The organism is Pseudomonas sp. AL 58 (genome assembly GCF_036348395.1).
Classification (GTDB): Bacteria; Pseudomonadota; Gammaproteobacteria; order Pseudomonadales; family Pseudomonadaceae; genus Aquipseudomonas; species Aquipseudomonas defluvii.
This window is the reverse complement of record NZ_JAZBQR010000024.1, coordinates 1-85,484: the sequence shown is the minus strand read 5'-3', so window position 1 is coordinate 85,484 and position 85,484 is coordinate 1. Positions and strand designations below refer to the sequence as shown.

Below are 85,484 nucleotides of genomic sequence, written 5' to 3'. Positions count from 1 at the left end.
GGCAGTGCTCCCGCCGGGGCCGTGCTGAAGGGCCTTCCTGGCCCTCAGCCCTTGCCAGGCATCCCTGCCTGGCACCCAGCTACGCACTGCCTGCGTTCGACCTCCTGAAGGGACAATTTGGCGGCGCCTGCAGGTTCAGCGTATGAAAAAGCAACGCCGAAAAGCCCAAAATCTTCGCAGGCAAGCAAAACAGCGAGCATCTGCCTGTCAGTGCGCGGAATGTCAGGCGCTGCGGGGCGTCCCTTCAGTAGGCTGAGTGGAGCCGTCGCGTAGTGGGGTGCGAGGCATGGATGCCTCGCAAGTGCTGATGGGCCATGGATGGCCCGTCGGCGCGTCCACGCGAGAGCGATGGCGTAAGGAAGGAACCCGAAGTGCAGCGGAGGGCCGGATGTCGGGACAGGGCGTTTTACCCACTTTTGTGCCGTTCAAAAGTGGGTCGCCGTAAGAGGCGAAACCAGTCGGTGGTGCCACTGCAGGGAATGGATATGTTCACGAAGTGAATGCCCCACATCACAAACCTATATCGCCCCTGATGCAAGCAGGCATATCCATTCACGATGTCGGGCCTGATACCCCGCTGGGACCGTACTGAAGGGCCGTCCTGGCCCTCAGCACAAGGCATCAGCCCAGCAGCGAATACACCAGCGCCGAAATGGCCACCAGGCCCACCGCGACCACGAACACGTTGGACAGCGCACCGCTGTACTGACGCATGGCAGGTACACGACGGATGGCGTACATCGGCATCAGGAACAGAATGGCTGCGATGACCGGCCCGCCAAGGGTTTCGATCATGCTGAGGATGCTTGGATTACGCGTGGCAACGATCCAGCACACCACCAGCATGAACGCTGCGGTAACCCGGTCCAGCGCCTTGGCACCCGGGCGCCAGCCGCTTTTGACGATCATGCCCTTGAGGCCTTCGCTGGCACCGATGTAGTGGCCCAGGAACGACTTGGAGATGGCCACGAAGGCAATCAGCGGCGCGGCAAACGCAATGGTCGGGTTACTGAAATGGTTGGCCAGGTACGACAGGATCGACAGGTTCTGCGCCTTGGCTTCGGCCAGTTGGCCTGGCGTCAGGGTCAATACGCAACTGAACACGAAGAACAGCACCATCACCACCATCAACAGGTGGGCACGGGCCAGGATCTGCCCGCTGCGCTGCTCAGCGTTCACACCATAACGGCGTTTCTGGTCGACAGCGAAGGCCGAGATGATCGGTGAGTGGTTGAACGAAAACACCATCACCGGAATCGCCAGCCACAGGGTATGCAGAAACGCAGAGGCCGACGGTACTTCGCTGGCCGTCGTCAGGATGCCGCCGCTCCAATGGGGAATGAGGAACACCGCCAGAAACGCCAGGGCGACGATAAACGGATACACCAACAGGCTCATGGCTTTGACGGTGGCCTGTTCACCACACCGTACTACGGCCAACAAACCGAGGATCAGCACAAGGGACAGCACCGCACGCGGCGGCGGCGTAAGGTGCAACTGGTGCTCCATGAAGCTGCTGACGGTGTTGGTCAAGGCCACGCTGTAGATCAGCAGGATCGGGAAGATCGCAAAAAAGTACAACAGTGTGATCAAGGCACCGGCCTTGAGCCCGAAGTGCTCCTCTACAACCTCAGTGATATCCGCGCCATCGCGGCCTGACAACACGAAACGGGTCAGCCCACGGTGAGCAAAGAAGGTCATCGGAAATGCCAACAGCGCCAGGACCAACAGCGGCCAAAAACCGCCGAGACCCGCGTTGATCGGCAGAAACAAGGTGCCTGCGCCGATAGCCGTGCCGAACAGGCCCAGCATCCAGGTGGTGTCATGACGGGCCCAGTTGCCAAGGGCAACGGGGGTCGATTCAAAGCGCTGATCAACGCTTGGGGCCTGCTCGTTCATCCGGGTGCAACTCCACTCGCAAGACTACAACAGGGCCAGGAGCTGCGAAACAGACGCCTCATCGCTCCCAACCTATAGTAAGGGGGCGCGATTTTGCGCTGATTGGTTGCACTTGCAAAGTGCTACCAGAGGAACGGTTGCACTTGGTGCAACATCACCCAGGAAAACAACGTCAAACAGGTACTACCTCATCGCAGGCAGGCCAGCCCCCACACGGCTCGGTGAGCGCTGGGAGCAAGGCTTGCCTGCGAGGGTATCAGTGAGGTGTCAGCACAGACGCGCGGCGTTACGCCTGACGCTGCACTGCAGCAAACGCCTTCGCCACCTGCTGCAGGTTGTCCGGGCGCAGGCCCGCCATGCAGACCCGGCCGCTGTCGATCAGGTACACGCCAAATTCGTCACGCAGACGACGAACCTGCTCAACGCTGAAGCCGGTGTAGCTGAACATGCCACGCTGACGCAGGAAGAACTGGAAGTCCTGACCCGGCAACAGCGCGGCCAAGGCATCGACCAGCCCCTGGCGCATTTCAAGAATACGCAGGCGCATCTGCTCCACTTCGGCTTCCCACTGGGCATTCAGGCCCGCGTCGCTGAGCACGGCTGCGACCAGTTGGGCACCGAAGTTCGGCGGGCTGGAATAGTTGCGACGCACGGTGGCCTTGAGCTGGCCCAATACACTTTGTGCACTGTCCGCATCGTCACAGACTACCGACAAGCCACCTACGCGCTCGCCATACAGCGAGAAGATCTTCGAGAACGAATTGCTGACCAGGCAGGGGACGCCTGCACGGGCAACTTCGCGGATGGCGTAGGCATCGTCTACCAGGCCTTCGCCAAAGCCCTGATAGGCAATGTCGAGGAACGGGATCAGGCTGCGCGCCTTGACCACCTCGATCACCTGCTGCCACTGCGCCTGGCTCAGGTCGACACCGGTAGGGTTATGGCAGCATGGGTGCAACAGCACAATGCTGTTGGCCGGCAGGGTCTGCAACGTTGCGAGCATGCCGTCAAAATTCAGCCCGCGGCTCTGCTGATCAAAGTACGGGTAGGTGTTGACCTTGAAACCTGCACCTTCAAAGATTGCGCGGTGGTTGTCCCAGGTCGGATCACTGACCCAGACCTGCGATTCCGGGAAGTATCGCTTGAGGAAGTCAGCCCCTACTTTCAATGCACCCGAACCGCCGACGGTCTGCACGGTAGCCACACGCCCACCCTCTACCGCAGGATGACCGGCGCCGAACAGCAGGGTCTGGATAGCCTGGCGATAGCTGCCCAGGCCTTCCATCGGCAGGTACAGCGACGCCTGGTGAGGCTGGCCGGCCAGGCGTTTTTCCGCCTCGGCCACGGCGCCCAGTTGCGGCACCACACCGGCAGCATCGTAATACAGACCGATACTCAGGTTGACCTTGTCGGCACGAGGGTCGGCCTTGAAGGTCTCCATCAGCGAGAGAATCGGGTCGCCGGCATAGGCATCAACATGTTTGAACACAGCGTGCAGCTCCTTGGGTCAGGACAGTTCGGACTAACAGCTGTCGCGAGGATACCTGTACTGAACGCCAAGGAACATGTCTTCGCGTGCAACTCGTCAGTGCAGCGCTGCACGGCCCCGCATCGCCGTCATCGGCTCATTGCTCTCCCGCAAGGGCGCGCAACTGCTCCAGCTCCTGCACCGTCAGGGTCACGCCCTGCTGCGCCGACAACTCGCGCTCGCGATAACGCCGCTCACCCGGCATACGTTTCAAGCCCACCTCATGCATCTGGTTCACCAACTCGCGGCTGCGCTCGGCAAAGCGATTACCCACTGATTTGGCAGGATCGATGACAATGATCAATTGCCCGGTCCAGGGCGTCTTCGCACCGGGGTGCTGCGACCAGTCGAACTCGAACGAGAAGTTACCGCCCGTCAACGCTGCTGCCAGCAGCTCGACCATCATCGACAACGCCGAACCCTTGTGCCCACCAAAAGGCAGCAGCGCCCCACCCTCCAGAATCGCCTTGGGGTCACAAGTCGGCTGGCCGTGGCTGTCCACCCCCATACCCTCCGGCAATTGCTCTCCCTTGCGCGCAGCAATCTGCACGTCGCCGTGGGCCATGGCGCTGGTGGCCATATCAAAGACAATGGGGTCGCTGCCCGCGCAAGGTGCAGCGAAGGCGATCGGATTGGTGCCAAACAACGGCCGTTGCGCACCATGAGGGACCACGCAGGTCATGCTGTTGACCACGCTCAGCGCAACCAGCCCCTCTTCGGCGAACGGCTCTACGTCGGGCCAGAGAGCCGCAAAGTGGTGCGAATTGTGAATGGCCAGCACCGCCACACCGGCACTGCGCGCCTTTTCCACCAACAACCCACGGGCAGCGGCCAGTGCAGGCTGAGCAAAACCACCCTTGGCATCAACCCGGACATAACCAGAGGCGACATCTTCGACGTCTGGCTGCGCCTTGCCGTCTACCCAGCCACTGGCCAGGGTCGATACATACCCCGGAATACGAAAAACACCGTGGCTGTGGGCGCCGTCACGCTGAGCGCTGGCGCAGTTGTACGCCAGCGCGTCGGCAACGGCCTCGCTGGTACCGTGACGAACGAAAATCCGATGCAGCAAAGCCTGCAGTTCGGCAAAGGCAAGGTGCGCGACTGCAGTATCAGGACGTGCGGACATCTGAAGCTCCCTTGTTGGAATTGGACTGGGCTACAGCGATGAGCAGGCTGGAAACTCTCGCGCAGTGACAGCTATCTGTCAAATGTTGACTTGATGACAGAAAACATTCATTTTCTTCGTCAAGCGCAACCCCGTGAGAGTCGTCCGTGAGCCAACCGATCAAACAACGCCTGGAAAGCAGCCTGCAGAACGCCTCGGCGTCTGGGCGCAAGATCGCCACTTACATGCTGGGCAACCTGCATGAACTGCCTTTCCAGACCGCTGCCAGCATCGCCGACAAACTTGGCATCAGCGAGTCCAGTGTCGGCCGTTTCTGCCGCGCACTGGGCTATGAGCACTTCAAGGCGCTCAAACACGACCTCAAGAATGACCTGGGCGATGGCCCCTGGCTGGTCGGTGATCGCCTGCAAGAATTCCGCCAACAACGGCGCGAGTCTGAAGAAGGTGCCTCTCGCAGCTTTGAACTGGAAGTGGCGGCCTTGGTGCGGGTGCACGAATACAGCCACACCGCGCTTTGGCACAGCGTCGCCCAACGCCTCTCCGAACGACGGAAGATATTCGTCGCCGGCTTTCAGACCGAGCGCGGCATCGCCCTGTGCATGGTGCACCTGCTGCAATACCTGCGTGATGGCGTGCACGCCGTCGATGGCAGCGCCGGGCACTTTGGCGACGTGCTGCTCAGCCAGCCAGACGACTGTGCCCTGGTGGTGTTCGAGGCGCGCCGCTACTCACGCCATGCCCTGAACCTGTGTCGCAAGGCACAGGAAGCGGGCATCCCGGTAACACTGGTTACCGACACCTTCTGCGACTGGGCCGATGCCCACGCCGACGAAGTCTTTCGTATACCCACCGATTTCAATCTGTTCTGGGAGTCCACCGCGACGATGCTGTCGTGGGTACACCTGATGGTCAACGAGGTCTGCAAGAAACTCGGACCGGATGTTGAAAAACGCTTGGAAGCCACTGCCGCTCTACACAACGAATTCGTTGGCTACACGTCAACGAGCAAACAATAGCCAGAGTGCAAAATACCAATCGAGGTACATGATGAAACGAGTCGTCCACCTTGCAAGCGCTTGCGTACTGATGCTCGCCGGAATCGGCGCAGCCCAGGCAGAAACCTTGAAAATCGCCACCGAAGGCGCTTACCCCCCATTCAACTACGTCGACTCGGACAACAAGCTGCACGGCTTCGACGTCGATATCGCCAACGCCCTGTGCGAACGCATGCAGGTGCAATGCACCCTGGTCGCCCAGGACTGGGAAGGCATCATCCCGGCACTGATGGCCAAGAAATACGATGCCGTGGTCGCGTCGATGATCAACACCGAAGAGCGCCGCAAGAAAATCGCCTTCACCAACCACTACTACAAGACCCCCCTTTCGGTCGCCGTGGCCAAGGACAGCAAGATCACCGACGCACAGACCGACTTCAAGGGCTACACCGTGGGCGCGCAATCGTCCTCGACCCAGGCCATCTATGCCGAAGACATCTATGGCAAGGCCGGCGCCGAGGTCAAGCTCTACCCTACCCTTGATGAAGCCAACGCCGACCTCGCCGCAGGCCGCCTGGATGGCGTGATTGCCGACAAGTTTCCGCTGATCGAGTGGCTGAACAAGTCCGGCAAGGACTGCTGCAAGTTCATTGGCGATGTCAAAGGCACCACCGCCGATGCCTCGATCGCCGTTCGCAAGGACGACGACGCCCTGCGCGAGCGCCTGAACAAGGCGCTGGACGAGATCGTCGCCGACGGCACCTACCAGAAGATCTCCAGCCGCTACTTCGACTTCGATATCTACCAATAAGCCCCACATCCCTGCAGGAGCTGGCCTTGCCGGCGATAGGCGCCAGGCCTAGATCGCGGTGACAACGCGTCGATGCCATACCGGCTCCTGCACGGTCTAAAAAGAGGGTTCGAGCATGATCGAACAACTGTCACTGCTGTCGTTTGCCAGCGGCGGCTGGGGCCAGGCATTGCTGGCCGGCGCCGTAGTCACCATCAGCCTGGCCCTGGCCTGCCTGCCCATTGGTTTGCCCCTGGGGCTGGGTGTCGCCCTCGCCGCCCGCTCGCCAAAGCGCTTCCCGAAGGCTGCAGCTACCGTCTTCTCCACCGTGTTCCGGGGCCTGCCAGAGCTGCTGACCCTGCTGATCATCTATTACGGCTGCCAGATTGCAGCACAGAAAATCCTCGCCGCCATGGGTTATGAGGGTGAGGTGCTGATCAACACCTTTCTGGCCGCGATGATCGCCTTCAGCTTCGTCTTCGCCGCCTTTTCCAGTGAGATCTGGCTGGCAGCGTTCAAGACCGTGCCCAAGGGCCAATACGAAGCATCGGCGGCGCTGGGCCTGAGCAAGACCACAACCTTTCGCAAAGTGGTGTTTCCGCAACTGGTACGTATCGCCTTGCCCGGCCTGTCGAACAACTGGCTGTCGCTGCTCAAGGACACGTCGCTGGTATCGACCATCTCCCTGGTGGACCTGATGCGCCAGACCAACCTGGCGGTCAGCGTGACCAAGGAACCCATGTTCTTCTATGCCGTCGCCTGTTTTGGCTACCTGCTGTTTTCGGCCCTGTCAGGACGCGCCTTTAGCGTTATCGAGCGGTATTTCAGTCGCCACCTGCGGAGCGCACGCCCATGACTTTCGATGATCTGCTAAGGCTGTTCCTAGATCCCGAGCTGCTGGAGCGCTACGGCCCGCGCTTTGTCGATGGCCTGCTGGTGACCGCCAAACTGGTGGCGATCTCGTTCACCCTCGGCGCAATCCTCGGCCTGCTGCTGGCCCTGGCGCGGCTGTCGAACAACCTGGTCGTGCAGCGCCTGAGTGCCGGCTATATCTACTTCTTCCGCGGTTCGCCACTGCTGGCCCAACTGTTCATGCTGTATTACGGCCTGAGCTCCTTCAAGGGCTTCTGGCAGGACGTCGGGCTCTGGTGGTTTTTCCGCGAGGCGTGGTACTGCACCCTGCTGGCGTTCACCCTGAACACCGCCGCCTACCAGGCCGAGATCTTCCGCGGCAGTCTGATGGCGGTCGCTCCCGGGCAGTATGAAGCCGCCAAGGCGCTGAGCCTGAAGCGCTCGACCACCTTTTTCAAGGTCATCCTGCCCCAGTCACTGATTGTCGCCGTTGGCCCACTGGGCAACGAATTGATCCTGATGATCAAGGCTAGCGCCATTGCTTCGCTGGTGACCATCTATGACCTGATGGGCATCACCAAACTGGCCTTCTCGCGCAGTTTCGACTTCCAGATCTACCTCTGGGCTGCAGTGCTCTACCTGCTGATCGTCGAGATCGTGCGACGCAGCCTCAAACACATCGAAGGCCGTCTGGGCCGTCACCTGCGCTAAACCGTGCAGCCTTTCGAGGACCGTTCCATGCAATGCCAAACCATCGTTCTGGGCGCCGGTATCGTCGGCGTCAGCACCGCCCTGCACCTGCAAGCCCGTGGGCGCAAGGTGATTCTGATCGACCGCGCCGAGCCTGGCAGCGGCACCAGCCACGGCAACGCCGGGCTGATCGAGCGCTCCAGCGTGATCCCCTACGCCTTCCCCCGCGAGCTTTCCCGCCTGCTGCGCTACAGCCTGAATCGCCAACCCGATGTGCGCTACAGCCTGCGCTACCTGCCCAAGGCTGGCCCCTGGCTGCTCAAGTACTGGCAGAACTCCTCGCCTGCCGGTGTCGCCGTAGCCACCCGCGCCATGCTGCCACTGGTGGAACGCTGCGTAGAGGAGCACGACGCCCTGATCGAAGCTGCCGAGCTCGGCGACCTGATCAAGGCCAAGGGCTGGATCGAGGTGTACCGCAATGCCGAGGCCTTTGCCACTGCACAGGATGAGGCCCATGCGCTCAAGCCCTACGGCCTGCGCTACGAGATCCTCGACCGCCAACAACTGCACGCCCGCGAAGTCGATCTCAGCGAAAACGTCGTTGGCGGCATCCACTGGCTGGACCCCAAGACGGTCAGCGACCCAGGTGGCCTGACGCGCGGCTATGCCGCACTGTTCGTCAAACGCGGTGGCCAGTTCATTCATGGCGACGCCCGCACCCTGCGCCAGGTGGCCGGCGATTGGCAGGTCGACAGCCGCCAGGGGCCGATCAGCGCGGCTGAGGTCGTCATCGCCCTTGGCCCGCAAGCCGCCGATCTGTTCAAGCCGCTGGGCTACAGCATTCCGCTGGAGATCAAGCGGGGTTACCACGCCCATTATCGCCCCCGCGCTGGTGCCGAGCTGACGCACTCGATCTGCGACGTACAGGGTGGCTTCGTATTGGCCCCCATGGTCAAGGGCATCCGCCTGACCACCGGCATCGAATTTGCCGCCAGCGATGCGCCAGCCAATCAAATCCAGCTGGAACGTTGCGAGGCCATCGCACGCAAGCTGTTCCCTCTCGGCGAGCGCATCGAAGCCGAGCCTTGGCTGGGGCGTCGTCCATGCCTACCGGACATGCGCCCGGTCATTGGCCCGGCACCGCGTCACAAAGGCCTGTGGTTCAACTTCGGGCATGCTCACCACGGCCTGACCCTGGGCCCGGTCAGCGGCCGCTTGCTGGCGGAAATGATCACCGGTGCCAAGCCTTTCACCGACCCTGCGCCCTACAGTGCACAGCGCTTCAACTGACTTCGGGAGAACAATAACAATGCCTAGCCCCCTGAGCCTTGCCACTGCCCAACCCATTGCCCAGCCCGACCCACGCAACGTCGTGGTGAAGATTGAAGGCCTGAACAAGTATTACGGCGCCTACCATGTACTGCGCGATATCGACCTGCAGGTACGCGAAGGCGAGCGCATCGTCCTCTGCGGGCCTTCAGGCTCGGGCAAGTCGACACTGATCCGCTGCATCAATCGCCTGGAGATCGCTGAAAAGGGCACGATTCGGGTCAATGATACCGACCTTGCCGAAACCACCCGCCAAGCCGCTCAAGTACGCAGCGAGATCGGCATGGTGTTCCAGCATTTCAACCTGTTCCCGCACATGAGCGTGCTCGACAACTGCACCCTGGCGCCCATGAGCGTGCGTGGCCTGTCACGCCAGGAAGCCGAGGAGCGCGCACGTTTCTACTTGAACAAGGTCGGTATCGAAAGCCAGGCAGGCAAGTACCCCAGCCAGCTCTCTGGCGGGCAACAACAGCGGGTGGCGATTGCACGGGCACTGTGCATGAAACCGAAAATCATGTTGTTCGACGAGCCCACCTCGGCACTCGACCCGGAAATGGTCGCCGAAGTACTGGACGTGCTGGTAAGGCTGGCCGACACCGGCATGACCATGCTGTGCGTTACCCACGAGATGGGGTTCGCCCGCCAGGTGGCAGAGCGCGTACTGTTCCTGGATGGTGGCCAGATCATCGAGGACAGCCCGCCTGAGGCGTTTTTCAACAACCCTCAAAGCGCACGGGCCAAAGGCTTCCTTGCGCAGATCCTGCACTGAGCCAAGGGCCTTGCGCGATCCTGTCTCGCCAAGGCCCATACTCCCGCAGCGCGCGCCAAAAACGTTAAATATAATGAACTACAAAAATCACAAATTACCTCTATATTTCAAACACTTAGCAAGCTGAGCGGCAAAATTAGTAGCTTACTAAGCAATAATTTTACACAAAGCTGTTTGACATATTTAACGGCGCTGGCAAGCTATGTAACAGGTTTCGACTGGAAACAGGCCATTGCGTGCCTTCCGGCAGTGCTCGAAACCTCAGGTAGCATCAGGCTGGATCGATGCGCCTGCACAACAATGACAGGCTGCGCCTGTCCAAAGGTGACATATGCCCAACAGCAACATTGGCAATAAGAATCAGACCCTCCGCAAGCCCGTCGTCCTGATGACCATGGGTGCCCAGGAGCGCAAGGGCCACGACTATCAGGTCATGACCCACAAGTACATCGTTCCACTGGTCGAACTGGCAGGTTGCGTACCGGTTCTGGTACCGACCTGCTGCGGTGCCGACGACCTTGAGCAATACCTGAACATGGCCGACGGCGTTTACCTGACCGGTGCGGGCAGCAACATCGACCCAAGCCTTTACGGCCAGGAAAACCACACCCCAGGCAAAGCCCAGGACAAGGCTCGCGACCTGTTCGACATCCCGTTGGTGCATGCCGCAATTGCGCGTGGCCTGCCAATCTTCGGTATCTGCCGCGGCATGCAGGAAATCAACGTCGCGCTGGGTGGCGATATCTATCAGAAGGTCTACGCCGAACCAGGCTTCAACGACCATCGGGAAAACCCGGAAGACCCAGTGGACATCCAGTACCAGGCTGTACACGGCGTACGCCTTGCACCGAACAGCTGGTTGCGTGAACTGTTGCAGACCGATGAAATTCGCGTCAACTCGCTGCATGGCCAGGGCTTGAAAACCCTCGGCAAAGGCCTTGAGCCTATCGCCCACGCCGAAGACGGCCTGGTCGAAGCCGTCCATGCACCCAGCCTGTCGCCGTTTCTCTTCGCCGTGCAGTGGCACCCGGAGTGGCAAGCGGCGAAAAACCCGGACTCGGTCAAGATGTTCCAGGCCTTCGGCGATGCCTGCCGCCAACGCGTGCGCCTTGCACTAAAAAAGCCTGAAATCGCAGCCTGAGTGCTGCGATGCATCGCCAGCAAGGCCAACTCACACTGAGAGCCAACCTTGCTGGCGATACAGAGGCGACCATCATTCGTTGCGAATGACACGCCCACCCTTCTTTTCCGACTGATCGACTGCGCTAACGCGCAAAGGCGCTGGCAGCGCCAGGCCTTTGTCAATCTGTCGCAAACACCCTAGTAGTAGGCGTTCTCTTTCTGAGAGTGGTCGGTGACGTCACGTACGCCCTTGAGCTCGGGAATACGCTCAAGCAGGGTACGTTCGATGCCTTCTTTCAAGGTCACGTCAGCCTGGCCGCAGCCCTGGCAACCACCGCCGAACTGCAGTACGGCAATGCCGTCATCAACCACCTCAATCAAACTGACCTGACCGCCATGGCTGGCCAGCCCCGGGTTGATCTCGGTTTGCAGGTAATAGTTGATACGCTCGTTGATAGGGCTGTCGGCATTGACCATCGGCACCTTGGCGTTCGGCGCCTTGATGGTCAGTTGACCACCCATGCGGTCAGTCGCGTAGTCGACCAAGGCATCCTCAAGGAAAGGCTCGCTGACCGCATCGATCCAGGCGGTGAAGCTCTTCAGGCCCAGGGCGGTATCTTCGGCCTTCTCTTCGCCCGGCTTGCAGTAGGCGATGCAGGTCTCGGCGTACTGGGTGCCCGGCTGGGTGATGAAAATGCGTATGCCGATGCCCGGGGTGTTCTGCTTGGATAGCAGGTCAGCCAGGTAATCATGCGCAGCATCGGTAATCGTTATGGCACTCATTGAAATGGTTTCCTCACAGACTTGGCGGCAGTTTACGCCAACCTGACGCGCGAACAAAGTCCCAGTATTTTTGTCGGGAAACAACAGCCGCTTCGGGCGGCCTGAGCAGGAAGCCCAAACGCCGGAAGCGGCCTGATGAAGGGAGAATCGCCCTAGAGGTTTTCGTAGCGGTTCATGTCCAGTACACCCGCTTCCACCGGCTCGGTTTCCTTGATGTAGGTGCTCAGGTCATGGAAATACTGCCAGAACTGCGGATGACTGCGGCGTACGCCCCAACGCATGACAATACGCTCGAATTTGGCGGTGTCATCACGGGCCGCTTCCATGTCCTCGACAAACTCTGGTACATCCCTGGCCGGAATATTGAACATGAAGTTCGGGTAGCTGCTCATCACGCCAGGGTAGAGCGTCAGGGTATCCAACCCCAATTGGTACCGCGACTCCTCACCCAGCATGAAGGCAACGTTGCTGTGGGCGTGGTTGCGCAGCATGGAGTAGACCTGCCGCTTGCCGCCCTCGCCTTCGATACGCAGCATGGTCGCTTCCGGCAACTGGTTGATCACCTTCAGCCCCGCTGCAGGACGCGAAGCCAAGCGGCTCAGCGACTGTTCGACATCGCGGAACTCTTCAGTCATCTGAGGCCGTGAACAGTAGGCGCCATGGCAGCGATTGATCGGGTCAGGAGCTGCGTTGAGGCTACCGGTCCGCTCGATCAGCTTGAGGCCAAAGTCACGTTTCGGGTCACGCTTGTCCAGCTTCAGGGCGCTCGGGGTGCTGGTGTCGATCTCCTCGTAGTCCATCCACATTTTCACCTTGCCGCCGTTCTGGTACCAATCGCTGAGGATGGCACCACGCTTGTTGGCCGGCATCAGGCGCAGGAAGTTGACCTCGGCGCCATTGCGGATCAGATCGAAGTACAGACGGGTCTGGGCCTGGTGCGACACGTTGCCGAACACATCGAAGTTCACCGCCAACTGATAGTAGGTACGCTCGAACAGCGGGTAGTCGAACAGCCACAAGGTCAGCGGCACATCACCAATGAGCCCTTTGTTGACCGAGGCACTGTCAAAGTGCCGGAAGATGGTCAGCAAGGCGTTGTCATTACCCGCCCATAGGCTTGACCAGCTTGGCGCCGGCATGTCGGCATAGGCTTCCCGGCGAAGGCTTTCATACTCGTTGCGCTTGTCACGGTAGGTGTGCCAGAGGGTCAAGATGCTGCCAACATCGTCGATCTGCCCAGGCATTGCCAGCAATGGCGTGGCTTCAGCGCGGTACTTGGCATCCGTCAGGTAGCGATCATGGGCCGGCTCCTGGAACAGCGCCCAGAAGTGGTCACGAATCACGTCCGTGGCGATCTGACCGCGGCACACCGGGCCGCGAATGAAGGTGCGGACGAAATACTCGGCGTTATCCAGCATGAACTGATAGCGCGCTACCGCCGGGATCGCCTCGAACGTCTCGAACGGGTTGGCGCGGTGGCGCGGACCATAGCCCGGCAGCGCAGCCGCGTGCCAGTCGCCGCTGTAGAACAGCTGTTTGACACGTTTGAGCTTCTGCGGCCCCATCGGGTAGGTGATGTGGGTCTTGTGTACGATGACGCCCTGTACGGGCATCAACCGATAGTAGAAGTCGGTGCCAGGCGGATCGTTGGGCCGACGCGTGGCAATCAGGTCAATCGGTTGGCCACTGGGTGTACGGGAACGTACCCATTGGAAGAAGTGCCCCGGCTCCCCGCCAACAAAGTAAATGTGTGCCAGAAACAGGTGTTCATACAGCCAACGGCCTACCAGCGCTTCGGTCGAACCCGGGCTGTTGAGCAGCGCTTCCCATTCCTGGATCTGTGCCGCCTCCTTGGCGCTGGGCTGGATCGGGTTGTGCTCAACTGGCGCACCCGCCGCCAACCAACGCTGCAGGGTCTGGTACTGGGCATCGGTCAGGCCGGTGACCGCCAACGGCATGCCCTCACGGGGATGCGCCTTGGCATAGGCGTCGAACTCGCCGGGCAGCGGGCAGACATTTTCCCGGTTCAAGCCCAGCACGATGTCTTCAGGCAGCTTGGCGTTTGGCTTCAGCGGGGTTGAATGCCCCAGCTCCAGCATCCGCGCCATCAGCGCGGCCTGGCTGCCCTGGTTATCCAGCACCGAGTAGAAGCCCTTGCGCCGCCAGGCATCGACACTGTGGGCGTCGTAGAACAATCGGGTCGGGGGCACTGCAGTCGTGCGGTTGCCCTCGTAGACCGGTACCTTCGAAGCGCCGCGCTCGGCGCCTTCAGCACTTTCCAGCTTGAGCTGGCAGGCGGCATCGTTGCAGGCATGGCAGGCAACGCATTTCTCAGTGAAGATGGGTTGAATGTCCCGGGTATAGGAAATAGCCGGGCTGGATTGAGGCGCTTGCCCCAACGCCATGCCACTGATCAGCAGCGCGACGGCGCCGGCAAGTAAACGATGCACCATGTGCCAATTGTCCTGGAAATTAAAAGCTTCACGATTCTACCGGTGGCAGCACCGTGCCAACATGAATGAAATTCATGCAAATCAGTGGCACGTCTAAAAACCGCGCAGCTTTGTTATTATTCCGCAACTTTTGTCTTTGCCCGACCAGGTAGTCCTATGTCTGACCGCAGCGCTCGTTTCCAAGCACTTCAGAAAGCACTCAAAGAGCGCATCCTGATCCTCGATGGCGGCATGGGTACTATGATCCAAAGCTACCGTCTGGAGGAACACGACTATCGTGGCACGCGTTTCTCCGACTGGCCCAGCGACGTCAAGGGCAACAACGACCTGTTGCTGCTATCGCGCCCAGACGTCATCGCCGCAATCGAGAAAGCGTACCTGGATGCCGGTGCCGACATCCTGGAGACCAACACCTTCAACGCCACACAGATCTCCCAGGCCGACTACGGCATGGAAGCGCTGGTGTATGAGCTGAACGTCGAGGGCGCCCGCATTGCCCGCCAGGTGGCCGACGCCAAGACCCTGGAAACCCCGGATCGCCCACGCTTCGTGGCCGGCGTGCTCGGCCCGACCAGCCGCACCTGCTCGATCTCCCCGGACGTCAACGATCCCGGCTACCGCAACGTCACGTTCGACGAGCTGGTGACCAACTACATCGAGGCCACCCGTGGCCTGATCGAAGGCGGTGCCGACCTGATCCTGATCGAAACCATCTTCGACACCCTCAACGCCAAAGCGGCAATCTTCGCCGTGCAGCAGGTGTTCGAGGAAGACAATGTCGAATTGCCGATCATGATTTCCGGCACCATTACCGATGCCTCGGGCCGCACCCTGTCCGGGCAGACGACCGAAGCGTTCTGGAACTCGGTACGCCATGCCAAACCGATTTCGGTGGGCCTGAACTGCGCCCTGGGCGCCAAGGACCTGCGCCCGTACCTGGAAGAGCTGTCGAGCAAGGCCGACACCCAGGTCTCTGCACACCCTAACGCCGGCCTGCCTAACGCGTTCGGCGAGTACGACGAAACCCCGGCGGAAATGGCTGCCGTCGTTGAAGAGTTCGCCGCCAGCGGCTTCCTGAACATTATCGGCGGCTGCTGTGGGACCACGCCTGCGCACATCCAGGCGATTGCCGAAGCAGTGGCCAAGTACCCGCCACGGGCTATTCCAGACATCCCCAAGGCCTGTCGACTGTCGGGCCTGGAACCGTTCACCATCGACCGCAACTCGCTGTTCGTCAACGTCGGTGAGCGCACCAACATCACCGGTTCCGCCAAGTTCGCCCGGCTGATCCGCGAAGAAAACTACACCGAAGCCCTGGAAGTCGCCCTGCAGCAGGTCGAAGCCGGCGCCCAGGTCATCGACATCAACATGGACGAAGGGATGCTCGACTCCCAGGCGGCCATGGTCAAGTTCCTCAACCTGATTGCCGGCGAGCCGGACATCTCCCGCGTACCGATCATGATCGACTCCTCCAAGTGGGAGGTGATCGAAGCGGGCCTGAAGTGCATTCAGGGCAAGGGCATCGTCAACTCGATCTCGATGAAGGAAGGCGTTGACGCCTTCAAGCATCACGCCAAGTTGTGCAAGCGCTATGGCGCTGCCGTGGTGGTGATGGCCTTCGACGAAGTCGGCCAGGCCGATACCGCCGCGCGCAAGCGTGAAATCTGCCAACGCAGCTACGACATTCTGGTCAATGAAGTGGGCTTCCCGCCGGAAGACATCATTTTCGACCCGAACATCTTCGCCGTGGCCACCGGCATCGAGGAACACAACAACTACGCCGTCGACTTCATCGAAGCCTGCGCCTACATCCGCGACCACCTGCCCCATGCACTGTCCTCGGGCGGTGTGTCCAACGTGTCGTTCTCTTTCCGGGGCAACAACCCGGTCCGTGAAGCGATCCACTCGGTGTTTCTCTACCATGCGATCCAGAACGGCCTGACCATGGGTATCGTCAACGCCGGTCAGTTGGAGATCTACGATGAGATCCCCCCTGCCCTGCGCGAACGGGTCGAGGACGTGGTACTCAACCGTACCCCCGAAGGCACCGACGCCCTGCTGGCCATCGCCGATGACTACAAGGGTGGCGGCGCCACCAAGGAAGTCGAAAGCGAGGAATGGCGTTCACTGCCCGTTGGCAAGCGCCTGGAGCACGCCCTGGTCAAAGGCATCACTGCGTTTATCGTCGAGGACACCGAGGAATGCCGCCAACAGTGCGCACGTCCGATCGAGGTCATCGAAGGCCCGCTGATGAGCGGCATGAACGTGGTCGGTGACCTGTTTGGCGCTGGCAAGATGTTCCTGCCGCAAGTGGTCAAGTCGGCACGGGTGATGAAGCAGGCGGTGGCCCACCTGATTCCGTTCATCGAAGCCGAGAAAGGCGACAAGCCGGAAGCCAAGGGCAAGATCCTCATGGCCACGGTAAAAGGCGACGTGCATGACATCGGCAAGAACATCGTCGGCGTGGTGCTGGGCTGTAATGGCTACGACATCGTCGACCTCGGCGTGATGGTGCCGGCCGAAAAAATCCTGCAAGTGGCCCGTGAGCAGAAGTGCGACATCATCGGCCTGTCCGGGCTGATCACGCCGTCACTGGACGAAATGGTGCATGTCGCCCGCGAGATGCAGCGTCAGGACTTCCACCTGCCGCTGATGATCGGCGGCGCGACCACCTCCAAGGCGCACACAGCAGTCAAGATCGAGCCCAAGTACAGCAACGACGCCGTCGTCTACGTCACTGACGCCTCGCGTGCCGTCGGCGTCGCCACGCAGTTGCTGTCCAAGGAACTGAAAGCCGGCTTCGTCGAGCGGACCCGCCAGGAGTACGTCGAAGTACGTGAACGTACCGCCAACCGCAGCGCCCGCACCGAGCGCTTGAGCTACGCTCAGGCCATCGCGGCCAAGGCATCGTTCGACTGGGCGGGCTATCAGCCGGTCGTGCCGACTTTCACCGGCGCCAAGGTACTGGAAAACATCGACCTGAACGTACTGGCCGAGTACATCGACTGGACGCCGTTCTTCATCTCCTGGGACCTGGCGGGCAAGTTCCCGCGCATCCTCACCGACGAAGTGGTCGGCGAAGCGGCCACGGCGCTGTACGAAGACGCCCAACAGATGCTGCGCAAGCTGATCGATGAAAAGCTGATCAGCGCCCGGGCAGTGTTCGGCTTCTGGCCGGCCAACCAGGTCAACCACGACGACATCGAAGTCTATGGGCAGGATGGCCAGCCGCTGGCCCTGCTGCACCATCTGCGCCAGCAGACCATCAAGACCGACGGCAAGCCAAACTTCTCCCTGGCCGACTTCGTGGCACCGAAAGACAGCGGCGTGACCGACTATGTCGGTGGTTTCATCACCACCGCCGGCATTGGTGCCGAAGAAGTCGCCAAGGCCTATCAGGACAAAGGCGACGACTACAGCTCGATCATGGTCAAGGCACTCGCCGACCGCCTGGCCGAAGCCTGCGCCGAATGGCTGCACGAACAGGTGCGCAAGCAGTACTGGGGCTACGCCAAAGACGAAGAACTGAGTAACGAAGCACTGATCAAGGAACAGTACCTGGGCATCCGTCCGGCCCCTGGCTACCCTGCCTGCCCGGACCACACCGAAAAAGGCACCCTGTTCCAACTGCTCGACGGTACCGAAATCGGCGAGCAAGGCCAGAGCGGCGTCACCCTGACCGAGCACTATGCAATGTTCCCGGCAGCTGCGGTCAGCGGCTGGTACTTCGCCCACCCACAGGCGCAGTATTTCGCCGTGGGCAAGGTCGACAAGGATCAGGTGCAGAGCTATACGGCGCGCAAAGGCCAGGACCTGAGCGTCAGCGAGCGCTGGCTGGCACCCAACCTGGGATACGACGCTTAAGCATCGGTCATCGGTATGGGCAGCTGCAGGGTCGACGTTGTGTCGCGCCCTGCAGACGTTCCTTGAGGGGCTACACTGTGGACAGGCCTTCCGCCCACAGGAGCTGATCATGGACGACCCCGCCCAAGGCAAGCCACCGACCTTCTGGCAAATGCTGCAAAGCGTGCTGGCCGCCGCCTTCGGCGTGCAGAGCAACAAGAACCGCGCGCGCGATTTCACCCACGGCAAACCCAGTCACTTCATTGTGCTGGGTACGCTGTTCACCTTGCTGTTTATTCTGGTACTGCTGGGGTTGGTAAAACTGGCCCTGCACCTGACCGCCGCCTGAAACGCAAACCGCCCGCAGGTATCCATGCTGCAGGCGGTCTCATGCTACCCAGCGGGTGATGTCACTGATGACTGACCCAGTACACGGCTGTCACGACCACCAGGATGATCAGGCAGAGTGTCGCCCAAGCGTCGACATGACTGTCACTCTTAACCGACTTGGTTGAATTTCCCATTGCATCGCCTCTTGTAGTGGTTATGGGAATGCATGACACCTGTAGCAGTTAAGCCCAGCGATGCCCTTTGCTCAAGCCAGGTCTTTTTGCTGTTCGTCGGTTAGGGTATGTATGAAAAGTCTTGAGACGAAGGTCAGGCAAGGCGAAAACAGCCGAGGAAGCGGAGTTTACGGGTTGTAAATGAGCATTCCGAGGCTGTTTTCAACGCAGCATCACCGAGTATCAAGGCTTTTCGTACAGAGCCTAGTAGTCCACCGGCGCCGTCAGGAATGGGTAGCGAAAACTGCGCGCCTTGCCTTCGGCGCTGAAACGATTGAAGTCCAGGCCATAGTCGGGCTCGTTGACCAGCTTCAGCCAGCGCCGGGCTCGAGCGGGATCAATAAGCTGAAGCACAGGCACCTGGTACCGATGCTGGCCATCGCGGCTGATCGGCAACCCGAGCGCATCGTCGTGCAACAACACCATGGCCCAGCCACCGAGTGTGAAATGCCCACCCATGAGTACGCTAAGGCGCCCGTCGATACGCGCCTGCAAGGCCTCTGGCGAGCTGTTGACGGCACTGAAGTAGACATCCTTGCCGGGTTTGCGCCCGGCTTCCTCGAACGCCTGCATCGCGCCAAAGGCCATTTCATCGTTAGCCGACCAGACCAGTCGGGTGTTCGGATAGCGATGCAGCAACTGACTGGCCTGCTCATACGCCCGTTCCCGACCCCAACCGCCATAGACCACCTGGCGAAGGTTCACCTCGGGGTGCTCGGCAAGCGCCCGACGCATGCCGCGCTCGCGCAGTTGCGAGGCCGGGGTGATTTTCATCCCGGAAAACGCCAGCAATTCGATTTGCTGGCCCTTCGCAGGCGCCGGCACCTGGGCAATCAATGCCGTGAGCATGCGATAACCCGCCTCCTCGTCATTCGTGACCAGGGTCGCGATAGGTTGCGGGTATTTGTCCGGGCTGTCGGCAATGAGCCGCGTCTGGTCGGGCGTCAAACCGTTGTTGACCAGAAACAGCTTTACCCCGCTGCCACGGGACAGGCGAATGATCTCTGGCGCTATATATTGCTCATTGACCAGCACCAGGTAGTCAGGGCGCTGCGGCCCCTCCAGCACTTGCCGTGCCAGCGTCATGGCACGCGCCGGCTCACGTTCGCTGTATTCGACCCGCAACTGCATGCCAAGATCGCTGGCAGCCGCTTGCATGAAGCGCGAGTAACTGACCCAGAAAGTCTCATTGGAGTACCCCGGGTTCAAAAAAACCACCGAGGGCGCCTGAGCATTGGCTGCCAATGGCAGACTCAGCAACAGGCATCTAGCCAGAGCTTTCAGCATGGGGAACAGGCTCGCACAGAATAAAGCGGCGCAGTATAACGCCCCCAACCTGCCCGATGGCTAAACGCAACACAGTCTCACTTAGTCCAAATGGTTCTTTGCATATGCAAAAACTTCACTTTTGCGCATAAACACAAGCTGATATCTTTCCACAGCTCCGCTCCGGAGTGCGCGGCCGTGCGCGCGATTAGCTGCCTGCAGCCTGAAAACAGGACCCTTATGTACGTATACGACGAGTACGATCAGCGGATCATCGAGGACCGCGTCAAGCAGTTCCGTGATCAGACCCGACGCTACCTGGCCGGTGAGCTCAGTGAAGAAGAGTTTCGCCCCCTGCGCCTGCAGAATGGCCTCTATATCCAACGTTTTGCCCCCATGCTGCGGGTCGCGGTGCCCTATGGCCAGCTGACGTCGCGTCAAACGCGGATGCTGGCGAAGATCGCGCGCGACTACGACAAGGGCTACGCCCACATCAGCACCCGGCAGAACGTCCAGTACAACTGGCCGGCACTGGAAGACATTCCGGAGATTCTGGCCGAACTGGCTACCGTGCAGATGCACGCGATCCAGACCAGCGGCAACTGCCTGCGCAACGTCACCACCGACCAGTTTGCCGGTGTGGCCGCCGATGAATTGATCGACCCGCGCCCATGGTGCGAGATCGTTCGCCAGTGGACCACCTTCCACCCTGAATTCGCCTACCTGCCGCGCAAGTTCAAGATCGCCATCAACGGTTCGGTCAACGACCGCGCTGCCATCGAAGTCCATGACATCGGCCTGGAACCTGTGCGTAACGCAGCCGGCGATCTGGGTTTCCGTGTACTGGTCGGTGGCGGCCTGGGCCGTACCCCGGTGGTGGGTGCATTTATCAACGAGTTCCTGCCGTGGCAGGACCTGCTCAGCTACCTGGACGCCATCCTGCGGGTTTACAACCGCTACGGCCGACGCGACAACAAGTACAAGGCGCGGATCAAGATCCTCGTCAAGGCGCTCACTCCAGAAGTGTTCGCCGAGAAGGTCGAGGCCGAAATGGCTCACCTGCGTGGCGGCAGCACCACGCTGACCGAAGCCGAATTGCACCGTGTCGCCAAGCACTTCGTTGACCCTGAGTACAAGGCGCTGGAAAACCTCGACCACGAGCTGGCCGAACTGGAGCAGCAACACCCAGGTTTCGCCCGCTGGCGTGCGCGCAATACCCGTGCGCACAAACGCCCAGGCTACGTGGCTGTCACCCTGTCGCTGAAACCGACTGGCGTGGCCCCAGGCGACCTGACCGACAAGCAACTGGACGCCGTTGCCGACCTGGCCGAGCGCTACAGCTTCGGTCAACTGCGCACCTCCCACGAGCAGAACATCATTCTGGCCGACGTCGAGCAACGCCAATTGCACGCACTGTGGCTTGAGCTGCGCGAAAATGGCTTCGCCACCCCGAACATCGGCCTGCTGACCGACATCATCTGCTGCCCGGGCGGCGACTTCTGCTCCCTGGCAAACGCCAAGTCGATCCCGATTGCCGAGTCCATCCAGCGCCGCTTCGATGACTTGGACTACCTGTTCGACATCGGCGAGCTGGACCTGAACATCTCCGGTTGCATGAACGCCTGCGGTCACCACCACGTGGGCCACATCGGTATTCTCGGTGTGGACAAGAAAGGCGAAGAGTTCTACCAGGTTTCCCTCGGTGGCAGCGCCAGCCGCGATGCCAGCCTGGGCAAGATCCTCGGCCCTTCGTTCGCCCAGGATGCCATGCCGGATGTGATCGAAAAGCTGATCGACGTGTACGTGGAACAACGCACCGAAGACGAGCGCTTCATCGACACCTATCAACGTATTGGCATTGACCCCTTCAAGGAGCGCGTCTATGCAGCGAATCATTAAGAACAACCAGGTCGTCGACGAAACCTGGCACCTGCTGCCCAAGGACGTCACCCTGGACGAGTTGAGCAACTGCGACGACTACATCGTACCGCTGCAGCTGTGGCGTGATCACGCCCATGCCCTCAAGGCCCGCGATGGCGGCCTGGGCGTGTGGCTGGACAGCGACGAAGAAGCCGAGGAAATCGGTGAAGATGCCGCCCAGTTCCAGGTCATCGCCTTGAACTTCCCGGCATTCACCGATGGCCGCAGCTACTCCAACGCACGTCTGCTGCGTGACCGTTACCAGTTCAAGGGCGAGCTGCGCGCAATCGGCGATGTGCTGCGCGACCAACTGTTCTACATGGCCCGCTGTGGTTTCGATGCCTTCGCGGTACGTGCCGACAAGGACCCATACGAAGCCCTGGAAAGCCTCAAGGACTTCTCGGTGACCTATCAGGCCGCCACCGATGAGCCGCTGCCGCTGTTCCGCCGCCGCTGATAGCGAAAGCCCGCAGATGCGGGCAACGCTGAGTCACGCCAAAACACCCTGCAAGGCCTACGCCTTCGCAGGGTGTTTTTTTGCAGGCCACCCGCGCTTCAGGACACTTGCGCTTGAGTCGCACGCAAACGCTGCAGCAGACGCGGGCCAAACACGTTGATCAACAAACCGCCCATGACCAGCAATGCGCCCCAGCACTGCACATCGCTCAACCGCTCGTCCAGCAACAGTGCCGAGGAGCTGAGCCCCACCACAGGTACCAGCAACGAAAATGGCGCGACCTTGCCTGCCGGGTGACGCGACAGCAACCGGCTCCACAGGCTGTAGCCGAGCATGGTCGCCACAAAGGCCAGGTACGCCAGCGAGAGGATCGAGCTCAGGCCGATACCTCGCAGCGAAGCCTCAATCAGCGCCGGCCCTTCCAGCCACCACGACAACGCAAAAAACGGCAGCGGTGGAATCAAGCCGCCCCAGATGACCAATGCAACCAGGTCCACATTGCCGAAGCGTCGGGTGATGATGTTGCCTATCGCCCAACTGGCGGCAGCACACAACGTCAGGATCAGGGCGAAAACCGGGACACTGGTACCGTTTTCACTGCCAATCAACACCAACCCACCCGCCGACACCAGCAGCCCCAGAACGCTGGCCACACGCAGGCGCTCGCCAAGAAACATGGCGGCGAAAAACAGGGTGAAGAAGGCCTGTGACTGCAACACCAAGGACGCCAACCCCGGCGGCATGCCGTTACCCATGGCCTCGAACAGGAAGGCAAACTGGCCCAGCGAAATCGTGGCGCCGTAGGCAATCAGCCAGCGCCAGGGAAGCGCGGGACGCTTGATAAACAGAATCGCCGGAAACGCCACCAGCAAAAAGCGCAGCCCACCCAGCAGCATGGGCGGTAGCCCATCAAGGCCCACCTTGATCACCACGAAATTGACACCCCAGGCGATGATCACCACCAACGCCAACAGCAGATCCTTGACTGGCATCCTTCCCTCGCACGCCTTGTAATATGTCGAAACAGCATAGCCTTATGCGCGGGCCCGTCATACCTGCAACTGCCACCCGATAGTCTGTTTGCGTCATCGCTGCAGCTATTCACAACCACGCAGGAAAAAGGCCCGATCGTTGCCGAGTCGGGCCCTGTTCGGCGCATTACCGCACTTACCAGAGCGGCAGGCTGTAGCTGAGGATCAGACGGTTTTCGTCGATGTCGCTGGCAAAGCTGGAGCGGTAGGTTGCATTTCGCCATTTGATACCGACGTTCTTCAGTGGACCACTTTGAACGACATAGCCGATATCGGTGTTACGTTCCCATTCCTTGCCCTCGCCGCCTGCCGCGCCAAGCTCGATCTGATCGCCTTTGACGTAGCGGGTCATGAAGGTCAGGCCGGGAATACCCCAGGCCGCGAAGTTGTAATCGTAACGGGCCTGCATGGAGCGCTCGTCCTGGTTGGCGAAGTCGTTGATCTGCACCAGGTTGACCAGGTAAGGGTCGGTACCCTGAACGTTGGCAAAGCCGGTATCACCGTTCATTTTCTGGTAGCTGAGACCAAAGGCATGAGCCCCCAGGGTGTAAGTGAACATGCCACTGAGCAAGGTGTTGTCGACGTTGCTGCGGCCATCATCGCTGGCATCGGCAAAACGCAGGTCGGACTTCAGGGATTGCCCCTCGGCGATGGGCAATACATGCACCAACGTCAGGAAATGCTGCTTGTACAGGTCTTCCAACTGCGCGTAGTGGTAACCCGTGCTCAGCGTCTTGCTCCAGGCGTAGGTACCACCGACGAAATCGAATTTGTCCGATGTCGCCTTGCCGGTGGTGACGATATTGCGCCGAGGGCCCTTCATCAGGGTCATGTCTTCACGGTTGGTCGAGTCGCGCTGGTTCACCTGAGTCAGGCGCCCGGCGTCGAAGGTCAGGCCACTGAGGTCCATGGAATTCAGCCAACCACCCTCGAAGGTCTGCGGTAGCAGGCGCGAGTTGTTCGGCGTCAGCACCGGCAGCATAGGGATCAGGGTGCCGACCTTTAGGGTGGATTTCGAGACCCGTACCTTGGCGGCCAGCCCCAGCTCGCTGTAGTCGTCAGGTGCCCGCTTCGACTGGGCGCCGCGCGGCAGCAAGCCGGTTGCGCCAGCACGGTCGGGGCTTGAGTCGAGCTTGACCCCGAGCAGGCCCAAGGCGTCGACACCAAAGCCTACGGTACCCTCGGTGAGTCCGGACTCATAGCGCATGATGAAACCCTGCGCCCATTCCTCGCCCTTGTTCTGCGGCGCCGCGTGCTGGCGGAAGTCGCGGTTCATGTAGAAGTTGCGCATCTCCACACTGGCTTTACTGTCCTCCAGAAACGCAGCGGACGCCGGTGAGCAAACGCCAATGGCCCCGGCAAGGCCAGGTAACAACAGAATGCGGGTAGAACGAATTGCGCTCATAGGTCTCTCTTCTTATTAGCGTGCTGATGCACCCGTACCAAGCCCAGACCAGCGTCTGTGCGGTATTCCCCCAGCGTTGCCTGCAACGCTGCCCTTAGAAATTGCGCCGTGCGAGTTTCAGCACCCAGCCGACGATGCCGACCCGGAACAACAGCACGCAGATGACGAAGATCAAACCGAGGATCACATGCACCCACTCACCCAGAGGCCCATTGGACAGGTAGCTCTGCAGGGTGACCACGATGCCGGCGCCGACCAGTGGGCCAAACACCGTGCCGACGCCACCGAGCAGGGTCATCAGGATCACCTCGCCGGACATGTGCCAGTGCGCGTCGGTCAACGAGGCCAGCTGGAACACCACGGTCTTGGTCGAACCGGCCAGGCCGGTCAACGCTGCGGAAATCACAAAGGCCAGCAGCTTGTGCGCCTCGACGTTGTAGCCCAGCGAGATCGCCCGTGGTTCGTTCTCGCGGATGGCCTTGAGCACCTGGCCGTAAGGTGAATGGATCGTGCGCTGGATCACGGCGAAGCCGAACACGAATACGGCCAGAACGAAGTAGTACAGGGTCAGGTTGTTGTTCAGGTCGAAGACCCCGAACAACTGCCCACGGGGCACACCCTGCAGACCGTTCTCACCACCGGTGAACGGCGCCTGGACAAAGATGAAGAACACCAACTGCGCCAAGGCCAGGGTGATCATCGCGAAGTAAATACCCTGGCGCCGGATCGCCAGCAGGCCAAACACCAGGCCGAGCGCGGTGGACGCCAGGGTTCCGGCAAGAATGCCCAACTCGGTTCCCAGGCCGCTGTACGCACTCAGCACGTAACCCGTGACGTAGCCGCCCGAGGCGAGAAACGCCGCGTGGCCGAACGACAACAGCCCGGCATAGCCCAGCAGCAGGTTGAACGCACAGGCAAACAGCGCAAAACACAGCAGCTTCATCAGGAACACCGGGTACACCGCCAGTGGTGCGAGCAGCGCCACACCCACCAGCGCCAGGTAGAACCAGCGCTTGCGCCGTGCCGCCGCCTGACGACGCTCCTGTACGACATTCGGTTGCAGGACGCCAGCGCCCTGCTTGATCTCCAGACTCGTCATCGTCACACCTCTTTCCCGAACAGTCCCGCAGGACGAACCAGCAACACGAGCACCATCACCAGGAACACCACGGTGTTGGCCGCCTCTGGATAGAACACCTTGGTCAGCCCTTCGATCAGGCCCATGGCCAGGCCGGTGACAATCGCGCCCATGATCGAACCCATGCCGCCGATCACCACCACGGCGAACACCACGATCAGCAGGTTGGCGCCCATGGTCGGCGTCACCGAGTAGATCGGGGCCGCCAATACCCCGGCGAAGGCCGCCAAGGCAGCACCGAAGCCGTAGGTCAGGGTGATCAGCAGCGGCATGTTGATGCCGAACGCCTGCATCAGTTTCGGGTTTTCGGTACCCGCACGCAGGTAGGAACCCAGGCGCGTGCGCTCGATCATGAACCAGGTCGCCAGGCACACCACCAAGGCCGCTACCACCACCCAGGCGCGGTAGATGGGCAGAAACATGAAGCCCAGGTTGACGCCGCCCTTGAGTTGCTCAGGCATGGGGTAGGAGGAACCGGATACACCGAACAGTTTGACGAAGGTGCCTTCAACGATCAGCGCCAGGCCAAAGGTCAGCAACAGTCCGTAGAGGTGGTCTTCACCGGCGATGCGCCGCAACAGGCCGCGCTCGATGAGCATGCCCAGCGCGCCGACGAGTAACGGTGCCAGCACCAGGGCGACCCAGTAGTTCACACCCAGGTAATTGAGCCCAAGCACGGCCGCGAACGCACCGAGCATGTATTGGGCGCCATGGGCAAAGTTGATGATCCGCAGCAAGCCGAAGATGATCGCCAGGCCCAGGCTGAGCAAGGCATAGAACGTCCCGTTGATCAGCCCGAGCAGCAGTTGACCGAGCAGTACGCTCAGGGGAATGCCGAATACGATAGTCATGAATTACCATCCGCTGGAAGTCCGTGACACCCGGCTGCAAGCAACCGGGCGCGTAGCCTGATTCAGTTGCCGATCAGCTTTTCGGCAGCAGTTTGCAGGTGCTTTCGGACATCGGCCGGTAGGCCTCATCGCCAGGAATGGTGCTGACGATCTTGTACAGGTCCCACTCCCCCTTCGACTCGGCCGGGGTTTTCACCTGCGCCAGGTACATGTCGTGAACCATGCGGCCGTCAGCGCGGATCTTGCCGTTCTTGGCGAACATGTCATTGACCGGGGTGGCCATCATCTGGGTACGCACCGCCTGCGCCTCGTCACTGCCGGTGGCCTTGATTGCGTTCAGGTAGTTCGTGGTTGCCGAGTAGATGCCCGCCGGAACCATGCCCGGCATCTTGCCGAAGCGTTTGTAGTAGCGCTGGGCCCAGGCACGGCTTTCATCATTCATGTCCCAGTACCAGCCAGTGGTCAGCATCAACCCTTGGGTAACATCCAGGCCCATGGCGTGGATGTCGTTGAGAAACACCACCATGCCCGCCAGCTTCTGCCCGGACTGGGCAACACCGAACTGGCTTGCGGTCATCAGCGAGTTGACCGTGTCGGCACCGGCGTTGGCGAAGGCAATCACATCAGCACCAGACCCTTGGGCCTGGAGGATGTAGGAGGAGAAATCACTGCTGGGGAACGGATGGCGTACCGTGCCGACCACCTTGCCACCGTCACTCTGGACGACCTTGGTGATGTCCTTCTCCATCGCGTGACCGAAGGCATAGTCGGCGGTCAGGATGAACCAGTTCTTGCCCCCGGAAGCGAGTACCGACTTGGCCGTGCCATTGGCCAGGGCGTAGGAGTCATAGGTCCAGTGGATGTGGTTGGGCGAGCAGTATTCGTTGGTCAGGCTTGAGGCCGCCGCACCGGAGATCAGCGCCAGTTTGCCGGACTGTTCTACCACCTTGCTTGCCGCCAGCACGACCGAGGACGCCACCATCCCGGTGACCATGTCGACATTGCGCTCATCGACCCACTGACGCACGGTGTTGGCACCGACATCCGGCTTGTTCAGGTCGTCGGCGCTGAAGACCACGATTTTCTTGCCATTGACCTGACCGCCGAAATCTTCGACCGCCATGTTCAGCGCCTCCAGGCCGCCCGGGCCGGAAAGGTCACGGTAAGTACCGGACATGTCGGCCAGGTAACCAATGCGAATTTCATCGTCGCTGATCTGGGCCTGGGCAGCACCGGCGATCAGGCCGGAGGCGAGCATGGCGCAAGCAGTCTTTTGGAAAACCTTCATGTAGTTCACCCACTTTCCACAGTTATTGTTGTTGTAAAGGGCAAAGCGACCCCCGCCCGGCATGACTGACGCCACGCCGACGTAAACAGCACAGGGGTTAAACGGCGCTCAGACGCCGAGACAGCGGTTCAGCAGTTCCTGTTTCGCATCCAGCTCGGCAGCACTGATTTCCTCGACGATCTGGCCGTGATCCATCAGGTAATGACGATCGGCCAGCGGCGCCGCAAAACGGAAGTTCTGCTCCACCAGTACGATGGTCAGGCCCTTCTGCTTGAGCTTGATCAACACCTCGGCCAGCTTCTGCACGATGACAGGGGCCAGGCCTTCGGTGATCTCATCGAGCAGCAGCAGGTTGGCCCCGGTGCGCAGGATGCGCGCCATCGCCAGCATCTGTTGCTCGCCACCCGACAGGCGTGTGCCCTGGCTGAAACGGCGCTCATAAAGGTTGGGGAACATCGCGTAGATGTCGTCCAGGCTCATGCCATCGCTGCGCACCATTGGCGGCAGCAGCAGGTTTTCCTCGACGTTGAGGCTGGCAAAGATACCGCGCTCTTCAGGGCAATAACCGACCCCCAGACGCGGGATCAGGTGAGCGGCGATGCCGATGGTTTCGTTGCCATTGACCATGATCGAGCCGGTGCGGCGGCCGACCATGTTCATGATTGCGCGCAAGGTCGTCGAGCGCCCCGCGCCGTTACGCCCCAACAGGGTGACCAGTTCACCCCGCCGTACCTGCATGTCGATGCCGTGCAGGATGTGCGACTCGCCATAGAATGCATGCAGGTCGCTGATACGCAGTTGCTCGAAATCCGGAACGTTCAGGCTGCTCATGCGTGGGCCTCCTCAAGGCAGACCGCTTCACTGCCCAGGTAGGCTTCACGCACCTGCGGATTTGCCGAAACACTGGCGTAGTCACCTTCAGCGAGGATCGAACCACGCGCCAGTACCGTGATGCGGTCGCACAACTGGCTGACCACATTGAGGTTGTGCTCCACCATCAGCACAGTGCGCCCTACTGCAGCGCGACGCACCAGGCCGATGACCATTTCAACGTCCTCGTGGCCCATGCCCTGGGTCGGCTCGTCGAGCAACAGCACGGTCGGGTCCAGCGCCAGCGTGGTCGCCAGCTCCAACGCGCGCTTGCGCCCATAGGGCAACTCGATGGTCAAGGTATCGGCATAGGAGAGCAGGTCGACGTCATCCAGCATCTGCAACGCACGCTCATTGAGGGCGTCGAGGCTGCGTTCGGACTTCCAGAAATGAAACGAGTTGCGCAACTTGCGCTGCAGCGCTACCCGCACGTTTTCCACCACACTCATGTGGCCGAACACCGCCGATATCTGGAAAGAACGCACCAGACCAAGACGGGCGATTTCGTTGGGTTGCATGCCGGTGATCGGCTTGCCAAGGTAGTGGATCTCGCCACGGGTGGGCGTGAGGAACTTGGTAAGGAGGTTGAATACGGTGGTTTTGCCGGCCCCGTTAGGCCCGATCAGCGCGTGGATGTGTCCCTTCTGTACACGTAGATCTACCGAGTCGACCGCGGTGAAACCGCGAAATTCCTTGGTCAAGCCACGTGTTTCCAACACGAACTCTGGTGACATGTGTAGCCCTCTAACCTTGATTATTTTTATTGGTTATGGCGCTGCGGGTGTTCTTCCCTTTACGTAAACGCAAACACTAGACGAAGATTACCTTTACGTAAACGGTAATAACATGAAGAGCAGGAAGAAATTTTAACAGTGGCGAAATGTGACAAAAAATGTCGGGAAATGACGGGCAAAATCGGGATAAAACACTTTGCCCGTGCTGAAACGATACTTGGCTGTGATCTACGCCGTAGTTGGTTTTTCGCAGACGCGCAAACGACCTAGCTCGTTTTGCCAGACCAGTTGAACACGCCTGCCAGCGAGCCCCCTACTCCGACACCGAAGCCACCTGACAAATGGCGGTTTTCCAGGACGTATTTCTTCAAGCTCAGTTGATCCGCGTCATCCAGGCATAGCCCCGGGTTCTTGGCCAGCGCCACTTTCACAGCGCCGTACGTATCCCCAGCCAACACCACCTGCGTCGCCTTGCTCAAGCCCGGATTCCCGGCCAGGTTGAGCCGTACGCTCTGCAGCGGGTCTTTGGCCAGTAGCAACTGCACACCGTGCGCCAGCTTCGGATGCAGCGAAAGCATGATCTTCAGTGCCGCATCGGCATTCTTCAGCAACAGCTGCTGCTCGGCCTCGGTCAGTTCAGGGCGTTTGGCAAAGGCTTGCTTGATACTGCTGTCGCCATGTTCAAGCAGTTGCCGTTCTGCGCCACTCGCCAACGAAGGGTTGAGAATCAACGCCGCCACGACCGAGGTATCCTTGTCCTTGAGCAGCTGCAACTGCATGACCTCAGGCAGGGCCGGGTTGCTCGCCAGCCCTCGACGCACCTCAACCTCCGGGTCGCTCGCCAACAACTGCAGCAGCATCGGGCCTTTCACGCGACCGGCCAATTTGGCCCGCAGCTCCCTGGCAACCTGCCCGTCCTTGACCTGACGCACCAGCAGATCTTCTGGCGCGTTATCGTTCAGGCAGGCCAACGCGAGTAGTTCAACATCATAGAGCGGGCTGTTCTGTGCGATGTTGATACGCATCGTCAACAGCCGCTCAGGGCAGCGTGGGTTCTCGTAAACCGCCTTCACCACACTGCGTTGCGAATCACCCGCCAGCTTCTCCAGTTGATCGTCCGGGCAATCGGGGTTGCTTGCCACTTCTTCACGTTTCACCTGATTGGGGTCTGCGGCCATCCTGATCATCTGCGCCACACTCAAGCCTTGATACTCGGACGCCGGGCGCAACTTGAGCTTCTCGAACAGCTCTTCATACTTACCAACCTGCTCGCGCAAGGTTTCCCGCAAAGGAATGGTGGACTGGATAGCCTCGGCCAAATGCGTTTGCGTCAGCGGGCTGCCAGCAATGAAGGCATTGGCCAGGGCTTCGTTGACCGCGTTCTCGATATCCGCACCACAGTAGTCACGGCACTGCTGGACAAGCGCAGGCAAGTCCAAGCCGTCCACCGGCTGGCGGGCCTTGCGCAGGTGAATCTTCAGAATATGTTCGCGCTCCACCGCGTTGGGGAAGCCGACGTAGAAAATCTCGTCGAAACGGCCTTTGCGCAACAACTCAGGTGGCAGTGCGCTGATGTCATTGGCGGTGGCAATGACGAACACCGCTCCAGTCTTCTCCTGCATCCAGGTCAGGAAGTAGCCCAGCAGCCGCGCAGTGACTTCCGAAGCATTGCCGCCGCCCATGCCGACAAAGGCCTTCTCCAGCTCATCGACCCAAAGAATGCACGGGCTGACCATCTCCGCCATGTTCAAGGCGCGACGCATGTTGTGCTCGCTTTCACCGACGTATTTCCCCAGCAGCGAGCCGATATCCAGGCGCAGCAGGGGCAATTGGAACAGGCTGGCAGCGACCCTGGCGGTCAGCGATTTACCGCAACCGGGCATGCCTGCAATCAGTACCCCTTTCGGTGCCTTGACCCCTTGCCGGGTGGCTTTGTCCAACTGCGACACAATGGCCGCACGTTGTGCCAGCCAGTGTTTGAGCTTCTCCAGCCCGCCGATGTCGTCCGGCGCTTCATCGACGCGAACCAACGCCAGTACACCGCTTTTGGCGATGATCTGTTCCTTCTCATGGAGCATGGTTTTCAACCCCTGCTCAGTCAGCACCGGCGTCTGCAGGCTGACTATCCGCAACAACCGGCCGATCTCGCTGGCGGTCAACCCGCTCAGTCCGGACACCGCCAGGTCAACCAGATCGCCTGGCAGGGTCAGTTGCCCACTGGCATCGGCCTGCGCCAGCAGCGCTTGAATGTCCTCGCGATCCGGCAGTGGAAGCGGCAACAAGGTGACTTGAGACTCGATCGAAGCAGGGATGCACACCGACTCGGACACCAGGATGACCGAACAACCAATGGCATGGCCACGCTCGATTCGGTTGAGCAATTGTTTGAGGCGGGCAATCGCCAGGCGGTTGTTCTCCAGCGCAAGCCGCGCCCCCTTGACCAGAATCAGCGTCTGCTCCAGGTCTGCATCCAGCAACTGAAGCAGCGCGTGCTCCAGCTCGGTAGTGCCAGAGTCCGGGTTGCTCAGCGGCTGTTTGTTCGTGAAGTCGACCCAGCCATGGCCCAGGTTCCACTCATGGATACGTTTGAGCCCGAGCCGCTCTTGAAGCGCGATCAGCAACTGATCGACACGGGCTTCTTCGGCGGAGTGGATGAAAATGGCGGGGGCACCGGCGCGCAACTGCGCTTCCAGTTGCGCCGAAAATACCGGTTTGTTCGTCATCGACATCACCTCAGTTGCACAACCCACCGACGAAATTCTTCACGCCATCGGCAAACGCCGACACCGCCTCCCTGATCCCCTCGCTGACTTTCCTGACGACCTTGCTGGCCACTTCGACAATCTTCCGGCCGCCCTTTTCAATGAGTGCGCCCACCGCCTTACCACCAAGACGCCCGGCAATACCGCCCAACATGCCACCCACGGCCACGCCCTGAGGGCCAAACGCTGCGCCTAGCGACATGCCCCACTGCGTGCCGAGCTCTGCGCCTTTTTCTTCGGCCATCTGCGCCAATGATCGCGCGGCCACCAGCGTGGTCTGTTCGATGGCATTAATGGCACTGTCGGCAAGGATGTCACCCTGCCCCAACTTGTACAGCGCCTTGGCCTGCTCAAGACCGGTATAGGTCGTTGCAGCAATCACCTCGACCGGCGTTTCAGCGGGCAGGCCCAGCCAACCGCGCTTGGCGGCCACCAGCACCCCGCCCGAAACGGCAACCTGTGCGCCGACGTGCTGGGCCGACTTCAGCGAGCTGTCGAAAAATGCCTGCAGGGCCTCGCTGGCCGGTGCGTTTTCCTCACCCCGCATCCAGTTCCAGGCCCGCTGGCCGAGAATGCGTGCACCGTGGCAGGAGGCATTCAGCGCCGCATTGAGCAGCGCCTGATTGTTGATCTCCTTACTGACCGCCAGCCGGGCGTTGTCGTCCCAGATACTTGGGCGCAGCACTTCACTGGGCAGCGTGGTCTGGCGGATGTCCGGCTGCATCCCCGGCAACAGCGCAGCATTGGCCGACTGCAGCATCCCCTGCACCTGAGCGGCGTAGTCCGGCAGGTTAAGGTCGGGGTTACGCTGGGCGTCCTGCTCCAACTCCCTGGCCAGCCAGTTGGTCGCGCTTTTGCCCATGTCCAGGTGCTGCTGCAGCGAGGCCTTGTGCTGGTTTGTGCGGGTTACCGAATCAATGAGCACCTGCGCGACACGTTCAGCCTCAGCCTTGTTCGCCCACAGGTCTGGCTGCTGGTTGAACTCGTGCACCAGCCACTGCGCCAGCGGCATCTCATGACGGTGCTGATCATAGGAGCGGATGAACCGGCAGATCACCTCGATAGCCTTGGGTGCACTGCTCACGTCCGCGAATGCCGCATCGCTCAGAACATCCGCCTGCTGTTCGTAAACAGCATCGTCTTGAGGAGAATTTGCACAAATATTAGGCATGACGGGTCCTTGTGGCTGGCTCATGGCAGCGTGTCCTGAGGGTTTTTAAACGTGCGGGTATGGGAAAGGGGCCGTGGCAAGCAGGCATCACGGCCAGCGATCAGTCGAGGTTACGCTCCCAACTTTCTTGATCTTCGCGATCAAGTTCATCCCACTCGGCGTCGTCGTCTTCGCTGTCGTCGTCATCGGCGTGGTCGAACAGCGGGTTGGCTTCAGCCTCTACCGCGTCGAAGTCTTCATCGAACTCATGATCGAGCAGGTGATCGTGCTCGGGTTCGTGAATATCAATCTCGTCGTTCATGAAGGGTTCCTGCATTGAGCCAATACATCCAAGGCGCCTGTATAGGCGTGCTTGGCGTAATCGTCAATGGTCCGTTTCAGGAACCCCCGCGCTCAGGGTTTGATCTTCTTCAATTCGTTCAGCAAGCCCATCAGTTGGTCGAGTTTCTCTTCACCGAACTGACGCTGGATCTCCTGGTAGTTACGCTCCATCTGCTCGCTCATTTCCAGGAAGCACTGATGGCCCTGCACGGTCAGGCTGATGAAGATACGCCGCTGGTCTTCCGTGGATTTGCGCCGTGACACCAGGCCATCGCGCTCCAGGCGCTTGAGCACACCACTCATGCTTGGCTTGAGAATGCACGCCAGGTGCGCGAGTTGATGGCTTTCAAGCTCGCCCTGCTGACGCAGGATACGGATGACCCGCCATTGCTGCTCGGTCAGGTCTTGGGCGTTCAGCGCAGGGCGGAAAAAGGACATGGTCGCTTCACGTGCCTGAAGCAACGTGAGGGTCAGGGAAGGTCTGGGAATAGCCATGATTGAGTTAAACAATGAATGAGGTGGCAGTTTAAGGGTGCCCCGAAGTGGCAGCAAGGGCACCTACGAAAAATAAACATGTTAACAAAATACAAATTGTTACCCACTAGAACCTTGGCGACCTCCAGGGGCACTCCCCGGCTGGAACTGGCCTGCCAACCCCGAACACGCCTCGCCACGCCCCAGATAGATCAGCAGGAACGCACCAAGGCTGGCAACACCGGCAGCCGCTATGGCCAGGCACATCGGCAATGGCGTGCCATTGGCGAAGTAGCTGACCAGCGCACTGAAACCGGCGCCACAGGCAAACTGCCCAGACACCGCCAAACCAGCGGCGGCGCCAGCCTGCTGAGGGTACAGGGCCAATAGACGCGCCACGCTGTTGGCACCCAACAGCCCGGTAACGCTCACATACACGAGGATGCACGTGGCCATTGCCGCCAGGCCGGCCACCCCGGTGAAGCCGACCACAGCCAAGGCCACCCCCGAAAGCGCCGCCAACACCGCGCCTACGCCCAGCATCGGTAGCGTTCCCACCCGAGTGACCAGCCGTGCGTTGACGAAGGTCATGACGATGATTCCAGCGATGTTCATCCCGAACAGCCAGGCGTAGTCGCTTGGCGAAACGCCAAAATATTCCACATAGACGAACGGTGAGGCGGTGATGAAGGCAAACATCCCGCCAAAGGAAAACCCCATGCACAGCATGCAGCCCAAGGCCCGACGTTGCGTGCCAATGTGCCAGTAGGCGGCAAACGCAGCGCCCACTGAACGGCCACGGCGGCTGGCCGGGTGGGTTTCCGGGATCCAGCGCAGCGACGCCAACAGGCACAGCACCGAGAACAGCAGCAATGCGCCGAATATACTGCGCCAACCACTCAGGCTCAGCAGCGCACTGCCCGCCAGCGGTGCCGCCAGGGTGGCGATCATGGTCACCAGGTGCATCAACGACAGCGCTCGCGCCGCCTGATTCAGCGGATACAGGTCCCTGACAATGGCCCTGGCCAGCACCGACGCTGCGGCACCACCCAACGCCTGAAAGAAACGCCAGGCGATCAACTGCTCAACACTGGATGCGGCCATGCAGCCGACACTGGCCAGCAGGTACAGCGCCAGGCCGGCCAGCAGAATCGGGCGGCGACCAAAGCGGTCTGAAAGCGGCCCGTAAAACAACATGCCGACGCACAGGCCGAGCAGAAAAACGCCGATGGTCATTTGCACCTGCGTCTGGCTGGCCGCCAGGCTATTGGCGATCTCCGGCAAGCTGGGCAGGTAGGTATCGATCGACAACGGGGCAAAGGCGACGAGCGCAGCCAGCAGCACAAGCAAGCGATCAGGACGGGCAACAGTAGTCATGGGCACACAGACACCGACGAACAGGGATGAGAACGTTAGCATATTAACTATGCAACTGAAGAGCCCTACCGTCTACCCGTCATGAAAAGTGCAATACATCACCCGGAAAAGCCATTTCCGCGCAGCCCTGCAGGCGCCACCATCGGCCAATAAAAAAGGCAGAGGCGCCATGCACTCCCTATCGCAAGCCCACCTGACGCTGCCGGTACTCGCCTGGCGTGATTTGCGCGTAACGCTGGAAAAACCGGCTGAAGTACGCCGGATCCTTGAAGCCCAGCTGATAACAGATCTCGTTGGCCGAACTGCCGGTAAACAACAACAGCCGCTTCGCCTCCTGCATGACCCGCTCCAGCACCAAGCGCTTGGACGGCAAGTCAGCGATGCGTCGGCATACGTCATTGAGCCGCGCCTCGGTCACGCCGATGGCCGAAGCATAGGCCGACAGCGCCCAGTGCTCGCGGTAGTGGCGCTCGATCAACTCATTGAAGCGGTGGAAGATCTGCAAGTCTTCGTGCCGAGCCGGTGTTGCCTCAAGCGAATTGGCGCACAGCCGCAACAGGCTGATCATGATCAAGCGCGTCAGGCTCGACAATGCCGAAGCGTGGCCGGGCAGCGACTGACTGTTTTCTTCGCGCAATGTCTCGAACAGGAACTCCAGGCGACGCGCCTCGTCCTGGTACGGCCCCGACAGCCGACCGAGGGCCACGCAGGCAGCCGGCAAACGCGGCCCCGGAATCAAGCCGGGCTCTGCCTCCATCAGTTGCCAGACCAGTTGCTGGCGCACGGTCAGGACATGGCCGTCGGCATCGGCTTCGGTGACAAACGAGTGTGGGATGGTCGGCGGCGTGAGGAAGAACATCGGCCCCGCTTCCACGTACTGCTGGTCATCCAGATAAACCCGCACCGTACCGCTCTTGACGTAGTGCACCTGAACAAAGCGGTCGTGCCGGTGCACCGGCATGTTGCGGCCGAAAAAGCCGGCGAGATTACCCAGCTTGTCGTAATGCACTTCGCTGTCGCTGTACCGCTGGTCGTACACCTTGCCGATGTTGATGTTTGGAATCGGATGGCGATCTTTCATCGCGGGCTACTCATGCTGTTCTTGGTCGCCACGCTGGACCTGTTCGCACGTCACGCGGCGTTTGCCCATCGTACCACTGCCACGGTAAAGGCCGACGCGATGGCAAATACCTTGACGGTCGTTAACATATTAATTATAACGATAACACATTAACAAATAGACGCAGGGCAGCCCATGTCCTGCCCCTGCCAGGAGAAAAGCATGAGCCGTGCCCTGCATGACGTTGCGACCGGCACCTTGTTCGGCGTTGCACTGAACTATCAGGGGCTGCTGAATCAGCACCTCGCCGCCTTTAACGAGCCGCCCTACAAGCAACCGCCGGTCAAACCGGTGTTGTTCATCAAGACCCCCAACACCCGTAACCAGCATGACCATGCAGTGGTTTACCCCCAAGGCATCGAGCACCTGCAACCAGGCCCCGCGCTGGGCGTGGTCATTGGCAAGGACGCCAGCCGCGTCAGTGTCGAAGATGCGCTGGACTATGTGGCCGGCTACACCATCGTCAACGAATTCAGCCTTCCGGAAGACAGCTACTACCGCCCTGCCGTCAAAGCCAAATGCCGTGATGGTTTCTGCTCGTTCGGCCCGGAGCTGGTGCCGACCTCGCAGGTTGCCAACCCTCAGACGCTCGATATCAAGCTCTGGGTCAACGGTGAACTGCGCCAGTCCAACAGCACCGCCAACTGTGTCCGCTCGGTGGCGCAGCTGATTGCCGAACTCAGCGAGTTCATGACCCTGCATGAAGGTGACCTGCTGATCACCGGCACCCCTGAAGGCCGTGTCGATGTACTGCCTGGCGACCGCGTCGAAGTCGAAATCAGCGGCCTGGGCCGCCTCGTTAACCACATCGTGGCCGAGTAAGAGGAGCCCTCATGAAACACGCCCGTATCCGCTTTGAAGACGAGGTTCACCTCGCCACGGTCGACGCCGACAACGTCCTGCACCTGGCCGATGGTCGCCGTATCAACGAAGACCAGGTCGAGTGGCTGCCACCGGCCACCGGCAGCATGTTCGCCCTGGGCCTGAACTATGCCGACCACGCCGCCGAACTGGCTTTCGCACCGCCGACCGAGCCACTGGCCTTCATCAAGTCGCCCGGCACCTATACCGGCCATAAACAGACCACCTGGCGCCCGGACAACGTCGCCTACATGCACTACGAGTGCGAACTGGTAGCGGTGATCGGCAAACCGGCACGCAACGTCAAGCGCGAAGACGCCCTGGCGTACCTGGCCGGCTACACCGTGTGCAACGACTACGCGATCCGCGACTACCTCGAGAACTACTACCGCCCCAACCTGCGGGTGAAGAACCGTGATGCCACCACTCCGGTCGGCCCATGGATCGTCGATGTGGCGGACGTACCAGACCCAAGCAACCTGACACTGCGCACCTGGATCAACGGCGAGTTGAAACAGGAAGGCAGCACCCGGGACATGATTTTCGACATTCCCTACCTGATCGAATACTTCTCCAGCTTCATGACCCTGCAGCCGGGCGACATGATCGCCACCGGCACACCTGAAGGCCTGGCCGATGTCGTGCCAGGCGATGAGGTGGTAGTTGAAGTCGAGGGCGTCGGTCGCCTGGTCAACCGCATTGTCAGTGAAGCTGACTTCTTCAAGAACAAAAAGGCTTGAACACCATGATCAAACACTGGATCAACGGCCGCGAGGTCGAGAGCAAAGACACCTTCGTCAACTACAACCCGGCCACCGGCGAGGCCATCGGTGAAGTCGCCAGTGGTGGTGCTGAAGAAGTCGCGCAGGCCGTTGCCGCCGCCAAGGAAGCGTTCCCGAAATGGGCCAACACCCCGGCCAAGGAACGTGCGCGGTTGATGCGCAAACTCGGCGAGCTGATCGAGCAGAACGTGCCACACCTGGCCGAACTGGAAACCCTGGATACCGGCCTGCCGATTCACCAGACCAAGAACGTGCTGATCCCGCGCGCCTCGCACAACTTCGATTTCTTCGCTGAAGTCTGCACCCGCATGGACGGTCACACCTACCCGGTCGACGATCAGATGCTCAACTACACCCTGTACCAGCCAGTGGGTGTATGCGGCCTGGTGTCGCCGTGGAACGTGCCGTTCATGACCGCCACCTGGAAGACGGCGCCGTGCCTGGCACTGGGCAACACCGCTGTCCTGAAGATGAGCGAACTGTCGCCACTGACCGCCAACGAGCTGGGTCGCCTGGCCGTTGAAGCCGGCATCCCCAACGGCGTCCTGAACGTGATCCAGGGCTACGGCGCCACCGCCGGCGACGCCCTGGTTCGTCACCCGGATGTGCGCGCCATCTCCTTCACCGGCGGCACCGCCACCGGCAAGAAGATCATGCAGACCGCCGGTTTGAAGAAGTACTCCATGGAGCTGGGCGGCAAGTCGCCGGTGCTGATTTTTGAAGATGCCGACCTTGAGCGCGCACTGGATGCGGCTCTGTTCACCATCTTCTCGCTGAACGGCGAGCGCTGCACCGCGGGCAGCCGGATCTTCATCCAGGAAAGCGTGTACCCGCAATTCGTTGCCGAGTTCGCCGCCCGTGCCAAGCGCCTGATCGTCGGCGACCCGCAAGACCCGAAAACCCAAGTAGGCTCGATGATCACTCAAGCCCACTACGACAAGGTCACCGGCTACATCAAGATCGGTATCGAAGAAGGCGCCACCCTGCTCGCCGGTGGTCTGGAGCGCCCGGCCAACCTGCCGGCGCACCTGAGCCGCGGCCAGTTCATCCAGCCGACGGTATTCGCGGACGTGAACAACAAGATGCGCATTGCCCAGGAAGAGATTTTCGGCCCTGTGGTCTGCCTGATCCCGTTCAAGGACGAGGCCGAAGCACTGCAACTGGCCAACGACACCGAGTACGGCCTGGCCTCCTACATCTGGACCCAGGACATCGGCAAGGCCCACCGCCTGGCGCGTGGCATCGAAGCGGGCATGGTCTTCATCAACAGCCAGAACGTGCGTGACCTGCGCCAGCCGTTCGGCGGCGTGAAGGGTTCCGGTACCGGTCGCGAAGGCGGCCAGTACAGCTTCGAAGTGTTCGCCGAGATCAAGAACGTGTGCATTTCCATGGGCAGCCACCACATTCCACGCTGGGGCGTCTGATACCTGCACGGGAGCCGCCGTTGTTGGCGATAACGACAGCACCCTGTATAGGGTGAGCACATTGTCGGCAAGGCCGGCTCCTACAACGCACAACAAGAACAATTTTCAGGAGTTTCATCATGGGCGAAGTCGTCCTGGCAGCCAAAGTCTGTCATGTGCCATCGATGTACCTTTCCGAACTGCCGGGCAAACACCATGGCTGCCGTGAAGCCGCCATCGCCGGCCACAAGGAGATTGGCCGCCGCGCACGCGAACTGGGCGCCGATACCGCCGTCGTGTTCGATGTGCACTGGCTGGTCAACAGTGCCTACCACGTCAACTGTGGCGAACACTTCAAGGGTATCTACACCAGCAACGAGCTGCCGCATTTCATCAAGGACATGCACTTTGAGTACCCCGGCTGCCCGGAACTGGGTGAACTGATCGCCGCCGAGGCGAATGCCGCCGACGTGCGCACCCTGGCCCACAACATTCCGAGCCTGGAGTTGGAGTACGGCACCCTGGTGCCCATGCGCTACATGCACATGGACGTTCCGGACGAACAGAAATTCAACGTCGTTTCGGTTGCGGCCTGGTGCGCCTGGCATCGCCTGGAAGACAGCTTCACATTCGGCGCCGCCGTACGCCGGGCCATTGAAAAGAGCGACCGCAAGGTACTGGTGCTGGCCTCCGGCTCGTTATCACACCGTTTCTCGGACGACCGCAACGCTGAAGCGAACATCCACAACTGGACCCGCGAGTTCGACAAGCAGATGGACATGCGCGTGGTCGAGCTGTGGAAGCAAGGCCGCTTCAAGGAGTTCTGCGCCATGCTCCCGGACTACGCCGCGCACTGCTTTGGTGAAGGCGGCATGCATGACACCGCGATGCTCCTGGGCCTGCTCGGTGGTGCCGACTACAACAAGCCTGTCGAGGTGCTCACCGAGCCGTTCGGCAGCTCTGGTACCGGCCAAATCAACGCCATCTTCCCGGTTTAACGTAGCGCAAGCCTTGAGCGACAGGCTCAAGGCTGCCCGGCGCAGAGGAGTTCCCATGCCGCATTTCATTGCCGAGTACACCGACAACCTCGAAGAGCAGGCCGACCTGCCCGGCCTGTTCGAGAAGGTTCATGCCACCTTGGGCGCCAGTGGCGTGTTCCCACTGGGCGGCATCCGCAGCCGTGCCGTTCGCCTGGATACCTGGCGCATGGCCGATGGCAAGCACGACTATGCCTTCGTGCACATGACCCTGAAAGTCGGCCATGGCCGGGACCTGGCCACCCGCCAGCGTGTCGCCGAAGCCCTGTTCGAGGTGATCAAGGCGCACTTTGCGCCCCTGCAGGCCGAACGCCTGCTGGCCTTGTCCTTCGAGATGATCGAGCTGCACGAGGTCCTGAACTTCAAGGAAAACAACGTCCACGCGTTCCTCAAATCACAAGGCAACTGACCTCGTTGCCTTTACCCCTGATCTCTCTAATAAAAAGCACAAGATCATGAACACAGCCCATAGCGTTCAAGGCATCACCGCCGCTACCCAGGACCGTACCCACAGCATCGTCACCTGGCGACTGATGCCCCTGCTGCTGATTTGTTACCTGTTTGCCCACCTCGACCGCATCAACATCGGCTTCGCCAAGATGCAGATGAGCACCGACCTGCACTTCAGCGATACCGTCTACGGTTTCGGCGCAGGCCTGTTCTTTGTCGCCTACGCACTGTTCGGCGTACCCAGCAACATGGCCCTGGACCGAGTTGGCCCGCGCCGCTGGATCGCCACCCTGATGGTGGTCTGGGGCATGCTCTCCACGAGCATGCTGTGGATCGACAGCGCGAGCGGGTTCTACGTACTGCGCTTCCTGCTGGGTGTAGCCGAAGCAGGCTTCTTCCCCGGCATCCTGGTCTTTCTCAACCGTTGGTACCCGGCCGGGCGCCGTGCGCAGGTCACCGCCTTGTTCGCCATTGCCGTACCGATGGCCGGGGTAATTGGCGGCCCGCTGTCGGGCGGCATCCTCGAGCGTTTCCATGAGTTTGCCGGGCTGCGTGGCTGGCAGTGGATGTTCCTGATCGAAGGCGCGCCTGTCGTACTGCTGGGCCTGATCGTACTCAAGTGCCTGCCTGACAGTTTCGAAACCGTGAACTGGCTGTCCGACGAGCAGAAACGTCAGTTGCGCGAACAGCTCAGCCATGAAGAGCAACGCAAGTCCATTACCTCGTTCTCCGGCATCCTCAAGGACTCGCAGGTCTGGCTACTGGTCGCCGTGTACTTTGCGGTGATGCTGGCGGTCAACACGCTGGCGTTCTGGATGCCCACCCTGATTCACGGTGCCGGCATCGGCAGCGACGGCAAGGTCGGCCTGCTCAGCGCCGTGCCCTACCTGTTCGGCTGCCTGTTCATGATCGCCTGCGGACGCTCTTCGGATCGTCACCGGGAACGCCGCTGGCACCTGTGCGTACCGCTACTGATGTCGGCACTGGGGATCGCCGTGGCCGGCCTGGCACCCACCAATCCGGTCATGGTGCTCAGTGGTCTGGTTGTCGCCGGCATGGGGGCCAGTGCCGCCTTGCCGATGTTCTGGCAGTTGCCACCGGCATTTCTTTCCAACAGTACCCAGGCGGCCGGCATCGCCCTGATCAGTTCGTTCGGCAGCATCGCCTCGTTTCTTGCGCCTTACCTGATCGGCTGGATGCGCGACACCACGCACAGCGCCAGCCTGGCCTTGTATGTACTGGCGTTGTTCATCGCTCTGGGCGGTTTCCTGGTGCTGCGCACCCGGGCTGCCATCGTTAATCCACAGTAAGAGAGCCTTTTCCATGCTTGACCACAGCCTGATTCTGCAAGCCGCTGCCCAACTCGACCGTGCTGAACGCTCGCGCGAACAAGTCCGCCAGTTCTCGCTCGAACACCCGGCCATCACCATCGAAGACGCCTATGCCATCCAACGCGCCTGGGTAGCGCAGAAGATCAAGGACGGTCGCAAGCTGGTCGGGCACAAGATCGGCCTGACCTCAAGGGCCATGCAAGTTTCCTCGAACATCACCGAACCGGACTACGGCGCCCTGCTCGATGACATGATGTTCGAAGAAGGCAGTGACATTCCCTTCGACCGCTTCATCGTGCCTCGGGTCGAGGTGGAGCTCGCGTTCATCCTCGGTAAACCGCTGAAAGGCCCGAACGTCAGCGTGTTCGACGTGCTCGACGCCACCGAGTGGGTAATCCCGGCGCTGGAAATCATCGACGCGCGCATTCAACAGATCGACCCGCAGACCAAGGCCACCCGCAAGGTCTTCGACACCATCTCCGATAACGCCGCCAACGCCGGCGTGGTCATGGGCGGGCGGGCCGTGCGCCCGACCGAAATCGACCTGCGCAAGGTGCCTGCCGTGCTCTACCGCAATGGCGTGATCGAAGAGTCCGGCGTATCGGCGGCCGTGCTCAACCACCCGGCCAAAGGCGTGGCATGGCTGGCAAACAAACTGGCGCCGTATGACGTCACCCTGGAAGCCGGTCAGATCATTCTTGGCGGCTCATTCACCCGTCCGGTTGCCGCCAACCCAGGCGATACCTTCCATGTCGACTACGACATGCTCGGCTCCATCGCGTGCCGTTTTGTCTGAGGAGCAGCCCATGGACATGCCCATCAATACCTTCAAGCAACGCCTGAAAAGTGGCGAAGCCCAGATCGGCCTGTGGCTCGGCCTGGCCGATGCCTATTGCGCGGAGCTCGCGGCCAATGCCGGTTTCGACTGGTTGCTGATCGATGGAGAACACGCCCCGAATGACCTGCGCGGCATGCTCGGCCAGTTGCAAGCCGTGGCGCCCTACCCGAGCCAACCGATCATTCGCCCGGTGATCGGCGATACCGCCCTGATCAAGCAGGTGCTGGACATCGGCGCCCAGACCTTGCTGGTGCCCATGGTCGAAAGCGCGGAGCAGGCACGCGAACTGGTCCGCGCCATCCACTACCCGCCGCAAGGTGTTCGCGGGGTTGGCAGCGCCCTGGCCCGCGCCTCGCGCTGGAACAGCATTCCCGGCTACCTGGATCACGCTGACCAGCAGATGTGCCTGCTGGTGCAGATCGAAAACCGTGAAGGCCTGGCCAACCTGGACGCCATCGCCGCGGTCGACGGCGTCGACGGTGTGTTCATCGGCCCGGCCGACCTCAGTGCCTCACTGGGCCATCGTGGCAACCCTGGCCACCCCGAAGTCCAGGCGGCCATCGAAGACGCCATCGTGCGGATCCAGCAGGCTGGCAAAGCCGCCGGCATTCTCAGCGCTGACGAGGCACTCGCCCGGCGCTACATCGAACTGGGCGCAGCCTTCGTCGCCGTCGGTGTCGACACCACCGTGCTGATGCGTGGCCTGCAGGCCCTGGCCGGCAAATTCAAAGGCTGCGCCGCGCCCACCAGCGCGGGCGGCAGCGTCTACTAACTGCTGAGCATGACCATGACACTCAACGACTTGAAACTGCTACGCGAGCACGCCTACGTCAACGGCCAATGGCTTGAGGCGGACGACCATGCCCGCTTCAGCGTGAGCAACCCGGCCAACGGCGAAATCATCGCCACCGTCAGCTCCCTCGGCCAGGCCGAAACTGCCCGCGCCATCGACGCCGCTCATGCGGCCCTGCCAGCCTGGCGCGACAAAACCGCTAAAGAGCGCAGCGCAATTCTGCGTAAATGGTTCGAGCTGATCATGGCCAACCAGGAAGACCTGGCGCGCCTGCTGAGCTGGGAACAGGGTAAGCCGCTGGCAGAAAGCCGTGGCGAAATTGCCTATGGCGCCAGCTTTATCGAATGGTTCGCCGAAGAGGCCAAACGGGTCTATGGCGACGTCATTCCTCACGACAAGCCAGGCCGTCGCCTGCTGGTCATCAAGCAGCCGATTGGCGTCGTCGCCGCGATTACCCCGTGGAACTTCCCCAACGCCATGATCACCCGCAAGGTCGGCCCGGCCTTGGCGGCAGGCTGCACCGTTATCGTCAAACCGGCCTCGGAAACCCCATTGTCGGCACTGGCGCTGGCCGAGTTGGGCGAGCGTGCCGGTATTCCTGCAGGCGTGCTTAATATTGTGCCTGGCACCCGCTCCCGCGAGATCGGTGCGGAGCTGACCGGTAACCCGCTGGTGCAGAAGCTCTCGTTCACCGGCTCGACCGGTATCGGCAAGCTGTTGATGGCGCAATGCGCTGAAACCATCAAGAAAGTCAGCCTGGAACTGGGCGGCAATGCGCCCTTTATCGTCTTTGACGATGCCGACCTGGATGCGGCTGTTGAAGGCGTGATCGGCTCCAAGTTCCGCAACACCGGGCAAACCTGCGTCTGCACCAACCGTATTCTGGTTCAGAACAGCGTCTACGAGGCCTTCAGCGAACGCCTCGCCAGCGCCGTCAAGGCGCTCAAGGTTGGCAGTGCCGATACCGACGGCGTCCAGCAAGGCCCCTTGATCAATGCCAAGGCGGTGACCAAGGTCGAAGAACACATCAACGATGCGCTGGGCAAAGGCGCGACGCTGCTCGCCGGCGGCAAGCCCCATGCCTTGGGCGGCAACTTCTTCGAGCCCACCGTGCTGGGCGATGTAACCCCGCAGATGCTGGTGGCCCGTGACGAAACCTTCGGGCCACTGGCACCGATCTTCCGCTTCGACACCGAAGCAGAAGCCATCGCCATGGCCAACGACACCGAGTTCGGCCTGGCCTCCTACCTCTATACCCGCGACCTCGGTCGTGCCTGGCGCGTCAGCGAGGCGCTGGAATATGGCATGGTCGGCGTCAACGAAGGGCTGATCTCTACCGAAGTGGCCCCCTTCGGCGGCATCAAGCAATCCGGCCTGGGCCGCGAAGGCTCCAAGTACGGCATTGATGACTACATCGAGCAAAAGTACATGTGCCTGGGTATCAAGTAACGGCCAGGTCCGTTGACCAACACGGCCTGCTGAGCAGGCCGTGTTTCAGCTAACCCCCGCTCGCGTCAGCCCACCACCTTGATGTCGAAATGGCGTTTCTTGCCCAGGCTCACCCGCCATTGACTGGCCTGCTGGTCCATTTCCCGCTCAGCCGACTCAACAACCTCCCCATCCAGCCGCAGCCCACGCCCCTCGGCCAAACGACGTGCCGCTGAGCGTGATGCCTGCAAGCCCGTCTCGACCAGCAGCTCGGCCAGGCTGATACCTGCCTGTACCTGGGCGCGCGAAATATTCAGCGTGGTCAGCTCCGCCGCCTCACCGTGGGCAAATACAGCGGTTGCCGCCGCATGGGCTTGCTGTGCCGCCGCCTCGCCATGGGCCAGCGCCGTAGCGTGATCAGCCAATACGCACTTCGCCTGATTCAACGCGGCACCGCCCTGCGCCGTGAGCGCCTGAATCTCCTCCAGCGGCAGCTCGGTGAACAGCGCCAGGAAGCGCCCGACATCGCGGTCATCACAGTTGCGCCAGAACTGCCAGAAATCGAACGGTGCCAGGCGGCTACCGTCCAACCACACCGCGCCACTGACCGACTTGCCCATTTTCTTGCCATCGCTGCTGGTCAACAGCGGCATGGTCAGGCCAAACAGCTGGCGATTGTCACGACGGCGCCCCAGCTCCACACCATTGATGATGTTGGCCCACTGGTCAGCACCGCCCAGTTGCACCGTGCAATCGTACTGGCGCGCCAGCTCGGTAAAGTCGTGGGCCTGCAGCAGGGTGTAGCCGAACTCAAGAAACGACAATGAATGCTCGCGCTCCAGGCGCTGGCGAACCGCGTCGAAGGTCAGCAAACGGTTGATGGAGAAGTAGCGCCCCACCTGATCCAGAAACTGCAGGTAACCAATGCCATCGAGCCATTGGGCGTTGTCGACGACAAAACCAGCGCCCTCTCCCAGGTTCAGGTAACGGCCAAAAGTGCGGGTAATGCCAGCGATATTGGCCTGGATCTGCGCTTCGCTGAGGATCGGCCGGCTCTCGTCACGAAAGCTCGGGTCACCGATACGGGTCGTGGCGCCACCGATCAACAGAATTGGCCGGTGCCCGGCCTTCTGTAGCCAGCGCATCAGCATCAGGCCTTGCAGGTGGCCTACGTGCAGGCTGTCGGCGGTGGCATCAAAGCCGAGGTAGATCGTTCTTGAACCCGTGGCCAAGTGCGTGCGCAAGGCTTCCAGGTCGGTACTCTGGTGAATAAAGCCCCGCGCCTGCAGGTGGTCGATCAAACGGTCTTGGGTGTCGTTCATTGCTGTCTCCAGGGGTAAGGCCCGAGGAGAAGGGAGCACTATCCGATTCGCCTCAGGCGGATCGGGTGCACGCAGCAACTACCGCCTCATGGGGTGAGCGGGTAGCCGTAATAGTCGCTGCGACAGGTCATTAATGTATTCATGAAACGATCATCCGAAATGCAAGGGCTGCCGTCAAGCGGCCCGGCCTGAAACGCCTGCGCTGGCAGGCCAGATCAAAGCCGTCGGCACGCAGAGTCAAGACACCTACCGCTCGTTAGGAACTTAATAGGCCCCAGGGGACAGCGCTTGCGAAAAGCCCTGCCGTCGTGCCAATTCAACCGTTCAGGCTGCGCCATGATCACTATCGAAACGCCTACGTACTACTCGGCTACCAAGAAATACAACCTCAGTTTCCCGACGCTGGAAAGTGACATTGAAGCGGACGTCGTCGTGATTGGCGGCGGTTTTTCCGGCATCAACACTGCGCTGGAACTGGCCGAAAAAGGCATCACCAACGTTGTGGTGCTGGAAGCACGCTACCTGGGCTTTGGCGGTACGGGCCGCAATGGCGGGCAGATCATGGCCGGGATCGGGCACGACCTGGAGAAGATCAAGAGCAGTGTCGGCGAGCAAGGCCTGCGCGAGATCTTCGAGATCAGCGAACTGGGCGCCGGGATCATCAAGGACCGTATTGCCAAGTACGCCATCGACGCAGACTTCTGCCACGGCTATGGCTACATGGGCTTCAACGCCCGCCAGGAAAAAACCCTGCGTGCCTGGGAGAAAGACTTCAAATCGATCAACAGCAAGGACGAAATCCGCTTCCTGGCCGGCGCCGAGGTCAAGCAGATCATCGGCTCGGACGCCTACAGCAGCGCCCTGCTGCACATGGGCGGCGGCCATGTGCACTCGCTGAACCTGTTGCTCGGTGAGGCCAAGGCGCTGGTCGGCCTGGGCGCACGTATTTTCGAGCATAGCCCGGCCCTGGAAGTGAGCTACGGCGAGCAGATCACCGTGCGTACCGGGCGCGGCTCGGTGAAAGCGCGCAAGCTGCTGTGGGCCTGCGACAGCTTCCTCAACAAGCTGGAGCCAGAGTTGCACGCACGCACCATCAACACCTACGCATTCCAACTGATGACCGAGCCGCTGTCCGACGAATTGATCCGGCGCATCAGCCCGATCCGCGGCGCCTACAGCGATATTCGCCCAGTCATCGACTACTACCGGGTCACCAACGAGAACCGCCTGCTGTTCGGTGCCGCCACACCGTTCATCGAACACATCCCCAAGGACCTGAAGGCCTGGAACCGCAACCTGATGCTGAAGATCTTCCCGTACCTGAAGGACGTGCAGATCGACCTGGCCTGGGGCGGCCCAATGGCCACCGGCGCCAACCTGTTCCCGCAGATCGGCACACTCAGCGGCCGCCCGAATGCGTTCTATGTACAAGGCTACTCGGGCTTCGGCGTCACCCCGAGCCACATCATTTGCAAAATCCTCGCCGAGGGCATGAGCGAAGGTTCATCGCGTTACGACCTGATCAGCTCGGTCAAACACGCGCAGATCCTCGGCAAAGACCACATTCGCCCCCTGCTGCTGACGGCCGGCAAAAGCCTGCATCAGCTGTCCGGCTACTTCAACGGCCGGCGTTGAACCCCCTTATCGTTCACTCACTGGAGCACTGCCATGACCCTTACAACTGTACAGAACAACATTGCGCTGTCCGAACTCGACGCCTGGGGCACCGTTGCCGACCTGGGTTCCGAGATTCTGGAAGGCGAAGTCAAAGCCTTCGGCAAAATGACCTTCGGTGCACCGACCGATCCGGTCAGCAGCGCCTACTTCGGCACGACCCAAGGCAAGTTCCGCATGGTCTACCCATTCAACGAACAGGCCGTAGTCGTCACCGGCGAAGTGCTGCTCACTGATGAGTCCACCGGCCAGAGCACGCGCTACAAAGCCGGCGACAGCTGGTTCGTGACCAAGGGCACCCCAGTGCTCTGGGAAATCGTCAGCGAGAGCTTTGTGAAGCACTACTTCGCGGTCGTCTGACTCGCCTCGAGGCTCCCCGTTACCAACAAACCCTCGCTTTCAGCGGGGGTTTTTTTTTCCAGCCAACGTAGCGGCATTCACAGACTGCGGCACCCCTTTGTGGGCGTTGGCTTGCCAACGATGCAAGCACCGCGCATTCACTGCCGTACCGGCTCACCCAATGACACTACCGACCGAAAGGTAGGTAGCGAACACCGAGCTTGCCGACGACATACGGACGTCCTGGGTAAACGTGCTATCGAGTGATGAGGTTATCGGTTACGCCGTGCCAGCCGTGGCGGCGTTGAGTACATGAGCACGAAAATCTTTCGGCGATTGTTCGAACTGCTTCTTGAACGAGCGGCTGAAGTGCGCCGAGTCGGTAAACCCCCATTTGTAGGCAATGGCGGTAATCGATTCGGTCTTCAGGAACGGGTTGGAAAGGTCGTCGGCACTGCGTTTGAGGCGGGCACGCTGAATGTAGCGGCAAACGCTGTCGCCCTCCTCCTCAAACAGACGGTAGAGATGGCGCACCGAAATGTTCAAGCGACTGGCCAGGCTTGCCGGGCTCAAGCCTGGCTGGGTCAGTGATTCATCGATCACCTTCTGCACGTAGCTGCGCAGGTTGACACCATTGACGGTCAGCGAAGTGCTACTGGCGTCGGCGCGCTCGAAACCCGGGCTGAGCAACGAAATAAAGGCGCTCTGCAGCGCATCACCTTGCGCATTGGCCGAGGAATGCTCATCGGTGTCCTTGCACAGCTCATCCATCAACACATGCAACATGCGGCCACACGCGTTACTGGAGGAAATTTTGCCAAAGGTCTCACCCTGGCCTTTCAGGTGCTTGCGCACCTCAGTGCGCGACAACGACAACGAGGTGTGTTCAATCAAACCGAACGGGGTGATTTCGCAGGGGCCGACAGAGTCCATCAAGAGCATCTCACCCGGCGCAAGCTGGATTTTGACGCCCCCCTGAGTGATTTGCGAATAACCGGTACGCTGGCTGACCAGGAAACAATGCTGGTCATCGTCACGGTCAGGGTTGTCACCAAAGCGCTTGATGTTGCCCGCATTGGTTCGCAGGTTGGACAGTTGCAGACCGGCCCGCAGGCTGGTCGATATTTCACCGATGAACAGCGACCGGTTAAACGCCAACTCGGTCTCGAAACGGCCACAGACACTTTGCATGGCTGTGGTCCAACGCTCCAGTCTGTTGCCATCAAGCTGGGGGATGCTCATGAATACCTCCACACGCGAACTTATTTTTATGACTCAATTGTTAACATGTTACCAATGAGCGCACAACCATAATCCATCACGCAATGTGGAGCAGTATTCATGCCACCCTTTGGCTAACGTGCCAGTAACACGCGTTGCAGAGCCGTCAGCGTATGCTCGAGCAGCACTTTCTGTTCGCTGCTGAATTTTACGTAGCGACGAAAGGCAGGCATACGGTTGACGACTTCGCTGCCCCCCATGTGTTCCAGAGTAACCGTCCAGCCATTGAGCGCGTATTCGATGCTCAGGTGCTTGAAATCCAGCGGCATCAGCGCCGCGCTGAGCCTGGCGTCGCCCAGCAGCCGCTTCGACACGGCCTCGAACAGCGTCCGGTCGCCGCTACGGTAGCGGCAACGAATACCGGTACGCTTGAGCGAGCCAGTATGGTGCAGATCAAAGTGGACGTTGCCCTGTTCAAAGGCAGGCACCTGGAGACGGAACTCGGTCATGACCAGATGCATCAGCAACTGCGCTTGAGTACGCTCGCTGACCTGCACGCGCAGCCCCGTCGCCCCCAGATCGAACTCGGCACGGCCCGTCTCCGTCAGGTGGAAACGGTGTATTCCCAGGTTACGCCGCAGCAACTCCAGGGTGACCCCAGGCCGATAACCGGCCGGGGCCCGCTGGGCGCTGAACAGGTCAAACAGCTTTGCTAGCATGATGGACATGACCGCTAACGTGAATGCCAGGCTCGTTGGCGAACTCCACCGCCAGGACGTCTTCGACCCGTGCCGGGGCAAACGGGTTGACCTTCTGCACACACAGTGTCCAGAACAGCGCATAGGCTGCCGTGGCCGCCAGCATGATGCCGAATGGAACGTAGATGTCGGCGGGGTTCATGCCCGGCGGTGTAATGAACCACATCCCCAGCAGGATACCGACACTGGAGAGGATCTGTGGCAGCGGGAAGAACGGCGAGCGGTAGGCACGTGGCAGGTCAGGACGGCGAATGCGCAGGATGACCACCGACAGGGTCACCAGCAGGTAGGCCGTACTCCAGGCGCAGACCGCAGCCAGTACCAAGTGCAGGATGTTGTCTGCGTTACCCCCCAAGTACCAGGCGTGCAGGCAAGGAATCAGTACTGCGACGAGGATGCACAGCAGCGGCGTCTTGAAGCGCGGATGCAGGTAGGTGAACACCTTGGGCAATGCACCGTCCACCGCCATGCCGTAGAGAATCCGCGGTACGCCGGCCATCAGGGTATTGATGGTCGCAGCGCCGGCGAACAGGAAGCCGATACCCAGCCACAGCGGGCCAATGTCACCCATGACCTGGGCCGCAAACTTCGGAATGGCCATCGGCGTGTCCAGCAGGTGCAGCCCGGTGGCCGGATCAAGCACGATGTTCTCGACCTGACGCTTCATTGCCGCGCCATAGATGAACATGCACGACGCCACACCCAGCAACCCCAGGGCCATGGCCTTGGGCATCACCGAGGCAGACCTGCGCAGGTCCGGGGCTAGCGGCGTAACGAACTCGCAGCCGACAAACATGAACATGGCCATGCCAACCAGCGACAGGATGGTGATCAGGTCGGTGCCCACCAACGACTCACCGAACAGGCCGTCCAACTCTACTGCCGGCGCAGAAATCAGGCCAAGCACGCCAAACACCATCAGGGTGGTCCACATACCGAAGGTCAGGATGATCTCCGCACGACCGAAGGCGCTGACGCCGAAGGCATTGAGAATGCCGAACACGATCACGAACGCCACACCCAGCAACCACGAGCCACCGGCGGATTCGGCCAGGGTATTGAGGTGCTCAAAGTTCACCAGGGCCATGACCCCTGAGAGGATGGTCTCGGCGGTACCGGCGAAGACATGGACGATCAGGTAGGCTGAAAGCGTACCGGTAATGGCGAAAAAGCGCCCCATGCCGCAGTTGATGTAGTCGTAGACCGAACCGGTGGTTGGCAGGATCGAGGCCGCTTCGGCAAAGGTCGTCGACTGAGCCAGCATCATGACAGCGGCAATCACCATGGCCACCGCGAAGGCACTGCCACCAATCCCGAACCCCATGGTTGCGGTCAGGATGACCGGGCTGGCCATGATCAGACCAACCGTACTGGCCAGTGCCGTGGGAAATCCGACGGTGCCGCGATTCAGATGCTCGGTGAGCTTTTTATTGATTGACATCTGGATAATGCCCCTGACTTCAGTGTGTGACATAAATGGCGACAAAACCCGTCAACCTGCAACGCCCCTTCCAGGTGCGGGTTGTCACCGTGTACGTCCACTGTGCGCTTCGCCTCCGCTCATCGTCTTGCCCGTGGCTGCCGTCGTCTTTGTTGCAGCCTGCCACATATGAACGTCGAGCGCTTGCCTGCAACCGACCTCGCCGGCTTTATTGGCGGTGCAACATGGCCTGGATTTGCTGGGTGGCCTGGCGGGTACTTTCGGCAAGCTTCTTCACTTCATCGGCGACCACCGAAAAGCCGCGCCCCACCTCACCGGCACGTGCCGCTTCAATCGCGGCATTCAAGGCCAGCAGGTTGGTCTGCTCGGCGATACTCTTGATGACCCCGACAACAGTCGCGATCTGCGCGTAGGTCGCCTGATTCTGGGTCAGCATCTGTTCGTGACTGGCCTGTGCACTGCGCTCGTCACTGATGTCGCGCACCGCGCCCAACACACGGGTCAGCACGCCCTGTTCATCACGTACCGCACGACCACGCTCACGGCACCAGATAAAACCGCGGGTCTTGTGCTGCATCCGGTACTCGAACACATACTCGCCGCTACCGCCGGGCTTGAGGATCTCCCGGTCGAAAACCGCCATGATGTCAGCCAGGTCGTCCGGGTGCGTGATACTGACCTGCGCGTCCCAACCATCGGGCAACTCCTGCGGCAGGTAGCCCATCAGTGCACGGAACGGGTTAGAGATACGCATTGAGCTGGAGGGATGGCGCACATCGCCATGGGCGACCGAGATGTCCCAAGTACCTTCGGTGAGGGTCGACTGCAACAACGCCCAGATCTGTGCCTGTTGAACAAGCGCCTGGGTCTCGTGCTGTTGATCCAGTAACGCGGCCTGCAGCGTCTCGCAACGCTGTTGCAGAAGCGTCTGCTGTGCATGTGCGCTCTGCAGATGGTGTTGTTCCTGATCGAGCCGGGTGGCCAGTTCTGCCGCAGTGGCCTGCGCCTGCGCCAACTGCTGGCCGACCTGTTGGCGCTCGACGCCAAGGGTTTCCAGCGTCGCCCGCAACTGCGGATGGCTGGCCAGCAGCGGCGCCTGATGCGCCGTACCGGGCTGGCCGGCAATTATTTGCAGCAAGACCTCAGTCAACTCACCTGCCCAGTGATTGCGTTTGAAAAACATCAGCGCACCGTTTGGCTATCCAGTCGGAGGGAGTGTGAGTTGACCGTATTCCCAGATCGCCGTCTTGTGCCGCCGTGCCAAGGTAGTTGTTCGCCGCTGCCAGGGCGTCAGCTCTTGATCACCGCCTTGAGCACCGTCTTGAAGGTTTCGATCTGCTCTTCGCTGAACTGACCAAACACCTTGTCCTGCTGTTCACGGGCAATCGCCCACAGCGCTTCGGTTTCTTCAATACCCTTACCCGTCAACACCACCCGCTCATGGTCATCGGACACCAGCCCTTTGCGCTTGAGGTTGGCAACAGCCTCGACGATCTCGCGCTCGGGCATCGCCACTTCGCGCTGCAGGTCAGCAAGGCCCAGCCCCGCATCGTTCTCCAGCACCATCAGCATGCGCGCCTCACTGGTGCGCAAGCCGGTAGACAGTTGCCGCGGCTGGTAGCTGGTCTGATAGGCCCGCAAGGCCTGAGTCATCAGGTAGTACAGGTTATGGCTCAGACGGCCCTGGAAGTTGCTGCTGGGCGGCTGCCCCTCCTCACGCTTGGTCATGCGTGTGTGTGGCAACACCATGGAGTAGGCACCTTGGTGATACAACAGTGGCGAGCGCCCGCAATCATCGAACGCCACTACCTTGCCGACCAGAATCCAATGGTCCCCGCCGTCCAGTTGCTGGTACTTCTCGCAACTGAAACGCGCTGAGCAATCCGCGAGCAGCGGTGCGCCACCCTCACCGGCCTCGTAGACGATCCCGGCGAAGCGGTCATCCTTGGGGCGGGCAAAGTTGTTCGACAGGTCGATCTGGTCTGCCGCCAGGATGTTGACCGCAAAGTGGCTGGCCTCCTCGAACACCTCAAGGCTGCTCGAGCGCTTGTCGATGCTCCACAGGATGAGTGGCGGGTCCAGGGACACCGAGTTGAAGCTGTTGGCGGTCACGCCAACTTTGCGGCCGCTGGCATCGGCAGCCGTCACTACGGTGACACCCGTGGCAAAGTTGCCCAGCGCCCGGCGGAAGGCCCGTGCGTCGAAGGTGGTTTCAGTAAGGGTGGACATGCAAGACTCCCGGGCTGTCGCGACGACAGCCTCGTTTGTTGTTATTCGATACGCGTGACGAGAAGAACCGCTGAATCAGACCATCGAAGGATCAGGCTCAAGGCCCATCAGTTCACGGCCGAGGATCTGCGCACAGACATCGTAGTCGGTGTAGGCGTGAGCACCGGTCAGGTGCGCATCACGGAACAGGCGCTGACTTTCATTGCTCTCGAACCACGCACCGCCGCCAGATGCATCCATCAAGCGATCAACCGCTTGAATGCACATCTTCACAGCGTAGCCCTGATTGGTCCGCCAGAATGCCAGGGTGCCGCGGCTTGGGTACTCGTGGCGCTCACTGTGCTCGGCAATGTCCTGCCAGCTTTTTTCCAGCAAGGCGCGGGCAGCAGCGACCTGATGGGTGGACTCGGCCAGACGCATCAGCGCCGGAGTGGCGGCACCTACGGCAGCACCGGTGTAGGCACGCACGCGGTTACGGGTTTTCTCACGGAAGACCTCAAGCATGCGCTCGGCAATGCCCAGGCTCACGGTGGAGAAGCCACTGGCGAAATACGGGCGATAAGGTGCGTAGAAAATCTTGCTGTCGGGGTACAGGCCAAAGCCGGCGGACTTGCCTTCCATCATGTCCTTGGCCTTCTGGATACGGTGCTCAGGCACGAAGGCGTTGTCGATGATCAAGGTGCGGCTGCCACTGGCGCGCATGCCGACAGCGTACCAGTCATCGCGGATCTGGTAGTCACTGCGCGGCAACACGGCGAAGCAGTAGTCCTGAGTGCCCTCGGCGTTTTTGCGGCGAAAGCCAACAATCGCCCACTCGGCGTGATCGCAACCACTGCTCCAGCCCATTTCACCGCTGAAGGTGACGCCACCTTCAACCTCTTCGGTACGCCCGAACGGGGCGATGCTGCTGCTGGCGGTGGCATCGGGGTTGCTGCCCCAGATCTCCTCCTGCAGTTTGGCCGGGAACATCGCCAACTGATGGCTGTGGGTGCACAGCAGGCTCATGGCCCAGGCGGTGCTGGCACAGGAGCCGGCCAGCAGTGCAATGCACTCGGCAAACTCGGGCAGGGAAATTTCCAGGCCTCCGAACTTCTTCGGCAGAAATGCGCGGTGCAGGCCAGTGCCTTTGAGCAGCGCAATGTTCTCGGCAGGTACGGTACGCGCCTTCTCGGCCTCGTCCGCATTAGCGGCGATGGTTGGCAGAATGGACTTGAGATCTTCCAGCAAGGAGTTTGGCTTTTTCATGGTCTGGCTCATTATTATTGGACCCAAGTGACCTGCCGCGGCCAAAACCCATTTGGCTGCGGCATTGAGCGCTGGACGCATTAGACCAGGCGCCGCTCACTTACGAATGCCGGGCCAGTATGCGAGGCAGTCTCGCCCAGGAAAATGCACGTTCCAGATGGAAGATTGTACTTTCCATAGCCAACACCCTCTTCAGGCCACACCCGACAGCAGCCACCTGCCTGACCGATGGCAGGCACAGACATGTCGCTGACAGGCAGAGTCAAGATCGCCCCGCCAGCGCCGGGTAAGCTCGTGCCATACGTCTATTTCAGCGCGGCAAGCCGCCGCCTGCTTCCCTGCCTGGAGTCTGCCCAGCATGAGCGATATCGCACTGCTTCCCTCGGTCAACGCCTTCCTTGAGCGCGACCATAGCCTGTACATCGACGGCGGTTATGTCGCCAGCAGCTCAACGAACAGGCTCACGGTGCTGAACCCGGCCACTGGCGAGGCGATTGCGCAGGTCAGCGATGCAACCCAGGCTGATGTCGAGCGCGCCGTCGATTCGGCCAATCGCGGCTTCAAAGTCTGGTCACGCACCAGCCCGGCGGCACGCGCCAGCGTGTTGTTCAAGCTCGCCGACCTGCTGGAGCGCCACCGTGAGGAGCTGGCGCAGATCGAAACCTGCCAATCGGGCAAGATCATCCACATTTCACGCGCTTTCGAGGTCGATCAGGCGGCCCACTTCCTGCGCTACTACGCCGGCTGGGCAACCAAGATAACTGGCGAAACCATCACCCCATCGCTGCCCTCCTTTGCTGGCGAGCGCTACAGCGCCTTTACCCTGCGCGAACCGATTGGCGTGGTGGTCGGCATTGTGCCGTGGAACTTCTCCACCATGATCGCGATCTGGAAGCTGGCCTCGGCCTTGACCACCGGTTGCAGCATCATCATCAAACCGAGCGAGTTCACCCCGCTGACCATCCTGCGCATCGCCGAGCTGGCCAGTGAAGCGGGCCTGCCTGCCGGAGCACTCAACGTGCTGACCGGCGGCGGCAGTGTCGGCAAGGCGCTGATCGAGCACCCAGGCACCGACAAGGTGTCCTTCACGGGTTCAGTCCCGACCGGCATCGCCGTGGGCCAAGGCGCGATGGGTGCCAAACTGACCCGTGCCACCCTGGAGCTGGGCGGCAAGAACTCGGCAGGCTTTCTGCCTGACGTCGATATGGACAAGGCCGTCAATGGCATGATCGAAGCCGGCTTCCTTCACTCCGGGCAGATCTGCGCCGCTGCAGAACGCTTCTTCGTCCACCGCTCGCAGATCGAGCCGATGATGGACGCGCTGTCCAAACGCCTGGCGCAACTGAAGGTTGGCTCGCCACTGGATGAAAGCACCCAGTTTGGCCCGGTTGCGAACAAGCAACACCAGCAGAAACTGGCCCGGTTCTTCGCTACCGCCCGCGCCGAAAACAGCACCATCATTCATGGCGGCCAGATCAGCGAAGGCCCCGGCTGCTACGTGGAGCCGACGATCATCCTGGCCAACTCGGTGAACGACACCCTGCTCAATGAAGAAACCTTCGGCCCGGTCGCGACCTTCTTCCCGTATGACACCGAAGAGGAATTGCTGGCGCTGATGAACAACACCGCCTACGGCCTGAGCGCCAGCCTATGGACCAACGACCTGTCCAAAGCGCTGCGCCTGGTACCGGAAATCGAAGCCGGCACGGTCTGGGTCAACATGCACACCCTGCTCGACCCGGCCGTCCCCTTTGGCGGAACCAAGTCCTCGGGGATCGGCCGTGAATTCGGTGGGGCCTTCATCGATGACTTCACCGAACTGAAGTCGGTGATGATTCGCTACTGAACGCGGTGCAGGATGAATAATCTGTTGGCACAGGCGCATGACAGGACGGCGCACTAAGTTAATATGTGAACATTATCAGCCGCTGACGGGCGCCTTGTCGTGAACCACCCCCAACCTTCCACGTCGTCTCGCTGGCCCTCCTCGATCCGGGCGCTGCGCCACCGTAACTTTCGCCTGTACTTCGTTGGCCATGCGATTTCCACGCTAGGCACCTGGGTGCAGATGGTGGCGTTGTCCTGGCTGGTCTACCGGTTGACTGATTCCGCAGCGCTGCTGGGTATCACCACCTGCGCCAGCCTGTTGCCGCAGTTGTTTGTCGGCCCGATTGCCGGGGCCTGGATTGATCGCCACGACAAGCGCAGGTTGCTGATACTGACCCAGAGCCTGCTGGGCCTGCAGGCGCTGTTACTGGCGCTGCTGACCTACAGCGGCCACATTGGCGCGAACCTGATCGTGCTCATGTCGTTCGTCCTGGGCGTGCTGAATGCCGTGGACACACCGCTGCGCCAATCGCTGCTCAGCCGTTTCGTCGATGATGTCGACGACCTGCCAAATGCCCTGGCCTTGAATGCCTCGCTGTTTACCTGCTCACGCTTCGTCGGCCCGCCGCTGGCCGGGCTGCTGCTCGGCATGACCGGCGAGGCGGTGTGCTTCGCCCTGAACGCGCTGTCCTACGGCGCACTGATCACTGGCCTGCTGGCCGTGCGCATGAGCGCCGGTGTGCGCGCCAACGGCAGCATGCGCAGTGTCTTCCGCGAAGGCCTGACCTACGCCTTGCAGACGCCATCGGTACGCGGTCTGATTCTCGGCGTACTGATCGTGAACATCACAGCCTCAAGCTACGCCGTGCTGCTGCCGGTGTTCGCCCGGGACATCTTCGCCGGTGATGCGAGGACGCTGGGCTGGCTTTGGGGGGCGGCCGGGTTCGGCTCGCTGCTTTCGACCCTGCTGCTCGCCGCTCACCGGTCCGCCGAACAACTGCAGCGCTTGATCATCGCCACCGCCGGCGCCAGTGCCGTCGCCTTGCTGGTGTTTGCGGCCAGTACCCAGCTGGCACTGTCGTTGGCGGCAATGGCGGTGCTGGGCTTCGGCGTGACGATCAACAACGTCGGCACCAACATCCTGCTGCAGAGCCAGGCACCTGAAGTGCTGCGTGGCCGGGTAGTATCGCTCTACACCTCGACCCGTTTCGGCTTCGACGCCATCGGTGGCCTGCTCGCCGGCCTGCTGGCGGCACGCTTTGGCGGCCCATGGGCCATGCAGATCGCCGGCGCCTTGCTCCTGCTTTACTGCGCCTGGCAACTGCTGGCGCAACGCCGAAGCGCTCGGCAACAGGCACAGCCCAGCGAAACGCATTGAGCACGCACCCGGCCGTTTCAACCGATCACTGAACAGACAAGGTCGCGACATGAACGAACTGCTACGCCAGCAACCCACCATCACCCTGCGACTGGCCATGCAGGCGCTGCAAGCGGCCCTGGAAAAAGCCGAAGAAGAACAGGTACGCATCAGCCTGGTCGTGGTCGACCCAAGCGGCCTGCCGATTCACAGCGCGCACATGGACAGGGCGCCCCGGCCATCGCAGGACATTGCCTTGAACAAAGCACTGACGGCCGTGGGCTTCGGCATCGCCACGCAGGGCTGGCAAGCCCGCCTGGAGAAGTGCTCCGAGGGCGTCCGCCAAGGCTTGCCGCTGCAACGCAATATGGCCCTGTTTGGTGGTGGCGCACCCTTCCTGCATGAGGGGCAGGTAATCGGCGCCATTGGCGTTTCCGGTGCCTCCGAAGCCGTCGATGGCCATTGTGCCGAGGCCGCCGTCGAACGCGTCCGCACGCTGCTCGGCCACTAGACTCAAGGTCAACGGTTACACCTCTAGCTCGCTTGACGGCCAAGGCCCGCACCGTCGCCTCAAAGGGCGCATCCTGTTTTACCTCACAACCTTTGTTCCAGGTGGCAGCCATGATCAACATCGAAACGCCAACCTACTACACAGCGACCAGGAAGTACGACCTGCACTTCCCGGACCTGCAAGCCGACCTGGAAGCGGATGTCGTAGTCATTGGCGGTGGCTTTTCCGGTATCAACACCGCATTGGAGCTGGCCGAAAAAGGCATCACCAATACCGTTGTGCTGGAGGCACGCTACCTGGGCTTTGGCGGCACCGGGCGCAACGGTGGGCAGATCATGGCGGGCATTGGCCACGACCTGGAAAAGATCAGGCAGGATGTCGGCGAAGCGGGCCTGCGCTCGATCTTCGAGATCAGTGACCTCGGTGCCGACATCATCAAGGCGCGTATCGCCAAGTACGCCATCGACGCGGACTTCTGCCACGGCTATGGCTACATGGGCTTCAACCGCCGCCAGGAAAAGACCCTGCGCAGCTGGGAATCAGCGTTCAAATCTCTAGATTCAAAACACGAGATCCGCTTCCTGGCCGGCGCCGAGGTCAAGCAGATCATCGGCTCAGACGCCTACAGCAGCGCCCTGCTGCACATGGGCGGCGGTCATGTGCATTCCTTGAACCTGTTGCTGGGGGAAGCCCAGGCACTGGCCAGTCATGGCGTAAAGATCTTCGAGTACACCCCGGCACTGGAGGTGTCCTACGGCGAACGGATCACCGTGCGCACGGCCAAAGGGTCGGTCAAGGCAAGCAAACTGCTCTGGGCCTGCGACAGCTTTCTCAACAAGCTGGAACCCGAGCTGCACAAGAGCACGATCAACACCTATGCGTTCCAGATGATGACCGAGCCGCTGTCGGACGCACTGATCCAGCGCATCAGCCCCATCCGGGGGGCCTACAGCGACATTCGGCCGATCATCGACTACTACCGCGTCACCCGTGAAAATCGCCTGCTGTTCGGTTCAGCCACACCGTTCATCGAGCACATCCCGCTTGACCTGAAAGCCTGGAACCGCAGGCTGATGCTGAAGATTTTCCCGTACCTGAAGGACGTCAACATCGACCTGGCCTGGGGTGGCCCGATGGCCTGCAGCCCTAACCTGTTCCCGCAGATCGGCACCCTGCCCGGCCGTGCCAATGCCTTCTTCGTACAGGGCTACTCGGGCTTTGGCGTCACCCCCAGCCATATCATTTGCAAGGTGTTGGCCGAGGGCATGAGCGAAGGCTCAGCGCGCTACGACTTGATCAGTTCGGTCAGACGTATTCAGGTGTATGGCAAGGATCATTTCCGGCCACTGCTGCTCAGTGCCGGCAAAAGCTGGCACCAACTGTCAGGCTTCTGGTCTGGCCGCCGTTAACCCCCTGCTGCGGACGAAGACTGCACCATGCCTGCCTACACCGAAGCACTCGGCCAACACTGCCTGCACGCCTTCAGCCAGCAGGTACCCACGTCGCTAGGGGCGTTCTATCGCATCGACACGCAGCTACAAGCCTGTGATTTCCAGCTATTGGGCATGCAAGCGCCCATGCACCAGACCTACCTGGAGCACTACCGTCACCTCGACCCACTGCAACCCAGCAACTGCATGGCCATCGGCTTGCCCGTGGTGTCGCTGCGCCAAGGCCTGGCTTACCACAGTGAGGCGAACGGCCGTCGGTACCAGCGCTTTCTCAACCAGCATCAGGTGGTGGACGTGGTCGAGGTAATTGCCCACGTCGATGGCCGCCCGGTCGCCGGCCTGTCGTTGTTGCGCTGCAGCGACCTGGGCCTGTTCCAGGCGCACGAACTGCAAAGCCTGTTACCGCTGCACGGCCTGATGCAACTAGCGGCGCGTCAGTTGCCAAACACGCCGAGGGATGATCGCCTGCAACGGTTGACCCCACGCGAACGCGAGATAGCCGTGCTGTTACAGGAAGGCGTGAGCAACAAACAACTGGCGCGCCATCTCGACCTTGGCCTGCCAACGGTGAAAACCCACCTGATCAACCTGTTCCGCAAGGTCGGCGTGAAAAACCGCACCGAGTTGGTCGGGGCACTGTTCCTCCCGGAAAACACTGGAACTCAACCCTCTGGTTGATACCGCCGTGCGCCAGCGGGAGGCACCATCCGTGCATCTTCCACCGCACGAGCAACCACCATGAATACCCCCCACTCAGACTGGATCACTGTAGGCGCCCTGGCCGAGGGCTTCGCCCCCGAAGCGTTTATCCTGCCGCAGCTCGCTGAACTGGCCGGCAAGCAATTCAACCTGTTCTTCGCCAATGGCTGGGAAATCGTCCACCGCTTCGACGCCGAACAGCTGCACTGGGCCGCCGACGGCCACTCCAGCGGCAGTGCCAGTTACCGCGCGACCTCGATACGCCCGGGGATCTACCTGGTGGATTTCCTCAAGAGCGAGCACGGCCAGGACTGGTCGATCTCGCTGGTACTGGACACCCTGACACACTCCTTTACCGCCGTTATCGGCCGTCTGCCGCGTGAACCAGAAACTCATGAGGGCCTTTACCACCTGGCCCTGGCCGGGAAAAGCCTGACCCGCGTGGACGCACAATTTTTCCACGGCAGCCTGGACACACCATGGCGCGAAGGCAGTTGCCCGCATGCACCGACGCAAGAACTGGTCGGTATCCGTAACTGCTACCGCTACAGCCCGACCGAGGTCTACGAGCACATTTACCTGAACGAACACTACTACGCCTGGCAGTGCCTGAAAGGTGTCGAACAAGGCCTGTGCGACACCGACCGCGCGCACTACTACAAGATCGCCGATCAGCTCTACCTGTTCGTCTGGCGCGAGAAGATCGTGCCAACGCTGGGCCTGGTGATGATCGACCTGAAAAACCACCGCAGCGACGGCAAGATTTTCGGCTATGCCGGCGGCAGTTTCGATGAACTGTCGAACTTCCCGGTGTCCTCCTACTGCAACCTGGTCAACACCACGGTCCACGCGCATGACTAAGACGATCCTGATTACCGGTGGCGGAACCGGGATCGGTGCAGCCTGCGCGCGACGCTTGGCCGACCAGGGCGCCAACCTGGTGCTGGTCGGTCGTCGCCGGGAAGCACTGGAACAGGTCGCTGCCGCAACGGGCGCGCTGGTGCTGGTCGGCGATGCCGCCAGCAGCCAGGCCTGGGCCGGCTTCATCGAGCAGATCCGCAAGCGCTTCGGTGGCCTCGACGCACTGATCGCCTGCGCCGGTGGGCATGGCCTTGGTGCGGCGCTGGGCACCTCCGACGACGGCTGGCATGCAGCGCTGCGCAGTAACCTCGACAGCGCCTTCCACAGCGCCCGCGCCTGCCTTCCGCTGCTGATCGAGCGACGCGGCAGCATCGTCCTGATGGGATCGATTGCCGCTCTCGCTGCGGGCCCGCAAGTGTGCGGCTATACCACCAGCAAGCACGCGCTGATCGGCCTCAACCGGTCGCTGGCGCGCGACTACGGCCCTCTGGGCGTGCGGGTCAATTGCGTCTGCCCAGGCTGGGTGCGCACGCCCATGGCCGATGAGGAAATGCAGCCATTGATGCAGCACTACCACGAAGATCTGGAGGCGGCCTACCGTCGGGTTACCGCCGATGTGCCACTGCGGCGCCCGGCCAGTGCCGACGAAATCGCCACGCTTTGCCAATTTCTGATCAGCGACCAGGCCTCGATCATCACCGGGGCAGTCATTGCCGCGGACGGCGGCTCAAGCATCGTCGATGTGCCGACCCTGGCCTACACCCACCTGGAGGGTGCCTGATGAGTACACACTTCGACTTCAGCGGGCAGACTGTCCTGGTCACCGGCGGCGCACAAGGCATAGGCCGCAGCATCGTCGAGGGCTTCGCCGCCAGTGGTGCCAAGGTGTTGATCGCTGATCTCAACCTGGCTCAGGCGCATGCCTTGGTGGCTTCATTGCAGGCCGAAGGTCGAACGGCCGAAGCCATTGGCATCGACCTGGCGGACCCCGGGGCAATCTTCAGCCTGCTCGCACGCCTTGAGCGGCTGGATGTGCTGGTGCATAACGCAGGCTACTTTCCCCTGACACCGTTCGCCCAGATCACCCCCGAGGTCCTCCAGCGCACACTGGCGGTGAACCTCTCGGCACTGTTCTGGCTGACCCAGGGCGCCCTGCCACTGTTCCAGCGCCAGGGTGCCGGCACTGTCCTTGTGACCTCATCGGTCACCGGTCCCCGGGTCGCCTTTCCGGGGCTGAGCCACTACGCCGCGTCCAAGGCCGGGGTCAACGGTTTCATCCGCAGCGCGGCATTGGAACTGGCCGCCTGTAACGTGCGGGTCAACGGAGTCGAACCGGGCATGGTGCGTACACCTGCAATGGCCAACCTGGGCGATGAAGCACTCAATGCGCGCATTGCTCAGGGTGTTCCCCTGGGTCGTCTGGGCGAACCGCAGGACATCGCCAACGCCATGTTGTTCCTGGCCTCGGAGCGGGCTGCCTACATCACCGGGCAAACCCTCATTGTCGACGGCGGAGCAACGCTACCTGAAACCCAGGCCTCAGCCCCGCAACATCCTTGAGCAACACGCGACCGTGGCGGCAGCCGAGCAACTGCCGACACTGGCCGCCGGGATCAAGGGCACTGGCAGCCACGAACAAGACTTGCCCCCCACAACAACGCGCTAATAGCCCGTCGCCAGCCAGCACGCGACGACGATCTTGTCTGAACAAGGTAGTCCTTCAATCAAAAAACGCAGCCGTCCGTGCTACGAAGAAAAAACGAGGGAGAGTTTCATGGGTAAAAAAATTCACCTGTTGCCGTGGGTACAGGCCATCGGCCTGAGCGTCGCCACACTCGCCGCCAGCCAGACCGCCATGGCTTACGCACTGTATGCCGACGACGACACGCACCTGAACGCCGACTTTCTCGCGGTCTATGGCCTGTTCAACAGCCGCAAGAACTACGATGGCACAACGGGTGGCTCCACCTGGCGGGAAGGTTTCATCAAGTACGGCGTCAGCGGCGATCAAGGGCTGGGCGGCAACGGTACGGCCTATGGCGCACTCAACTGGGTCAGTTCGGGCACCTGGGGTGACGGCGACGCGGCAGGCAATACCGACGGTTCCGAACGCACCACCAAGATTGAAGACGCCTACCTGGGCTGGCGTTCAGCCGATCTGTTCCCGGTGCTGGGCAAGGACGGTGTCGATATCTCCGCAGGCCGCCAGGTGGTCAAGATCGGCAGCGGCTTCTTGCTTAACGACGACGGCCCGAACCTGGGCAACGGCCCGGCTGACGGCGCACTGAACCGTGGCGGCGCTTACTACCTTGCCGCCCGTCATGCCTTTGACCGCACCGCCGTATTGCGCCTGGGAGGCAAGGACGGCCTGCATGGCAGCATGCTCTGGCTCAAATCCGACAACCGCGCACAGGCCGAGACCGAACTGGCCGCCGGCACCCTGGACTACACCGCTGACGTCGGCACCCTGGGCCTGACCTGGATTCATGGCCTGGGTGTCAGCGAGCAATGGGCCAGCGACTTCCAGAAGCAACGTGATGGCATGGATGTCTACAGCCTGCGCGGCGAAGGCAACGCAGGCATCGAAAACGCCAGCTTCGCCTTCGAGTACGCCTGGCAGGACAAGGACGCTGGCGCCGAAAAAGCCTGGTACGCCGAGGCCGGCTACACCTTTGCCGATGTCGCCTGGGCACCGAAGTTGACCTACCGCTACAGCCGTTACTCCGAAGGCTGGGACCCGCTGTTCAACGGCCTGAGCACCGGCTACGGCACCTGGTTCCAGGGTGAAGTGGCCGCCAACTACTCCGGCCCGTTCAACAGCAACACCGGCGTGCACCACGTCGGCCTGAAGGCCAACCCGCTGGAAAACGTCACCGTCGGCGCGCTGTACTTCGACTTCAACACCCTGCACAAGAGCAATGCGCTGAACCTGGATGCTCGCGAGCTGGACCTGTACGTCGAATGGGCGGTCAACGAGCACCTGGTCATCAGCCCGCTGGTTGGCCTGTACCAACCCAAGAAGGATGAAACCAACGGCGGCAACCAGGTGGGCGGCAACGGCACCAACGTCTACAGCCAACTCACCGTGGCCGTTCCGTTCTAACGACCCACCTCGCATGACCACCGCACACATCGAGCGGTGGTCGCATCCAGAGGGCTGGGTACGCTGCAGGTCAGCGTGGCACCAACAAGCCGGGCTGGATTAAAACCGCCAGAAGCGCCATCCTCCACGCCTTTTTCAAGCGACGCTCTCACGTTACGCGCGTAGACCGAGGAACAGCCCCATGCACACCCATCCCCTAGACGCCACTGACTTCACCTTTATCGAAGACACCTTGCTGAAGTACGGCGATGATCACTCGGTGCTCAACCCCTCCGAACTCGACGGCTACTTCACCGCGCTGGTCTCCAGCCCTGTGCAAGTGGACATCGCCGAGTGGTTCCCGGCCATTTGGGGCGGGCAAAACCCGGACTGGGAAAGCCCTGAGGAGTGCAGGCAGTTCATTGAGTTGAGCGTACGCCACATGAACACGCTGGCCTCGCAATTGGCCCTCGACGCGCAAGCCTTCAAGGCACGCTTTGAACAGACCGAACACCAGGGCCAGGCACTCACGCTGGCTGAAGAATGGTGCTTCGGTTACCTGCGCGGGGTCGCCGTAGGCAACTGGCCTGAGCTGCCAGCACCTCAAGCCGCACTGTTCCAGGCGATCAGCACCTGCGCCGAACAAGACAACTTCGAACTTCCGGCAGACCTGGATGTGCTTCGGCACCGCTTGCAGGTAGAGGCCATCGAGCCGGCTGCCCGCGCACTGCATGACTACTGGGTTGCTCAGCGCCAGGGGTGATTGGCCTGGTTAAGGCAGCCCCCCACTCACGAAAAGCGACTGAAAGGACCGCGCAAGACCATAGTGCAGTCACCTCAGCCCTTGGAGTGATTGAACTCACTCGATCAACCACATCACGCGCCCCAAAAAACGCCATTTCCTTTTAAAGACAAACGGCGCTATTTCTTTACATGGACAGCGTCAGGCACAAGCCGAGCGTTCAAACACTCTGTCGCCAGCCCCACTGTTAAGGCTGAACACCAGCAATTTTTTCCAGGCGAATCGGATAGCCTTGGCCTGGCTGAACAACCGTTTCAGTCTCTACGGTCTGGACCACACGGCCAGTTGCATCCTTGGTAACTGCTACAGATTTGCTATAGGTGCTCTGTACCACACAGCCGGTCACAGATGCAGCGACAGCGGCTGTGAACACCAATGCTAAAGCAGACTTCATGCGGGATCTCCTTCCCAAAGTGATTGTGGCGCCCACTTTATCAGCATCAGAACTCGGCAGGCACTCAAATAGTGGCCAATTGCCAAAAACCAAAAACAACCGCCTCCCGTCCCTCTACGAAAAAGCCCCGCAGACGTTGATCTGCGGGGCTTTTGAAGCCAGGAACTCAAGCAGCAAACTGCAATGCTCAGCCAGACGTTCAGGTCAGCGCATCAGTCCTGAAGACCTTCCATCAATTTCAATGCGATTTTTTCGATCCCGATGTCCCTGCTTTGCTCAACCCCTTCGAATTGTGGTCGCCTGGGGTAGACGTCGAAATTGCAGTGGCTTTAGTGACACCGCGCGTATCTTTGGAATGGGCAATGCCAGACGTCGTGGTGCCATGGCCGCGATCGCTATTGCGATCACTGCCGAAGTGGTTGCCGCTTGTGCCATGGTCGCGAACAGCCTTGCCGGCATGATCAGCGTCCAGCCCTTTACCACGACCGTTACTGTCAGCGTTGCCGGCGTGGCCTGAACCACTGTGGCCACCACCATTGCCATTGCCGCCGCCATTGCCGCCGCCATGACCACCACCATTACCGCCACCGTGACCACCACCATCCTTCGCATAAGCGGAGCCCATGATGGACAGGCCAGCAGGGAGCAATGGGGCAGCTGCAAGCGCCATGACGCACGACATTACAGCAACGAGACTCTTGTTTTTTAAACGCATGATGGCTTCCGTGAAGGTTGATATTGCACGTCCTATGACGCGCCAACCACTCAACAGTTCACGCCCTCACGACGGACGGCTGTGCTTTGTGACGGTGATCACTCAATCGTCAATCGAAAGCACCGTTGATGACCTCATAAATGAGCCCGGTTGCCAGCGTAACCAGGATCAGGTCAGCACCCACCTGTTGCCACTCGTACCCATCATAGTGAGGCAACCTGCCAATCAGCCGAACATCGAGCTTTTTAGCGATTCCCGGCGGAAGCGGCTTACCGCGGGCCAGGTTCTTTTGTATGCCGGGTGGCAAGGCTGGCCCTGGGCTCCAGTAATCTCGATAGCCACCAACGATGCCCAGTACACTTGCCCGGTTGATGCTGGGGCCATTATGCCAGTCACTGCTTCCTGAGTTTTTTCCGTTGTTGCCATGACCGCCCTGGTTGCCGTAGTCCTGGCTATTGTGCGGGTTTCCCTTGCCCCCACCTTGCCCTTTGCCATTACCAGGATCAGCCACAGCCGTGGCAGAACCGGAAACCAGCGCCAAACAGGTAACCGCTGCAATCAACGCGCGAGATCTGAACATATCCGTACTCTCAGAAAGTGATGATCCTCTGGAATGTAGACGCTCCAGAGGATTTTGGTTCCATAAACACTTGCTCGTCACGTACGGCGGCGCATCGACTGCTACTTCTGAGAGAGCGCAGCAATCGACATACCCGACGCGACAAAGGTCAGCCCCGCCCCCACGTTCAACCCATTGACGAGTCGCGGTCGCTGACGCAGGCACTGCGATAGCGCTGTGGCAAACACACCCATGAGCGCAAATCCCACCGCGGTGAGCGCAGCGAACCCTATGCCGTACACCAACATCTGTATGGTCACTGAGCCCCGTTGGGGCTAGAAAAGCCTTGCGGCGCAGGCAAGGAATTGCAGCGTTGCCCTTAGGTGAGCAGCATTGCCTGCCAGCTGTTTGCACGCAAAACGTTCAAACCAAGTAAGGCTCAAACAGGCTTCGCACATTCACCCGCGCCTTCAGCTTCGCGGCCAACAGGTACAAGCCTCCCACCTTGCGATGCAGAAACAGTACATCCACCGGCGGTGAGCGCCAGAAGTCGCGATCGGCGCCCAGTTGCCACCCAGCATCGCGCAGGCGTACGGCGAGGTCAGAGGCCGCAAAGTCATAGGCGCCTTGATGCCGCAGCGGCTCGCAGGCCTGGGCGATCAGATCAGTCAGCAACGCTCGATGTCTGGGCAGGGTTTCAGGCTGAAAGTAGCCGATGTCCAGCGCGGCGTCGGCGATGGCGGCGCGGTCTTCACGCAGGCCTGCAATCAGCAAGCGACGAAAGGCCTCGGTGCTGTTGCGGGCATAACGGCGCGTGGCGCCGAAATCGAGCAACACCATCCGGCCGGTGTCCCGCTGATAGCGGTAATTGGCAAAATTGGGGTCGGTCTGCACGCACTGGAACTCGAACACCTCGCGCATAAGCAGGCCGAACAGCAACGCGATGATCCGGTCGCGCTCTGCCTGAGGCGCGTGCTCCAATGACTCCACCGCGACCCCATCGACGAAGGACATCACCAGAATGGTTGGCGAGCAGTACTCGGTGTACTCACGAGGAACCAGAAAGTCAGGACTGTCGGCCAACAGTTGATGAAAGTGCCGTAAGTGCCCGGCTTCTTTGAGGTAATCCGCTTCGTCCTGCAGTTGACGCTTGGCCTCTTCGAGCAGCGGCGCAACGTCCATGCCTTTAGGCAGCAGCCCGGAGATGCTCAGCAACGTGGCGACGTTGTCTACATCGCTGGAAATGCTCTCGCGCACGCCTGGGTATTGCACCTTGATCGCCAGGCGTTGGCCGTCTTTGCCTTGCGCCGCATGAACCTGGCCGATGGACGCCGCCGCCAATGGGGTAAAGGAAAACCGTTCGAAGCGCCCTTCCCAGCCCTTGCCCCAGCTCTCGTTGAGAACTGCGACCAACTGACTCATGGGCATCGGATGCGCGTCCGAGCGCAGACGGGAAAGAATGTCGCTGAGCTCGCGCGGCAACAAGTCACCTGCGTCCATCGACAACAACTGCCCGACTTTCATGGCGGCGCCACGCAGTTGCGACAGCTGATTTGCCACGCGTTGTACATTGCCAGGCGTCAACAGCAGGTCACTGAGCGCCGGACGTTTGCCTTGTGCCAACTGCCGAGCGCCTTCGGCCAGCATGCCGCTCGCAACGCCCGAGGCCAAGCTGCCAAAACGTATCAGCCGCGACAAACGACTGCCCGGCACAGACGACGAACCGGGCTCTCGCGGCTTCATGAGTGGGTCGCCATAACGACCGCCCCAAGCAGCAGGCAGAGGCTCGCCACGCTGGTCAAGCGCAATCGCATCGGCAGGTACCAGTCAGGCAGGCTAATAACCCGAAACAGCTGCCGGTCCTGCCAATAGTGGACAACAAACCCGACGATCAACAGCAAACACCCCCAGAACACCGGCAGTAACGTGGCAGCCCACGCGACAAGGGCCGGGATGACGCTCCAGATGAACCGGTCGCGGCGCTGCTCGGCGCTCAGGTCTTGCACGGTCATGGCGAAGCCCCAGTGCAAGGCGCCAACGAAGCTCAGGATGACCGCGCCGTAGGTGACCAGCGCCACCGACCACAACGGCCGATATTCAAGAGAAAACGGAAGCAGCAGCGCCAGTGCAATAAACGGCAGCAAGCCGCCATAACCCAGCAGAGCAACGTGCCGTGGCGGCAAGGTCGAAGACAACAGGTTCATTTGAACTCCTTATCAGTGGCAGACATTTAAGACTGTAGGCCCAAAAGCCCCGACGTGACTCCAGCGCATGCGTTCAACCCGCATCCAAATGAGCAGCTGTATCCTCCAAAAAACACAGGTCTGTCACTACTGGGCACGGAACCCTCTTGCTAACGTACCGTTCCCCCCTGTTTCGAATGGACTCCTCATGCGCCTTAAACTCTACCAAGTCGATGCATTTACTTCCGAAGTCTTCTCCGGCAGTCCTGCAGCCGTAGTCCCCCTTGAGTCTTGGCTTCCCGTAGAGATGATGCAGTCAATTGCGATTGAAAACTCGCTACCGGAAACAGCGTTCTTTGTCCGTAACGCGCACGGGCAGTATGAGATTCGCTGGTTCTCACCACTCACCGAGATCGACTTCTGCGGCCACGCAACCTTGGCCAGCGCTTTTGTGCTGTTCAACCAACCGGGTGTCTCCAAATCCATCACGTTCTGGGCCAAAGCGGTTGGAGAGATCCCGGTGACGCAGTTACCCAGCGGTGAGATCGAGTTGAATTTTCCTGAGCTCGCGCCTCAGCCGCTTGTTGATGTGCCTGCCCAATTGGTGGAAGGTCTTTCGATCACGCCCAGCGAATATTGGGTCAACCGACAAGCCTACTTTGCCATCTATGCCGATCAACAGCAGGTCGAGACCGTGGTGCCACAACTCGACAAATTGATCAAATTAGGCCCGCGTGATGTAGTCGTGACGGCACCAGGTGAGCAGTACGACTTTGTCTCGCGCTACTTCTGGCCAGCCAACGGCGGTGACGAAGATCCGGTCACCGGATCCATTCATGCGGGGTTGGCACCCTTTTGGGCAGAGCGTTTGCAGAAATCGCGATTGTTAGCGTTGCAGGCCTCACGCCGACGCGGTGTGCTGGACTGCCGCGTTGAGGCAGGCCGGGTGTTTGTATCAGGGCACGCGGTGCAATATCTAGAGGGGAGCATTAGCGTGTAAAGCGGCCGGAAATGTAGCCGCCATTAGCGAAAAGCTGCCGTTGCGCGCCACACATAACAGCATCACCAACTGTGGCGCGCAAGCGTGGGCATTTACGCAAGCGCGAGGCTCTGAGAACCCGCCGGAAACGCTGACTACTTGGCCTGCAACCGAAGGTTATTCAAGTGCTCAAGGGAGGCCATCTTTTCCGCTGTGCCTGCCGGCCCATCGCTCCCCATGATGGACGCATACGCGTCCTCGTATACCTTCGCAACAATCTGGGCATTCTCGGAGTGTTTCAGAAAAGCCATCAGAAGGTGTTCTACCGCATCGACTTGCGCTTGATTCAGGCTCACAACAACCTCCTTGGCCCGGCCCAATGCCGGTTACCCGTAATACCCCATCCAACCTCAAATAGCCACCCGGGTGAACGGCTGAGGACTGTTTCGGATGCGGTGAAAATACTCAACGAGAAGCGATCAGAACTGGCGAGCAGCCCTACAGGCCGCATGCCACTGGGGTGTTCACGTCGAGTGTTGGAGCCGAAGAGATATCAAATAGACATCACTGTGATAGCCTTGGCGACTCCACGTTAAAGCGTCAAGGATCGAGAATGAAAAAGCTTATTCTGGTTGCGGCACTGGCTGCCTTTGGACCCGCCATGGCCTCTGCATCCAGCAATGTTGGCCAGTGCGTCTACCCTAAAACGACCGTTGCCAAAGATGGAAGTCTGAAGTTCAAGCAAAACGTTGTAATTTTCAGCGAACCCAATGCTCAGGCTGGCAATTCTGTCCTGAAGACGTTCAGCGCATTCACCATTGGCGCGGAAGCAAATGGCTTTGTGCAGCTACTGACGGTTCCTGATTACGACGCCGCTGACCCGGAGCGCGATGCAGGTAAAGTGTTTGGATGGGCGAAGATGAAAGACTTCGACTTTCAGGCTCTGCGCAACTGCACCTGATTGACGCTCTGCTCAGCCAGGCTGCTTACGCCTGGCTGAGCGAAGCACACCGCCGACATCAGCGATTCGGCTATGGCTACCTGGCTGTTGCTCAAACCAACGACTGGAACCTACATGAATAGCCTGGATAAAGCCTTGGCGTTTCAAGCGCTTCATACGCGCAGACAACCCCTTGTCCTGCCGAACCCGTGGGACGCTGGCAGCGCAAAAATTCTGACGTCCATGGGGTTTGAGGCTTTGGCAACGACCAGTGCCGGTCTGGCATTTAGCCTGGGCCGTCGGGATGCGGAAGGCGCGGTGTCGCGCGAGGAGATACTTGCCAATGCTCAAAGCATCGTCGAGGCAACCCATTTACCTGTCAGTGCCGACCTTGAAAACGGATTTGGAGACTCACCTGAGGAGGTTTCCGAAACTATCCGCATGGCTGCTGCAATTGGTCTCGTTGGCGGTTCAATCGAAGACGCCACGGGTAACCCGCAAGCGCCAATCTACGCATTCAACCATGCGCTGGAGCGAGTTATTGCGGGTGTTGAGGCTGCACGCAGCCTGTCACTGCCTTTTGTATTTGTGGCGCGTGCTGAAAACTTCAGTGCTGGCGTACATGATCTGGACGACACCATTCGCCGACTCATTGCATTTGAGCAGGCTGGAGCCGATGTCCTCTTCGCCCCCGGCCTGCCCGATTTGAATGCTATCCAGCGGGTGTGCGAGGCGTTACAAAAACCAGTCAACGTGGTGATGGGCTTGGCAGGCTCTACGTTCACCGTGGATGAGCTTGCAGCGGTTGGCGTCCGAAGAATCAGCCTCGGTAGTTCATTGGCCCGGGCCGCACTGGGTGAGTTTATCCGCGCGGCGCTGGAGGTAAAAACCATGGGGACGTTCAACTTCGCCAGTAACGCCATCAGCTTCCAAGAGGCCAATTCGCTCATGGCCCCCGCCAGGAAATCTGACTAGGTTTGCGTTGTAATCAGGCTAGGCAGAGAACGACTCTCAGGTGTGCAGGCTACCAGTGCCCAGGCCAGGCCTCCCCGCAGGTTGCCCTGGCTGCAGTGAATCGTGTTTCCTTGGCACAAAAAAGCCCCGTTCGATGACGGAGCTTAGAAAGATAAGAATTAACCAAATGACTTGAACTCGTACTTGGCAACGTTCGCTCTCATGTCGTCAAGCAGGTCATGGCCTTTCCATGTGAGTGAGATCAACGTCTCAACGCCTGCAGCATCCAAGGAGTACTCCACGAACGCTTCCTTGATGATGAGCTGGAGTGCGTGGGTCCCTTGTTCCTTTTTGGCGTGATCATGAATGTCCGGGCCTAGCGCTCCCTTCAGGGCATCCTCTTGAAGAACCCCTTTTCTGTTGGCCCGTTCAACTTGCTCAAGAAGGCCCTTGATGTAGTTCCAATTCCGCTTCATATTCACGTTCTCTTCTGCCATCTCAGGTCAGTTGAGAATAGTCAGAGGGATGGAAAACACATACAAAATGCCGACGCGGTGGTCGGGTTTTTCATGCTCCCCGCCGAGCGGGAACGCAATAGACCCTCAAGCGGCACTCTGTAGCAGCTAGCTAAAGGCTGGCTCTGTCGCCATGAGGGATGGCGAGGTTACGCACGACTCTCCAGACATACTTCAGGATGTGAGGGGAGATTTTTCTTGAAGCCGCTGCCCCCTGGATGCCCGATTGAGCCGCTTGACGAGAATTGCCGGACGGTCGGCATGGTTGTGGGCGCTGCAGAGTCTCTAAAAATGCCGAAAAAGAAGCCGCCAACAGACACCGCCACAGCAACCGCTGCTGACATTGAAAAATCCATTCAGGCCCTGAACAAAATGGCTGAACGCCTTTGGGGCGATGGCCGCGAGGCCGAGGCGAAAGCCCTCCTCGATGCCTTGGATGCGTTAAACCGGGCGCTGGACCGAATCAGGATTGGCCAAAGTCGCAGGGCTGTGACACTGCACTAAGGAAATAAGCGTTAAACCGGTTTCCACAGACGCCCCAGCAACGGGCAACTACCAAACGAAGTAAACCCGTCTTTACGGGCTTTTCACTGCCCTGTCATCCGCTCGTAACACTGTCAGAACACAATGAGTTCAGCCAAAGGGATTTGGCCCCGTCTACAGAGAGCCTGGCCAAGCGCCGGGCTTTTTTGTGCCTGCTAGGTTCCCTTCGAAACGGAGGAAACACCATGCCAGACGATCCAATCCCCGCCCTTCTCTATCGCCTCAATCGACGCCATCACCCCTGCCATGGTTGCCCAGTACAGAAAGCCCTCAAAATGAGAAAGTTTGGGACTGCCCTCTAAAAGTTTTGGGACTATCGGTTTTCCAGCCCACAACGAAAAAGCCCCGCAGGAGGACTTACAGGAAGGACCTTGAAATATGGACAACCCCATCTTGCAGACAGTTAATTGTCTGACCCACTTATTGAACGTACAGGTACCGGTTTGCGTACAGCATTGGACAGAACCAGCGAGGTTGTGACTGAACCATGGACAGCCAGCGCATCGACTATGGACTCCAAGTCAGCGGGTTGAGAAAACGCGCAGCGAACGATGAAGCAATCCTCCCCGGTGATCCTGTCTGCTTCTAAGACTTCAGGTATATCGTTAAATAAATCCAGGTAATGTTTGATGTGCTGATGGGTTGTGCGAACGCGTAGGATTGCTTGCAGACCTAGTCCTACCTTACGCAAATTTATTCGAGCGCAATAACCTTCTATGACACCAGCAGCTTCAAGCTTCTGGACTCGCTCGCTCATAGCTGGCTGCGAAAGCCCAATGCGTTTACCCAACGATGCCAGACTTTGCCGTGCATTTTTTTGTAGAGCCTCCAGAATCTGCAGGTCTTTGCTATCAAGCCCCATGCGCCCTCCCCGCTGAATAATCCGATGACTCATCGGTCAAAGGTACTTCATTTCAAATGACTTGCCATCCAAGGTCGATGCCTCATTCGCTACATTTTGCGGACACCACTTCCGAGAAACAAGAAATGACACCTTCAATATTGCTTCTACCAGGCATTGGCAATTCCGGACCAGGGCATTGGCAAACAATATGGGCCAACAGCGATACCTCTATGGAGTGTATCGAGGGGCAAGATTGGAAGCGCCCCGTTTGCGCAAAATGGGTCGATAATCTGGAGGCTGCTATTCGCCGAACTGGACCTAACACGGTGTTGGTAGCCCATAGTCTCGGCTGCTTGCAGGTTGCCCATTGGGCGCAGAGTAGACACACAGCGATCCGAGCCGCCTTGCTGGTTGCCGTACCTGACCCTGATCGCCCCACTTTTCCAAACAAGGCGCTGGGGTTTAGTCCGTTAGAGCTGAAGCGTTTCGCATTCCCTAGTGTTGTTGTCGCAAGTACCAACGACCCCTATGCAGATACAGACTTCAGCTTGCGATGTGCTGATGCCTGGGGCAGCCGTCTGGTGAACATCGGAGACCAAGGACATATCAGTTCGGCCAATGGGTTCGGTGATTGGCCTCAAGGTAGAGCATTGTTGAAAGAGCTTCTTGCAACCTCGACTCAGCCCTTAGACGATGTGCTTTAAAGAGCGAGGCTCAACGAACACGCATGAGCGAGTCCGCGAGCATCTTGAGATGCTGACAGACAATGCCGATGTCATTACCCGGCTTACGATTGACTTGGTTACCGGGTGTAAGCCAGAGGAAGAAGCTGACCCGAAGCGGTTATAGACTGTCTGGCATATACCATGTGTAAAATTTGTTTTGCCAATATTCAAAGGAATGATCGAATGATTACTTGTCACGTCAGGTACGTAATTGACCCTTACGTCTTCTTGGAAGTGGAGGGGCGAAAAACAGCCTGGGCCTGCTGCTTGAGCGAATCATGCGCAGGACCAGCGAGCACCTTTCGCCGTTCTTCATTGTCAACGAGCACGGCAAGCGTATGAGCTGGCCTATGTTGCGCAACCGGTGGGCAGACGCCCGTGAGGCCGCCAAGGTGAAGGCCGAGGTCGAGAAGAAGCCGGACCTCGCCAACCGGATCGCCCAGTTCCAGTTCCGCGATATCCGACCGAAGGCAGCGTCGGAGATCAACGATCTGAGCGATGCGAGCGTGCTGCTGGGACACTCGATGGAAGGCATTACCGAGCGCGTTTACCGCAGGGTTGGCGCCATCGCCAAGCCCTCGAAGTAGGAAAGTTTCGGAACTCCGCCCTCAAAGTTTCGGAACTCTTGGCTTTCCGCACCACAACGAAAAAGCCCCGCAGACGTTAATCTGCGGGGCTTTCAAATATGGAGGCCGAGGTCGGAATCGAACCGGCGTAGACGGATTTGCAATCCGATAGAAAGAATCCCGCCCGCTGCGGCCTTGAGCCGCTTTTCAGTTCCAAAACTTTCAGACTACCGTCGCCCTGAAAGCCGCATTCTACAAGGGTGCCCACTTTGAGTTTTGGAACCGATTTTTAGCCCTTTCAGGGGTCCTGCCGAACGAACATCACCCTCCCCTTACTGAACATCATCCGAGATTTATCAGGCCTGTTCAGCCTCCGGCCTGCGAGTCACCAAACGAAAGCAAAGCTTCGTTTTTATGCGGAAGCTAACCCGCCGGAGAAAAACCGAAACTCTTCTTTCGATCTCATGAATGCCTTCCATGAACTGGACTGACCGTTGCTTTGGTGGCTACCAGTTCGGCATCCTGCCGACCGCATACACCACCCGAGTGCAACGTACCCCCCAATCCGCCCAGTACCAGTTGCTGATACTGAATCTCGACCTGCATCAGCGATACAGCCTCAAGACTAAGGCGCTCGACTCTTCTGACGGTGCACGTTTCCCAGTAAAGGCGGAACGCCTCAAGAGTCTGCGACAACAGTGGCTCACCAGCCTCATCAAGACTACATCTAGACCCAGCAGCCGTTTGAGATTAATGTGGTGGCATAATGATTTCCCAACGTAAATCCCTCCTATGCAGGAGTTGCAACCAGAACGCAAATGAATGATCAAGCACTTGCTAACACCGAAGCGCGCTAGGCGCTGAAGCAGCAAGTAAATGTATTGGCCCGACATAGCGCAAGATAATATGGACAACACAAATAAATTACATTGGATGCATCTTAGTGATCTTCATCGCGGCCAGGATCGCACTGCCGAAGTATGGTCTGTAGTACGCCAAGAGATCCATGACGACATTAAGCGGCAAATAGATAGTCGCGGCCCTGTTAATTTGGTTATATTCTCTGGGGATTTGGCATTTAAGGGTGACAGTGAAGAATTTTCTAGCGTAAAGGAAGAGCTTAAAACGCTATGGGAAATTTTTGCAAAACAAGGAAGCAAGCCAAGCCTGTTTGTAGTCCCAGGAAATCACGACCTTGTACGCCCTAGATCGACATCGCCGCTTCGAAATATGGCCGATATACTTCGCCTAAAACAAGATGTCAGAGAAGAAATTTTAAGCCAAACACCGTCCAGCTATAGAGATGAAGCAGAAATAGCTTTTGCCAACTATAAAAAATTCATTAAAGATCTTAGGGAGAGTGGCATTCCATTAGCGCTGGATCAAGAGGGAATGCTTCCTGGTGATATTTCTGCTCAAATCAATGTAAATGGATTGAGCGTTGGTTTAGTCGGCCTAAATTCCGCTTGGACGCATCTTTCAGGCGGGGAGGCCATCGGCAAACTCGACATATCAGTTCGCCAACTGAACTCCGTTATTGATTCTGACTTACCGAGATGGTCACGTAAAAACCATGTAAACTTTTTGGTTACACATCATCCTGCAAACTGGTTTAGTCAAGCTGCACAGGAAGAATTTGAAGGCGAGATATTCAATCCAAACTACTTCGATGCTCACCTTTTTGGTCACATGCACGATAATCGCCCCGTGCTTACTAGTGCTGGCGCTCACAACAGGAGAACAATACAGGCAGCATCGCTTTTTGGACTAGAGAAAGTCAATGACAAAGAAGAAAGAAGACATGGTTATTATTTTGCGATATTAGACGCGAACAAAGAGCGTTGTGAGTACTGGCCAAGAAAATTTGAAAAAAAGCAAGGTGGCATCTGGCAGGTCTCACGCGATGGTGAAATATTAAGTCGAGATGATAGCTTCTACGATGAACCGTGGAGCATTAGAAAGGTTGAAGGTCTAGAGTTAAAAAAGATATAGCCCCGGTCGCTAACATTTTTGAAGGCGAGCGGGGCCTTAGGAAATGGCCCACGACGAATAATTTACGTCGTTATAAATACTCGTTGCCTGCTTTTGCTCGGCATATGGACTGCCGCCGTTTGGAAACGAGAGAGGCTCTTAATGTCTTGAACCAGCACAGGATGGTCTGGCTGATTGCTGAACAAGATATGGGAGGAGACGACTTCATCACGGTCTTGTTGTGTGCCGATCAAGCCGAAAAGAAGACTGTCTACCGTCTCGATCTTCAGTCATTCAAAGGACTCACTGACGACCTAAATTCGTTACAAGAAATTGTTATCGGTGGGAATATTAATGTTCTTTGTGAGCAGCTAGAGACTGAGGACGCATATCTTCTTCTGGACGACGTTTGTGTATTGGGCAGTCCGAGTGAAAGGCGAAGTATTGCTTCAGGAGCCGAAGAGCTCGCTAGAACCTTTCTAGATTTCTGCAAGAGTTTAAAAATTATAATCAGGAGCTCCATCGCATTTTCAGTTCCGGGCGTACAGCCGGTAGTCTTGCAGGCGCTAGATGAACCAGAGTGCAACAGTTATATCGAGCTACATCCGCTGTCCAATAATGCTCGGAAAGATGAGATCAAGTCAGGGGCTATCTATTCCCATACCTCAGGTCGTCCCGGGCGTATCGATCAGCTGCTGACCGCTCTAACTTTCGATAGCTTCGATAGTGTCGCTTTAGGAAGCTCAGATGAATCTATTGACTTTCAGGCCACGATACCCAGATCGCTTCAAGAGGAAATTGAAAAGCTTCAGCTTGGAAATGAACATGAGCGCACTACGTATAACCTTATGATTGCGCTGACTTTTTTCAAGTACGGAGAATGCGTTAAAACCATTAGGTATTTTGGTGACTGTCAAAGACTAAAACCTGGCATGGCAAATCACCTGGTTAGTGCTGGCCTAGCAGAACCAGCCGAAACCCATGAACTATCTATAGAGCAGGGTGCGCACGATAAATTTATCGTAATAAAGCCAGCGGTACAACAATATATCCACAAACTCTTAGGCGAAGAAAAACTTGTAGACGCCTATCAGGAAGCCGCATCCATATATTTCGGCAAAGACTGGAAGATTGGAAAACCTAAAATCCATAGCTCATTTAGACTTTCGACACATAGAATCAACTCAATAATTGAACAAAATGCAGCCCTAATATTAGCACGACTTCTATCAGATGCACTTCACTCAAAAGAGCACAACCTTAAACAAAAGCAAATCATTGATCGAATATTGGTATTCCATTCGTACCTGCAAAGACTTATGCAGACGGACAAATTCCTCTATAGCGTACGTTTGTGCCGAGCATTACTTCCCAAGTTGGACGACTACGACAACCACCACTTCGTAAAAAACATTAGACTTCAGTTTGCTCGTGCGTTACGAATGCTGGGCGAGTACGAAGAGGCAATCACTGAGTGCCAAAAACTTCTAATACAGGAAAACCCTGCAGAAATAAGGGCATCGCTGTATATCAATATGGCCTATGCCTACGAGAACTCTGGCGACACAGATAAAGCAAAGGAAATGGCCGGCCACGCTAAAAAAATAAAACGTGCAGGATCATCTTTTTTTCATGCAGAAAGCATCCTGATCGGCTTGTCTGATGATGCACATAAGTTTAAGCGACTTGACGATCTAGCAGAAATGGCCCGTCGAAAAGGCTCCGTAAAAACATCCAACACAATAAAAATGGATATCATTGCAGAACTTAATGACCCACGTGAACAGCTAGAGGAATATCGAAAGCTCGCCGAGCGAGCGCAGAAAGATGGCGACGAATTTAACATGATGCGCGCTCGCATATGGTGGTTTGAGCTTGCTATAGATTTGGGCTTTGATATTGACCCTAAGCATCTGGACACTCTTGTGTCTGCCTATATATATTCCTGCAGCCAGCGGCAGCGACGAATGTTCACACAAAGTCATGCAGCTTTATGGGTGCTTTTAGAGAACTCTGGGCAGCTCGAGAGCATGCTTCAGCTCTTCAGACATAGTTCAACGCTACAGCGACTAACAGGTAAAATAGAGACTGAACTTCAGTACCTAAAAAGGCTGAGCAACTATATTGCCCAGCAGGGCCTGGAACAAGTCATTAGACAAGTACGCATGTCCGCACTCAGGTATTTTGCAGCTAGAGCTGATAGCCACAACCTTTTAACCTCTCAACAACTAAAACTAATTAACAATCAGGAATAATTCGCCACACCTTTTGATGATGCATACAAGTAGAAGCCCCCACTACGGGGGCTTTCTACTTGTGGCGATGAGTGTCCGTACGAGTACCATCTCAACTGAGCGGCCATAACTGGCTCAGTGAGTCGAGTCGGGGTTCCGAAACATCGCTGGTGGCGCTCTGCGCTACGGCTACAGCGTCGCCTACTGTAAGGTATATAAGTTGTGCCCCGCCTGTAGGAACGCGATTTGGCGGGAACTGGTAAATAGTCATGCTTCAATTTGCACCAGGTTCTGAAAAATTAAGCAAAAAGCACTGGTACTAACTCACTCAGAATAGCCCTCCCAGATCACTTGGCGTCCAGTTCATGATCACTAGCTCACCCGTCACCTCGGCCTTACCCTGACGCTGGTTCGCGGTGGTGTAGCGAATCTCCAAAGTTTCAAAATGGAAGCCATCGAACACCCGTCGGATATCTGAGTGATCGTTGATGCTGACCATCACTTTGCCCTTGCAGCTGCGCATGAACGCCGCCATGCGCTCGTAGTTTTCAAAGGGGAAGTCGAGGCCATACCCTGCGGTCTGCCAATACGGTGGGTCCATATAGTGGAACGTGTGCGCCCGGTCGTAGCGCTCGGCGCACTCCAGCCACGGGAGGTTTTCGACGTAAGTGCCAGCGAGCCGCTGCCAAGCAGCAGAGAGGTTTTCTTCAATGCGCAGCAGATTGATGGCCGGGCCGGTTGTCGCGGTACCGAAGGTCTGCCCGGTCACCTTGCCACCAAAGGCGTGCTGCTGCAGGTAGAAGAACCGGGCGGCACGCTGGATGTCCGTCAGCGTCTCCGGCCGCGTCATCTTCTGCCACTCGAAGATCTGGCGGGACGACAACGCCCACTTGAATTGCCGGACGAACTCCTCGAGGTGGTGCTGGACGACACGGTACAGGCACACCAAGTCGCCGTTGAGATCGTTGAGCACCTCGACCTTGGCTGGCTCTGGACGCCTGAAGAAGAGCGCAGCGCCGCCTGCAAAAGTCTCGACGTAGCAGCTGTGATCGGGAAAAAGAGGAAGGAGGGATTTGGCGAGGCGGCGCTTGCCACCCATCCATGGAACGATAGGGTTGGTCATATTTGCAAACCTTTACTGTACGGATGAACAGTTACCAGGCTCGCTCGGCTTTGTGCACAGAGCGGGAGCCTTGGCTGGGCTTGCAGGAATGGTCTGCGGTTTTGGCGGGCCGGTTGGATGTTGACGCATCCACTCGGCTCGCTCCTTTCATGTCAATGCACGATCTCGCGCACGTATGCTTGGCAGGCCTTCAAGGCGATCAATCCTTCATCACCGTCACTGGTGATGCCGACAATTCGTTGAGCATGCGCTGGGTCAAGTTGGGCTCGCGTGCCTCCATGAACCACGCTGCTGGGGCCAGGGGCTTCTCGCACCCCACTGCTACCACTCGGGACGGCGGCGGGGCCGGCGAGTAGGACTGACAGCCGCAAATCAGCAGTAGCCAGCCGGTCACGCAGGCGAGCTTGGTCATTCTGTTCATCGGTCAATTCCTTGTAGTGGGCCTCATCACTGGCCTGCAGGCGGTCTTCCAGTTCGCGGCGCCGCCCTTGCTCTTCTTCCTGCCAATCAATCACGGCTGCAGCAGCCTGCTCACGCTCTCTCTGGAATGTTTCGGCCTGCACGGCCAGTTGCTGGCCGTAGCTGGCGGCCTGCCACAGCCACACCACCCGACCACCCAGGGCGAGCCCTAGCAGCAGAGCCAAGAAGGCCAGACGAAAATCCATGCATTTCATGGCAACACCTTCAGAGCACGCTCATACAGCACTTCACGATCAGCCAGACCATTGATGCCGCCATTGATACGTTTGGTGATCCGCACAAAAGCCCCTTTGTCAGCCAGCGTATTGAGCCCTGCTCGATGCCAAAACCACCCTGCAGACAGACACGCATAGACCGGGTGCTCGAGCAGCTCAGGTGTGCTGAGCAAACGACTGTCGCAGAACAGTGCCTCGCTGCAGGCTTCATAGTTGTCCCGACCTGTGATCTGAATCAGCCCCCTGCCCCGGTACTTCTGACCGTCACCATCAGGCTCTGGCGTATTACCCAGGCGCTGAGCCAAGGTGCCCGTATCGTACTTGGCCAGATAAGCGTCACCGCCCAACTCTCGGACGTAGCGAAGCTGGCCGGACTCATGGCCGATCTGGGCGATGAATGCCGCAGTGCGCAGCCGGGTGACGATCCCGTACTTGCCCATAGCGGCATTGAGGGCAGGAACAAAAACGCCGGCTTTCTGGCCGGCGTTGGGAAGAATCTGCAGCAGTTGCTGCTCGGTAATAGCCATCAGTTGCATCCCTGAGTAAACGGTAGGAAAGAAAAAGCCCCGACAGTGCGGGGCTCTATTGGTGTTGTTCGGCGATCCAAGGCGGCGCCACGGGTCGGTGCTCGATCACGGGGAACTGCTCCGACTGTGGCCAGTCGCGTAGCGCCTGCATGTACACCAGCAACTCGGCGAACTGATCCGCCGACAAGTTGGTAGTAACACCGACTTCCAACTGATCGCGGTGCCGGTCACGCAACCAAGCCAAGGCCGCCAGTTCGCCATCTCGCCACGCCCGCTCAGAGGCCTGCAACTGCTCAGGGGTAGGCAGCATCTGGGAAGCCAATACAGGACGCCCATCGACGGCCAAGCCTAACGCATGGCCCGCCAGTTCCCGGTACTCTGCCTCACTCAGCTCAATATAGGGGCGGCCCACCGCGTCGCCAGTCAGGCCGCCCGGATAGAGCCCCATCGTTTCGGGACAAAATAGATACTGCATGCTTAGTTCCCCACCGAAATATAGAAAGCCTCTTGAGCGCCAGTGGGGGTGCTTCCCCCAGTCGCTGCGTCAAGAGAAATGGTCATAGTGCTTAGACTGGCCGGATAGGTATTAACCGGGAATACGTCGTTGATAATGCTGTTCTTTTTGTAGTTACCAACGGCCCCAAAATGATTGTTTGGGTAGCTATATGGCAGGCTTACGGTTGTGCTTCCGCCAGCGGAGCTAGTTGTAATGACTGCCGTACCCCATTGGATGATGAGCCCACCGAGCCAACTTGGGAGCGCTAAATAACCATTGGCAGCCAGCAAGTACGAAACACCCCAACGCAGCTTTTTCGGCGTCACAATAGTCGTGTCGTCGGCACCCGCATTGACCTGTTCCTGCGTGGCGATTTTGTCCGTAGTCATTAGCCCCGACCAGAACAGCGCGTCGGTGCTACTGTTGTACTGCCCTACCCAGAAGCGCCGATTCAGCGAGTTTCCAGCATTTTCAAACACAAAGTAGTAAGTAGCATCAGTCCTCGGCGTAACAGCAATCACACCCAACACATTACCTTGGCTTCCTGCCGGTGCATTTGGCGTCGCTGCAACGTATGTAGCGCCGTAGGCTTGGTATAAACCACCTGGGTTCACTGCTTTGAAGTCGGGCAAAAGAGGCGCCGTTTTCGCAGCCAGCCCCACAGCACCAATTTTTAGTGCATCGATAATGCCGTACCCATCCAGGGTGGTGGCCTTATCCGCTTTACCCGCAAGCAGATTGAGCATTGTGGTCAAAAAGTTAGGGTCATTGCCCAAAGCGGCTGCCAGCTCATTGATGGTATTCAATGCGTCTGGAGAAGAACCCACCAGGGCCGCAATTGCCGCCTGCATAGCCGCATTACTTTCAGCCTTGGTAAAGGCGTCGGTGATGCCAAATCCGGCCAAGGTAGTGGGGTTCGTGCCCCCCGTAACCCGGCCATCGGCACCCACCGTGACACTTTTATAACTACCCGCAACCACGCCGGTCTTGCCGAAGACCTGTTCAAAGGTCAATGCAGTGGTACCCAGCGTTGGCGGCGTAGCATTGGACAGGCGCCAGACAGAGCCACCGTTGACCGTACCTGCATCCACACCGACCAGCATGCCCGGCTTCACCTCGACACTTTCGTCAGCATCGAGCGCACGCACCCATGCTCCAGCGGCCACGACGTAGATGCCATTCTGTGCACCGCTGGCCTGATTCTTCACCAGCACCCGATCACCAGCGACCAGCACAATGGCGTCGATTGTCTGGACGCCACTCAGTGCAATGGCACCCGTGGTCGCAACCCGGACAGAGTTCTTGATGCCCTGAGACACCAGCCCCTGAATGGCCTTGAGCAACTGGTTTGTCTGACCTTCAGCAGGCACAAAACCCGCCGCCTTGATCACGTTCAGCAGCTCCTGGGTGACCGCATTACCCCAGGCAGATGGGATCAGGGAACCCACCTGACCAGTTGCGGGATTCTCGTCAGCAAACTGACCATCCACTAGGCCGACATTGGGTACGCTCTTTGGGTAATCCATTCAGTCCTCACCATACTTAATAAATTCAACCGCATGCGCCGGCGCACTACGGCGCAGCACACACTCCAGGGCGCCGCTTGGGTTGCCGCCGAATTGCTCGCCGAAGTAGCTCACGCCGAACCGGCGACCAAGGCGGCGCCGAGGCCCGGTTTCAAGCGTCCACATGAACTGCGCGACCCACGTGCCAAAGTACGCCGCGCCGAAGCGTGAGCGCCCGAAGCGTGGGGCTCGGTGCTCAATTACGCGGGCCTCGGGGTAGCCATGACTGATGGCCAGCTCAACGAAGTACGCCGGTGACTGGCCACCGACCTCGACCAGACGAC

Annotated in this window: 79 protein-coding genes and 3 pseudogenes; 41 read left to right on the top strand and 41 right to left on the bottom strand. The window is 59.5% G+C overall.

The window, feature by feature from the left end:
- Positions 1 to 621: 621 nt before the first annotated feature.
- From UIA24_RS20435 to UIA24_RS20425, 3 genes are all read right to left on the bottom strand, one after another.
- On the bottom strand, positions 622 to 1,899 hold the full coding sequence (locus tag UIA24_RS20435) for an aromatic amino acid transport family protein (protein ID WP_330523747.1): 1,278 nt from the start codon (positions 1,897 to 1,899) through the stop codon (positions 622 to 624).
- Positions 1,900 to 2,185: 286 nt separating this feature from the next.
- A complete protein-coding gene (locus tag UIA24_RS20430) occupies positions 2,186 to 3,388 on the bottom strand; it encodes an amino acid aminotransferase (RefSeq protein WP_330523746.1) in 1,203 nt (400 codons plus the stop codon).
- 136 nt (positions 3,389 to 3,524) lie between these two features.
- Positions 3,525 to 4,556, bottom strand: a complete 1,032-nt coding sequence (locus UIA24_RS20425) for an Ldh family oxidoreductase (protein ID WP_330523745.1) — start codon at positions 4,554 to 4,556, stop codon at positions 3,525 to 3,527.
- Between the two features lie 146 nt (positions 4,557 to 4,702).
- Between UIA24_RS20425 and UIA24_RS20420 the strand changes: the two genes are divergently transcribed.
- The 7 genes from UIA24_RS20420 to UIA24_RS20390 all read left to right on the top strand — a co-directional run bounded on the left by UIA24_RS20420 (position 4,703) and on the right by UIA24_RS20390 (position 11,122).
- Positions 4,703 to 5,572, top strand: a complete 870-nt coding sequence (locus UIA24_RS20420) for a MurR/RpiR family transcriptional regulator (RefSeq protein WP_330523744.1) — start codon at positions 4,703 to 4,705, stop codon at positions 5,570 to 5,572.
- Between the two features lie 31 nt (positions 5,573 to 5,603).
- Positions 5,604 to 6,362: a transporter substrate-binding domain-containing protein gene (locus UIA24_RS20415; RefSeq protein WP_330523743.1), complete on the top strand. Its 759-nt coding sequence runs from the start codon at positions 5,604 to 5,606 to the stop codon at positions 6,360 to 6,362.
- A gap of 115 nt (positions 6,363 to 6,477) precedes the next feature.
- The gene (locus tag UIA24_RS20410) at positions 6,478 to 7,197 is read left to right on the top strand and encodes an ABC transporter permease (RefSeq protein ID WP_065757859.1); all 720 of its coding nucleotides are present in this window, start codon (positions 6,478 to 6,480) and stop codon (positions 7,195 to 7,197) included.
- The gene (locus tag UIA24_RS20405; protein WP_065757858.1) at positions 7,194 to 7,904 is read left to right on the top strand and encodes an ABC transporter permease; all 711 of its coding nucleotides are present in this window, start codon (positions 7,194 to 7,196) and stop codon (positions 7,902 to 7,904) included. The genes UIA24_RS20410 and UIA24_RS20405 overlap by 4 nt, the downstream gene beginning before the upstream one ends.
- Before the next feature lie 27 nt (positions 7,905 to 7,931).
- Positions 7,932 to 9,173 (top strand): NAD(P)/FAD-dependent oxidoreductase, encoded by a 1,242-nt coding sequence (locus UIA24_RS20400; RefSeq protein ID WP_330523742.1) that lies wholly within the window; start codon positions 7,932 to 7,934, stop codon positions 9,171 to 9,173.
- A gap of 19 nt (positions 9,174 to 9,192) precedes the next feature.
- On the top strand, positions 9,193 to 9,981 hold the full coding sequence (locus UIA24_RS20395) for an amino acid ABC transporter ATP-binding protein (protein WP_330523741.1): 789 nt from the start codon (positions 9,193 to 9,195) through the stop codon (positions 9,979 to 9,981).
- 331 nt (positions 9,982 to 10,312) lie between these two features.
- Positions 10,313 to 11,122, top strand: coding sequence for a gamma-glutamyl-gamma-aminobutyrate hydrolase family protein (locus UIA24_RS20390; RefSeq protein WP_065757855.1), 810 nt, complete (start codon positions 10,313 to 10,315; stop codon positions 11,120 to 11,122).
- Between the two features lie 179 nt (positions 11,123 to 11,301).
- Here the strand turns inward: UIA24_RS20390 and nfuA are convergent, their stop codons facing one another.
- Complete coding sequence (gene nfuA, locus UIA24_RS20385; RefSeq protein WP_065757854.1) at positions 11,302 to 11,886, bottom strand: Fe-S biogenesis protein NfuA; 585 nt, start codon at positions 11,884 to 11,886, stop codon at positions 11,302 to 11,304.
- Between the two features lie 152 nt (positions 11,887 to 12,038).
- On the bottom strand, positions 12,039 to 14,339 hold the full coding sequence (locus UIA24_RS20380) for a fatty acid cis/trans isomerase (RefSeq protein ID WP_330523740.1): 2,301 nt from the start codon (positions 14,337 to 14,339) through the stop codon (positions 12,039 to 12,041).
- A gap of 156 nt (positions 14,340 to 14,495) precedes the next feature.
- Between UIA24_RS20380 and metH the strand changes: the two genes are divergently transcribed.
- Positions 14,496 to 18,203, top strand: a complete 3,708-nt coding sequence (gene metH, locus UIA24_RS20375; RefSeq protein ID WP_330523739.1) for a methionine synthase — start codon at positions 14,496 to 14,498, stop codon at positions 18,201 to 18,203.
- 109 nt (positions 18,204 to 18,312) lie between these two features.
- Complete coding sequence (locus UIA24_RS20370) at positions 18,313 to 18,531, top strand: DUF2970 domain-containing protein (RefSeq protein WP_065757851.1); 219 nt, start codon at positions 18,313 to 18,315, stop codon at positions 18,529 to 18,531.
- A gap of 418 nt (positions 18,532 to 18,949) precedes the next feature.
- Here UIA24_RS20370 and UIA24_RS20365 read toward each other — a convergent pair whose 3' ends face one another.
- Positions 18,950 to 20,032 (bottom strand): ABC transporter substrate-binding protein, encoded by a 1,083-nt coding sequence (locus UIA24_RS20365; RefSeq protein ID WP_330523738.1) that lies wholly within the window; start codon positions 20,030 to 20,032, stop codon positions 18,950 to 18,952.
- A gap of 219 nt (positions 20,033 to 20,251) precedes the next feature.
- Between UIA24_RS20365 and UIA24_RS20360 the strand changes: the two genes are divergently transcribed.
- Positions 20,252 to 21,910: a nitrite/sulfite reductase gene (locus tag UIA24_RS20360; protein WP_102052119.1), complete on the top strand. Its 1,659-nt coding sequence runs from the start codon at positions 20,252 to 20,254 to the stop codon at positions 21,908 to 21,910.
- Positions 21,894 to 22,388 (top strand): DUF934 domain-containing protein, encoded by a 495-nt coding sequence (locus UIA24_RS20355; protein WP_102052118.1) that lies wholly within the window; start codon positions 21,894 to 21,896, stop codon positions 22,386 to 22,388. Before UIA24_RS20360 ends, UIA24_RS20355 begins: the two co-directional genes overlap by 17 nt.
- A 98-nt stretch (positions 22,389 to 22,486) precedes the next feature.
- Here the strand turns inward: UIA24_RS20355 and UIA24_RS20350 are convergent, their stop codons facing one another.
- The 13 genes from UIA24_RS20350 to hpaA form a co-directional block, all read right to left on the bottom strand.
- Entirely contained in the window at positions 22,487 to 23,380 is an 894-nt protein-coding gene (locus tag UIA24_RS20350; protein ID WP_330523737.1) for an EamA family transporter, read from the bottom strand.
- A gap of 175 nt (positions 23,381 to 23,555) precedes the next feature.
- Positions 23,556 to 24,824 (bottom strand): OprD family porin, encoded by a 1,269-nt coding sequence (locus UIA24_RS20345; RefSeq protein WP_330523736.1) that lies wholly within the window; start codon positions 24,822 to 24,824, stop codon positions 23,556 to 23,558.
- Positions 24,825 to 24,918: 94 nt separating this feature from the next.
- Complete coding sequence (locus tag UIA24_RS20340) at positions 24,919 to 25,923, bottom strand: branched-chain amino acid ABC transporter permease (protein WP_330523735.1); 1,005 nt, start codon at positions 25,921 to 25,923, stop codon at positions 24,919 to 24,921.
- A 2-nt stretch (positions 25,924 to 25,925) separates the two neighbouring features.
- Complete coding sequence (locus UIA24_RS20335; protein WP_065757844.1) at positions 25,926 to 26,813, bottom strand: branched-chain amino acid ABC transporter permease; 888 nt, start codon at positions 26,811 to 26,813, stop codon at positions 25,926 to 25,928.
- A gap of 73 nt (positions 26,814 to 26,886) precedes the next feature.
- Entirely contained in the window at positions 26,887 to 28,101 is a 1,215-nt protein-coding gene (locus UIA24_RS20330) for an ABC transporter substrate-binding protein (RefSeq protein ID WP_099776653.1), read from the bottom strand.
- Between the two features lie 108 nt (positions 28,102 to 28,209).
- Positions 28,210 to 28,932, bottom strand: coding sequence for an ABC transporter ATP-binding protein (locus UIA24_RS20325; RefSeq protein ID WP_065757843.1), 723 nt, complete (start codon positions 28,930 to 28,932; stop codon positions 28,210 to 28,212).
- Positions 28,929 to 29,705, bottom strand: coding sequence for an ABC transporter ATP-binding protein (locus UIA24_RS20320; RefSeq protein WP_102052114.1), 777 nt, complete (start codon positions 29,703 to 29,705; stop codon positions 28,929 to 28,931). The genes UIA24_RS20325 and UIA24_RS20320 overlap by 4 nt, the downstream gene beginning before the upstream one ends.
- Positions 29,706 to 29,971: 266 nt before the next feature.
- The gene (locus tag UIA24_RS20315; protein ID WP_330523734.1) at positions 29,972 to 32,428 is read right to left on the bottom strand and encodes an AAA family ATPase; all 2,457 of its coding nucleotides are present in this window, start codon (positions 32,426 to 32,428) and stop codon (positions 29,972 to 29,974) included.
- Between the two features lie 10 nt (positions 32,429 to 32,438).
- Positions 32,439 to 33,638 (bottom strand): DUF1269 domain-containing protein, encoded by a 1,200-nt coding sequence (locus UIA24_RS20310; RefSeq protein ID WP_330523733.1) that lies wholly within the window; start codon positions 33,636 to 33,638, stop codon positions 32,439 to 32,441.
- A 100-nt stretch (positions 33,639 to 33,738) separates the two neighbouring features.
- On the bottom strand, positions 33,739 to 33,939 hold the full coding sequence (locus UIA24_RS20305) for a hypothetical protein (protein ID WP_099774488.1): 201 nt from the start codon (positions 33,937 to 33,939) through the stop codon (positions 33,739 to 33,741).
- A gap of 92 nt (positions 33,940 to 34,031) precedes the next feature.
- Positions 34,032 to 34,454: a homoprotocatechuate degradation operon regulator HpaR gene (gene hpaR / locus UIA24_RS20300; protein WP_083199727.1), complete on the bottom strand. Its 423-nt coding sequence runs from the start codon at positions 34,452 to 34,454 to the stop codon at positions 34,032 to 34,034.
- Between the two features lie 99 nt (positions 34,455 to 34,553).
- Entirely contained in the window at positions 34,554 to 35,810 is a 1,257-nt protein-coding gene (locus UIA24_RS20295; protein WP_099774486.1) for a Bcr/CflA family multidrug efflux MFS transporter, read from the bottom strand.
- A 178-nt stretch (positions 35,811 to 35,988) separates the two neighbouring features.
- Positions 35,989 to 36,891, bottom strand: coding sequence for a 4-hydroxyphenylacetate catabolism regulatory protein HpaA (hpaA, locus tag UIA24_RS20290; protein WP_065757836.1), 903 nt, complete (start codon positions 36,889 to 36,891; stop codon positions 35,989 to 35,991).
- A gap of 201 nt (positions 36,892 to 37,092) precedes the next feature.
- On the opposite strand from hpaA, the gene UIA24_RS20285 reads away from it, so the two are divergent.
- From UIA24_RS20285 to UIA24_RS20245, 9 genes are all read left to right on the top strand, one after another.
- Positions 37,093 to 37,752 (top strand): fumarylacetoacetate hydrolase family protein, encoded by a 660-nt coding sequence (locus UIA24_RS20285; RefSeq protein WP_099774482.1) that lies wholly within the window; start codon positions 37,093 to 37,095, stop codon positions 37,750 to 37,752.
- Positions 37,753 to 37,763: 11 nt separating this feature from the next.
- Positions 37,764 to 38,531 carry a fumarylacetoacetate hydrolase family protein gene (locus UIA24_RS20280; RefSeq protein WP_065757834.1) on the top strand — a complete coding sequence of 256 codons (768 nt, stop codon included), beginning with the start codon at positions 37,764 to 37,766 and terminating at the stop codon, positions 38,529 to 38,531.
- A 5-nt stretch (positions 38,532 to 38,536) separates the two neighbouring features.
- On the top strand, positions 38,537 to 39,997 hold the full coding sequence (gene hpaE / locus UIA24_RS20275; RefSeq protein WP_065757833.1) for a 5-carboxymethyl-2-hydroxymuconate semialdehyde dehydrogenase: 1,461 nt from the start codon (positions 38,537 to 38,539) through the stop codon (positions 39,995 to 39,997).
- Positions 39,998 to 40,116: 119 nt separating this feature from the next.
- Entirely contained in the window at positions 40,117 to 40,974 is an 858-nt protein-coding gene (gene hpaD / locus UIA24_RS20270) for a 3,4-dihydroxyphenylacetate 2,3-dioxygenase (protein WP_330523732.1), read from the top strand.
- A 55-nt stretch (positions 40,975 to 41,029) separates the two neighbouring features.
- Complete coding sequence (locus UIA24_RS20265) at positions 41,030 to 41,422, top strand: 5-carboxymethyl-2-hydroxymuconate Delta-isomerase (protein WP_065757831.1); 393 nt, start codon at positions 41,030 to 41,032, stop codon at positions 41,420 to 41,422.
- A gap of 46 nt (positions 41,423 to 41,468) precedes the next feature.
- Entirely contained in the window at positions 41,469 to 42,773 is a 1,305-nt protein-coding gene (locus tag UIA24_RS20260) for an MFS transporter (protein WP_330523731.1), read from the top strand.
- Positions 42,774 to 42,786: 13 nt separating this feature from the next.
- Positions 42,787 to 43,590 carry a 2-oxo-hept-4-ene-1,7-dioate hydratase gene (gene hpaH / locus UIA24_RS20255; RefSeq protein WP_065757829.1) on the top strand — a complete coding sequence of 268 codons (804 nt, stop codon included), beginning with the start codon at positions 42,787 to 42,789 and terminating at the stop codon, positions 43,588 to 43,590.
- A 10-nt stretch (positions 43,591 to 43,600) separates the two neighbouring features.
- A complete protein-coding gene (gene hpaI / locus UIA24_RS20250; protein ID WP_065757828.1) occupies positions 43,601 to 44,404 on the top strand; it encodes a 4-hydroxy-2-oxoheptanedioate aldolase in 804 nt (267 codons plus the stop codon).
- A 15-nt stretch (positions 44,405 to 44,419) separates the two neighbouring features.
- Positions 44,420 to 45,874: an NAD-dependent succinate-semialdehyde dehydrogenase gene (locus tag UIA24_RS20245; protein ID WP_330523730.1), complete on the top strand. Its 1,455-nt coding sequence runs from the start codon at positions 44,420 to 44,422 to the stop codon at positions 45,872 to 45,874.
- A 65-nt stretch (positions 45,875 to 45,939) separates the two neighbouring features.
- Here UIA24_RS20245 and tyrS read toward each other — a convergent pair whose 3' ends face one another.
- The gene (gene tyrS / locus UIA24_RS20240) at positions 45,940 to 47,175 is read right to left on the bottom strand and encodes a tyrosine--tRNA ligase (protein WP_330523729.1); all 1,236 of its coding nucleotides are present in this window, start codon (positions 47,173 to 47,175) and stop codon (positions 45,940 to 45,942) included.
- Between the two features lie 336 nt (positions 47,176 to 47,511).
- Here tyrS and UIA24_RS20235 point away from each other — a divergent pair, with 336 nt between their 5' ends.
- A complete protein-coding gene (locus UIA24_RS20235; protein WP_065757825.1) occupies positions 47,512 to 48,810 on the top strand; it encodes an NAD(P)/FAD-dependent oxidoreductase in 1,299 nt (432 codons plus the stop codon).
- A gap of 33 nt (positions 48,811 to 48,843) precedes the next feature.
- A complete protein-coding gene (locus tag UIA24_RS20230) occupies positions 48,844 to 49,209 on the top strand; it encodes a cupin domain-containing protein (RefSeq protein WP_330523728.1) in 366 nt (121 codons plus the stop codon).
- A 258-nt stretch (positions 49,210 to 49,467) separates the two neighbouring features.
- Here the strand turns inward: UIA24_RS20230 and feaR are convergent, their stop codons facing one another.
- From feaR to UIA24_RS20200, 6 genes and pseudogenes are all read right to left on the bottom strand, one after another.
- A complete protein-coding gene (feaR, locus tag UIA24_RS20225; protein WP_102052103.1) occupies positions 49,468 to 50,430 on the bottom strand; it encodes a transcriptional regulator FeaR in 963 nt (320 codons plus the stop codon).
- A 113-nt stretch (positions 50,431 to 50,543) separates the two neighbouring features.
- Positions 50,544 to 51,128, bottom strand: a complete 585-nt coding sequence (locus tag UIA24_RS20220; protein ID WP_330523750.1) for a DUF3156 family protein — start codon at positions 51,126 to 51,128, stop codon at positions 50,544 to 50,546.
- Positions 51,109 to 52,608 (bottom strand): APC family permease, encoded by a 1,500-nt coding sequence (locus UIA24_RS20215; RefSeq protein WP_330523727.1) that lies wholly within the window; start codon positions 52,606 to 52,608, stop codon positions 51,109 to 51,111. The genes UIA24_RS20220 and UIA24_RS20215 overlap by 20 nt, the downstream gene beginning before the upstream one ends.
- A gap of 214 nt (positions 52,609 to 52,822) precedes the next feature.
- A pseudogene (locus UIA24_RS23385) lies at positions 52,823 to 53,362 on the bottom strand (methyl-accepting chemotaxis protein); the annotation flags it as partial.
- 536 nt (positions 53,363 to 53,898) lie between these two features.
- Positions 53,899 to 54,837 (bottom strand): p-hydroxyphenylacetate 3-hydroxylase reductase component, encoded by a 939-nt coding sequence (locus tag UIA24_RS20205; protein ID WP_102052100.1) that lies wholly within the window; start codon positions 54,835 to 54,837, stop codon positions 53,899 to 53,901.
- Positions 54,838 to 54,912: 75 nt separating this feature from the next.
- Entirely contained in the window at positions 54,913 to 56,082 is a 1,170-nt protein-coding gene (locus UIA24_RS20200) for a p-hydroxyphenylacetate 3-hydroxylase oxygenase component (RefSeq protein ID WP_102052099.1), read from the bottom strand.
- Between the two features lie 358 nt (positions 56,083 to 56,440).
- Between UIA24_RS20200 and UIA24_RS20195 the strand changes: the two genes are divergently transcribed.
- From UIA24_RS20195 to UIA24_RS20150, 10 genes are all read left to right on the top strand, one after another.
- A complete protein-coding gene (locus tag UIA24_RS20195; RefSeq protein WP_330523725.1) occupies positions 56,441 to 57,928 on the top strand; it encodes an aldehyde dehydrogenase family protein in 1,488 nt (495 codons plus the stop codon).
- A 99-nt stretch (positions 57,929 to 58,027) separates the two neighbouring features.
- Positions 58,028 to 59,287: an MFS transporter gene (locus UIA24_RS20190; RefSeq protein ID WP_218195298.1), complete on the top strand. Its 1,260-nt coding sequence runs from the start codon at positions 58,028 to 58,030 to the stop codon at positions 59,285 to 59,287.
- Between the two features lie 49 nt (positions 59,288 to 59,336).
- Positions 59,337 to 59,777, top strand: a complete 441-nt coding sequence (locus UIA24_RS20185; protein WP_330523724.1) for a GlcG/HbpS family heme-binding protein — start codon at positions 59,337 to 59,339, stop codon at positions 59,775 to 59,777.
- A 110-nt stretch (positions 59,778 to 59,887) separates the two neighbouring features.
- Positions 59,888 to 61,186, top strand: coding sequence for an NAD(P)/FAD-dependent oxidoreductase (locus tag UIA24_RS20180; protein ID WP_330523723.1), 1,299 nt, complete (start codon positions 59,888 to 59,890; stop codon positions 61,184 to 61,186).
- Positions 61,187 to 61,213: 27 nt separating this feature from the next.
- Positions 61,214 to 61,906, top strand: a complete 693-nt coding sequence (locus UIA24_RS20175) for a helix-turn-helix transcriptional regulator (RefSeq protein WP_330523722.1) — start codon at positions 61,214 to 61,216, stop codon at positions 61,904 to 61,906.
- Positions 61,907 to 61,966: 60 nt separating this feature from the next.
- Positions 61,967 to 62,788: a molybdenum cofactor biosynthesis F family protein gene (locus tag UIA24_RS20170; protein ID WP_330523721.1), complete on the top strand. Its 822-nt coding sequence runs from the start codon at positions 61,967 to 61,969 to the stop codon at positions 62,786 to 62,788.
- Positions 62,781 to 63,569 carry an SDR family NAD(P)-dependent oxidoreductase gene (locus UIA24_RS20165; RefSeq protein ID WP_099774457.1) on the top strand — a complete coding sequence of 263 codons (789 nt, stop codon included), beginning with the start codon at positions 62,781 to 62,783 and terminating at the stop codon, positions 63,567 to 63,569. The genes UIA24_RS20170 and UIA24_RS20165 overlap by 8 nt, the downstream gene beginning before the upstream one ends.
- A complete protein-coding gene (locus UIA24_RS20160; protein ID WP_330523720.1) occupies positions 63,569 to 64,348 on the top strand; it encodes an SDR family oxidoreductase in 780 nt (259 codons plus the stop codon). The genes UIA24_RS20165 and UIA24_RS20160 overlap by 1 nt, the downstream gene beginning before the upstream one ends.
- Positions 64,349 to 64,562: 214 nt before the next feature.
- Entirely contained in the window at positions 64,563 to 65,891 is a 1,329-nt protein-coding gene (locus UIA24_RS20155) for a hypothetical protein (protein ID WP_330523719.1), read from the top strand.
- A 181-nt stretch (positions 65,892 to 66,072) separates the two neighbouring features.
- Entirely contained in the window at positions 66,073 to 66,633 is a 561-nt protein-coding gene (locus UIA24_RS20150) for a UPF0149 family protein (protein WP_099774451.1), read from the top strand.
- Positions 66,634 to 66,859: 226 nt separating this feature from the next.
- Here UIA24_RS20150 and UIA24_RS20145 read toward each other — a convergent pair whose 3' ends face one another.
- The 6 genes and pseudogenes from UIA24_RS20145 to UIA24_RS20120 form a co-directional block, all read right to left on the bottom strand.
- On the bottom strand, positions 66,860 to 67,066 hold the full coding sequence (locus tag UIA24_RS20145; RefSeq protein WP_065757807.1) for a hypothetical protein: 207 nt from the start codon (positions 67,064 to 67,066) through the stop codon (positions 66,860 to 66,862).
- A 238-nt stretch (positions 67,067 to 67,304) separates the two neighbouring features.
- A complete protein-coding gene (locus tag UIA24_RS20140) occupies positions 67,305 to 67,781 on the bottom strand; it encodes a hypothetical protein (RefSeq protein WP_099774449.1) in 477 nt (158 codons plus the stop codon).
- Between the two features lie 109 nt (positions 67,782 to 67,890).
- A complete protein-coding gene (locus UIA24_RS20135; protein ID WP_330523749.1) occupies positions 67,891 to 68,361 on the bottom strand; it encodes an anti-virulence regulator CigR family protein in 471 nt (156 codons plus the stop codon).
- A gap of 101 nt (positions 68,362 to 68,462) precedes the next feature.
- Positions 68,463 to 68,675 (bottom strand): annotated as a pseudogene (locus UIA24_RS20130) (LysE family translocator); the annotation flags it as partial.
- Positions 68,676 to 68,763: 88 nt separating this feature from the next.
- The gene (locus tag UIA24_RS20125; protein ID WP_330523718.1) at positions 68,764 to 70,083 is read right to left on the bottom strand and encodes an ABC1 kinase family protein; all 1,320 of its coding nucleotides are present in this window, start codon (positions 70,081 to 70,083) and stop codon (positions 68,764 to 68,766) included.
- Positions 70,080 to 70,544: a DUF3429 domain-containing protein gene (locus UIA24_RS20120; protein ID WP_330523717.1), complete on the bottom strand. Its 465-nt coding sequence runs from the start codon at positions 70,542 to 70,544 to the stop codon at positions 70,080 to 70,082. The genes UIA24_RS20125 and UIA24_RS20120 overlap by 4 nt, the downstream gene beginning before the upstream one ends.
- A 187-nt stretch (positions 70,545 to 70,731) precedes the next feature.
- On the opposite strand from UIA24_RS20120, the gene UIA24_RS20115 reads away from it, so the two are divergent.
- Complete coding sequence (locus tag UIA24_RS20115) at positions 70,732 to 71,523, top strand: PhzF family phenazine biosynthesis protein (protein ID WP_330523716.1); 792 nt, start codon at positions 70,732 to 70,734, stop codon at positions 71,521 to 71,523.
- A gap of 134 nt (positions 71,524 to 71,657) precedes the next feature.
- Here the strand turns inward: UIA24_RS20115 and UIA24_RS20110 are convergent, their stop codons facing one another.
- Positions 71,658 to 71,858 (bottom strand): hypothetical protein, encoded by a 201-nt coding sequence (locus UIA24_RS20110; RefSeq protein ID WP_065757800.1) that lies wholly within the window; start codon positions 71,856 to 71,858, stop codon positions 71,658 to 71,660.
- Positions 71,859 to 72,115: 257 nt separating this feature from the next.
- On the opposite strand from UIA24_RS20110, the gene UIA24_RS20105 reads away from it, so the two are divergent.
- Together UIA24_RS20105 and UIA24_RS20100 are read left to right on the top strand one after the other, a co-directional pair.
- Entirely contained in the window at positions 72,116 to 72,463 is a 348-nt protein-coding gene (locus UIA24_RS20105) for a hypothetical protein (RefSeq protein ID WP_102052086.1), read from the top strand.
- A 114-nt stretch (positions 72,464 to 72,577) separates the two neighbouring features.
- On the top strand, positions 72,578 to 73,417 hold the full coding sequence (locus UIA24_RS20100; protein WP_330523715.1) for an isocitrate lyase/PEP mutase family protein: 840 nt from the start codon (positions 72,578 to 72,580) through the stop codon (positions 73,415 to 73,417).
- Between the two features lie 158 nt (positions 73,418 to 73,575).
- Here UIA24_RS20100 and UIA24_RS20095 read toward each other — a convergent pair whose 3' ends face one another.
- Positions 73,576 to 73,893: a DUF2513 domain-containing protein gene (locus tag UIA24_RS20095; RefSeq protein WP_330523714.1), complete on the bottom strand. Its 318-nt coding sequence runs from the start codon at positions 73,891 to 73,893 to the stop codon at positions 73,576 to 73,578.
- 309 nt (positions 73,894 to 74,202) lie between these two features.
- Here UIA24_RS20095 and UIA24_RS20090 point away from each other — a divergent pair, with 309 nt between their 5' ends.
- Complete coding sequence (locus UIA24_RS20090) at positions 74,203 to 74,415, top strand: hypothetical protein (protein WP_330523748.1); 213 nt, start codon at positions 74,203 to 74,205, stop codon at positions 74,413 to 74,415.
- A gap of 442 nt (positions 74,416 to 74,857) precedes the next feature.
- Here UIA24_RS20090 and UIA24_RS20085 read toward each other — a convergent pair whose 3' ends face one another.
- On the bottom strand, positions 74,858 to 75,316 hold the full coding sequence (locus UIA24_RS20085; protein ID WP_099776646.1) for an Lrp/AsnC family transcriptional regulator: 459 nt from the start codon (positions 75,314 to 75,316) through the stop codon (positions 74,858 to 74,860).
- A 56-nt stretch (positions 75,317 to 75,372) separates the two neighbouring features.
- Here UIA24_RS20085 and UIA24_RS20080 point away from each other — a divergent pair, with 56 nt between their 5' ends.
- The 5 genes from UIA24_RS20080 (at position 75,373) to UIA24_RS20060 (ending at position 80,815) form a co-directional block, all read left to right on the top strand.
- Positions 75,373 to 76,002 carry an RBBP9/YdeN family alpha/beta hydrolase gene (locus tag UIA24_RS20080; RefSeq protein ID WP_330523713.1) on the top strand — a complete coding sequence of 210 codons (630 nt, stop codon included), beginning with the start codon at positions 75,373 to 75,375 and terminating at the stop codon, positions 76,000 to 76,002.
- Positions 76,003 to 76,301: 299 nt separating this feature from the next.
- Positions 76,302 to 76,610, top strand: a complete 309-nt coding sequence (locus UIA24_RS20075) for a hypothetical protein (protein ID WP_256587963.1) — start codon at positions 76,302 to 76,304, stop codon at positions 76,608 to 76,610.
- A 456-nt stretch (positions 76,611 to 77,066) separates the two neighbouring features.
- Positions 77,067 to 77,372, top strand: coding sequence for a hypothetical protein (locus UIA24_RS20070; protein ID WP_330523712.1), 306 nt, complete (start codon positions 77,067 to 77,069; stop codon positions 77,370 to 77,372).
- Between the two features lie 93 nt (positions 77,373 to 77,465).
- A complete protein-coding gene (locus UIA24_RS20065) occupies positions 77,466 to 78,581 on the top strand; it encodes a metallophosphoesterase family protein (RefSeq protein ID WP_330523711.1) in 1,116 nt (371 codons plus the stop codon).
- A gap of 161 nt (positions 78,582 to 78,742) precedes the next feature.
- Positions 78,743 to 80,815 (top strand): tetratricopeptide repeat protein, encoded by a 2,073-nt coding sequence (locus UIA24_RS20060; protein ID WP_330523710.1) that lies wholly within the window; start codon positions 78,743 to 78,745, stop codon positions 80,813 to 80,815.
- Between the two features lie 307 nt (positions 80,816 to 81,122).
- Here the strand turns inward: UIA24_RS20060 and UIA24_RS20055 are convergent, their stop codons facing one another.
- The 6 genes and pseudogenes from UIA24_RS20055 to UIA24_RS20030 all read right to left on the bottom strand — a co-directional run.
- The gene (locus UIA24_RS20055; RefSeq protein WP_330523709.1) at positions 81,123 to 81,917 is read right to left on the bottom strand and encodes a DNA adenine methylase; all 795 of its coding nucleotides are present in this window, start codon (positions 81,915 to 81,917) and stop codon (positions 81,123 to 81,125) included.
- A 152-nt stretch (positions 81,918 to 82,069) separates the two neighbouring features.
- Positions 82,070 to 82,591, bottom strand: coding sequence for a lysis system i-spanin subunit Rz (locus UIA24_RS20050; protein ID WP_330523708.1), 522 nt, complete (start codon positions 82,589 to 82,591; stop codon positions 82,070 to 82,072).
- The gene (locus UIA24_RS20045; RefSeq protein WP_330523707.1) at positions 82,588 to 83,139 is read right to left on the bottom strand and encodes a glycoside hydrolase family 19 protein; all 552 of its coding nucleotides are present in this window, start codon (positions 83,137 to 83,139) and stop codon (positions 82,588 to 82,590) included. The genes UIA24_RS20050 and UIA24_RS20045 overlap by 4 nt, the downstream gene beginning before the upstream one ends.
- 55 nt (positions 83,140 to 83,194) lie before the next feature.
- Positions 83,195 to 83,614: a phage tail assembly chaperone gene (locus UIA24_RS20040; protein WP_330523706.1), complete on the bottom strand. Its 420-nt coding sequence runs from the start codon at positions 83,612 to 83,614 to the stop codon at positions 83,195 to 83,197.
- Between the two features lie 2 nt (positions 83,615 to 83,616).
- Positions 83,617 to 85,161 carry a gp53-like domain-containing protein gene (locus tag UIA24_RS20035; protein ID WP_330523705.1) on the bottom strand — a complete coding sequence of 515 codons (1,545 nt, stop codon included), beginning with the start codon at positions 85,159 to 85,161 and terminating at the stop codon, positions 83,617 to 83,619.
- A pseudogene (locus UIA24_RS20030) lies at positions 85,162 to 85,484 on the bottom strand (phage tail protein); the annotation flags it as partial.

Coding starts and splice junctions, on each gene's coding strand:
- tyrS (WP_330523729.1), bottom strand. CDS start 47,175: ATGAACGACACCCAAGACCGTTTGATCGACCACCTGCAGGCGCGGGGC.
- UIA24_RS20200 (WP_102052099.1), bottom strand. CDS start 56,082: ATGAAAAAGCCAAACTCCTTGCTGGAAGATCTCAAGTCCATTCTGCCA.
- UIA24_RS20035 (WP_330523705.1), bottom strand. CDS start 85,161: ATGGATTACCCAAAGAGCGTACCCAATGTCGGCCTAGTGGATGGTCAG.
- UIA24_RS20260 (WP_330523731.1), top strand. CDS start 41,469: ATGAACACAGCCCATAGCGTTCAAGGCATCACCGCCGCTACCCAGGAC.
- UIA24_RS20410 (WP_065757859.1), top strand. CDS start 6,478: ATGATCGAACAACTGTCACTGCTGTCGTTTGCCAGCGGCGGCTGGGGC.
- UIA24_RS20365 (WP_330523738.1), bottom strand. CDS start 20,032: ATGCTGAAAGCTCTGGCTAGATGCCTGTTGCTGAGTCTGCCATTGGCA.
- UIA24_RS20285 (WP_099774482.1), top strand. CDS start 37,093: ATGAGCCGTGCCCTGCATGACGTTGCGACCGGCACCTTGTTCGGCGTT.
- UIA24_RS20370 (WP_065757851.1), top strand. CDS start 18,313: ATGGACGACCCCGCCCAAGGCAAGCCACCGACCTTCTGGCAAATGCTG.
- UIA24_RS20205 (WP_102052100.1), bottom strand. CDS start 54,837: ATGTCCACCCTTACTGAAACCACCTTCGACGCACGGGCCTTCCGCCGG.
- UIA24_RS20340 (WP_330523735.1), bottom strand. CDS start 25,923: ATGACGAGTCTGGAGATCAAGCAGGGCGCTGGCGTCCTGCAACCGAAT.
- UIA24_RS20120 (WP_330523717.1), bottom strand. CDS start 70,544: ATGAACCTGTTGTCTTCGACCTTGCCGCCACGGCACGTTGCTCTGCTG.
- UIA24_RS20195 (WP_330523725.1), top strand. CDS start 56,441: ATGAGCGATATCGCACTGCTTCCCTCGGTCAACGCCTTCCTTGAGCGC.
- UIA24_RS20310 (WP_330523733.1), bottom strand. CDS start 33,638: ATGCCTAATATTTGTGCAAATTCTCCTCAAGACGATGCTGTTTACGAA.
- hpaA (WP_065757836.1), bottom strand. CDS start 36,891: ATGAAAGATCGCCATCCGATTCCAAACATCAACATCGGCAAGGTGTAC.
- UIA24_RS20040 (WP_330523706.1), bottom strand. CDS start 83,614: ATGCAGTATCTATTTTGTCCCGAAACGATGGGGCTCTATCCGGGCGGC.
- UIA24_RS20315 (WP_330523734.1), bottom strand. CDS start 32,428: ATGACGAACAAACCGGTATTTTCGGCGCAACTGGAAGCGCAGTTGCGC.
- UIA24_RS20350 (WP_330523737.1), bottom strand. CDS start 23,380: ATGCCAGTCAAGGATCTGCTGTTGGCGTTGGTGGTGATCATCGCCTGG.
- UIA24_RS20390 (WP_065757855.1), top strand. CDS start 10,313: ATGCCCAACAGCAACATTGGCAATAAGAATCAGACCCTCCGCAAGCCC.
- UIA24_RS20160 (WP_330523720.1), top strand. CDS start 63,569: ATGAGTACACACTTCGACTTCAGCGGGCAGACTGTCCTGGTCACCGGC.
- UIA24_RS20045 (WP_330523707.1), bottom strand. CDS start 83,139: ATGGCTATTACCGAGCAGCAACTGCTGCAGATTCTTCCCAACGCCGGC.
- UIA24_RS20215 (WP_330523727.1), bottom strand. CDS start 52,608: ATGTCAATCAATAAAAAGCTCACCGAGCATCTGAATCGCGGCACCGTC.
- hpaD (WP_330523732.1), top strand. CDS start 40,117: ATGGGCGAAGTCGTCCTGGCAGCCAAAGTCTGTCATGTGCCATCGATG.
- UIA24_RS20380 (WP_330523740.1), bottom strand. CDS start 14,339: ATGGTGCATCGTTTACTTGCCGGCGCCGTCGCGCTGCTGATCAGTGGC.
- UIA24_RS20075 (WP_256587963.1), top strand. CDS start 76,302: ATGCGCAGGACCAGCGAGCACCTTTCGCCGTTCTTCATTGTCAACGAG.
- UIA24_RS20295 (WP_099774486.1), bottom strand. CDS start 35,810: ATGACTACTGTTGCCCGTCCTGATCGCTTGCTTGTGCTGCTGGCTGCG.
- UIA24_RS20065 (WP_330523711.1), top strand. CDS start 77,466: ATGTATTGGCCCGACATAGCGCAAGATAATATGGACAACACAAATAAA.
- hpaI (WP_065757828.1), top strand. CDS start 43,601: ATGGACATGCCCATCAATACCTTCAAGCAACGCCTGAAAAGTGGCGAA.
- UIA24_RS20170 (WP_330523721.1), top strand. CDS start 61,967: ATGAATACCCCCCACTCAGACTGGATCACTGTAGGCGCCCTGGCCGAG.
- UIA24_RS20175 (WP_330523722.1), top strand. CDS start 61,214: ATGCCTGCCTACACCGAAGCACTCGGCCAACACTGCCTGCACGCCTTC.
- UIA24_RS20360 (WP_102052119.1), top strand. CDS start 20,252: ATGTACGTATACGACGAGTACGATCAGCGGATCATCGAGGACCGCGTC.
- UIA24_RS20185 (WP_330523724.1), top strand. CDS start 59,337: ATGAACGAACTGCTACGCCAGCAACCCACCATCACCCTGCGACTGGCC.
- UIA24_RS20140 (WP_099774449.1), bottom strand. CDS start 67,781: ATGCGTTTAAAAAACAAGAGTCTCGTTGCTGTAATGTCGTGCGTCATG.
- UIA24_RS20180 (WP_330523723.1), top strand. CDS start 59,888: ATGATCAACATCGAAACGCCAACCTACTACACAGCGACCAGGAAGTAC.
- UIA24_RS20060 (WP_330523710.1), top strand. CDS start 78,743: ATGGTCTGGCTGATTGCTGAACAAGATATGGGAGGAGACGACTTCATC.
- UIA24_RS20245 (WP_330523730.1), top strand. CDS start 44,420: ATGACACTCAACGACTTGAAACTGCTACGCGAGCACGCCTACGTCAAC.
- UIA24_RS20135 (WP_330523749.1), bottom strand. CDS start 68,361: ATGTTCAGATCTCGCGCGTTGATTGCAGCGGTTACCTGTTTGGCGCTG.
- hpaE (WP_065757833.1), top strand. CDS start 38,537: ATGATCAAACACTGGATCAACGGCCGCGAGGTCGAGAGCAAAGACACC.
- UIA24_RS20150 (WP_099774451.1), top strand. CDS start 66,073: ATGCACACCCATCCCCTAGACGCCACTGACTTCACCTTTATCGAAGAC.
- UIA24_RS20145 (WP_065757807.1), bottom strand. CDS start 67,066: ATGAAGTCTGCTTTAGCATTGGTGTTCACAGCCGCTGTCGCTGCATCT.
- UIA24_RS20220 (WP_330523750.1), bottom strand. CDS start 51,128: ATGCTAGCAAAGCTGTTTGACCTGTTCAGCGCCCAGCGGGCCCCGGCC.
- UIA24_RS20405 (WP_065757858.1), top strand. CDS start 7,194: ATGACTTTCGATGATCTGCTAAGGCTGTTCCTAGATCCCGAGCTGCTG.
- UIA24_RS20305 (WP_099774488.1), bottom strand. CDS start 33,939: ATGAACGACGAGATTGATATTCACGAACCCGAGCACGATCACCTGCTC.
- UIA24_RS20090 (WP_330523748.1), top strand. CDS start 74,203: ATGCCGAAAAAGAAGCCGCCAACAGACACCGCCACAGCAACCGCTGCT.
- UIA24_RS20425 (WP_330523745.1), bottom strand. CDS start 4,556: ATGTCCGCACGTCCTGATACTGCAGTCGCGCACCTTGCCTTTGCCGAA.
- feaR (WP_102052103.1), bottom strand. CDS start 50,430: ATGAGCATCCCCCAGCTTGATGGCAACAGACTGGAGCGTTGGACCACA.
- UIA24_RS20105 (WP_102052086.1), top strand. CDS start 72,116: ATGAAAAAGCTTATTCTGGTTGCGGCACTGGCTGCCTTTGGACCCGCC.
- UIA24_RS20435 (WP_330523747.1), bottom strand. CDS start 1,899: ATGAACGAGCAGGCCCCAAGCGTTGATCAGCGCTTTGAATCGACCCCC.
- UIA24_RS20080 (WP_330523713.1), top strand. CDS start 75,373: ATGACTTGCCATCCAAGGTCGATGCCTCATTCGCTACATTTTGCGGAC.
- hpaR (WP_083199727.1), bottom strand. CDS start 34,454: ATGGCTATTCCCAGACCTTCCCTGACCCTCACGTTGCTTCAGGCACGT.
- UIA24_RS20230 (WP_330523728.1), top strand. CDS start 48,844: ATGACCCTTACAACTGTACAGAACAACATTGCGCTGTCCGAACTCGAC.
- UIA24_RS20335 (WP_065757844.1), bottom strand. CDS start 26,813: ATGACTATCGTATTCGGCATTCCCCTGAGCGTACTGCTCGGTCAACTG.
- UIA24_RS20330 (WP_099776653.1), bottom strand. CDS start 28,101: ATGAAGGTTTTCCAAAAGACTGCTTGCGCCATGCTCGCCTCCGGCCTG.
- metH (WP_330523739.1), top strand. CDS start 14,496: ATGTCTGACCGCAGCGCTCGTTTCCAAGCACTTCAGAAAGCACTCAAA.
- UIA24_RS20070 (WP_330523712.1), top strand. CDS start 77,067: ATGAACTGGACTGACCGTTGCTTTGGTGGCTACCAGTTCGGCATCCTG.
- UIA24_RS20055 (WP_330523709.1), bottom strand. CDS start 81,917: ATGACCAACCCTATCGTTCCATGGATGGGTGGCAAGCGCCGCCTCGCC.
- UIA24_RS20345 (WP_330523736.1), bottom strand. CDS start 24,824: ATGAGCGCAATTCGTTCTACCCGCATTCTGTTGTTACCTGGCCTTGCC.
- UIA24_RS20325 (WP_065757843.1), bottom strand. CDS start 28,932: ATGAGCAGCCTGAACGTTCCGGATTTCGAGCAACTGCGTATCAGCGAC.
- UIA24_RS20050 (WP_330523708.1), bottom strand. CDS start 82,591: ATGAAATGCATGGATTTTCGTCTGGCCTTCTTGGCTCTGCTGCTAGGG.
- UIA24_RS20155 (WP_330523719.1), top strand. CDS start 64,563: ATGGGTAAAAAAATTCACCTGTTGCCGTGGGTACAGGCCATCGGCCTG.
- hpaH (WP_065757829.1), top strand. CDS start 42,787: ATGCTTGACCACAGCCTGATTCTGCAAGCCGCTGCCCAACTCGACCGT.
- UIA24_RS20265 (WP_065757831.1), top strand. CDS start 41,030: ATGCCGCATTTCATTGCCGAGTACACCGACAACCTCGAAGAGCAGGCC.
- UIA24_RS20095 (WP_330523714.1), bottom strand. CDS start 73,893: ATGGCAGAAGAGAACGTGAATATGAAGCGGAATTGGAACTACATCAAG.
- UIA24_RS20280 (WP_065757834.1), top strand. CDS start 37,764: ATGAAACACGCCCGTATCCGCTTTGAAGACGAGGTTCACCTCGCCACG.
- UIA24_RS20165 (WP_099774457.1), top strand. CDS start 62,781: ATGACTAAGACGATCCTGATTACCGGTGGCGGAACCGGGATCGGTGCA.
- UIA24_RS20100 (WP_330523715.1), top strand. CDS start 72,578: ATGAATAGCCTGGATAAAGCCTTGGCGTTTCAAGCGCTTCATACGCGC.
- UIA24_RS20125 (WP_330523718.1), bottom strand. CDS start 70,083: ATGAAGCCGCGAGAGCCCGGTTCGTCGTCTGTGCCGGGCAGTCGTTTG.
- UIA24_RS20085 (WP_099776646.1), bottom strand. CDS start 75,316: ATGGGGCTTGATAGCAAAGACCTGCAGATTCTGGAGGCTCTACAAAAA.
- UIA24_RS20415 (WP_330523743.1), top strand. CDS start 5,604: ATGAAACGAGTCGTCCACCTTGCAAGCGCTTGCGTACTGATGCTCGCC.
- UIA24_RS20115 (WP_330523716.1), top strand. CDS start 70,732: ATGCGCCTTAAACTCTACCAAGTCGATGCATTTACTTCCGAAGTCTTC.
- nfuA (WP_065757854.1), bottom strand. CDS start 11,886: ATGAGTGCCATAACGATTACCGATGCTGCGCATGATTACCTGGCTGAC.
- UIA24_RS20320 (WP_102052114.1), bottom strand. CDS start 29,705: ATGTCACCAGAGTTCGTGTTGGAAACACGTGGCTTGACCAAGGAATTT.
- UIA24_RS20400 (WP_330523742.1), top strand. CDS start 7,932: ATGCAATGCCAAACCATCGTTCTGGGCGCCGGTATCGTCGGCGTCAGC.
- UIA24_RS20235 (WP_065757825.1), top strand. CDS start 47,512: ATGATCACTATCGAAACGCCTACGTACTACTCGGCTACCAAGAAATAC.
- UIA24_RS20395 (WP_330523741.1), top strand. CDS start 9,193: ATGCCTAGCCCCCTGAGCCTTGCCACTGCCCAACCCATTGCCCAGCCC.
- UIA24_RS20355 (WP_102052118.1), top strand. CDS start 21,894: ATGCAGCGAATCATTAAGAACAACCAGGTCGTCGACGAAACCTGGCAC.